Raw genomic sequence first — 111,874 nt, forward strand, 5'->3', positions numbered from 1 at the left:
AGGGCGCCGAAGTCGATCAGTTCGCGATGCTCGCCGAACGCGTTATCTGACAAGTCCTGGAGCTAGAATGACCGACAAGCCTCTCGAAGGCCGGCTTGCGCTGGTCACCGGTGCAAGCCGCGGCATCGGCGCCGCCACCGCGATCGCGCTCGCTGCAAAGGGCGCGCATGTGGTTCTGACCGCGCGCACGCCGGGCGGCCTCGAAGAGGTCGAGACGGCGATCCATGACGCCGGCGGCTCCGCGACGATTGCGCCGCTTGACCTCGCCGAGAGCGAGGCGATCGGCCGGCTCGCAAGTGCGATCGGGGATCGCTGGGATGCGCTCGACATCCTCGTGCTGAATGCGGGCATGCTGGGATCGCTGTCGTCGGTCCCGGCGATCGATCCGAAGGAAATGGCGCAGGTCCTCACGCTCAACGTCAGCGCGCAGGCGGCGATGATCGCCGCGTTCGATCCGATGCTGAAAAAGGCGAAGTCGGCGCGCGTGATCGGTGTCACGTCGAGCGTCGGCCGCAAGCCGCGCGCTTATTGGGGGCTCTACGGTGCCTCGAAGGCGGCGTTCGAGACGCTGCTCGGCGCTTACGGGGACGAGATGGCCGAGATCAGCGGCATCCGCACCGCGATCGTCGATCCCGGCGCGACCCGCACCAAGATGCGCGCGCGTGCCTATCCGGGCGAGGATCCGAACTCGGTCAAGGATCCGCAGGTCGTCGCCGACCGCATCGTCGCGCTGGCTGTCGACGGGTTCGAACCCGGCCATTTCGAGCGCGTCGCCTAAATCCTTCCCTTGCGGGGCGGACGATTAGCGTCGCTTCACCAGCGTCACCTGTGCGACGTCGATACCGCCACCGCGGAACCCGCCCTCGCAATACATCAGATAATAGCGCCACAACGCGACGAACTTCGCGTCAAGCCTTGCCGGCAGACGCCCTTGCGCGACGGCGGCGTCGAACGCGACCCGCCAACGCCGGCATGTCTCTGCATAGTGCAGCCCGAAGCTGCGTTGATCCTCCCACGTCAACCCGCGCGCCTCCGCCAGAGCGCGGAACCGCGGCTCGGACAGCAGCATGCCGCCGGGAAACACGTAGCGCTGGATGAAGTCGACGCTCGTCGAATAGGCTCCGAAGATTGCATCGTCGATCGTGATATATTGAAGCGCGGCGCGGCCGCCGGGTTTCAGCGCCCGCGCGACCGCGTCGAGATAGGCCGGCCAATAGGCCTCGCCCACCGCCTCGACCATTTCGATACTGGCCACCGCGTCATAAGTGCCGACGACGTCGCGGTAATCGGTCAGCGAGACGGTCACCCCGGTCAGCCCCGCCTCGGCCATCCGCGCGTCGACCTGTCGCTTCTGCTCGGTCGACAGGGTGAGACCGTGCACGTCGACACCGGACTGCGCGGCGAGGGCCGCGAAGGACCCCCAGCCGCAGCCGATCTCGAGAATGCGATCGCCGGGCTGCGTACCCGTCCTGTCCAGAATCGCCTGGAGCTTCGTCGTCTGGGCATGCTCGAGCGGTTCGGCCTCGCTGATCGGCTCGGCGAACAGCGCGCTCGAATAGGTCAGGCTGGGATCGAGCCACGTCTCGTAGAAGTCGTTGCCGAGATCATAGTGCGCGGCGATGTTGCGCCGTGATCCCGTGCGGTGGTTGCGTCGCATCCAGTGCCACGCGCGAGCCGAGAGTCGCGCAACCCCGCCAGATCGCGCCGTCCTCCCGAGCGATGTCCGGTTGCGCATGAACAGGTCGAAGAGCGGGACCGGATCCGGACTGGACCAGTCGCCCGCGGTCCAACCTTCATACCAGCCGACCGATCCGGCCGTTGCCAGCCTTACCAATGCCCGCCAGCGATGGACGGTAACGATCGGCATCGGCCCGGGTGCACGCCCTCCCAGCAAACGGCGGGTGCCGTCGGGCAAGCTTGCCTCAATACCGCCGCTCTCGAGCCCTGCATCGATCCGGTCGAGCAGGCGGTGGAATATCGGCGCGGTCAGGCGTGCTGCACTGGTTGCGCGCCCTGTAGCGGCATTGTCAAAGGCGTGGGCGGCGGTCATCGCGGCGCTCCATGCAACAGCGTCGCCACCTAGGAAAGAGGCGCGTGCCAAAAGGCGTCAGCGCGCGTGCCGCCCCGCCTCGAGTGCGCGCTCGCGTGCCTCGCGGTGACCGATGATCTTGGCCGGATAGTCGCGCGGCCGACACCCGGACTCGTCCGGGTCGTGGATCGCGTCGCCCGTAACCTTGGCGAGTTCCGGCACCCATTGTCGGATATAGTCGCCCGCATCGAATTTTTCCGATTGCGACAGCGGTGCCATGATCCGGCCGAACATGTTCGAATCGACCCCCGTGCCCGCGACCCATTGCCAGTTGACCGAATTGTTGCCGTAGTCGGCATCGACCAGGCAGTCCCAGAACCAGCGTTCGCCCTCACGCCAGTCGAGCAGCAGATGTTTGACGAGGAAGCTCGCGGTGATCATCCGGACGCGATTGTGCATCCAGCCCGTCGCCCAGAGCTGTCGCATCCCTGCATCGACGATCGGATAGCCCGTCCGACCGGTCTGCCACGCCTTCAAATCGGACGCCGCCGCCTTGCCGGTGCGCCATGGCAGCGCATTGAACGCCGGCCTTCCGTTGCGGCGGCCGTAATCGGGGAGCGCCAGCACCACGCCTTGCGTGAAATCCCGCCACGCCACCTCCTTGCGGAACGTCGTGACGTCGTCGCCATGCCCTGACACGGCATGCCAGACCTGGCGGGGACTGATCTCGCCGAAATGAAGATGCGGCGACAGCCGGGACGTCCCTTCGGTCGAGGGGATGTTGCGGTCGTGGTCGTAATCGTCGGCGACGTCCGCGAACCGCGCCACCGCCTTCCGCGCTGCATCCTCCCCGGGGCGCCAGTCGGAGAAGCCACCCGACCAGTCGGGTTTGGTCGGCAACAGCTTCCAGCTCTTCAGTGTGTCCGATTCCGGCCACGTCGCCGGCGCGTCGATCTTGCGCGGCATCGCCACCGGTTCCGGCGGCGGCATCATCTGCGACAGTGCTTTCCAGAACGACGAATAGACGCGGAACTGCCCGCCTGCTCCGGTCGTCACGCTCTCGACCCGGGCCAGCTGGTTGCCGTCGTGGAGGCAGATTGCGTCGCCGAGCGCATCCTCGGCCTTGCGCCACCACGGCTCGTACTGGCGCGTCGCGAACACGCGCTCCGCGCCCGTTTCCGTCATCAGCGACCGGAGCGCCGAGACCGCATCGCCGCGCCGCAGAACGAGGCGGGAGCCCTTCTTGTCGAGCGACTTGGCGAACGCCTCGAGGCTGTGATGGAGCCACCAGCGCTGGGCACCGCCGATCGCCCAGTCGCCGGGCGCGTCGTCATCGAGGATATAGACGGGGATCACCGGCCCTTCCTGCGTAGCGGCGACGAGCGCCGGGTGATCATGCAGGCGAAGGTCCTGGCGAAGCCAGAGAAGTACGGGTGTTGTCATCGCCTGCTGCTACACTTTGGAGGCCGTTGCGGTTCCCTTGGCATCCTCGAATGCCGCACCAAGTGTCATGATCGCAGTGACATGGCGCTCGGCAATGGCGAGCGCATCGTCGCCATAGCCGCCGCCGACGGTGCTCGCGAGCGGGATGCCGCGCTCGATCGCCAGCCGCGCGATCAGGCGTTCGCGTCGTACCAGTCCGTCGAGCGTCAGCGACAGCCGGCCGAGCCGGTCTCCTGCAAAGGGATCCACACCCGCCTGATAGAGGATCAGGTCGGCGCCGAAGGAGTTGAGCAGCGGGACCAGCGTCTCTTCCAGCGTCGCCAGATACTGGTCATCGTCGACGCCGTCAGGCAGCGGTACGTCGAGCGTCGACTGCGCTTTTCGAACCGGAAAGTTCTTGTCCGCATGGATCGAATAGGTGGCGATCCCCGGCCGGCCCGCGAGCAGGGCGGCGGTGCCATCGCCCTGATGGACGTCGCAATCAACCACCAAGACCCGCTCGACGCTGCCCTCCTCGACTAGGCGGACCGCAGCGACGGCGAGATCGTTGAACACGCAATAGCCCGCGCCCGTATCGGCAAGCGCATGATGACTGCCGCCCGCGGTGTTGGCGGCAAAGCCGTGGCGCAAGGCAAGGACTGCTGCGACCCAGGTGCCGTCAGGAACGATCGCGGCGCGGCGGGCAACGGCGGCGCTGACCGGAAAACCGATCCTGCGTTCTTTCAAGGGCGGCACGCGGGCTTCAAGAACCTCGGCGACATAGCCCGGCTCATGGACCGCCTCGAGCCATTCGCGCGGCGTCGCGCGCGGCTCGTGCCAGGCCACCGCGCTGCCATGCGCGCGCAGCAGATCGCGGATGAGCCCATTCTTGTTCCAGCGATAGGTCGACCGGGCGGGCGCCGGGGTCACATAATCGGGATGGTGGACGACATGGATCATCGCGACCGACCGCACGATTGATCCGCGCCGATCGTCGACGGTGCGGACAAACGCCGCCACTTCACCAAGGTCCGCCTCATCCCCCTGCTCCTATCATACGCCACCACCATGTCCTTCGCTCAACGCGGAGTCCTTTCGGAGGATGCATGATCGCGTGCCGCCGCTCGACCGTCTTCGGGCTTGCGGACGGTCAGGAAACACTCGAATGGGCAGGGATGACCGATCCGACCACTCTGCCCTATCGTCCCTGCGCGGGCATCATGCTGATCAACGGAGCGGGCCGGGTGTTCGTGGGCCGCCGCAGCGACTCGACGCTCGACGCCTGGCAGATGCCGCAGGGCGGGATCGACCCCGGCGAGGACCCGGAGACCGCGGCCCTTCGCGAACTGGGCGAAGAAACCGGCGTCTCGCCCGACAAGGTCACGCTGATCGCGCAGGCACCGGGCGAGTTCGTCTACGATCTTCCCCCCGAACTTCTCGGCAAGGTCTGGAAGGGCCGGTGGCGCGGCCAGCGGCAGCGCTGGTTCCTCTACCGCTTCCACGGCGGTGACGGGGATATCGCGATCGACACCGAGCATGCGGAATTCGATGCCTGGCGCTGGATCGACCCCGCCGAGCTCCCGGCAGTGATCGTCCCGTTCAAGAAGCACCTCTACAAGGAGGTACTTGCCGCCTTCGCGCCACATCTCGGCGCAAGCGGGCCGCGCTGAACCGTTCCCAACGCGGCGTGGTGACGCTACGGAACCCTGTGTGCCGATCCAGCCCCTCCTCCTGTCGCGATTTTGACCCGATTATGCGCTGTTTCCGTCTCCCGCTTCTCGCCGGCCTCCTGGTGACGGCATTGGCCCCCGCGCCCGCCATCGCCCAGACCGTGATGATTCCGGAAAATATCCGGGCGATGCTCGATGCCGCACTCGATGCGGGTAATGAGAGCGATGTCTCGACGATCGTCAAATATGCGCGCGCGGCCGACCCGCTCAGCGGCGACGCGGTTCTGGCAATCGCGGAAAAATGGAAGGCCGATCGCGCCGCCCAACGCACACAGGTCATCCGTCAGGCGAGCTTCCTCGACCTCTGGAGTGGCCGGGCGGAAGTCGGCGGCTATCTCACCACTGGCAATTCCGACACGGCCGGCGGTACGGCGGTCGTCGACCTGACCCGCGAGGGCCTGCGGTGGCGGCAGAAATTCCACGCCCAGGCGGACTACCAGGAAAACCAGAATGTCGCCGTGCGAGAGCATTATCTCGCCTCCTACGAACCCAACTACAAGATCGACGACCGCGCCTATATCTATGGCGCGGCGCAGTATGAAGGGGATCGGTTCCTCGGCTATAACAACCGCTATTCGGTCTCGGTCGGCGGCGGGTACAGCGTGCTGAAATCGGCGAGGACCAAGCTCGATCTCGAATTGGGGCCGGCATATCGGAACACCGACTTCACGGACAACACGAACCAGAGCGCGATCGCCGGACGCGGGACGCTAAATTTCAGCTGGCGGATCACCAACGGCCTGTCGGTTACCCAGGTTGCGTCTGCCTATGTCCAGCGGTTCAACAGCACGCTCGGTGGAACCACCTCACTGACCGCGAAACTGATCGGTCCGCTCTCGGCTTCGCTGTCCTATGCCGTTCAATATGAAAGCGAACCACCGGCGGGATCGATGACGACCGACACGACCAGCCGCGCCGCGCTGGTTTACAGCTTCTGACGGTTCCCCCCCGCGCCGCGCGAGGCTAGTGTCGGGGGATGAGAGGACTTTCGCACGACGAAACAGGCGCGGTCGCCAGGCTTGATGCGGCCGCGATGCTGCAGCAGGTGGAGCGCTGGACCGCGGTCAACAGCGGCACGCGCAACCTTGAGGGGCTGGCGACGATGGCGGGCCTGCTCGGCGACGCGTTTTCGTGTCTTCCCGGCGATATCACACTCGTCGAGCCCGAACCGGCCGATAGCGTCGCGACCGATGGCACCGTAAACCCGCTGGACCACGGCCGGCATCTCCATCTTCGCGTTCGCCCGGATGCCGCGATGCGGATGCTGTTCACCGGTCACATGGACACGGTCTATCCGCGCGACCACATGTTCCAGACGTTGCGGCATCTGCCGGATGGCACGATCAACGGACCCGGGGTCGCCGACATGAAGGGCGGGCTTGCGGTGATGCTGGCCGCGCTCAAGACGATCGAGGCCAGCCCGCTGGGTCGGCGGATCGGGTATGACGTGGTGATCAACTCGGACGAGGAAACCGGCTCCTTCTCGTCCGCCGCTCTTCTCGCACGCGCGGCGCAGGGAAAGATCGCAGCGCTGACCTACGAACCGGCGCTTGCCGACGGCACGCTGGCCGGCGCACGCGGTGGCACGGGCAATTTCTCGATCACCGTCCGCGGCCGGAGCGCACACGCCGGCCGCAATCCCGAGGAGGGCCGCAACGCGCTGGTTGCGGCCGCCGATATCGCGGTCCGGCTGTCAAAGGTCCGCAGGTCCGGGCTGTCCGTCAATCCCGCAAGGATCGATGGCGGCGGACCCAACAACGTCGTTCCCGACGTCGCCGTTCTTCGCATCAACTTCCGCCCGGCGACGCGCGAGGACATCACCCAGGCCCGCGCGCATATCGACGCCGTCGTCGCGACGGTGGCGGCCGAGCATGACGTCCAGATTGCGGTCCATGGCGGCTTCAATCGTCCGCCCAAGCCGATCGATACGGGGGCCGCGCAATTGTTCGCGCTGGTCAAGGCGAGCGGCGCGGACCTGGGCCTGGACATCGCCTGGAAAGCGACCGGGGGCGTGTGCGACGGCAACAACATCGCGGCCGCGGGCGTGCCGGTCGTCGACACCATGGGAGTCCGCGGCGGCGCGATCCATTCGCCGGACGAATTCATGATCCCCGAGAGTCTGACCGAGCGGGCGGCGCTGTCCGCGGTCACCATCCTGCGAATCTGCGAGAACGGCTTATGAGGACGCATCTGTGAGTTTCCGGATCCGCGCGGCGGTCGATAGCGACCTCCAGCCCTTGTACGAGATGGCCAAGCTGACCGGTGGGGGCTTTACCAACCTGCCCCCCGATCGCCGCGCGCTGCGCGCCAAGCTCGAACGCAGCCACGCCGCTTTCGCAACGACCGCGCCCGCCGAAGACGGCGTGGTCAGCGACGAACTGTTCGTCCTTGTCCTCGAGAATTGCGAGACGGGGGAGGTCCGCGGCACGTGTCAGCTGTTCACGCATGTCGGTCAGAGCTGGCCCTTCTACAGCTACCGGATCGGCACGCTGACGCAGCACAGCCGCGAGCTCTCGCGAACCTTCCGCGCCGACATGCTGAGCCTCGCCACCGATCTCGAGGGGTCGAGCGAGGTCGGCGGGCTGTTTCTGCATCCGGGCGAGCGGGCCGGCGGGCTGGGCCTGCTGCTCGCGCGCAGCCGCTATCTCTTCATCAAGGCGCATCGCGCCCGATTCGCCGACCGGATCCTGGCCGAGCTTCGCGGGATCATCGACGAGGCGGGTGGTTCGCCGTTCTGGGACGGTCTGGCGGGGCGGTTCTTCGGGATGAATTTCCAGGACGCCGATCAGTTCAATGCGATCAACGGGCATCAGTTCATCGCCGATCTGATGCCGAAGCATCCGATCTACACCGCGATGCTGTCCGAGACCGCGCGTGCCGCGATCGGCTTGCCACACCCCTCCGGCCGGGCGGCGATGCGGATGCTCGAGAATGAGGGGTTCGCATTCGAGAATTATGTCGACATCTTCGACGGCGGGCCGACGATGACCGCGCGCACCGACAAGGTCCGGTCGATCGCGGATGCGCGCACGGCCCAGGTCGTGACGATCGCGGACACCCTGCCCGCCAGCGACGTCACGACCGAAGCGCTGGTCGCGACGGGTACGCTGGCGGATTTCCGGTGTGCGTTCGGCGATATCCGCCCGGTGGCCGATGGCATCGCCCTCTCGCGAGGCTGCGCAGCGGCGCTGGACGTCAGCGAAGGCGCATCCGTCCTCCATGTGGCGCGCCTCTGATGCGCGGCGCCAACCTGGTCGAGATCAACTTCGACGGCCTGATCGGTCCCAGTCACAATTACGCAGGACTGAGCCCCGGCAACCTGGCCGCGACCCGCAATGCGGGTGCTGTCGCACGGCCCCGCGCCGCTGCGCTGCAGGGGATCGCTAAGATGCGCGCGAACCTCGACCTCGGGCTGGTGCAGGGCATTCTCGTTCCTCACCCCCGCCCCGACCATCGCTGGCTCGATTCGCTCGCGACCCGGTATGCGGACGCACCCCGGCATCTGCAGGCGCAGGCGATGTCGGCCTCGGCGATGTGGGCGGCCAATGCCGCGACCGTATCGCCCGCCCCTGATACCGCGGACGGGCGCTGCCACCTGAGCGTCGCGAACCTCGGCACGATGCCGCACCGCAGCCACGAATGGCCAGCAACACTCGCACAGCTGCGTATCGCCTTCGCCGACCCGGCCTTTGCGGTGCACCCGCCCGTCCCGCTGCCGTTCGGCGACGAGGGCGCGGCCAACCACATGCGACTGTGCGAAGCCCACGGCGCACCGGGCGTCGAGATCTTCGTCTATGGCGTAGCCGGCGGCCCGTTCCCCGCGCGCCAGCACCGCGAGGCCAGCGAGACGATCGCGCGCCGGCACGGGCTCGACCCCGCGCGGACCCTGTTCGTGCGCCAGTCGGATGAAGCGATCGCGGCGGGCGCGTTCCACAACGACGTGGTCGCCGTCGGCAACGAGACCGTGCTGTTCGCGCATGAACAGGCCTTTGCCGACGCGGACCGCTTCTATGAGGATCTGCGACGGCTGATGCCCTCGGTCGAGATCGTCGAGGTGCCCAGCGCCCGCGTCAGCCTCGAAGATGCAGTCAGCTCCTATCTGTTCAACGCGCAGCTCGTCTCGCGCGCCGCAGGCATGACGCTGATCCTGCCCGAGGAAGCCCGCGGCAACGGACCCGTCTGGCGCTGGCTGGGCGAGCATATCGCGGGCAATGGACCGATCCGCGCACTCGAGATCGTCGACGTCCGCGAATCGATGGCCAATGGCGGCGGCCCCGCCTGCCTGCGCCTGCGGGTCGTCGCCGATCCCCGGACGGTTGATCCCCGCTTCCTCGTTGATCACGCCATCCTTGACCGTATCGCCGGCCTCGTCACCGAGCATTGGCCCGAGACGATCGACGCGAATGCGATCGGCGACGCGGCACTCGTCGCCCGGATCGAGGCCGCGCATCGTGCCTTGCTCGAGGCCCTCGATCTTGTCGGGTTAATTGACAGATAACCCGAGATGGCGGAATTGCGTGAGTCGCGAGCACAGTTTTCCACTGTTTGTACGTTCACGGTTTGCTCTCCCACCGCGCAAGGGCGGCATCGGCGAGCGTCGATTGGTTGCGCTGTCGGGCGTAATGCTCGACCATCTGCAGCGATTGGCCGCTGACCGATGCGGTCTCGGCGGTTGAGCACCCGGCCTCGAGCAGCGCGATCACGGCGTTCTTGCGCAGGCCGTGCGGTACGCTGGGCGCGCCGGCAGCGGCCGAGAAAGCCTTAAGCATCTTGCGGGCGTTGTCGTCCCGCAGCGGCGCGCCGCGCGGCGTCCGGCATATCGCCCCCTCAACCCGCTCGTGCTTCGCAAGCTCCGCGCTCAGCGCGCTATGGACCGGGATGCTTAGCCGCTTTTTCGTCTTGTCTTGGCGGACCTCGACGCGATCGGTAGCAACATCCGACCAGGTCATTCTAAGCACGTCGCCGAGGCGCTGCGCGGTGTAGTAGAGCAGATGCGCCAGCAGGCGCACCGTGGGGTCTTCGGCGGCGAGAACCGCGCGCAGCACATGCTGCGGCCAAGGCTCGTGTTCCCCGCCATCCATCATCGTAATTCCGTCGCACGGGTTCTTCGCGATGTGCTCGCGATCGACAGCCCAGGCGAACAGCGCGCCGCTTGTGCGAAGGAAGGCGTTCGCGGCACCCGGCGTCGCAGCCATCTTGTCTAGCACCGTCCGCATGTCGCCGCGGGTGATCCCATTGACCGGGGCGGTCGGCAGCGCGCGCTCTAAGCGGCGAAGATAGATGTCGTACAGCTTGCGCGATGTCGGCGCTAAGGCACCGTAGGCGGCCCCGCGCTGGTACATGTCGACGAGAACCGGGACCGTCACGAGGGTCGCCTTCGTCTTCCGATTGCGGTGGCCCATCAGCGCCGCATAGCTGCCCCCGAACTCCATTGACCGGAGCGGCGGCAGGCGCGTCATCAGCCGCTTGCCGTCGACCACCTTGCCGGTGTCGAAATACAGGTACTCGCGGCCCTTCGACCGCACCCGCTTTACATATTTAGGCAGGTCATGCGGCAAGGCCCGGCTGATCCTTCCGCCAGTCGTTGGCCCCACTCGACATCTCGTCGAGGCTCGCGTCGAGTGCGGCGCGATCCCAACGCGGCCCGCCCGACATCGCGACCGACCCCGGCAGCCGGCCGGCGAACACCTCCGCGTCGAACTGCTGCGGCGTGAGCTCGCAGTATTTCGCGGCGTTCGCCCGCTTGAGCATGCGCGGCCAATACGGCGCTGCGCTCATCGGTTCTGTCCTTCTTGATCTGTAAAGTGAGCTTTCACGGCGAGACCAGCGGCTGCGGGACCCAGCGGTGAGGGTTTTTGGGTGGCATGAACAAGGCCCGCCCTCCGGGGCGATAAGCGCACCATGTCAACTGCACGCCACGATGTGCAGCGTGCTACGGTGCTGAGTGTTCACCGGCGAAATATGCCGTCTCCGATCCTTCGTATGATCAATGGCATAGCGGCGCCGATGTGGTATGATGACCAAACGCGGGACGTTTTTAGGAATACAATAAATGGATTTCCCGTGGACCGAGGCCGCAACATTGGTGCGGATGCCAGCAGCGCAAAAAGACGACGAAGGAAACGAGCTTCTGTTCGAGGGGTCGTTGCTATTAATGGCCCAAAAGGTTCGGGCTATGAAGCCGCTTGAACGGCGCCATCTAAAAATCTCCCTTCCCGATAGAATAGTGCGACCGCACACCTTCAAAGACGGTTCGCTCGCCGCCCTGATTGACGACATTCCCGTGGTGGGGTGACAATGTGCGTTTTCGATTGGCGCAACGGCGATTTGATTAATCGCATTTGAAGTGCCTAGCGAGCCGTCACATGTGCCGAGCCTGTCCTGCCATCCAGCAGGACTCGTCTTGAGGTCGCCATGTTTTCTTTGATTGCACTTTATCTGGAATATCGCAGGACGAAGGCGCGAGGCGGTACAGCTCGTGTCGTATCCGCGACTAACACAGCTGTTGCTGCCAATGACCTCGGCGCGTCGCAAACGGCCGCCGACGCAGCGTAAATCTCGACGGACGCTGACGCGGCGGTTCCGCGGCGCTAAAGCAGCTCTTTGGACGACCATAGAGGCACTACCATGGCAGCGACGATCATCACTCCCAGCGGCACTGGTGCGATGGAGGCCGGACTCGTACTTGACGAGGAAGGCAGCCGGTTCGTCGTCCTGACGTTCAAGGAGCCACAGGGCGAACCGACGCTCGTCACGTTTACAGTTCCGGTTTTTCAGAACTACGTCGAGCATCTGGTTCGAACGGCCAAGGCCGCTAACGAGGATGCCAACTGGGGCATTCCGGGCTGAGTATCTCCGCCGTGGTATCATGCCGCGATTTTGTGGAAACGGCGTGACGGTACGGCGACCTGCAACAGACCCCGCGGTACGTTCAGCGTGATTCAGTCCCCCGCTGCCAGTGTGTGCTGCCCGATCGCCATATTCTTGGCTCCCACCGGCGACGCCGATCGAGATCGGGGCGCGCGCGGCGCGGACGCTGCGGTCGAACGCGGCTTGGTCCACGCCGTTCGCCATGTCGGCTACATCAACCACCGTGGACCGCCAGATTGGTTGGCTGCGCGCCAGCCTCGACAGCGCGCAACAAAGGAACGGACGTCCGGAGGGGGCGGACCGAGGTAGTCGGGGAGAGGGGCACGAAGCCAGGCCGATCGTTGCCGCGCAGGGCGGTCATGATCTGGGGCCAGCGGTGATAGAGGTCGTCGACGAAGATCACGGCCGCGATGATCGCGATCACGCCGAGACACGCCCAGCCGGCGCCGTACATGAACAGGTTCCAGGTCATGGGCGATCTCCAAGGGTGAGGATGGCGATCATCAGGTCGATCAGGATCTCCGCGGAGACGATGCCCATCAGATCGGGGATTGGGGGAAGCGGTGCGCGCAGAGCTGCGCCAGCGGGGTCGAGGTAGCTCACTGCCCCTGCCCTTCGGCCGCGGCGCGGATCGCCTGCCCCCATGCGTGGCTGGAAACCTGCGGATCGATCGGCTTGGCGACCTCGTAAGGCGCGCCCTGCTCGATGATGGCGGGGTGCACGATGCCGACCTTGCGCTGCTCGACGGCCTGGCGCTTCAGCGTACCGGGCACCCATGCGGGCTTGCGGGGCGCCCTGAGCCGGCACACGCCGGGGATCTGGACCGTCCGACCCGCGGCCAGCGACGCCAGCACGGCACCGAACACGCGTTCGGCCATGTCCTGCGCATCCTCGGCAGCGATCCCCGATTCTGCGATCGCGGTGATGAGGTGCTTATCGACCATGAACAATGTCCAGCCACTGGGTTGCGCCCGCGGGCGTGATGATCTTGGCGCGGCGCCCGTCCCGCGTGATCGCAAGACGCGGGAGGACGAGCTCGACAGCCTTGGGCGGCATCGTCCAATCGTCGGGGTTCTGCCGCGGGCGGCGCAGGACAGCCGCAGTCGGGACCGATACCGGATCCCGCCCCTCTTTCATCAGCGTGCCGATCTGCTCGACCGTCCAGCGCGAGGTCGGGTGCGGGGTGCCCTGCCACAGCGACGAGGGGGTGATAGCCTGCGTCATGCTGCGCTCAATTCGATGTAGCGGGTGACGGCCTCGGCGGCCGAGACGCGGACTGCGAGGGTCCGCATGCGAAATTCCGTCTCGACCTTGTCGGCCTCGGCTTCGAGGCGCTCGCGCTCGGCGAGCTCGCCCATGTCGCGCACCATGGCCTTGATCATCGCCGGGGTCGGTTTGCGGCGAGTGCGAGCATGGAGGATCCACGCGACTTCCGTGACCAGCAGCAGCGCGCGGGCGCCGAGGTGGTGGTCCTCGGGCACAAGCTGCAGCTTCTCAGCCTTGCCCCGCAGGTTTGCCCACAGCTCGGCCCGCTCGTGCTTGATCGCGGCAAAGTGCTTGTAGCGGTCGACCGCGGCGGTCAGCATCTGCTGGTCGAGCGTGCGGAGGCGCTGCGCGACATAGCGAAACTCGGTGATCGCGGTATCGAGGTCCGGATCGCAGGTCATGCTCGGGCCGGTCATGCTGCGACGCCCAGCGCGCGATCAGCCTGCGCGGCGAGGATTTCGCGGCACAGCGGGCTCGCGTGAATGAACTCGACGATTAGGCGCTCATAGTCGATGCCAGCCCAGAACGATCGCTCGCCCATGGCATGCTGCGCGTCGGCGCGCGGGCCCCTGTGACAAGCAGAGCAAAGGCTTACGGTGCGCCAGTCATCCGGCTTCTGACCCATGCCAGCACTAGACCCGATACGGACGTGCGCGGCCTCGACCGACCTCATCGAACCGCATTTGCAGCAGGCGAAGCTGGCAACGAACGTGCGGTGACGCTTCGATATCCAGCGGCTGGCGCGCTTGGACGCCTTCGGAATGCGAGCGGGCAAGGCCATTACGCGACCACCCGGCAAGCTACGATGTCAGACTTGGCCCCCTGATGGATCCAGCAGTCACTGTAGACATGCGCCGGAACGCCGATGGCGGGGTTCGCCAGCTCCGCTGTGTGGCGGTCGCGATCGAACCGAAACTGCACGTGGACGCGCGCAAGATCCGAGACAGGGCACCCTGCCCCATCGCACTCGATCCAATCTGTGGAAGCCTGCTCGGCCACGATCGTCTCCCAACATGCCGGAATGGCCTGTTGGGCTTCGTTAGTAGGACATGTCCTACGGTGTCAACAATTAAGTAGGACGTGTCCCACCGCTAAAAGTCGGCAGGTAACTTTCGGTTTTCTCGCTTGACGATAGCTGTGCTCGCAAACCTGAACGCGCCTTCGCCGATCGTCGCTCCGGCTGACTGGAAAGTCGCTATCCCGTCGGAAAAGCACCACGACGCCGTCTCTCTGGTGAACTTCGCGCCATACAGGTTTTGCACCTCGCCCGATGAAGTGGCGCACGGATCGCCATATCGCTCTGTCAGCGCGGATCTAACGTCCGAGGCGACCTTGCTACCGAACGACAGCCGCATCTCCGAGAAGCCGGTCTCTGCGAACATTGCCTCACCGAAAACCGGGATATCAGCAATCCGCATGTCCATTGGGAATGAGCAGTACAGCGTCGCCTCTAGCTTTTCGCAGCGGCGATATGCCTCCTTCGCTTTACCGGTCGGCCGCGGCGCTCCAACGTGGAGCGACCGGAAATGGAAAGGAAACTGCGCGCCTGGGCTTGCCGCCTGCGGAGCGGTTTGGCCGGCGGCCGTCGCGGCACTCACCGTGCCGCAGAGCAGGCAGGCAGTTAATCGCAGGCCTCGCAGCATCATACCCGCCTTCCGATGTAGATCACGCGCGCAACGATATTCACGAAATCGATGAATTCCTCGTCAGCCGGCACATTGGGGTTGTCCGAAAGTATCACCATTCGATCCCCCTTGACCCGCAGCCGTTTGATCTGGCCGATGTCGCCAATGGTGAACGCCCATAGCGCGTCTTGTACTGCCACGCGCCGCTGCGACCTATCGAGCAGCACTATGTCGCCGTCGTGGATCGTCGGCTCCATGCTATCGCCACTTCCCCGCGCCCAGGTCAGCAGCTCCGGGGGTGAATGTGTGATCGCTTCGAGCCAAGTCTTCGGAAAGCGGATCAAGTCGACGTTTACCGGGTTGTCGGTGAACGTCGCGCCCATTCCATACGCCAAGTCGATCTGCTGCACCTCGACCAAATCGTCGTCGGCGGACGCCGCCTTGTCGGCGACGGGCGGCTTGACCGCCGCGCCGTGGACCAGCTCCACCAATGTCTCTGGCGCTATGCCAAGAACGATCTCGACTGCTCGCAGCGTGCGTGGCTCAGGCTTCTTGCTCTTCCCGCGCTCGATGTCCCACAGTGGCTTGCCAGAGGTCTTCAGACGCTCCTTCAGAATCTTGTCGAGATGGTCACGCGCCTTGCCGCTTTCGTCGACGGCGGCTTTGACGGCCGCCTGCAGAGGGGACTGTTCGGGTTCGGACATGTAGGAGCCTTCCCACATTTCCGCTGCGCGCTGAATGCTAGGACGCGTCCTACATCTTCCACTTGACGGTAGGACGCGTCCTACGTACATGGTTGATCCATGGACACGCCACTTCCCCCGCTACCGGAGACGATCGAAGCGTTCCTGACGCTCCACGACATGGCTCCGGTCACGTTTGGCCGGTTGGCCGCCAAGGACCCGCACTTCGTACGCGACATCCGCGGAGGACGCCGGGTTTGGCCCGAAACCGATGCGAAGATCCGTGCCTTCATGGCGACGCATTCCCAGCCGATCGACCAGAAGGAAGCGGCATGAGCGATTGGGCCCTGTGTCTTACCGTTGTGGCGCTGGTCGTTCTTTCGCCGTTGGCGAATGCGTATTCCTATCGGCAGATTTGCCGACTTGTTCAGATATTTGAGAGGAACCGCGCTGATCGGGGGCTGGATCGTGATTGATTGGGTACTGTCGCAGCGCGGCGTAGGCAGCAACGACGAGCGCGAGAACAGCGATTGCGGTCGCAAACCAAGAGGCGTTCTTCGCGCTTCGGGAGATGCGCAGGCTCTCTTCGGCATGTTCGTCGGCGCGCGCGTCTCGCAGATCGCGATGCTCGATCCGCATTCTCTCGGCTTCGGCCTCAGCTTCCTTCTCCGCGATCCACTCGCGCATGACCTCCAATTGGAAGGCGTTGTAGCCGGCGTTATCGATGAGATCGGCGCGCACCCGATCGAGGCTTTTGGTCGCGAGCTTTTCGCGGACCAAGGCTCTGATGGTTTGCCGCCTGGCGATGTCGCGTTCGAGAAGAGTGGCCATGTTGTCATCCTGCCAGTGCATGTGGAGTTCGCATAGATGCTGCTCACCCTCCCCTCCATGGAGCCGTCCCGCGTCGCTGGCGCCGCGACCGCGATTATCGCGATCGGCGCGCAGCGGTACGGTTTCCATGCTGCATCGGAACCTTCGTACATCGAGGCACCGGTCCTCGACGTCACGCATTGCACGGCCTGCGGTAGCCAAGCTGCAATTGCGGTTCGGTGCTGCCAGCAGCCGGTTTGTCCGTCTCGTGATCGGGAAGCCGCATGACAGTCCTTGGCATCATCATCGTCACGCTCGCCAGCGCGGGCCTCGTCTGGCTGGTGGACCTGTGCTGCCGCCATGAGCTGGCAATGCTCGAGCAGCGCGCGCGCAACGGCGAGGCGAACGGCTCTCGGGGCGGTGATCAGCTTCTCGGTTTCCATGACACCTCTTTCCTCGGTCTGGAGGGCAATGTCCGTGACGAATAGCTCGATGATTTCGCCGGAAATGGCAGAGGACGAGATCTGCAAGGCAATTGGCCTGCTGATGGGCCGCGGGCGGCAACATTCGGTGGAGGACGTTGCACTGGGCACGAAGATCCCAGCGCGCACCCTGTCGGCAATGATCGCCAGCGGCGGCGATCGCCGGTGCCCCAGCGGCTGCAATCTCCTGATCCTCGCCAGCTTCTTCGGCGTCGAGTTCACCGACCGGGTGCTGAGCGTCATCGGCCAGGGCGCGCGCGAGCTCGACCCGGCCGCCGACGCCCCCGCCATGGTGATCTCGAAGCTGATGACCGGTGCGGCCGAGTTCGCTCGCGCCGGCGCCGACGGCCGATATTGCCACGTCGATCGCGCCGAGCTGCGCGACGACGCGGTGATGATGATTCAGATCCTGGAGCCATTCGCGGCTCCCTGACGCCCTCTACGATCAACGAATAACACGCGGAAAACTCCGCAACGGAGATGACTATGGACGCGCTCAATAGCGCAGTGCCGGTTGAGCCCGGTTCTGCGGACGGTTCTTTGTGGCCTACGACAGACCACGCGCTGCTTATCGCCGCGTTCCGGAAGGCGTCACGCGCTTGGAACGCTGACGGCGGTCCGATCGAGAAGACGGTCAAGGCTGGGGAAGACCTGTTCTTCGCCGCGCATTTTCTTGTCGAAGACCTCCTCGGCGAGCCGATCAAGTGAGCCGCGCCGACAAAGCCCAGCGCGACGCACTGCACCGTGAAGGCGTCCTCGCCGATCACGTGAAGGCCTGCATCGGCCCCCTCAACATCGAAACGCTCGCGCGATCCTACGCGCTTCCCGCCGAGCGCGTCCTCCAGATCGTGAAGCGCAATGGAGGTTCTCATGCAGAATGAAGGACGCCTGTATTCGCAGGTAGCGGCCGAGGCTGGCGTGTCGACCGAGAAGGCGATGGTCGCTTGCTACCTGTCCAACCTGTCCAAGCAGGGGAAAACGCTGGGCGAGGCGGCCGAGCTGATCCGCACGCCGCGTCATGCTGCCCGCGATTACGCGCGGGACTGGGGCATCTCGTTCTCGGATTACATGGCCTCGGCTCAGCCGTTGACGCTGACCTGGACGAAGCCGAAGCGCGGTCGCTGGGAACTGATGCTCGACGGCCTGCTTATCGCAGCGGCTGATGCGGACGGCGCGGGCGGATATACCGCTAGGCGCGGCCAACCGTTGGCGATCGTGACGTCCGGATCTGATGCGGAGATCGCGATCCGGCGGATGTCGGTCGAGATCGAGCAGCGTTCACTTGAGATCTTGGGTTGCGATGACGTCGTGATCGAGATTGACCAGGCGGGCGAGATCAGTCGCATGGCGCCGAAGCCGGCTGCGGATCCGATGAAGCTTCGCCGGGCGCTCGCCGCATGACGACGCTGGGGAAGCGCCTGCACCGTGGAAAGCAGATGGCACTGCACGGACCATTGCTCGACCGCGCGGTCCATCTGTTTGATATCGACGGCCTGTCAATGGAGGCAGTGGCGCGCGAGATCGGCATGAGCGCGCCGACGGTGCAGAACGCCGTCTATGCCGCCCTTTGCGCCAAACGTGGTCATCGCCCAGCAGAGCGCGACGGCAATGGCTACCTGACGACGGTCGGCCGCGATCGGCTGCGCGAGCTTCTCCGCAAGGGAATGAAGCACGTGGACATCCAGATCTACCTCGCGGTCAGCGCCGGAACGGTGAGCAACGAGCGCCGCGCGTACAGCGCCGACCTCAAGCTGCGCGGCAAGCGCCCGTTGCCACTCCCGAATCACGGCGAGGCGTATAGCGGCCTGCGGATCACGAATGCCCAGCGCAAGGAGGTCGAGGCTCACTTGCTGACCGGCCTGGGCAGCACCAAGGTCTCGGCCCTGACTGGCGTATCCAAGACGGTTTGCGTCCGCATCCGATTGAAACTGGTGGCGCGCTTGAAGCGCAAAGGCAAGTTGCTGGCCGGATGTGACGCCAATGGCCGCCGCGTCAAGCTGGTAGACCAAGCCGCGCGCGTCCCCGACGCCGACATCGAGCGCTTTCGGGCGCTCCTGTTAGACCAGGTGCCGGTGAAGCGTGCGGCACTGATGGCGAACATCGGCTCGAGTAGCGCCTATAGGCTGCGGGATGCTTTCCGCGCCGAGCTCGCATCGCGCGGGGAGGAATTGCCCGGGATCAAAAAGCTGGGCCGCGTTCATGGCCCGATCGCGGACGCGCGCGCCACCTGGCTTCCCAAAGGCCGGAAGAACTATGTCCTATACCGCGGGAAAATGGCTGAGACCGGCGGCAATGCCGCACTAGCTCGCAAACTGACTGTGCTCGCCATTGCCGAGCGTGACGGCGACGATCCTTATCTTGCTGAGCAGTTCGACCGCATGAAGCGCGGCGCGGGCCTCGTCGAGCGGTTCAACTATCGCCGCTCCGATCCCTCAATGACACTCGGCGGTGTTTCGGCGGGGATGCTCTGACATGCCGACCGCAACTCTTGACCGAGCCTCAGAAGCGGCCCGCCTAGCGGCCCTCGCGGCTGAGTTGGATGGAGCTATGATCGAGCGTGCTGATGCACGTCGGCAGCTCGAGTCTCAGACGCTTGCAAAACGTCAGGCGTCTAAGCGAGCCGCAAAGGCGGCTCACGTTACACACCTGCTGTCGGTCCCGCGCATGGCTGGGCTGATGAAGGCTGGCGTACTGCTGGGCAGCGCCGCGGCGCTCGCGGAAGCGATGAACATCGAACCCCGCAGCCTGCGCGCGAAAACCGGCGCCGAGCGCGGGATCTCGTGTGACGATCTCCGTGCGGCGGCTGACGCGCTCGACGCGCGCGCCGCGGTGATGATCGAGCATGCCGCCAAGCTGCGCGCCGAGGTGACCACATAATGACCCGTCCCGTTTCAGCTTGGATGCCGCTCTACGTGGGCGACTATCTGGGCGACACCCAGCGCCTGACCACCGAGCAGCATGGCGCGTACCTGCTACTGATCCTCGACTATTGGCGCAACGGCCCCGCACCCGACGACGACGCGGTCCTGCAGCAGATTACCAAGTGCGACACCAAGACGTGGAAGAAGCATCGGCCTGCCATGGCTCGCCTGTTCAAGGTCGCCGACGGCGAGTGGCGCCACAAGCGGATTGACGCCGAATTGGCCTCGGCTGCGACCAATGCCGAGCGGCGATCAAGAAAGGCCAAATCGGCTGCCGAAGCACGCTGGGGGCAATCCTCGAACGGTGCTCCAAGCAATGCTCGGAGCATGCCCGGAGCATTGCTTGGAGAATGCCCGCCACAATCACCTTCACCCAAGAAGAATTCCGATACTGACGTATCGGGCGCCGCAGCGCCGCCAAAGATCGCCGATCCCGAGAAGGTCATGTTTGATCAGGGCAAGGCGCTGCTGGCTGAAGCCGGGATCGTGAACGGCAAGGCCGGCACCCTGCTCGGCAAATGGAAACGAGACCACGGCGCCGAGGCGGTGATCGTCGCGCTCGGCAAAGCTCAGCGCGAAGGCGCAATCGACCCCATCAGCTTCATCGAAGGATGTTTTCGAAATGGCAAACGACCTGACCAGCAGCGGCGCCCCGGTAACGGAATGCTCGATGCCATCATTGACGCCGAGCGTGATGACCGTGCTCGTTCGGGCTTTTGAGCCCGGCGCGGTGTTCAGTACCCGGGATATCGCGTTGATCGAGCCAGTCGCGCGTGCTGTCGCATTGCCGCAGCCTGCGGACGTGCGTTGCGTTCGGCAGTCGCTGGGCGGGCTGGCAGCCGCCCTACCCAGCCAAGCGACCGACGTCGTGAAGGGCCAGCTCAAGCTCGCGACCTATCAAACCATGCTCGAAGGGTGCGACGAGCGCGCCCTCTCCTATGCCTGCCGCCGCTGCCTTGACGAGCTCGACTGGTTTCCCACGGTGCACCAGCTGAAAGAGCGCATGTCCAAGTGGGTCAGCCCAGAGGATTCGGCCATCCGCCGCGCGCGCGCGATCATGCGCACCGGCCGCCGCGAGGTGGCCGCGGACGCGCCCTCGATCACCGCCGGACAGATCCGCGCGATGAAGCCGGACTTGCGCAGCATGGGGCTCGCCGCTGGCTTCATCACCCAGGATCAGATCGACGATGCGCTTGCCGAGATCGAGCAGCCTCCCGAGCAGATGGCAGCATGACACATACCTATAAGAGCGAGGGTTGAGACGATGGGGCGGGCAGCAAAGGCAAGCACGAAGATCAAGCGGCAGCCGAAGACGCTGGCGCAGCGTATGGCTGAGGCAGTGACAGCTAAGGGAGAGGCGATTGGCGCCCCGGCGATTCAGATCGCGCGGGGCATGCACGCTATCGTGGACGTGCCGCTGCGGGATGCGGGCCGCGTCGTAACCGAGCACACGCTGATCAATCGGGGCGGTACGCCGGTCGCGCGCTGGAAGGCTGCCAAACTGCTGTCTGATAGCCAGGTCGCAGCGATAGACTACTGCGAGACGCTATGGTCGCAGCTGGGCGGCAAGGCGCTAGTCATGGACCTAGCCCGCATCCCCGGCGCGGGGCATGGCGACGGCTGGACAGAGCAGCAGGCCCTCGACGATCTCAAACGTATAAAGGCGTATTTCCCGGTGAAGTATTGGAGCGTCTTCGAAAACGTTTGCCGGTTTGACGAGCCAGCAGGGTTCGCTGGGTCCGGACTGACGCAAGTTCGCGCCGAGCAGGCAGCAGTTGCGCGAACGACCGTCCAGTTTGTAGCGGATATCGTGGCCATGAAGGAGAGGCTATTAACTGGGTGACGTACAACGTTGAATTGATAAGTAATAATGCTACGGCTAGTTCCTTCGTGACGGGGGCTTCGACTGCATTGACAGAGAATACTCATTATCAAACGCTGGGGGTCGAATCTTCGGCTACCCGGGAGGAAATTCGGCAGGCCTGGCTTCGGCGAACACAAGATATCCGCAAGGGGTCTTTACCTCCTGCGGAGCAGACGGCGCCTCTGCAGATCATCAACGAAGCGTGGGAGTGGTTTAAGACCCAAGAGCGACGAACGGCATACGACGCACATCTACGCGCCGAAAAAGAAAGGACGGCACGGCGAGACGCAGATATCGCCGAGCAAGCCAGACGCGCCGAAGCAGAAAAGGTCACGCGGGAGACCGCTGCCCGGGCACAGCAGTCGACCCAGACATCAACCAAGGAATCTCTCCAGTTTGCTGGTTACCGTCACCGATCCGCCACTTGGTCGGGCGCGATTGCAGCTTCGGCGAGACGGCATTGGAAGTTCGGCCTTGGCGTTACTTTTCTTTACGCCGTTGCGTTGGTCTCACAGCCGAGCAGCCGAGGTAAGTCCGTGCCTGAAGCAGGAATGCCAGTTGTGACCAAGGCATCTGCAAATACCAGCAGACGGGTCAAGGCGCCCGTGAGGAAGGCGAGAAAGAAAGTCGCACCGAGCCGGCGGCGGGCTAGCTTCGATGCCAGCCAAGACGCAACAGAGATGAACCGCAGAGAGCTCAACCGGATCAAGGACGCATCTCAGGGAGCGCCTTCCCCTTATCGAACTGCGCCAGATTATACACGTTGACATAGAATCTGCCGCATCGTATCTGAATAACCAGTTGTTAGAGCCGCGCCCGCAAGGGTTGCGGCTCTTGCTGTATGTGAAGGTCTAGATGGCCGCACCGCAATTGCGGCTCACCACAGCTGACCATGCCGAGGCGATCGTCTCGCGGCTATTTCGGTTTCCAGAAATGTGCGCAGCCCATCGCGTCATCTTGGTCGCAGCAATCCGCTTATCGAGGATGTCGAGCAGCTGGCGCAGAATCTTCGAGAGCGCGTTGGCTAGCCACCCTCATCCCCTCACGCAGGGGCCATGCTCCGAGCGATTGTCCCACGGTGTGGTCAGATGCGACGTTACTTTGTGCGTTGATGTGGCCTAAGCTTGTAGGCCCACTACGCTCAGGAACTTTGTATGAAGAACGTCGTCAGTCTGGTTCTCGCATCCATCTTAGTTGCCGCTCCGGCGCACGCGCAGACGGTTAACGACGATGTCCGGTGCCTGGTTGTAACCAGTGCCGTCGGCGAGCAGGCCGAGAACGAGCCAACGCGGAAGGTCGCGAATTTGACGGCGGCGTTCTATATGGGGCGGCTGGATGGACGAGTTCCCGCAACTGTTGCTGCAGCCCTCAAGTCTCAGCCGGCTGTCGCTGGAACCGCCGCGCTGGGAATTTTTAAAGCCTGCGCCGCGAGGGCACAGGGCGCACAGGCGCGCTTGCGCGCAGAATCTCGGTGATTTGACGGCGCCAAGTAATTGAGCGTGAGATGAGGTGCGGAATGGGAGGAGCGGCGCGAGGCGCCTTCAGCTTCACCACCGCTGACCATGTAGAGGCTATCGGCATACCCGTGCTGCGGATCGCCGAGGAGATGTCGAGCGGGTCGCGCCCTCAGGGGCGCAGTGAGCGCTTGATCGACCAAGCAGAGCAGGCAGCAATCGACCTGCGGGCCGCCGTACGTGGGCGCTAATTAGTTACGGAGCGAGAGTGCATATGTCGCTGCTTGTGATCCGCTGCCACCGCTCGTTCAACTTCCTCGCGAGGAATGGGCGATGCCGCCATTAAACGATGAGCAGATTGGCGTCGGAATCTTTAGCCGAGGCGGATCCTTGTATTTTCAGAAGTGGGCTATCCAGGACTTCCCAAATTCGCTCTTCGGTATCCCAAATCTCGAAGATGCCGGGTCCCTTGATGTTTACATGCGTGCCGTCAAGAAGCTGGTACACAGTGCTCTCTCGATGCGTAATGATGCCGCTGTCGAGGTCGTGAAACCTAGTCATGTTAATCCATCGTATGACGGTGTACCGTCCTCCGCTATCGCCCTGAGCCGCAAAGCGTTCCATTTCTTTCATCTTGTGCCCCCGAGTCGCAAACTGACTCAGTATATATTGCACGTTTTCCAAGCACGTAGTTACTGATGAGCAAGCTCAAAGCTTTACCCAGCCGCCTCAGATCCCTGCGGCCCGGGCTTGGTTCTTTGCCGCCTATCGAGCGCACCCGCGACGAGGACCGCATGCTGCACGCGCCTTGGCGCAAGCTCTACAAGACGGCGCGCTGGCGGGCGTTGCGCATGGTCATTCTGACCCGCGACATGTTCACCTGCCAGTGGCCCGGGTGCGGCTTTATGACTGCCGACACGTCGCAGCTTGTCGTCGACCACAAGCGGCAGCATCACGGCGATGAGGTCCTCTTCTGGGACGAGCGCAACCTGCAGTGCCTGTGCGCTCCCTGCCACAACAGCCGCAAGCAGCGCGCTGAGCGCGCCCAACGACACTGACCACGCCGCCCCACCCCCGGGGGGGAGGGTCGAACCATCGGCAGGGCACGCCCTGCTGGACCCCATAGGCTCTCACGCGCAGATTTTTTTCTCCTCACGTTTTGAGGTGCGTACTTTTCGGCCGGAGGTGCCGCGTCATGGCAACCCGCAAATCATCTTTCGACTGGACGCGCATCGAGCTTGAATACTTGGCCGGCGAAGATTCCATTCGGGAAATAGCTGACCGGCACGCAATTTCGGAAGGCGCTATTCGGAAGCGCGCCAAGGCCGAAAAGTGGGTTCGAGTGGTACGCAGGGTACGCAAAGTGCGTACTTCGACGCCTCCGCAGCCTTCGCCGCCAGTCGAGCGCGAACGCGAGCCGGTACCCGATGCTGCCGCGATCGCCGAACGCGGACGCGGGTTGGTGTCGCGGATGCTGGATGAGCTGGAGGCGACGACAACGCATGCCGGCAAACTCGAGGAGATGATCGAGGAGATCACCGCTGACGATCGCGATGGGCGTCGCCGCGATGGCATGCTCGGCGCGATCAGCCTTGGTGGCCGGGCGAAGACCCTGAAGGAACTCGCGACCGCGTTTAAGACGATCAATGAGGCTTCCGCGCCGCAGGGAAAAAAGGCGGCGGCGCAGGATCGCGCACGAGAGGTGGCGGGCGGTAGCCGGTTCCGGCCTGTTGGGACGCCAGCCCTCAGCGTCGTAAAGACGTAAGTTGGCGCAGCCGACCTGGTCGACCGCATGCTTGGATTGGAAGCGTCGGATCTGCGACCGACGATCCCTGATCCCATTCTCGCCTCTTTTCCCGGCGTCGGCCGAGGCCAAAATGGCCGTTTTCACCTCGCTTAAGATCGTCGACCTGCCTGGGCAGCCGACGTTCGGTGAGGCAAGCGACGAATGGCTGCTCGACTTCGCCGCGGCCGTGTTCGGTGCCTTTGACCCTGACACCAATCGGCAGCTGATCACCGAGTACATGCTGCTGATCAGCAAGAAGAACACGAAGTCAACGCTGGCTGCCGGCATCATGCTCACGGAGCTGGCCTGCGGCTTCCGCTCTTACGACGAGAACCTGATCCTGGCGCCGACAAAAGAGGTTGCGGCCAACAGCTTCGCACCGGCCATGGGGATGATCGATGCCGATGAAGAGCTGACGGATCTCCTGAAGCATCAGGAGCACCTGAAGCTCATCACGCACCGCGAGATGAAATCCACGCTTAAGATCGTTGCGGCAGATAGCGGCACGGTCGCGGGCAAGAAGGCCAGCCGCGTGCTGGTGGATGAGCTCTGGTTGTTCGGCGAGATGGCGAACGCCGATTCGATGTTGAAGGAAGCCACTGGCGGCCAGGTGAGCCGCCCCGAAGGGTACACGATCTATCTGACGACGCAGTCGGACAAGCCACCCGCGGGCGTGTTCAAGCAGAAGCTCAACTACTTCCGCGACGTCCGAGATGGAAAGATCGTGGACCCGCGAAAGCTGCCGGTCCTGTACGAATACCCCGAGGAGATGGTCGCGGACGGTGACCACCTGAAGCGCGAGAATTTCTTCATCACGAACCCGAACATGGGTCGATCGGTCACACAGGACTGGCTTGAGGAAAAGGCGGCCGAGGCTGACCACGGTGAGGATGGGCCTCGCGCTGTATTTTACGCGAAGCACCTGAATGTCGAGATTGGCATTGGCCTGCGTCACGACGCATGGATCGGCTCGCTGTATTGGCAGGGTGCCAAAGCCGAAGCGAGCCTATGGGACGGCTCGTTCGGATCCTTCCTCGATATCTGCGAAGTCGTAGTTGCCGGAATCGATGGTGGCGGCCTCGACGATCTGCTCGGCCTGGCACTGCTGGGTCGGCACAAGGTGACGAAGCAGTGGATCCTTTGGTGCAAGGCTTGGGCGCAGCAGGACGTTTTCGATCGTCGGAAGGACATTGCAAGCCGGCTGACCGACTTCATCGGCGAGAAGACGCTGGTGCGCTGCGAGGCGCCGACCCAGGATCTGATCGAAGTCGCGGACCTGCTCGAGCAGGTGAAAGACGCCGGGCTTTTTCCTGAGCAGGCAGCGATCGGCCTCGACCCTCAAGGTGTCACCGCGCTGGTCGACGAGCTTGCCGGCCGCGGATTTACTGCCGAGCAGATGCTGGCCGTCAGCCAAGGCTTCCGCCTCTCGGCCGCGGTCTGGGGCATGGAACGCAAGCTTAAGGACGGCACGCTGATCCATGGCGGGCAAGAACTCATGGCTTGGTGCGTCGGCAACGCGAAAGCCGAGCAGCGCGGAAACGCGGTGCTCATCACGAAACAGGTCGCCGGCAAGGCGAAGATCGATCCCCTCGTCGCCGCCTTCAACGCGGTGATGCTGATGACCCGCAACCCGGAAGCCGCAGGCGCCGGGCTGCAGGTCATGTTCCTCTGAAAGGCCTCCTCATGCAGAACCGCGCATTCAGTGTGCTGACCATCAAGTCGGCTGACGACGACGCCCGCATCATCCGGGGCATTGCGACGTCGCCCAGCGTTGACCGCGTCGGCGACATCATCGAGCCGCTGGGCGTCAAGTTCGCCAATCCGATTTCACTGCTGTGGCAGCATAAGCATGATCAACCGATCGGCAGCGTGACCTTCGAGAAGCCGACCGCCAAGGGGATCGTGTTCGAGGCTACGGTTGCCAAGCTGGATGAGCCCGGCACGCTGAAGGACCGCCTCGACGAGGCGTGGCACTCGATTAAGCTCGGCCTCGTCCGTGCGGTTAGCATCGGCTTCCGGCCAATCGAGTACAGCTACATGGACAACGGTGGCATCCGGTACACGGAGACCGAGGTTTACGAGCTGTCCGCGGTCACGATCCCCGCGAACAGCGATGCCATCATCAGCCAGATCAAGTCGATCGACGCCGCCCTGCGCAAGGAAGCCGGCGTTCCCGACCCCGAGATTCCCGCCAACCCAGAACCTGCCGCGGTCGGCAAATCGGTTCGCGTGGTGAAGCTGGATGACCCCGCCCGCGACCGGGCGAAGCCATTCGTCATCAACACCATTCGAAGGATTTGAAGTGACCAAATTTGCCGAGCAGATCGCCGCGTATGAGGCGAAGCGCGCCTCGGTCGTGGGCGCCATGGACGCGATCATGACCAAGGCCGCCACCGATGGCGCCACCCTCGACGCTTCGCAGTCGGAGGAATATGACGGCCATTCCGCCGACATCGTCGCGATCGACAAGCACCTCGATCGGCTGCGCACCGCCGAGCGCACTATCGCCAAGACGGCAAAGCCGATCGAGGACGTGCGCGATCCTTCGGCCGCAGCCGCGCAGCGCGGCGGCGTGACCCAAGTCAAGGCGCAGCCCAAGCTCGCTCCCGGCATCGCCTTCGCGCGCTATGCCAAGGCCCGCGCTGTCTCGCGTCTCGACAACGAGCCGGTGATGGTCATCGCCGAGCGCATGTATGGTCCGGACAGCGACGTCGTCGGAACCATTAAGGCAGCCGTCGCGGCCGGTTCGAACCAGCCCGGCAGCTGGGCAGCGACTCTCCACAGCCCCGAGGGCGCCGCGTTCGTCGACTTCGCCGAGTTCCTCCGTCCCGCAACCATCCTCGGCAAGTTCGGCACCGGCATCATCCCGTCGCTGCGGAAGATCGGTTTCGACGAGCCCGTCATCCTTCAGACCGGCGGCGGCGAGGGCTACTGGGTCGGCGAGGGCAAGCCGAAGCCCCTCACGTCGTTCGACTTCACGCGCAGCGTGCTCGGCCGCCTCAAGGTTGCCAACATCGCTGTCCTCACCGAGGAAAACGTGCGCAGCTCGAACCCGAGCTCGGAGTCGATCGTGCGCGACGCGCTCAAGGCCGCGCTGGTCGAGACGCAGGATCTGGCGTTCATCAATCCGACCAATGCCGGTGTCGATACCGTTCGCCCGGCATCGGTCACGAACGGCGCGACCGCGGTGGCATCGTCGGGCCGTGATGCCGATGCAGTGCGCGCCGATGCGCGCGCAGCGATGGCGGCGTTCATCGCGGCGAACAACTCGCTGACGACCGGCGTCTGGATCATGTCGGCAACCAATGCGCTCGGCCTGTCGATGATGAGCAATGCCCTTGGGCAGAAGGAATTCGCCGGCATGACCATGCTCGGCGGTACCTGCGAGGGCTTGCCGGTCATCGTGTCGGAATATGCCGGCCAGACCGTCGCGCTCGTCAATGCGGCCGACATCTACGAGGCCGACGAGGGCGATATCGCGGTCGACATGAGTCGTGAAGCGTCGCTCGAGATGAAGGATAGCGCCCTTCAACAGGACGGCCTCACCGGCACGGGCACGCAGCTGGTGTCGCTGTGGCAGAACAACCTGGTCGGCCTGCGTGCCGAGCGCACCATCAACTGGCGCCGTCGCCGCGCGACCGCGGTTGCGTACCTGACCGGCGTCCGTTGGGGCGAGCCGGTGGCCGCAGGCGCGTAAGCCACCAGCGAGCCAGATGGACCGGCGGGCAGCAATCCTGCCCGCCGGTTAACTGAGGAGACACCTATGCCTGACCTTATCGCCACCCGCGACATGAGGTACGCCACCCGCGCGCTTCAGGCGGGCGACCCATTCCAGGCGAGCAACCAGGACGCACGCATCCTGATTGCGATCAAGAAGGCACGACCAGCTGACGCGTCGGGAGATCCGTCCGCCACGGCGCCAACTCTCGATGAGCTGCGTGACAAGGCCGCCAAGCTGGGCATCACCGTCAGCACCCGCTGGGGCGACAAGCGCCTGCTCGAAGAGATCGCCAAGGTCGCGAGCGCCTGATGCGGATCCTCGGCCGGGAGTTCGGGCGCTCCCGGCAGATCACCACCGGGCAGGCCGAACCCGAAACTGAAGGTGGCCTGCCCATCATTCGCGAGAAGGCGGCGCGCATCGTCAGCACGCCGTCTGGGCCGTGGATGCCGATCGTCCGCGAGAGCTACAGCGGCGCGTGGCAGCAGAATGTCGAGGTCAACCAGACCGCGGTGCTGGCCTTCCACGCCGTATTTTCGTGCATGACGCTCATCGCGTCGGACATTTCTAAGCTGCGCGTCAAGCTGGTCAGCCAGGACGAGCATGGCATCTGGGCCGAAACCACCCGCCCCGCCTATTCGCCGGTGCTGCGCAAGCCCAACGGCTTCCAGACCCGCATCCAGTTCTTCGAATCGTGGTTCCTGTCGAAGCTCAGCAGCGGCAACACCTATGTCCTCAAGCGCCGTGACGCGCGCAACGTCGTGATCGCGCTTTATGTGCTCGACCCTCATCGGGTGAAGCCGCTGGTCGCCGACGACGGCAGCATCTTCTACGAGCTTCAGCAGGACGATATTTCGGAGATCAGTGGTCCGATGGTCGTGCCGGCGCGCGAGATCATCCACGACCGGTTCAACTGCCTCTTTCATCCTCTGGTCGGCGTATCGCCGATCTATGCGAACGGCCTCGCGGCGACGCAGGGGTTGCGCATCCAGGACAATTCGGCCGTCTTCTTCGGCAACCAGTCGCGCCCGGGCGGTCTGCTGTCGGCGCCGGGCAAGATCAGCAAAGAGTCGTCGGACGAGCTGAAAGCTAACTGGTACGACTATTACGGCGGCAAAAACTCCGGTCGCGTGGCCGTGCTCGGCGATGGCCTGAAATATGAGCACATGGCCGTCACCGCCAAGGATGCAGAGCTGATCGACCAGCTGAAGTGGACCGCCGAGGTGGTCTGCTCGACGTTCCATGTGCCGCCCTACAAGCTGGGGATCGGCAACCTGCCAACGAACAGCAACGTCGAGAGCTTGAACCTCGAATATTATACGCAGGCGCTGCAATCGCTGATCGAGGCTGCCGAGCTATGCCTCGATGAGGGGCTCGGCATCGGCGAGGGCATGGGCATTGGCACCGAGTTCGACCTTGACGGCCTGCTGCGCATGGACACCAAGGCGCTGATCGAAGCCGAAGCCATGGCGACTAAGTCGGGGATCAAGAAGATCAACGAGGCGCGGCGCCGGCTTGACCTAGGGCCGATCACCGGCGGCGACACGGCGTACCTGCAAGAGCAGAACTACAGCCTCGAGGCGCTGGCGAAGCGCGACGCACGTGCTGACCCCTTCGCCAAAGGCGAGATGGAGGCCCCGCCCCCCGATCCCGCCGCAGAGGCGGCGCAGGCGCGCGCGACTGTCGCGCTTTACGAAAAAGACCTGCGGGAGGCGCTCAATGCTTGATACCAAAGCCCTTGCCCAGGCTACGGCGCTGATCGTGCAGGAGGCCGTCGACAAGGCCACGACGCCGCTGCTCGCGCGCCTCGCGATCCTCGAGACGCGCGACGCGTCACCGGACGAAGCCAGCGTCCACCGAATGATCAACGACGCGATCGCCGCCCTGCCCGTGCCCCGCGACGGCAAGAGCGTCACCGTCGCCGACGTCGAGCCCCTCATCGCAGAGGCAGTTGCGCGCGCAGTAGGTGATCTGCCCCCGGCGAAGGATGGCGTCAGCGTCACCCTGGACGACGTGAAGCCGCTGATCGCTGCCGAGGCCGAGCGGGCCGTTGCCGCGCTACCGCCGGTCGACGTCATTCCGCCGGTCGAGGCAGCAGTCGCTGCTGCGGTCGCCGCGCTGCCTGCGCCGGCCGATGGCAAGAGCGTCACGCTCGACGATGTGCGACCGCTGATTGCTCAGGAAGCTGAGCGCGCTGTCGCCGCGCTGCCCCCGGTCGACTTCAATGCGCCGATCGAGGCGGCGGTCGCGGCCGCAGTCTCGGCGCTCCCGGCGCCGGTCGATGGCAAGAGCGTCACGGTCGACGATGTGCGACCGCTGATTGCTCAGGAAGCTGAGCGCGCTGTCGCCGCGCTGCCCCCGGTTGACTTCAATGCGCCGATCGAGGCGGCGGTCGCGGCCGCAGTCTCGGCGCTCCCGGCGCCGGTCGATGGCAAGAGCGTCACGGTCGCTGATGTCGAGCCGATCATCGCTGTGGCAGTAGCAGCCGCAGTCGCGGCGCTGCCGACGCCGGCCGATGGCAAGAGCGTCACGGTCAGCGACGTCGAGCCGATCATCGCATCGGCCGTCGAGCGCGCTGTCGCTGCGCTGCCCGTTGCAAAGGACGGCGTCGGCCTTGCCGGTGCGATGATCGACCGCGCCGGCGGGCTGGTTGTGACCCTGAGCGACGGTAAGCTCTGCGAGCTGGGTCGCGTCGAGGGCAAGAATGGCGAGCCGGGGCTGGGCTTCGACGACATGTCGATCGAGCAGACCGGGGAGCGCAAGGCGACGCTCAGATTCGTGCGCGGCGAGCAGGTAAAGACCTTCGACCTCACGGTGCCGGCAGTGATCGACCGGGGCGTCTTTAAGGAAGGCCAGGCCTATACGCCGGGCGATGCCGTTACCTTCGGCGGCTCACTCTGGATCGCGCAAAAGGATACCGGCGACAAGCCTGACGGGCCCGACACCGGCTGGCGGCTAGCAGTGAAAAAGGGGCGCGATGGGCGCGATCTTACTCGTGGCTGAGCTCGTCACCCTCTCGGACGTGAAGACGCATCTTCGTCTCGGATCGTCCAGCCGTGAGGACGCATATCTTGTCATCCTCATCGCGGCGGCGGTTCGTGCTATCGAGAACGCCACCGGGCGAGATGTCGGCTCTGAGCTGCCTGACATGGCAGAGCGCGATCGCGCCGTTGCCGCACAGGCAGCGCTGCTGCTCATCGGACAATGGTATGCCAATCGAGAGGCAGCCGGGCAAAACCTGACCGAGATGCCGATGGCAATCACATGGCTGATCGCGCCCCTGCGAAAGTTCGTCGTATGAGCCAGCTCACTGCCGGTGAATTGCCCGACACTATCCGCATCGAGCGCCCCGTTGCCGATGAGGCCTTTGACGGTGCGGGATCCGGCAAATGGGAGTTGGTTGAAGACGAGGTCTGGGCGGGAGTCGTCGATATGCTGCCCAGCCGCGGCGAGAAGCTTGCCGAGGGCATCAATGTCGCCACTCGGCCAGCCCGGGTCCGCATGCGCTACCGGGACGACATCACGAGCAGCATGCGGTTTGTGATGGGCGATCGGATCATGCAGATCATCGCCGGCCCTGCCATCATCCGGCAGCGCTCTGGCGTCGAGTTCATGGTCGAGGAGTACAGCACGGCCGGGAACGGCGCCTGATGGCTACCAGCCGAGGTGGTCAATCGGTTCGCCGTTACATCGCGCAGCTGCCCGCCGAGGTGGAGAATAAGCTGCTGCGCGGCGCGGCGCGCGCCGGCGGGAAGATCATTCTCGCCGAGGCCAAAGAGCGGTCGATTTCCTCCGACGTCGACGAGGCGCTGGAAATGCGAAGCAAGTCGGAGGCTGGGCGGCTGACGGTGATGATCGCCGTTCGGAAAGGCTGGGGCCGCTCGATCGCCAACTGGCTCGAATATGGCACCGACGCCCATTTCATCTCGGTCGCGAAGGATGAAAGCGGCGGCAAAAGCGTCGCGCGGATCAACGCCACGGACAAGCGCACGATGGTCATCGGCGGCAAGTTCGTTGGCGACACCATTTTTCACCCGGGCGCCAAGCCGAACCCGTTCTTACGCCCAGCGCTCGACATCAAGGGGGCCGAGGCGGTCGCCGCGGCGCAGAGCTTCATCAACGCGCGCGTGACCCGCTCGGGGATCGTCGGAGGCGCTGAATCGGAAGGCGAAGGCGCATGACCGGTGTCGATATCGTTGGCGCGCTGCTCAATTCGGACGACGCGCTGCTTGCGGCCATTCCCGCAGGTCAGATCAAAGCTGGCGCGCTTCCCGACGGTGTCGTGCTGCCGACGCTTTTGGTCCGGATGACTAGCAACGTTGAACGGCAAACGCTCGTGCGCGGGGCTACTGTTCGCACGATCGAGCGCATCTCGGTCACCGTGCGGGCGGCCAGCTACCGCGACCAGGTCGCTGCAATGAAGCTGGTCGTGAAGGCATGCGCAGGGAGGACCGGCAGCATTGCCGGCGCCGCCAATGTTTCCGTGCTGACCGCCGGCCGCGGCCCCGACCTGCGCGGCCCGGGCAACAGCTTCGAACAGACCCAGGACTTCCGCGTCAGCTTCGACGCGGCAGCGTGAGAGAAAAGGAAAGTACCGTGTCCGATACCAAGCCGAAGATGGTCCGCGGCAAAGCGACCCGCGATTTCACCGACGCCACCACCGAGCGGCGGTTCGCTGCCAGATCCTCGCACGACTTCACCGAAGGCGAGTTCGGCAACTTCTTGGCGGCCGGGCTGCTCGTCGCCGTCGACACCGCCGACGCCGCGAAGACCAAGCCCGCCGCCTAACCCGCGCGCTCGCCGTCCGGCGGACGACACCCCGCCGGCCCTGCCGGTATTACGTTACGAGGATCATCATCATGGGTTCACAGACTGCCGCAGGCTCATCGCTTGCGATCTCCGTCGCCTCGCCGGCGACTTCCGACGCCGCTGGCTACGCCGCTCTGACCTACACCGACGTCGGCCAGGTCGAGAAGCTCGGTTCGATCGGCGCCAGCTTCGCCAAGGTCGAATTCCAGCCGCTCAAGGGCGCGAAGCAGAAGTATAAGGGCTCGGCCGACTATGGCGCCCTGCAGCCGTCGATGGCGCTCGACAGCACCGACGCCGGCCAGGCGATCATGCAGACGTCGGCCGACGACGAGAGCCAGAAGCTCTATTCGTTCCGTGTCACCTTCTCGGACGGCGCCAAGCGCTATTTCGGTGGCCGCAACTTCGGCATGCCGGAAACCGCAGACGGTGCCGACAGCATGCTGACCGGTGCTCCGACGATCGAGATCTGCACCAAGATCGTCAAGGTCGCCGCGCCCGCCACCTGACCCCTTCCCTACCCGGCGCCCGCGACGCCGGTCCTTATGCGCCAGCTCGGCCCGTCGTCGCGGGTCGCGAGCCGGGTTGGCGCACCATCCTCCCGCGAAGGACTTATTCCATGAAGCTCAACATTGCCTCGCTCGCCGTCGCTGCCACGGCCGCCCTCCACCTCAAGAACCCGGCCGGCGAATTGCTGTTCGCCGATGACGAGCGCACCCTTCCCGTCCGCATCCATGTCCATGGCCCGGGCAGCAAGGCTTATGGCGTCGTCGAATCCCGTCAGTCGGCACGAGCGCTGAAGCGCATGCAGGACAATGACGGCAAGATCACCGCTGCCACGCCGGAAGAGCGCGTCGCCGAGACCGCCGAGGATCTCGCCGCGATCACCGCGCGCTTCGAGAATTTTGAATATCAGCCCGACGGTGCGGCCGACCCGGTCACCGGCGAAGATCTCTACCGCGCCGTCTATGCGAACCAGGGCCTCGGCTTCATCACCAAGCAGGTCGCGAAGTTCGTCGGCGACTGGGGAAACTTCAGCGCCGCCTCGAAGGCGGCCTGAAGCTCTACGTCCGGCAGATGGCGTGGCTGCATGCCACGCCAAAGCCGGATGCCCGCAGCAGGCGGGGCAAGGAAGAGCCGGCGGTGTCGAGGCTGAGCCGGATCGACGACTTGAAGCGGAAGAAGATCAATCCGCCGATGCCACCTAACCCGGCGCCGCATATTACGGACTGGCTCATCGAGATGGGCCTGACCGAAGCGGCGGGCATGGGCGCAGTCCCGATCAGTTCGCGCGAACTGGCGGCGTGGCAGGACAATACCTGCGTGCGCTTGCAGCCTTGGGAAGCGCGGCTGATCCGCGAACTATCGAAAGCCTATCTCGCCGAAGGGCGGGCCGCCGAGAGCGAGAACTGCCCGCCGCCATGGCGGGCGCCGGTCACCCAGCGCGAGCTTGAGATCGAAGAAGCCCAGCTGCGCGCAGTGCTGGGCTGATCAAACGGGGAGGATGACACATGTCCATGGACGACTCCTCCCCGAGGCTTGAGGTCGGCTTTGTCATCGACACCGGCGATTCCTTCGGTGGTCTGATGCAGCTGCAAGACGCCATGGACTCGACTGAGGCCAAGGTGCTCGCCGATGCCAACCGGATTGAACGCGCTACCCGGGACATGGTAGACCTGGGGGCCAGCACAACGAATGTGGTCGCTTTCGGCAATGCGACCTCGCGCGAGATGCAGACGGCTCGGCAGGCCATCGCAAGCGCCGAAAAGGCTGGCGAGCGGCTCGTGGCGCAGCTCGAGCGGCAGAACAGCGTGTTCGGCAAGACCCGTGAGGAGGTTCGCAGCGCGAAGGCCGAGTTTGCCGCGCTGGCAGCCGAGCAGCAGGGCCTGACCGAGCTCGCCCAGCGGATCCGCAGCGAGGAGCTGGCACTCGTCAACGCGACCAATCAGGCCGCGGCCGCGGTAACCGCCGAGGCGGAGGCGCTGCGGCAGGCCGCCTATGCCCATCAGATGTTTGAGGCCCGAGTGAAAGCCGGTGTCGTGGCGCTGCGCGAGGAAGAGGCAGCCAGCCTTGCCGCGGCCGCAGCCCTCGATGCGCAGGCGCGTCGTGAAGCAGCGCTCGCCAGCGCGATGTTCGAGGCGCGCGCCAAGCAAGGCATGCGCGACCATGGCGCGCAGCAGGCGATCGACGAATCGGCGAAGCGCGAGGCCAATGCGGCCGCCATGCGCCTCGAGGGTTTGGCGACCGAGCAGCAGGCGCGCGAGCACACCCTGCTGGCGTCGACCGTGCGCGCGTCGCACGATGCCCAAGTCGCCGACGCGGCAGCTGCCGAGCAGCTGCGCATGTCGACTGATCCTCTCTATGCGTCGACGAGGAAGCTCAACGCCGAAATCGCGGAGTCGACGCGCCTCTATCATGCCGGTGCGACCGCGCCCGCGGAATATGCACGCCAGCAGGAGGTGCTGACCGGCCGCCTGCGGCAAAGCGCGCAGGCGCAGGACGACATGGACCGCATTGCCCGGAAGGGCAAAGGCACGCTGACGCAGCTGTCGTTCCAGCTGAACGACGTCGCCACCATGGCGGCAATGGGCGCGGCGCCGTTCCAGATCTTCGCCAGCCAGGCGGGCCAGATCTTTCAGGTCGCACAGATGGCCGAGGGCGGCGTGAAGGGCTTCGCAGCCGAGATGGGCGGCCTTGCCGTCGCGTTCCTTCCCGCAATCGCGGTCGCGTCCGTCGCCGGCGTCGCGCTCTACCGGTGGAAGGAACAGATCAACGAAGACGCCGGCATGAAGAAGTTCGCCGAGGGCCTCGGGCTGACGTCCAAGGAGATGAAGAAGCTCGGCGATCAGTCGATCACGACCGGCGACATGGTTGCCGGCGTCTGGAAGACGATCACCGACGGGCTCAACCTGGGCGGGTCGGGCAAGTCGCTCATGGACTATCTGTTTTCGCCGAACGACGCGCAGCAGGTGCAAGGCTTTCTCGCGTCGATCTATGGCACGTTCACCGGCACCTATGCCGCGATCGTCGAGCTATGGAGCAGCATCTCGACGTCGGTGTCAGCCTATGTCTCGGCCGCAGCGACGGCCGTCGCGCAGTTCTTCGCCCCCGTCGTCGCCGCAGCCCAGTGGGCCGGCAACGGCATCGCCCAGATCTTCAACGCCATCTACAACCGCGTTGCTAGCTGGCTGAAGTCGATCGGCAGTGCGATCAGCGACTTTGCCGGTCCGATCCTGAAGGCCATGGGCCAGAGTGATGCCGCCACCGCCGTGACCAGCGCCGGCAGCAGCCTCGGTAAGGCGTTCGGCAAGGGCTACGCGCAGGGTGCCGGGCAGGTCGTCAACGGGACGAACAAGTTCTTCGCCACCGCTGCCGAGAACATCATCAGCAAGTCGCAGGAGCGGCTGCTGAAGAAGGCCAACGAGATCAAGGCGAACCGCACGCCGAAGAAGACGCCCGTCGACAGCCATGCGGCGTCGCTCGTGCGCGATTCCGAGGCGATCGAGGCGCAGATCCGCAACCTGTACAAGCTGGCGGATGCCTATGGCGTCTCCGGCGCCGCGGCGCTGATCGCCGAGGCGCGCGTGAAAGCCGAGAGCAAGGCGATCAAGCAGCGCGCCGACATCGAGGCGTCCGTCGACCGCCAGGTGCGCCTTGCGATCGCGCAGCGTGTCTCGGACGTCGCCAAGTCGACCGCGACCGCACGCGAGCAGGCGGCAGCGCAGATGCTGGTCAACGCACAGGTCGCTGCTGGCCTCGTGCCCGCTGCCCGCGCGGCTGAGCTGGTCAAGGATCAGATCGCGGATCTGCCGTTGCTCGCCGCGATCGAGGCAGCCCGCACCCGTGGGCTGACGACCGAGGCCGAGCGCGCGACGAAGGCGCTGGCCGACCAGCGCGCGGCGCGCGCGGATCTCACCACGGCCGAGCGCAGTGCGCAGTTCAACACCGACATGGCATCCGGCAACGACCAGCTCGCCCAGATGCGTGAGGAGCTTCGCCTCGTCGGCGCGACCGACATGGAGCGGGTTCGCGCTCTCGCGACGCTCAAGGCCACGCAGGAGGCGCAGAAGTACAATCCCGCCGACCGCGCGGCCTATATCGAGCAGCAGGTCGCGATCGCCGTCGGCGCGCAGCAAGTGGTCGAGAAGCAGGCGGAGCTGAATGCCGAGCTGCGCGCGACGGCCGACCTGTTCGACACGATCGACCAGACCGCGCAGCGTGCCGCGCAGGGCATGGCTGATGCGTTCGGCAATGCCGGTGCGGCGATCGGCGACGCGCTGACCGTCATGACCGGCTATTATGCCGACCAGGCCAAGCTGCAGGAAGCCCACAAAGCGGCGATCGATGCGGCGGGCGACGATCAGAAAAAGATCGACCGCGAAAACCGTCTCTTCTCCCTGCGGTCGTCGTCGCAGCAGATCAGCGCGTTCGGCGACATGACCGCGGCCGCCAAGGGGTTCTTCAAGGAAGGGTCGAGCGGCTATCAGGCGCTGGCGACGGCCGAAAAGGCATTCCGCCTCGTACAGTTCGCCATGTCGGTCCGCGCGATCGCGCAGGATGCGATCGAGACCGGCAGCAAGATCGCCAACAGCGTGGCGCGTATCGCGGTCGGGGCGACCGAGGCGGTGGTCAACGCCATCAAGAGCCTGCCTTTCCCGCTCAACATTGCCGCGGGCGCCGCGACCGTCGCCGCGCTGGCCGGGATCGGCGTGTCGGTCGCCGGCTCGTTCGGCGGTGGCGGCAAGAACGATCTGGCGCCGACGAACACCGGCACTGGCACCGTCCTCGGCGATTCGTCGGCAAAGAGCGAGAGCATCCGGAACGCCATCGATGCCCTGAAGGACGTCGACACCGTCATGCTGTCCTATTCGCGCGACATGGCCGCATCGCTCAAGTCGATCGACAGCCAGATCGGGGGCGTCGCAGCCCTCGTCGTCCGCGCCGGCAACATCGATGCGAATCCCGGGGTCAACACCGGGTTCAAGAGCAACGCCACGGCGACGATGGCAGGCATCGGCATGGCGATCGGCGGCCCGATCGGTGCCGGCATCGGCGCGGTGCTGACCAAGATCCCGGTGATCGGCAGCATCCTGAGCGGACTGTTCGGCACCAAGACCTCGGTCATCGGTAACGGCCTGTCGGGCGGGCCGCAGTCGGTCGGCAGCGTCCTAAATAACGGCTTCGATGCGTCCTATTATTCGGACGTGAAGAAGAAGTCGTCGTTCCTCGGAATCTCGACGGGCACGAAATATTCGACGAAATACGGCGCAGCCGATCCGGCGCTCGAGAACCAGTTCACGCTGATCCTGCGCCAGTTCAACGATGCGATCGTGGCGTCGGCCGGGCCGCTCGGTGCCGCGACCAGCGACATCCAGAACCGCCTCAACAGCTTCGTCATTAACATCGGCAAGATCGACCTGAAGGACCTGACCGGCGAGCAGATCCAAGAAAAGCTGACCGCAATCTTCGGCGCCGCTGCCGATGGTATGGCGGCCGCAGCGTTCCCGGCCGTCGCGCAGTTCCAGAAGGTCGGCGAAGGCACGTTCGAGACACTCGTCCGCGTCGCCTCGACGGTCGAGGCGGTCGGCGCATCGCTCGACATGCTGGGGACCAACACGCAGGCCATGGGGATCGCCGTGAAGCTTGGCCTAGCCGATCAGTTCGACAGCGTCTCGGCGTTGACCGACGCGGCCGGTGCGTACTTCGAGACCTTTTATTCGAAGGAAGAGCAGGCCGCTGCCAAAACCGCGCAGCTGAACGGTGTGTTCGGCAGCCTTGGGCTGGTTATGCCGGCGACGCTCGCCGCGTTCCGCCAGCTGGTCGAAGCGCAGGACCTGACGACCACGGCCGGGCAGTCGACGTACGCCACGTTGCTAAAGCTCGCGCCGGCGCTCGCCGATCTGCAGACCTCGATGGAGGGTGCGAAGAGTGCAGCCGACATCGCGAGCGAGCGGCAGGATCTTCAGCGCCAGCTGCTCGAGCTGCGCGGCGACACCGCGGCACTTCGCGCGCTCGACTTGGCGAAGCTGGACGCAAGCAACCGCGGGCTTCAGCAGGAGATCTACGCGATCCAGGATGCGCAGGCAGCCGCCACGGCCGCCAAGGCTCTGTCCGACGCATGGACCTCGGTCGGCGACAGCATCATGGACGAGGTAAAGCGGATTCGCGGGCTGACCGACGCTGCCAACGGCAATGGCTTTGCGACGCTGCAGGGCCAGTTCAACGCAGCCAGCTCCGCAGCGCGCGCCGGTGATCAGGATGCGGCAAAGAGCCTGCCCGCGCTCAGCCAGGCCCTGTTGACGGCTGCGGCCGAGCAGGCAACGAGCCGGCAGGAACTCGCGCGCGTTCAGGCCCAAACTGCTGCCAGCCTCGAAGCCACCTATGGCGTCGTCACTGCCTTGGCGAAGGGCACTCGCGCGCCCGCCACCACCGCGCAGAATATGGACACGGTGGCGGCGGCGCAGTCGGTGACGGGCAACGTTGCCGCGAACGATGATGCGGCGGACGCGACCGACGCGCTACGCAACGAGCTCGCAGAGCTGCGCAGTGAGATGGTTTCCGGACTCGCGAGCGTCGCCAGCGCTGCGAACCGGTCGGCGAAGGTGCTTGAGAACGTATCAGCCGCAAGCGGCGGCGATGCCATCGCGGTAGGTAACGCAGCATGAGGGTGATCACCGACCAGGGCGAGACGATCGAGCTCGGCAACGTCGAGACGACGCCAACAATCGGCATCACGGACTTCAGTCGTCGCGTTACTGACGATTTTGGCGTTACGACGGTTGTGGAGCGCGGCTTTTCGCGGCGCATGTCGGTAAAGCTCGGCGTTCCTATCGGCGACGTCGACGCGCTGCAGCGTCGCCTCGCCGCTCTGCGCGCGACCCCTGCCCTGTGGGTCGCCGACGATCGCTTTGCGAGCTTGTCGATGCGCGGCTTCTACAAGGACTTTGATCTTGACCTTGCGACGCCCGCGGTCAGCTATTGCACGCTGACCGTTGAAGGGTTGGCAGAAACGGCGACGCCATCTGACGTCGCCGGGGATCCTGCGCCCCCCGGGGACTTCTCGACCCTGCAACTGATCCAGCCCATCACGGTCACCAGCGCAGTGCTCGCATCGAGTACCGTTCCCGAGAATGATGCTGTGGAATGGTCGCCGACGGCCACCTATGCGATCGGCGCACGCGTTATGCGGTCGAGCTCGCACCGGCTTTATGAGAACCTGACCGCAGCCAATGTCGGCAACGATCCGGCTGGCGCGTCGGGCCAGTGGCTGGACGTCGGCCCGACGAACCGTTGGGCGATGTTCGACGAAGCGCTCGGCACCTCGACGGCTAGCGTCAACTCGATCCAGGTGGTCCTCGGCGCAGACGCGGCGAACGCTGTAGCGCTGCTCGACGTTGTCGCCTCCACCGTCCGCGTGCGCGCAACCGATTACGATCGCACGACGGCAGCCGGCGCAGGAGCGATCACGTTCCTCGATCTACCGGCGAGCGCCGGCACGGTGACTGTGACGATCGCGGGAACCGGGCCTGTATCTGTGGGCACGCTGCTAATAGGTCGCGTGACGACGCTTGGCCTGACCGAGGCTTCGCCGACGGCAGGCATCACCGACTTCAGCCGGAAGGACGTCGACCAGTTCGGTGAAGTGACCATCGTCGAGCGCGCGTGGGCGAAGCGCATGACGGCGCGCGCGCTTATCCGGACCGATGCAGTCGACATGGTTGCGAACCGCATCACGGCCGTGCGCGCCCAGCCTTCGCTCTGGATCGGCCAGACGGGCCTCGACAGCCTCACCGTTTACGGGTTCTTCAAGGACTTCTCGATCGAGCTCGGTGATACCGTCAGCAAGCTGTCGCTGTCCATTGAGGGCCTCAGCCAGGCGGCGCCCGTCGTCCCGTTCGCGCCAGGTAGTTCGGTGGCATGGCCGGACGTAACCAATCCGAACGGTACAAAGCCGGCGGACAATGCCGACGTCACAGCCAACAACACGTCGAAGGACACCAACGCCCTCGGCGGTGTGCCGGCCGATGAGATTTTGGGAGAGCTGGAACGGCTCGAGAATGTCACGATCCCCGCAGTTAACGCGGCAGTTGCGGAGGCAACCGCACGCATCGAAGCGGCTCGAGCTGCTGCGGATGCGGCGGTCGCTGAGGCAAATCGACGGATCGCAGAAGCTCAGACAAAGCTTGACCGTGCCGTGCTGGATCTCGCCGCAGAGATTGATCGCGCGCAAGGCGCAGATGAAGAGCTGACGCGACGTGTTGACGCAATCGCAGCAGGCGGCACTGGACCGAGCGGCGAAGATGTTCAGGCGCTGATTGAGCGTATCGACCTTGTACGCGCAGATGGCGATCGCGCGCTTGCCACTGCAATTCAGAATGTCGCGACGGCATACGAAGGCCTTGATGCCGCCACCAATTCCCGAATCACGGATCAGGTCACTGCCCTATCGGACGCACGGCGATCGATCGCGCAGCGCATCGAGGAGGTCGTCACTGAATTTCAAGGCCTCGATGCAGCGACCAGCGTTCGGATCCGTGAGCAATACGATGCACTTAGCGATGCCGACGAGGCGCTTGCTCGGCGTATCGACACAATCTCGGCCAGCGGAGGCTATGACGACACGGACGTAAGGGCCGAGATCCGCCGGGTCGACACCGCCGCAATCGAGCGTGACAGCGCCGCTGCGCAATCCGTGGCCGAAGTGACTAGCAGCCTGTCCCGCGGTGGCGGCAATCTGCTCAGCAATACCGATTTCGTCACTACCGACGGGTGGAGCGAAAACGTCGGAATGCCTCGCCCGACCTATGGGATAAATATCGCTGGCGCCCCGTACCATCCGGTCGGTGAAAATGTCCTCTCGATCTATCAGGCGGGGCGCGCTGGCGGTGCCGATGCCTATGCAGATTGGATATCCGAGCCGGTAGCGATCGTCGGGGGATCGTTCGTACAATTCGCTGCGATGTTTGCCTCGCACCGCGCCGACACCCAGGCCTTTCTCGGCTGGGTCGGATCGGACGGCGTCATATTCGAGTTCGTCAACGGCAACCGCAATACTTCCACCGAGAATCTTGCAAACGATCCGACGCTGTTCAAGCGTTCGGGTGCAGTCGCTGTCCAGGCGCCTTTGCGGGCAGTGGCAGCGCGATTGCTGATGCGGAAGAATGACACTTACGAGGGTCAAGGCGATAGCTACGCCTGGATGTGGCGGCCGTATATCGGGGCGGCTCGGCAGGGCCAGAACAGTTGGAACGATTGGTCACCGGGCAGCGGTCGTGCTGTCCAGCTGCGATCTGACGCCGCGATCAGGGAAGCAGCGACAACCGCAGCAACGGCCAATCAGGCGGTCGCCGATCTGTCAACGAGCGTCTCGACCCGGTTCGAAGGCGTGAATCTCACCCTCAGTGGCTACGATCAGCGCATCACCAGCCTGTCGTCTGACCAGCAAGGCTATGTCGGGCGAACCAGCACGCTTGAGGCGCAGATGTCGCGCCAAGCTCCTAGCGCGCTCAACAACTTCACGGACGACGTCAATAATCGGCTGACCCAAGTCGATGCGAACGTGAATGCGAGAATCAAATCCAGTGAGGACGTGATTGCCGATCTGCCGAACCGATACGCCACTGCCCAACGAGCTGCGACGCTCGAAGCACAGCTTGCGTATCAGGTAGACAGTGGGCTCAACACGGCGTTGTCGGCTAGGATCGAGGATCGCGCCACGGCAATCGCCGATGCCAAAGCGGGCGCGGTAGCGTCGACGCTGGCGCAGCTGCGAGCCGAATACAATGGCAGCGCTGCCACCATCGCCCAGCAGGCCGGCGCCATTGCCGGAATCGACGGCCGAACTAGTGTTTTCTGGCAGGTCACCGGCACGACACCTGACGGGAGCACCAGAATCAGCCTGTCGAAGTCTGACGGATCGCCTGGCGTCTTCTACATCGGCGCCAATCTGCTTGTTGACGGAAATGCGATCTTCAATGGCACCGTGACGATCAAAGCGCTGGACCGATCGACCATGACAAGCTCGACCGCGAGCTCTGTCGCAGGAAGCTACGGCGGGGCCGGGCAAGCCAGCAAACAATACATTCCAAACCTAGGCGCTGACATGTTTATCCGCTCGGGAGGGTCGATATACATCACGTTCACTGGGTTCATCGGCGGAACGACAAACGGGACCCGCGACACCCAGCCGACATTTGAGATCCTCAATGCCGCGGACAATGGGATTCTCGCTACGGTCCCCCTGCCGGAAAGCGGCTTCGGCGCTTCGGGTCGTTTGGATAATTACACTATCCGAATCCTGAATACGTTTGGCGAGGTGACGATCCGATGGAGGGTCGCGGTAAGAACGACTGAGCGCAACTGGTCGTCCATCAGCAGCCCGGCCCTCTCCGTCTACTGGACAGCGCTATGAAGAACTTCGCGCTTTACGAAATCGACAGCGGGATCGTCACCGGGACCATCTCGGCCGACATCGTGCCAACGCCGTCCGATGGTTATGCATACGCAGAATATGACCCGACGACAGATCCGCGCGGCTTTCGCGTGGCATCGGGCAAGGTTGTTAAGGACAGCTTCGTCACGTCGGTGGAGACGATCGAGCAGCTGCAGGCGCGGCTGCTCGCCGCGGTAGATGCCGAACGAGAGAAGCTGCAGATGACCGTCCTTACCGACGGCGGGGCGAAAAAGTACGTTTACAACCGCAAGGCGACGGAGGCGATCGACGGCCGGACTATCGCGGCCTCGCTGCTCAACGGCCTTGGTCTTAGCGACAAGAAGAAGCGCTTCCCGTTCGCGACCATGGAATCAATACTGACGGGCGAAACTCTGAGTGCGGTGTTGTCGCGCTACGACAACGGGATGAATACGTCCGCCTCGGAAAATGCCCGGATCGAGGCCGTCGCGCAGAAAGCCAAGCGGGACATTCGGACTGCCGCGACGATCGCCGCCAAGCGGGCGGCATATGCTGCCGTCAACTGGAACTGGTCGGCCTGACCGGGCGCGTGCCCAAACCCTGAAGGATCCTATCATGAAGAACGCGAGCAACGCGGCCGCCACGGCCGCGGGAAGGGATGACGCATGAACGCGACAGCCACGAGCAACTATATCGGGGAAGCGATGAACGCGACGTCGGCGCTTGCGCCGCCTTCGCTTGCCGACAACCCGGCCCTGCTCGCTTGGAACCTGTTCGTCATGACCGCGGCCATGTGCCTCGGTTTGATGATGGCAGGCAAGCAAGCGCGCCGGATCTGGGCGGCGCGCGCGTTTGACCATCCAACCGATCCTGTCTCAATCTACCGGATCGTCATCTTCCTTGCCGGGTGCGCGGTCGCTAGTCGGGGTGGCGCTGAAGCGATCAGCCTCTGGTCGTGGAGCTCGGGGGATGCGCACACCATCCAGCGGGTTTCGGAGCTCAAGCGGTGGCTCGATCCCGTCTCGGTTGGCTGCGGCTTTCTTTGGATGGCCCTGCATATCCTTGCAGAGCCGATGCTCGAGTTCCAGCTCCGCAAGGCTCCCCTGCCCGTCGACATGTGGTCACGTTGGCCACAGCTGCGCCGGCCGATCGCCATCCTCTTCGTAAGCCTTCTAATGGCGACCGCTGCCGTCGGGCTGCGGTAATGCGCGAGGGGGCTATCGCGGCGGTACCGGGCGTATCGGTACCGGTCATCTGGTCGTTCATGGGGTACAGTTTTCCGGCCGGGTCGATGATCGTCGGACTTCTCGCCTGCCTCATGATCCGGCTCTTCATCACGTTGGACACGCCTGGCCCGAAGCGCTGGCTGCTCGATGCGATCATTACCGGGATCGCGATGCTGGTCACCGCGGTTTGGATCGCAGAGCATCAGGTCGACCTGTTCGCCGCGCTCGGCACAGGCGGCGCGCTGGGCGCGATCGGCACGGGCATCATCACGTTCTTCAAACGCCGCGGGCAGAACGCGATCGATGCGCTCGACGCCGCTCTTCCGGGCAAGCCGGTGGTGCCGGCGGATATGACCGCCACCCTACGCGAACTCGACAAGTAGGAATAACGGCCCGCCCAACCGGGAGGGGTCAGTGGCGGGCCGACCGGGCAAGGTTAAGAAACCCGGCCCGTCGATAACAACCAACCTGTCCGATGGCTTCAAACCGAAGGAAATAATCATGACGACGGCATCAGAGCCGGCGTGGCTTCGCCATGCCCGGTCGCTTCTTGGCACCCGCGAGGCGCCGGGGGCGGCGAACAGCTCGACCATCATTGGGTGGGCAAAGAAGCTCGGCACGAAGGTGCTGGGCATGGTCTACAATGCCGACAGCGTGCCGTGGTGCGGCCTGTTCGTCGCGAACTGCCTCGCCGAAGACGGCATCCCGGCCGCGCCGGTCGCGGTTCGCGCCAAGGCGTGGGCGACTTGGGGCACCAACATCGCGGCCGAGCGCATCGCGGCTGGCGCTGTCCTGGTGTTCGAGCGGCCGGGTGGCGGTCACGTCGGCTTCTACGTCGGCGAGGACAAGACGCACTATCACGTCCTCGGCGGCAATCAGGGTGACCGGGTCAGCATCATGCGGCTGGAGAAGTCGCGCTGCATTGCGCGGCGCTGGCCGATCGGGCGCGCGGTCATCGGCGGCCCCCGCTTGATGACCGCGACCGCGGGCGTCCCCTCATCTTCGAACGAAGCATGACCTGGGCGGCGGGCTTCGCCCTGCTGCGGCGTTTCTGGTGGGCAGTGCCGATGATCGGCCTGCTCGCCGGGCTACTGCTCACTCGCGAGAAGCTCGCCGACGTTACGGCTACGCTGAACGCCGAGAGGGCTGCGTGGAGCGCGGAGATCGCGAAGGCCGAGCAGCTGCGCACCGCGGCGGAAACGCGGTTCGCCGTCCAGCAGACCACGGCGCTCACGACCTTCGCCGACCGCCTCGCGAATCGCGAACCCATCATCCTTCGATCCACTGACACCGTGAGGACCTATGCGCAAACTGCTGCTGGCCGTGCTGCCTGCCTTCCTGCTGACCGCGTGCGCGGCATCGACGCGCTCGACGCTGAGCTATTCGCCGGCGATCCCGCCAGTGCCAGCCGAGGCGAAGAAGCCGTGCACGGCAACGCCGGTGCGCCGGCAGCCGGACGGTAGCGCCAACAGCGCAGACGCCGAGGGCTCGCTGCGCGACGCCCGCTCCGACCTCGCCCTTTGCGACGCGCGCCGCGGCCTCGCTGTCGACGCTTGGCCGCGCTGACGCCCGCCTCGGCGGAATCATATTCGGGAGTTAAACTATGGGTTCTCAGACAGCAGCTGGCTCGTCGCTCGCTATCTCGGCGGCGCTGCCTTCCAGTTACGAGGCGGTTGGCTATGCAGCGCTGACCTTCCTCGAGATTGGACAGGTCGAAAAGCTCGGCTCCTTCGGCGCCAGTTTCGCCAAGGTCGAGTTCCAGCCGCTGATGGGCCCGAAGAAGAAGTACAAGGGCTCGGCTGATTATGGTGCGCTGCAGCCGTCGATCTCGATCGATGCCGCAGACGCGGGCCAAGCGCTTTTGCAGGTCGCGGCCGACGACGAGAGCCAGAAGCTTTACGCCTTTTGCGTGACCTTCCAGGACGGTGCGAAGCGATACTTCGCCGGCCGTGTCTTCGGCGCACCTGAGACCGCCGACGGTGCGGACTCGATGCTGATGGCTGCGCCAACGGTCGAAATCTGCACGAGCGTTGTCAGGGTCAATAGCTCTGGGCAGCAGACATCGCCAACGGCGCCGGCGCCCGCCCCAGCGCCCACTCCCACGCCGACCCCAACGCCGACCCCGACGCCTACCCCCACCCCTACGCCGACGCCAACGTCCTCACCGACGCCGATCTCGGCGCTCGCCCTCAACATGTCGGGGATGGAATACCGCAGCAAAAACGTTTCAGTAGCGTCCATTGAGTCACCCCAAGGCTACGCTCACTACGCCTCGCGCGGCATGTCTTACGTTCGCATTCCATTTTCGTGGCCGTCTTTGCAGCCGGTATTGTTCGGGCCGTTTGATGCCGCCTACCTGGCGTCGTACAAGCTTCAGATCGATTACGCCCACGCAGCTGGCCTGCTGGTGCTGACCGACATGCACAGCTACGGCTACAACAACGGCGTCATCAACGGCAAACCTGGGCTCTCCGCGGATGTGCCGATCAGCGCATTCGCTGATATGTGGTCGAGGCTGTCGGCAGAGCTCGTGGGCTACCCAGGCGTATGGGGGCATGATCTCTACAACGAGCCGGAAAACTACGGCGACAAGTATTTCGTTTTCGCTGCCGACAACACCTATACGACGGTCGAGGGCGACGAGCAGCTGCGCTTGATCGTGCCGCAGCTTTTTGACGCTGCAACAACGGCGATCCGCTCGCATGACACGACTGCGGTTCTTGTGCGTGGCGGCAACCATTATAGCGGAACGTGGGACTCGGGCTTTAACCGCCCGAATGGCTTCGTACACAACGACGCCTACAACCGGACCCTGTATGCCGGGCATGTCTATCCCGACCGCGATAGCTCAGGTACGCGCTTCGACTACGACACAGAGTCTGGCGCGTTCGGCCAAGCACCGCCTGCAGTCAGCACCAATCCAACCATTTTCGAAACGCGCATTAAGCCGTTCGTTGATGAGTTGAAGTCGCACAACTGCCAGCCGGTCGACGGCATTTTTGGCATCATCGGCGAAATGGGCATTCCGAACAGCGATGAGCGCTGGCTGACGGTCGGGTCAAACGGCATCGACTATTGCCGGCAGAACGGGCTGCTCAACTTCCTGTGGTCGGCGGGTCCGGCGTGGAGCGCCTACCCGCAGAGCCTCGAACCCGAGACGATGGCGGATGGCTCGCTGTTGCAAGCGCTCGCGATGGCCATGATCACAAAGAAGACCGGCGCGCCCGAACCGACGCTGGTACGTTTCAGCAGCCCTCCCCGCGCAACGCCCGGGCAGCCTTCGGCGCCCTGCGTTCTCGAATATCGCGGCAACTTGGTCGCGCCCAAGGCTGTAACGCTCAGCGACAATGGCGCTGGCGGAAGCTTCCCGGCAAACGTTGTGTTGCCCGCGGGCCGCAATCCACGCGTGCTGTTCTCTTACACAACCGGCACGCAGCCGATCGTGGCAAAGCTGACCGCATCTATCCCGGGCATGACGATCGTCAACGACGGGGCGGAGCCAGTAAGGTTCACCGGGGCAATTTCCGGCAACACCCTCACGGCGACCAACGTCGGGGGCAAGCTGGCGATAGGTCAGCTGCTCAATGGACCTGGCATTGCACCCGGCACTTACATCACGGGCGCCAGCGGCGTGCCGCGGGGTGCGGGCACCTATCAGGTCAATGTTGCCCAGCAACTCGCCGCGACCGAACTTACCGCGATCGGCGCGATGGCCGCGGGTGACGGGTTGGGGTCGATTGTCTGTTCAACCGTCGACGATGGATTCGCGAGCCTCTCCGCTCCCATGTCATCAATCCTGTCCGAGAACATGGTCCTTAATTCGACCTATGGGGGGCCGGTCGTTACGCTTCAGCGCAGCTACGATGGCGCGATCCGGGAGTGGGGCCGAACCAGCCCGACCGACCCCCGCCTCAACCGAGCAGCAATCGCTGGATGGGCTGGCAGCGACACGGCTCTGATCTATCGTGTGAAGACCTGGGACCAGTCGGGCAACGGCAACCACGATAATCCGAATGGCACTGCGGACTATCCGATATGGACGCTCGACGATGGGCAGGGCTACCCGGTCGAAATCCGAAATCCTGGCCGTAAATCCTACCTTTACACCACGTTGAACAATCTTAGCGGCCACACTCTGCTACTCGATATGCAGTACATCTCGGGCGATTATATAATGCCCTCGACCAGCAGTAGTTATGGAAGCATAGGTGCCTATAAAGGCAAGTATGGGCTGCATACCGGCGTTCTCGATGCCACCCATAAGGATTGGTCGGTTACGGTTGGCTGGGGCCTGTTGACAGATGCCTTTTACACATACGCCTATCGGTTCCGTGCAGATACAATCAACGGCCTTCAGGTATTCCGAAACAATGTCTTGGTTGAACAAGCCGACACTTCCGGTGGTTTGACCACTTGGGATCGCGCCCAGTTCGACGAAGGATATTTCCGGTTCGCTGATAGCTCAGGGAGCCGAGGCAAGGCGAAATATCGTAACCGTTTGATCTTCACCGGCGCGCTCACAGACGCTGAAGTTTCAAACCTGACGGCGCGTCTCAACGGCTACTACGCTGCGCCGTGGCCTGCGATCCCAACCACAAACTACCCGCCCGTTATCACCGCCCAGAAAAACAAAGACGGCTGGAACGGCATCGTTGGGATGCCGTTCGCGCTGCTGTCCGAAGCACCGAACGCATCGGCAACGGCGCCAAAGGTGGGCAGCCCGACTGCCATAGGCGTAGCGACCGCTGGCGGGTCTGATGTGCTGACTGCGACGATCACCATGTCGGCACAGAATGGCGTCCTGAGCGGCGGTGGGGGTTCGGCCGACGGGCTGGTGTACACCTTACCCCCAGGTAACGCCGCTGCGATACAAGCGGCATTGCGCGCGGTTCGCTTCACTCCAAATTCGGTCGCTAGCACGAGCTTCGAGGTCAATGTCAAAAGCAGCGCTGGCGTATCGTCCGTTATGACGGTGACCACCGCAGCAACCGAAAGGGCGCCGCTCGAACAGCCTATGGCCGTTTCAGCCTCATTCACTCCTCGTAACTATTTTGGCGTCAACATCTCCGGCGGTGAAACCGGCACGGCCGACACGCGCGACCAGCACGGGACGTCGTACACTTACGGCACCCTGAGTGAGATCGATTATTGGGCGGGCACTGGCTTGGGCGTCATCCGCCTGCCCTTCAGTTTGCAGCGAGTTCAGCCGCGGGCATTTGGGCCCATCCGGGCAAACCAGATTGGCTATATCAAGGAGCGTCTCGATCGAGCGCTTGCCAACAACCAGTATGTCGTTCTGGATATGCATAATTACGGCGGTTGTTGGGACTATTTCGGCATCGGTTTGGGATACTTTCTCGTCGCAGAAATCGACGCGGGCGGCACGGATAGAATAGTCGACTGCTGGAAGCGCATGGTCGCCCTGTTCAAGAATTATCCCAATGTCATCTGGAACTTGATGAACGAGCCGAAGGGCGATCGCGGGCAAACGGCCCTCCAGTGGAAGGCTGCGCAAGAGCGCATCCTTCATGAGGCCGTCCGATCGCAAGGTGCGAACCAACTCGTCTTGCTGTCGGCAGGACCGAACTATTCCGGCGCGAAGGACTGGGTCGCCAACCAAGGCGACAAATGGGACACGTTCAACCAGCCGGGATGGACGGGCACCAATGGCGATCCTGCCGACAACTGGGCCTTCGACATGCACCAGTACCTCGATCCCGGTAATGCGGGCACGTCAGCTACCGCGCAGGCGGGCAAGGGAGCGAGCGTGCTTGTCGGGGCGACCGGTTGGTGCCGTACGACCGTCGGTGGCGCGCCACGCGCTAAACCGTTCAAGGCATGGCTGGGCGAATTCGGATGGAGCCCCAACGATAGTCTGTCGAGCCAAGGTGTGCCTTCGCAGGAGGGCACCAATCTTGTCCAGTATATGAAAGCGAACCGCGATGTGTGGATCGGTTTCACTTATTGGCTCGGCGGCGCATCGGGCTTCTACAAAGCCTCCGTGTACGCCGCCATTCCCAACACGACCTACAACCCCTCCCCGACCGGCGATGCCCCGCAGGTAGCTATTCTGCTGAACGGCATCTGATCTTCACGCTAACTACTGGAGAACGAATTATGCTTCGAGCTATGTTCGCAGCCTTGATGCTGCTTGCCTTCCCGGCGGTAGCGCAGACCGTCCACGTCGTGACGGGCGCCGATCCGACGCCGAATTACGAGGTCCGTGAGGGCGATACGCTCGTCCTTCGTAAGGCCATGGGGCGTGAGATGAAGGCAGACGGCAGCCGCGACCGCACCTTCGCTGCGTGGATCGATCGCGCCAATGGTCGCGGCTGGAATATGATCGGCGCGTCGACGCTGGCACTAATCGGCTACGAAGCCGGCAAGGGCTATGTCTATCGACCGATGAACGCCGCCCCGCGTCCGACCTCGACGCGGTTCGGCGTCAACCTGTCAGGCTGCGAGTTCGCCGCGTCGACGGCGCTCTGCCCCACGCCCGCGGATATCGATGCATATGCGGCAAAGGGCTTCACCCTGATCCGACTGCCGGTGCAGGATCTGCATCTGCGCGGTGACAACCTGGCGAAGATCGCCGCGCTGGTCGCCTATGCGCAGGGCAAGGGCTTGCAGGTCATCCTAGACCGTCACGACTACAAGCGGCACTCGGGGGCCGATGCATGGGCGTTCTGGCGTGGCGTCCTTCCGTCGTTGTCGCCTGAGACCCTGATCGAGCTGGCGAACGAGCCGGTGAAGGAATACCCGGCCGGGTCGAACGTGTGGATGGTGTCGGCGCAGGACACGAAGGATACGGTCGCGCTGTTCCGGGCGAACGGCATCACCAATCCGATCCTCTACGGTTCGCCAGGCTACAGCGCGACGTTCCGCTTCGTGAAGTTCAAAAGCGCGAAGGCCCCGGCCGAGGGCATGGGTGATGCGATCGACCGCGTGGGCGGGATTGGCGACCCATTGAACAAGACGTTCTTCAGTGGGCACCGGTACCTCGACAGCGGCAGCAGCGGCACAAAGGCGGCATGCGCAACGACCGGTGACGCTGGCATCGGCGAATGGGCGGCATCGATGCGCAAGCGCGGCATCAAGGGCTACTTTACAGAGTTCGCCTATGGTCGGCATTCAGGCATTCCCGCATCGTGCGCCGAGGTTGGGGCGGCGATGATGGCCGCGGTCAAGGCGAACAGCGACGTGATTCTGGGGACGACCGCCTGGGGCGGCGGCCGCGCGTGGCCCGAGGGCTATGCGTTCAAGGTCGAACCTCCAAAAGGCACGCTTAAGGCTGCGACCGACAGCTCGTACCTCGCACAGCTGGCGGGTCGGTAGGCCCGACGGGGCGAGTGTCGCCTAATCGCTCGGCATGAGCCGAGGTGCGACGGCCAGCAGCCGGCACCACCAAATTAAATCGAGAGGATCACCATGGCTACGTTCAATAAATTCCAGCCCTTTGTCGAGGCGTTGGCTGAAAAGCAGCATAACCTGCAGGCCGATACACTGCGCGTCATGCTGACGAACACCCTTCCGGTCGCGACCGTCGGTGGAAAGGCGGACATCGTCGAGATCGCCGCGGGCAATGGCTATGCCGCCGGCGGCCCGCAGGCGACCGTCAGCTCATCGGCGCAAACCGCCGGGACCTACAAACTGGTCCTTGCCGATGTCGTCATCACTGCTGCGGGCGGGGCGATCGCACCTGCGCGGTACGCCGTCCTCTACAACGCCACATCGAGCCTTTTGATCGGGTGGTGGGATTACGGCTCAAGCTTCGCGCTGGCCTCTGGCGAGACGCTTACGGTCGACTTCGATGACACCACCGGTGTCCTGACCCTCGCCTGATAGGAAAATCTTACATGCTCGACATGATGAACCCTAGCGCCTTGCGCTCGCGCTTTGCCGAGCTTGGTGAGCAGCGCGAGGCTGTGCTTGCTGTATCCGCCCCGCTGCGGGAGGACCGTGACGCTATCGCTCAGACCGCGGCGGCCCGTATGGCGACCCTCGACGAAACGATCATGACCGCTGAATCTGGAATGTTCGATATCGACCAAGAGCGCGCAATGATCGCGCGCGCGCTCGGCGGGCGGACTGGCGAGGTAGTCCAATGACGTATCTCGCGAATCGCGTGAAGGTCTCGACCGCCACAACCGGAACCGGCCCCATCACCGTCGGGGCTGCCGAGCCGGGTTTTCAGACTCTAGCGTCTGCTGGCGTGCCGACCGGTGCCACGGTGTCGTATCTGCTTGAAGACGGGCTCGCCGCCGAGCTCGGCAGCGGCGTTTACGACAGCAGCGCCGGCACCGTTACTCGGAACTTTATCTGGAGCACGACCGGCGCGCGCCTTAACCTATCCGGTAACGCAAAATGGCTGCTGTCACTTCTCGCGTCGGACGTTGTCTCGCTTGATAAGCAACCCTTCACGGCGAATGGTCTGTGGCAGAAGCGGCGCTATGCAAAGAACGTCTATCTCGTCGGGATAGGCGGTGGCGCGGGCGGCGGCGGCGGCCGGACCGGAGCGGCGGGCACTGCCCGGTCCGGCGGCGGCGGCGGGTCCGGCGCGGGCTGGTCGGACCGTTTGATTGACGCGAGCCTGCTAGGCGATACCGAACCTGTCTTCATCGGTGCGGGCGGCGCCGGTGGCATCTCGCGCACGACTGATACAACCAGCGGAGCGCCCGGCGCTTCGGGGGGCAATACGACATTTGGCTCCATCTTCGTTGCTGGCGGCGGGCTTGCCGCCGGGTTCGCCACGACGAGCAACCTCAACAGCGTTTCCGGCGGCACGGGCAGCGTCATCGGCGGTTCGAGCGGCGGCACTAGCGTGACGGCGAACGGCGGCACGCCTCCACCGCCGCTTGGTATTGCGCCTGGCGGTGGCGGCGGCGGCGGTTCGATCTCGACCGGTAATGTCGCACTTAACGCTGGCCTTGGTGGCAGCAACGGGTCGGGCAGCCCGTTGTTCAACGCGGCGCGCGGCGGGCCGGGAGAAGCCGGTGCGGACGGTATGAATATGTCCGTAGGCGACACGGAGGGCGGCAGCGGCGGCGGCGGCGGCGGTGCCGGTTTGACGGGGCCAGCTGGTGCCGGCGGCGCAGGTGGCTTTCCTGGCGGCGGCGGCGGCGGCGGCGGAGCGGCTCAGAACGGATTCCCGAGCGGCGCGGGCGGTGCAGGCGCTAGCGGGTACCTAATTGCGTTCACGACCGGCTGATGCTCGGCTTCTCGCCAATTGGCGCATCGCCTCTCGGGTCGGCTCCATCCTCGCCAGCTGTGCGGCGTGGGCTTTCCGCCGCGGCGGGATTGGTCATAGCAACCGGCCGCCCGGCATGGATCCTCCGAGGCTACACTCTGCCGGCAGCGGGCGGGCAAGCCACCCTGACGACAGCCTCAACGCGGATTGGCACGATGCGCCGCCTATCAGGACAGGCCGTCGCATTTGTCCTCGTCGGCACGCCGGTCGCGTTTGTAAAGATCGGGGTCAGCGTTCTGATGGCGCAGGCCGGCGCGCTAGTCGCGACGGGGTGCGCCGCCACGCTCTCCCGTTCTCGACGGCTGCTTGGTGGCCCTGCGGCCTATGACCTGGTCGCCCCGCCAGCGGAGGTCGGTCGATCGCGGCAGCTCATCGCCGCAGCCAGCGCGTTCATCCTCGATCTGCTGCCCGCCTCGATCGTGATCAGGGTTGCGGGCTCGCCTGCTCCCGGATGGGCGTTGCAGATCCCGCCTCGCCGCTTCACCGCGTCGGTAGCGCGCCGCTTGTTCCTTATCTCCAGCTCTGGATGTAGCCGCATGCTCAACTTTCCACCGAAATACGCGCACGAAGTCCGTCACGCTGCGATCAACTTCGCCCCGGATCTGTCGCAGGACGAAACCCTTACCGGCGCCCCGACCGTCGAAGTAATAGCCGGGGATATCGTGGTGTCAGGCGCGCGCATCGACGGAGCCACGGTGCGTTTCACGTTGGCCCAAGGGACTGCGGCAAGCCGGGTCGTTCAGACGATTGAGGTGCATTGCTCGACCAGCGCGGGCCAGACCCTTGAGGAGGTAATATCGGTCACGATGATGTCGTAAGCCAGCGCGGCCCACGGCAAGATCGGTAGCGCGCTCCTACCGTGCTTTTCGGCCTAGCCCCGGCACCTTCTTCGCGTTGAACCCGAGCAATCCGTCCAAGCCGACCTTCAGCACGATAAGATAGATCCCCCAGGAGAGATACACGCCGATCGCAAGGCCCGCCACGAGCTCAATCAACGGGGACTGCACACCAAGCGACCTCATGGCGCGAGGGATCAACGCAAGGGTGAACGAGTGCAGCAAGTAAATCGGCAGTGAGGCGTCGCCCATTTTCACGAAGTGGGCGCCGATGACCGATTTGCTAGATCGCGTCAGCATGAGGCTTGCAGATGCTACCGCTGCAACACCGATAACTGAGATCGGCAGCATTGGCAGGCTGGTCGGATCCCGGACCCCGTATTGATAGACGACCACGCAAGCGGCTACCCAGAAAGCAAGCGTCGCGGCGCAGATCCATCCTGCCTTTAGCCTCTCAGGTATTGGGCTCTGGCCTGCGGCGGCCAGTGCAAACCCTATCGCAAAAAAGGGAGCATGAGCTGCGATCTTGCCCGCGACGTTGCCTTGAAGAGCCGAGATGCCCGTCGTTGCGGCAAGCGACGCCACGATCGCGACAACGAGAAGCGCGTAAGGGCGATGGCGAAACAGCACGGCGGTCAGCTGCATGCAGAGGAGCGCATACAAGAACCAAAGGACGTTGATTGGCGCCCATGCGATTTGAAAGAGCGCCCACACTGGGACCGGGTGATTGATCCTCACAATGTGCGATATCAGGAAGTGAGCGATGACCGTGATCAACGACCATAACAAATACGGATAGACGATCGAGGCCCATCTGCTCTTGGCGAATGCGCCCGGCGCCCTATTGCCCAGCGACTGGTGCGTGAAATATCCCGCCAGATAGAAAAACACCGGCATGTGAGCGGTGTACAGAACGAAATCCAGAACCATCAGCGGCAAGTCCAATGACCCCGCCCTGCCCTCCAGTATTCCTCGATTGATATGCCCCAGGACCACCATCGCTATGGCGATGCCTCGTAAAGCAGAAACGCCCCGATTCCTGTCAGCAGTTGCGATCATAGATTTGGGCCGATCCGTAATCAATTGAGACGGTTTCGAGCCAAGGATTGCCCTAGCCATCGTGGAGATGCGCCGCGTCGATATTACTCAGTCGATTAACGTCGCCGCTTTCCTATCCAGCAAACGGCCTAATCAAAGATGAAAGGAGGCGATGCCAATGACAGGGCGTACCGAATTTCGCCAGTCCGGCCCCTGCCTGATCGCATGGCAGGGGCCGACGCCCGTCGCGCAGATCGCGTGGGATGCCGCTGAGAGCGGCTGGTACATCAACTTCTTATCCGTCGAGCAACCCCAGCTGCTTGCGCCGCTTCTGTCGAGATTCCGGAAGCTATGGCACCACAGCGGCAAGCCGAGTCTCTCGTTTCACGCATCCCCCGATAATCAGGTCATCGGGAGGCTTATAGGTATCCTCGGAGCCAAGTGCTCTGCGGGCCTCTATACCATTGTCGACCTGGATCACTCTACCAAAGGAACTCACCATGGGTGACAAGGAACATCGCACATACAAGAAGCTCTCCGCCAAGGGTAAGACCGAGTACGGCCGCGATCGCGCGAAGGATGCTGACGCCAATGGCGGCACGTTCAACGCCACGCTCGCGAAGCTGCACGCGGGCTATTACGACGCGATGTGACTAAGATGCCCGGTTCAAAAGAGCCCGGCGTTTCGCATATATGCTTAGCGGGCTTCGGCCCTTGCACCGAGATTGAAGAATGCCACCAATTGACTAGGGATTGCTAAATTAACAGGCACCGGCTGACGATTTTCAATCGATTGCGTCAACTGATCTTAGATCGGAAATGGACCTAAGCTCATTTAGATCGCGCCCCATTTTGGGACAGCCGAAATTACGTCAACTCTTCACGTCTATGCGCCCATCTATCTATGACGGAAATGTCATGAACGACGGGCGGGGCAGTTCAGTGATTCCAAAGATCCTACATCAGACGGCAAAGTCCAAGACTCTGACGTGGGAGGAGCGCAAGCTCGTCGATCGAGCGAAGCGTGTCCTGCCTGGATGGCAGTTCCGACTTTGGGATGACGACGAAAACTCTCAGCTTATGGCTGAACACTTTCCTCAACATTTTCAAGCGTATGAGCAGATATCGCGAGGTGTGATGAAGGCCGATATCGCACGACTGCTTTATATGCATGCGTTTGGCGGTGTCTACATGGACACCGACTACAAGCTTTTCACCGGCTTCGATGACCGTTTTCTAGCTGCAAGCTGCATATTTGGCGTCGAAAGGGGAGAGTTTGAAACGGCTGGACAGCAGCCTACAATATCAGACAATGTGAAGCTCGGGAACGCCTTTTTCGCTGCGCAGAGAGGTCACCCGTTCTTCTCTGCTATGATCAATGGAATATTTGATAAAGCCCCCTTCGTTGACCTCTCTGACTGGGGTCTAATGACAACGAGCGGGCCGCAGGGTCTATCCAAGTTCTTTCTGGCGAACCTAAGCATTTACAGAGATATTGAAATACGCAGCCAAAGCGTGTTTTTCCCTGACTCGCGGTTCACTGGTCTATCCAACCACATCAATGATGACACGATCGGCGCGCACTTGTGCTGGGGTTCATGGCGGAGCAAACGCCGCGTGGTGACGATAAAGAACCGCGCTCGCCGCATCGTGAGCGCCCTATTATAAAGCGCCCGAGCTTCATTCTAGCGGGCCACTGGCCTAACGTTCAGACGTCGCCCCGCTCGGCTGCAAGCAGGTCTGCGACTGCTTGGTCCAGGTTCGCCCAATTGCGCTCATACCTGCTGCAATCGCCGGTAGGGTGCAGGACGAAACTGTTCGCATCTGCGATGTCGTCCCAAGTCCCATTCATCGTCATGGGGACCGCGAGCCCGTCCTCACTTACGCCCCAGAAAATTACGGGATGTCGTTCTACAACCTCCCCCTTGCTCGCGTAAACGATGAAGGTCCCAGGTTGCGCTGGGTGCGTTGCAATAATTCCACCCCTATTTCGGTTGGTATCATCGGCCATGGGATCGTCTACGCTATCCATTATGCATCGTGTCCTTTCGACGAGGAATGGCCTACGCGCCTATCATGGCACCTGCCCAGCGGCGTAAACGCTGCTGGGCTATGGCGGGTAATCATACGCAGTGCGTGCATATATTTGAAGATTAGACTGCAGTTGCGAAGGCGCGTCTGCGCCGTCGCATACCAGAACCAATAACGCCCAATCCGATAATAAATAACGCCCATGTTTCTGTTTCGGGGATAGCTGATACCCCGTCGCCCGTGATAGTGATCACCGCAGGACCGTATGTTGGCTCAAAGAGCTTGAAGGTGCCAAGAAAAAAGGTCGGATGCTTCTCTGGGCCCGTATATAATTGAGGCCCACTTAGATTGCAGCAGTCTTCGTTGATAGTAAAACCACCACCATTGCTACGTGGATAAAATGTATAAATATTGCCATTTACATATTGTAAAAAGAAGTCTTCTGAATAATATGTAGATGGCTTAGAAGCATCTATACTAAACTTTAAACCACCAAGGCTTTTGTCCTGGTATTTAAAGTCAAAAAAGGTAATGGCTTTTGCCTGCGTAGATGCAGCCAAAGCTGTCAACGACAGTGCCAAGCCTAAAACTAGCTTTTTCATATTCGCCCCCCCCGGTTAGGTTGATCGCTGTTTGGTTCAATCGCCACCAGAAACGTCTTCCCAGCAGATCCTTGCTCTTATTATGCATCGCGTTCGGAAAATGGTAGATTTTTAGATCCGGCCGAATTTGATTGGCGGATTCACGTCGTCGTGTTGCGGACATTCACGCCGCTAGTGCTTGATGCGATCTATGAAACAATCGCCGCCTCGCACTCACTTCATCGACCTGAGCAGGCTTATATGGCGGGCAATTGCGCGCGTCGGTCCAGCCAATATCGGGTAATTGACGCCCTCACCTTCAGTGCCACATCTGTATTGCGAATATTATGCCGTCCACAGCCAATCACATCATCTACGGCCAGGGTATTAAGCGACGACGTATTTCTGATGCCCATGGAATGTGACACGGTTGTCATTTCGGCGTCAATTGATGACAGAGTAGGCTGAGATCGTACAGGGAGGCGGGGCACAAAGCGGTGCTACTACGCTGCAACCGCACACTACAGTAAGACGATGGCTATCTAAAGAAAGCCGAGATTCCATGACGAACGATCCCATGCCGCCAGATTGGGCAGTACCGTGGGCAGTTCGCCGTCGCTGGTCCCGAACCAACTTGCCAACGTTGCGGCATATTGATCGACCGAGGTGGTCGGCAGCAGCCGGCCGCGACCGACATCGTCAGGCGTGTTACTGCCGACGACTGGTGGCTTGCCGATGATCTGGCGTCCTTTGACGGCCCCGCCCACGACCCAGTGCATGCCGCCCCAGCCATGGTCCGATCCGTCGCGGTCGGCCGACAAGGTGCGCCCAAAATCGGACGCTGTGAAACTCGTGACGCGGTCGGCAATCCCCATCGTGACGGTTGTGTCGTAGAATGCCTTCATCGATTGCGCGACCGCGCCCAGCATGTTGGGTTGTTGTGTCACTAGGCCGTTATGTCGATCAAACCCGCCCATCGAGACGAAAAACACCTGTCGCTTCACCCCCAGGTCGGACGATACCGACATCATCCGGGCGACCAGTTTGAGCTGATCAGCAAGCGTATAATCGGGGAACAGGCCGAAATTCTCCTCCGGCGCATTGGCCAAGGCTGCGTTGACCTGGGCATAGGTGTCGAGCGACCGCCGCACGACCTTGGCATAGTCGTCCGCCATCAACGTCTGGCCGCCACCGGTCATCAGCTGGCGCAGCATGTCGGCAGACGTGGCCGAGCCGAACAGCGTTTTGCTGTTGCGCAGCAGCGGCACCGGTCCGCTGCCCGAGACGGAATAAGGAATCGCCTGCCTCCCGGCGAGATACACCGCATTGCCGCTCGCGTTGATGCAGGTCAGCGTCGCCGATCCATTGCCCGCCGCGACCAGATCGCCGATCCGCCCGCCCCAGCCAGTCGCCGCGCCCTCGGGATGGGACGCCTGGAAGAAGCTCTGCTGGTCGTTGTGACTGAACAATTTGGGTGGCAGGCGGACGGTCTTGGCCAGATATTGCGCCTTGGTCGTCGGCTCCATGAGCGTGCCGACATTGAGCAGCATCGCCATCTTGCCCTGATCGAACAGCGGGAGCAGCGGCGCCATAGCGGGCGCCAAGGCGTAATGCCGCCCGCCCGGGAGCGCCTGGTCGGGGCGCAGCAGCATCGGCGCCAGTGCCTCGCGGGTCAGCGCGACACTCGGCCGGGCCTTCAGATAGGCGGCGTAGCTGGTGTCATCATAGGGCGCGAGCGTGTTGGCATAGTCATTGCCGCCATAGAGGAAGACGCAGACGAGCGCCTTATAGTCGCTGGCACTCGCTGCGGCCGCCTCGCCGATCCAGCCGAGCGTGTCGACCAGAGGTGCGGCGACGCCGGCCAGGCCGAGCTGAGCGCTCCGCGTCAGAAAGGATCGGCGCGAATGATGCTGGTTCAGGTGCATGGGGCTATCGCAGTACGAGGCCGTCGGGGGAGGCGAGCGTCAGCATGATCGCCACCCCGACACGGTTGATGGGGCCATCCGATTTGGACAGGCTGATGCTCGCCACCGCCGTGCGGATGGCGGCGACGGTCGCGGGGGGTAACTGACCCGCGGCCAGCAGCAGTACGACCTCGTCGACCAGCGCGTTCGCGTCCGTGGCCTTGGCGAGGATCTCGGTATAATCGGCCTTCACGTCGCCGACCCCGCCCGAAACCGTGGTGTACATGAAGTTGATGAACGACAGCACCGTCTGCTCGTTGACCAGCTGGAACTCCGGTGCGACGAGTCCGGCTCCACTGACCTGCGTTCCAGGTGCGGAATAGCCGGGGCGAAAAAAGCCGAAGACCGAGGGCGATCGCCCCGGCGACTGGCCCAGCTTGGTGATGGCGCTGAGATCGCCGACCTTCCACTTGCCGGCGGTCACCGCGTTGAACGCGCGCGCCCAGCCGGTAAATCTCTGCACCGGATCGCGCAGCCGCCCTGCGGAGGGGTTGGTCAACGCGGCGGGACCACGCACCTCGGCATGCAGCAGGATCGCGCGGACCGTGGCCGCCAGATCCCCGCGCTCGCCCCGACCATTATCCACGAACGTGCGGGCGACGCTGGCGACATAGGCGGGCGACGGATTGCTGCTTGTCAGCCGCTTGATGAGGTTTAGCGCGAGGAAGGGCGCGACATTGGAATGACGGAAGATGATGTCGAGCGCCGCAGGGATGGCCGTCGCGCCGGGACCGCTGACGGTCGCGCCCAGCACGGTCGAGGCCCCTCCCTCGTGGATCGACTCGTTGACGATCATCGGCAGCCGCAGCCGATCCGGCGTGTTCTTGTCGGCATTCGCATAGGTCAGCCCGGTCAGCACCCGGGCGAGCTGTGCCACGTCATCGCTGCCGTAGGTTTCGATCGGCTCGCCGCCCGCCAGCAGCGGCGTACCGTCCATATTCAGCTGATGCAGCCCCAGCGTGAACAGCTGCATGAGTTCGCGGGCATAATTCTCGTCCGGCTCCGCCCCGCTGACGGGATCGCCCTTGCGGTTGTCGAGATAGGTGAGGAACGAGCCCATCGCGGTGCTGGTCGTGATCTGCCCGATCAGCGTCCGGTAATTGCCGAACGCATTGTCCATCAGCACGTCCATATAGGCGGCGACCTGCATCGTCGGCCAAGAGCCGGTTACGCCGTCCATCCCGACAACCAGGAAGTCGAGCAATGCCATACCGATGCGCTGGCGCAACTGGTCCTGCCCGCCGATCAGCTGACGCCAGATCGTCTGGTCCCATCCATACCCCGTGCCCGAGATGTAGGAACGGTCGCCCTCGACCCGGACGCTGACCAGCCAGTCCCAGTGTGAGATCTCACGCGGCATCGCCATCTGTTCGTCGATCCAGCCCTCGAAACCGAGCGCCATCACCTTGTCGATGTCGGCACGGGTCGCGCCCATGGTCGCCTGCAGCAGGAAACGGCTCGCCTCCTCCTGGTTGACCGGCGCACGGACCACCTGGATCGGCTCGGTGGACGGATCGGAGGTTGCCGACTCACTGGGTGCTGGTGTCGGAGTTGGGGTCGGGCCGGGCGTCGGTGTCGGCGTCGAAACCGACGGGGTCGGCGTGGGAGCGGGTGCCGGCGTTGGAACGGGCGCGGGCGTCGGAACAGGCACCGGAACAGGCGCGGGCGTTGGAACGGGCGTCGGGATCGGCGTCGGCGCCGGCACCACAACGATTGACCCTGCCCCGGCAGCAGCGCCACTTCCGCTACCACCGCCTCCGCCGCATGCCGCCAGGAGCAGTCCCGCAGCTGGCGTTGCCAGTTTCGCGCAGACCGCCTCAGGCACGGCTTCCGTTATTCCGTCATCCGCTGTGAAATCAGCAAATCGGTCTTCCAGCACGCAACAGTCCTCGGCAATCACAACGGAGATGCCTTCGTCTCCGCGCCCCCCTCTTTTGCCAGTCGGTAGTTAACAGGCCGTTTTCAGACGCAATTTTCGAGCTGATGACTTATTGACTATGCTGCCTTGGAGACGCGCGACTCGTCGTAGTGTCGTCGCAATCCGCCCTTTTATTAGTGCTAATGAGATATCGCATCGCATCATCGCCGGTGACGAAGGGCATCACGTTCGTCGCCGTCGAGGAGGACCGAGAATGCGTTTTGTATCTTTGACAAGTCGAACAAGTTATAATCGCGGCCGGTTCGAAAGGGTCTGGCGTAGCCCCCATGCAGCAGCGCTTCGCCCCCGGGCAGGTAGCGCTCTTCGGTCAGGTTCATTGATCGGACTGTTAACGCGCCGGCCGGGCGGCGGTGTAGCCGCCCAGGACGCGCGGTCTTCGGGCGCTTGCCGCACTCCCCGCACCGAACGTTGTCGGCACCTGCGGGGCGCAAACGCACGAAGAATTCTACTGTAGATCGCTCACCCTACCTCTTGAGGACACCGGATCGTCGTACGGACGTCAATACACTGCTAACAATTAGTATTAATGAAGTATTAACCTTTTAACGTCGGTTACGCCGAGATGGTCGGCGTTTTCTATCAGCCTAGAAGGGACCGAACATGCGTTATTGGATCGTCGACAAGCCGATTAAGTGATCAGGGCGCCCGGTTCGAAAGAGCCGGGCTTTTCATCGGAAACTGCAGCCCCTCGTCCCCGGGCAGGTAAACGCTTTTTAGCAGGGTCGGGGATCACCTTGGTGCGGACCCTGCCTGCTTTATTGTAGCCTCGCGACGCTAGGCGATCGATGGCGCAAACAAGATGGAGCGCCGCCGCATTGCGTACCCGACCATCCCAAATCCAGCGACCATAAAAAGCCACGTTGCTGGTTCAGGTACCGGGCTCGTGGCACCCTCAACGCTTATAAGAGCGTCGCCCGAAACCACTCCCCCGAGGGGGAAGTAATCAGCGTAGAAAAAGCTAGCTGTTTTTCCATTCAGTTCGTTAGCGGTCGGATAGCTTCCGAAAAATGAGCTTAGATTGAGGCTGACGGAGGTGCCACCCCCTTGGCTCGCGCCACCAGCAAGAAATTCAACCCCGCCATCAACCGAACGTCCAGTTTGACGCGGGATAAAGCGGTCTGAAAAGTCCACATCGCCAATAATAATATTGAACGTCTGCAGGTCTAAAGATGCAAAATCACCGTACTGTTCGACCGGCTTCTCGGTATCGTACGAAAAGCTACCCGAGAAAGCCTGCCCTATCTTGAAAAAGTCGGACGACGGAAATGAGGGATCGTCATACGTGTTATTCTGGGCAGCTGATAGCTTTCCAGAGAAGGTTGCAACGATGACAGCAGCTTCGCTAGGCACCGATACGCCCGTCGCTAACGTCGCGCACAAAGCGCACACGAATGATTTCATCATCTTCACGCCGATTCTCCTCACCCTCTTGCCGCAAGCTAACCAAGGCTTTTCACGGAAACAAGAAGGTTAATGGAATATTAGGAAGTTGTCCGTCAGGGCAAGTTTTAGCTTTTTAAGCGCGCAGATCCTAACGGACAAAACCGCCCACGCGGCTAAAGGTACCCCGGGGAAAGCCTAGCCTTCAAACGCCTATGCGGTGATGGCGCAGCATCGGTCGCCAGGTAAGTGTCGACATTGAGCGCCTTATGCCGTCCACCGCCAAAGATCGAATATCTGGTCCGGTCAACGATGAACCGCGTACGATCGATGTCCATCGAGCCAAAATCTTTTCGGGCAATGCAGCCGATGAGCAACGGCATTCGCCTAGCTAGTAACACCTCCGTCTTCAGGCATCGTAGCCCTCCTTGGCCAGGTTGGGCGGTTTAATTACTAAGTCTCCTGCTGCACGTGTTGCGGATGTGCAGGTTCTAGATGCCCCCGCACCGGCCCTCCAAACGCTACAACGGCGTAAGCACTGATCAGGATCGAGACACATTCGCTCTAAGGGTAAAACTGAGACTAGTCGCGGGCAGTAATTCTGCCATCCTTTGTGCATGATGATTCTGTACGGCGTACTCGCGATCGTTTGGGGCCTCCCAATCGCCATTATCCTGGCAACTTCCGTCGGCTATAGCGTCTCTCCACGCTTCGCCCGGTTTATGCGGATACACCTCGGGCTCTGACGCCACCGATCAGCGGCGGTCGCATCCATCCCTGCGGCGACGCCCGTTCAATTTTTAGGAAAAGCTTGGGGCTGGACCTTCGCCTGCCTGTACGGCCATCGCGATGATGTGTTTGATAACTGGCTCCGGAATAGCGTTGGCCACGTCAAGCCCGAATTGATCGCGGTAAGACCAGGCTACCCAGCCCGAGTACGTAGCGAGCCCCGGTATATCGATTGAGAGAAACCGTCCGACAGTGACTCCGTATTCTGAGCGAATCTTGAAGCCCAGGGTAGACACGTTTTGAATGATTGCCGAATGCTTATCTCCGAGAGACGTTATGAGTACGGCCGGATGACTCATGGCCGTTCGGTTTGAGCACCGCCGATCAAGCGGATTGTTGCCGGCATTAGCCATCGAGCGGCGATAGGTGTTCATGGGGCTATCGTCCGTCAGGGTCGCTAAGATCTGGTTATGTCTGGATTTAACCCCGTCCCGTGGCGCATTGCAAAGGCCCACCGCCCCTTGCAAGTTCTCGTTATGACACACTTGTCACAGCAGCGTTTTATGAACGATCGTTCCACGGGTTGGGTTAATGCATCCGCCCGTTGTTAATCGTGTCGACAGCGGCAGCAACACGCGCCCAATCGCCGATCTCGGCTTCGGCGCCCACGATCTGCAGCAAGGTGTCGACCATCGGCTCTGATACAAATAGTCTGCGTGCCTCGACGATCGTCATCGCCTTAAGCCAAACTTCTCGAGTGCTCATCATAGCCCGAGCTTACGCCGCCTAATCTCAATCGTCAGCGCGTCCGCTATCGGATCGCCGTCATTCTTATCGGTTCGCTCGTATGCCTGTAGCGAACTACGGTCATCGCGGAACTTGATGACATCTGGATGCACTGACGGTGTAGTCATATCCTAGGACTATGCGCGGTTGCCCACGCCAGGCAAGGCATCACGCCCCACGAGCCAAGACACGTTCTGCATAGCGTCCAGCACAGCAGCGGAGCGCCCAGTCGTCGTGACGAAGTTAAGCAGCGTCTCCATGACAGGGCCTCAGAATGACGCTTCGAGGCCTGCGTCGCGGCCTGAAATTACCTATAGGACATGGTGTCGTTTTGAGGCACATTTACTGCGTTCATAGGTCGTTAGTACGTGCTAGGTACAACGAGACGCGAAATTAAGACGTCGAATTTAGGTGCGCGTGGTCTTGCACGCATTCTGTTGGGACAGTTTTTTGCAGACCTTTGGTGCCCCACTTTCGCCGATGCTCGAGAAGTTTGCTTTAAACACAGCCTTGGCAGAGGATGATTGTGCGGCCATAGTGGCGCTTCCCCTTTCGTTACATTTCTACAATCCGGGCAAACATATAATAAAGAACGACGCCACGTCTACGGAATTTCAGGTTCTTGTCTCAGGGTTTGCTATTGCATATAAAGTTACGGGTGATGGATTTCGCCAGATTGTCGGCTTTCGACTACCGGGTGACATAATTAACATTCAGCATATGCAATTTCCGTATAATGATTGCAGCGTGCAGGCGACAGCGTACTGTATGGTAGCCGCGGTAGACGAGACGTTAATCCGCAACTTGACCTGCAAGCGCCCGATCATTTTGAATGCGATAATGGCAAGCGCTCTGATCGAGGCCTCGATTTCTCGCGAGTGGATCGTGAATATCGGACGCCGTAATGCCCGAGCGCGGATAGCGCATCTGTTCTGCGAGCTTGCGAGTAGGCTTGATCCATGCCGGCTAGCAGAAGATCAGCCATTTAGGTTGCCTTTGACGCAGCAACAGATTGGCGATGCTGTCGGATTGACAGCGGTTCACGTCAACAGAACGATCAAGGGTCTGATAAAGGACGGCCTTCTTGAGCAAGACCGCCACCTAATTTCGTTTCCTGCCTGGGACCAGCTCAAAAGCGTAGCAGGCTTTAACCGTCGCTACCTCCAACTCGATCAGAAGGCCGCTGCACTCGGACATTCCCAATGACGGATCGGGCGACCGGCGCTGAACGGAAAATACCCGCTGACATGGGCGCGCGCATAGCTCGACGGAAAGCAGCTAGATTTGATAGTTTTCCATTAAAGGCCCGCCGCAGCGCGGAAACAACGCTGTTAGAAAGCGTGATGCGAAAGTCTGCACGCTTAAGCCCTATGTCCGCTCTCGCATGGATCGCGCCAATTTGGGCGGGGCTTTTTGTCCTCGATGCTGTGACGGGCCCGCTTTACTCGTTGAACTCAGCTTACCTTGTTCCACTATGTCTAACGACTTGGTGCTTCGGACGGATCGCTGGCCTCATAGCCGGCACCTCGGCAATCGTCACAACGCTTCATTTAAATGGCTTCGCCGATCAACTGTCAGCGAGGGCAACGTCTATTACTGCCGCAGCGGCTGTTTGGAATGCCTCGATGCTTGTCCTCGGAGTGATCTTTATAATCCTCCTCGTGAGTGCCTTCCGTCGAGCGTTCGACCACGAAAGCAGGAACGCGTTGATGGACCCACTCACGGGGCTGGGCAACCGAAGGTCCTTTCAACGTGAGGGCAAGCGACAGGAGTCTTCGGCTGCTCGAGATCGCAGGATCCTATTGTGTGGCGTGATAGACCTGGATGGATTTAAGGCGGTAAACGACCAGTATGGACATGCCGCAGGCGATGAGGTGCTGCGTATCGTCGCCCATGCACTCAGCGCGTCCGTTCGGCCTTACGATATCACTGCACGCCTTGGAGGTGATGAATTCGCGTTTTGCTTAACAGTTCGCGACGAGGCCGCGGGTGAGCGAAAGTCTAGCAGCATCCATCAGGCGTTGATAGCTGCGCTGGAAACCTCACAGTGGCGTGCAACGTGTAGCTTGGGCGCTGCCACAGGAAGCGACTTTGAGCAGGCCATTCGAATTGCCGATAAGATCATGTACGAAGCAAAGTCGATCAAGAAGTCTACGGCATCCTAGTGACAATCAACACTAATATGATGAACTAATAATAAGCGTTTTCGTCGAAGCGAAATATAAAGCGGGGCTTTACGAAAGTCTTCTTCAGAGGCTCAACGCCTATTGTGGTTGACCCGTTCTAGTATCTCGCAACGCACACCTTCGCACCATATACGACCAGTGCAACAGCTGAAGCGCGAGCCTCAAACAATCAGTTCATACGGTGAACTTTTCAAGTGTGATTACAATCAGTCAGGCTTAAGTCGCAGCCCAGCTTCCTTCATCGCCACCTGCCCTAGGGCCACAGCGCTGGCGTCTATAAGCGAATCCGCGAGTTTGATGGCCGCTGCGGGGGAAAGGGTCAGCGTGACTCCTGCTCCTTCGAGCCGAACGCAGCTTTTCCAAGGCGTCGCGGTAAAGCACTCAGTATCCAGTACGACGACCATCCATCTCCTATCGTCAAGCCGCAGGTGCCTGAATGGTCTAACGTATCATATTATAGATTGATTATGCGATTTATCTTAAGGGCATAGCGACGTTGTCTGGATCTCAGCAGCATCCGATGCACAGGCCTGGTGGTCCAAGCCTCCGAGCCACGCTCGGTGAGACAGCTAACGGTCGCGTAGACACACCAGCGGTCCGCTCCGCCCTGCGCTGTCTCGGGCATCACTGCCCCAAGCGCTGGTCCGTCGTGATGTTTGGAAGGGCGCGCAGCAGGATAACGAAATCGGTCGGAGGGAGAGTGTGACGGCCTCATTCAACGGCATTGTGCGGCAGCTGCGTCGATCGGGCGCATATACCGAAGTCAGCAACGCGCGGGCAGCATCGGCAGCAAATTTTGCAGTTAATCGACTTTAACCGCATGAAGTCGCAATTACTCAACAGTTCTAATGCATAAATCCCCTTGTCGAAAGACGAGCACTTTTAACTTTGGGGGTTCAAATGCGCTACTGGCCAATCGGCAAGCCCATCCGCGGGTAACATTGTCATCAGCCTCGGAATAACTATTGTCATCATTGACACATCCCGCAGGGTGTAAACAAGTCCGTGACTAAGACAATGGTGAACCTTACAACGGCTGGAATTAAAAATGCCCGGCTTTCCGAGCCGGGCATTTTTTTGCGTTCGCGATCGCGTCATATCTCTACCGGCATCTCATCAGTGCAAGCCGATGAGCAAGGCCAAGGGGTTTCACTGCCTTTTACATAGCGTTGTACGCAGTCTTAGACAGACCGCCTACCATATGACCAATCAAAGGCGTTCGTTACGCCACACTACTGCAACGGCCCTTCGTTGATCGCGTCGACAGCTTTAGCGACGCGCGCCCAATCGTAGTTGTCTGGATCATCACCCATTATATCAAGCAGCATAGCAACGACGGGCGCGGATTCTCGCGGGCCATGTGTCTCGATGACCGCCCACGCCTTCAGCCACACTTCTCGATCACTCATCATCGAGCAAGGCTATGCGTCAGCGGCCGAGCCGGGCAGACTATCTGCACAGCGCAATAAGCGGCTTTAAGGGTCCAGCCTTCCGACGAGTGCTCCAACAGCAATCACGGCCGCAATGAGCGCCCAACCCTCCCACGTTCGCGGCGTCCATCCTATGCCAACAACCTTTGGCTGAAACCATGTCCTAGGATCGTTCATTTTAACTCCGTTACCGTCGAGTCGTCGGTAGGCCTGGATAGGATAGACCTTACGACACGCCGGGCAAAACGTAACATCACCGCCATGAACGACCTGACCACCTCGATTGTCGGCATCGACTTTCCGAACGAGGACAAGAGCAAGAGCAACCGGCGTATGGAGTGCATGCTCTGCGCGCCTGGCGACGCGGTCGAGCTGCGCCTCGAGCCGACCAACCCCTACGACGAGAACGCCGTTGCCATCTTCAGCGAGCGCGGGACGCAGCTGGGCTATGTCAGCGCCGAGCGCGCGCCGCTGATCGGCAAGCGGATGAAGGAGGGCGAAGCGATCGCAGTCTTTCAAGCGATGCACGGGAGCGGGGCCTATATCCGGATCCGGTTCGGAGGCGGGTTACCTACCCTGCCCCCGCCCGTTCCCGACGTTCCGAAGCGCCCGCCTCCCCGTCACGCGCGGCCGGCGCAGCGACCGGTTTACGATCCCCACGCGTTCTATCCGGACGAAGAAGCCCCGAGTGGGGAGCCTAAACCGGGCCGCTACTTGCCTACCGCTTGCGCCCGCTTGGCAGAAACAGAGACCACGTCAATCTGAAGTAAACCACTAGTTCGATGGTCGCTATCACCCAAAAAGTTCTCTTCGTCGTTATCACGCATGCCGCATGTTTCGGGCCTTCTAGACAGTCGCCCATCGTGAAGATGGATAGCACGATAAGGCCGCCAAGTACGAACCCGACGCTCCAAATGATGAAAACGACGATCTTCAACGGGTTCACTGAACACTCCATCCCCGGCTACCCAGCTCGCGCACCTATGCGCCGCTCAACACGCAAAGTCTCGCGGATGCTATCCTGACGAGGAAGGGCCAGAATGGGGAGCCTAGATACCGATTCGCTGCTTCCGAGAACAAAAGTTGTACCGAGGGAAAATATTTCGAGCGATCAATTGGTCTCTTGATTATCGCGTAACCCCGAGGAATCCGCGCGTCGCGCTCACATTAGAGCTTGACGGCGTTACGAACGTGAGTTTTCCGGCGAGCCGCAAACTTGCATCGGCAAGCACCGTCACGTATTCAGAACAAGTTGAAGGCACCGGGCCTGAAACGCAGAAACCGCACGTAGGTGATCAGACCCAAATGCGGTTCCTGGTAAACAGCACACCTTGAGGGAGGAGCGCTGCCGTGGTTCGCCAAAGGGTATATTCCGTACCTCGAGGTCGGTCAAGGTTCCTCCCAAAGGGACATAAGGAACCCTTTATATGACCCAGACCGACGACAACCGACAGTATCAGCTGACGATCCGGGGGCGCTCAATCACCGAAGATGAGCGCGGTTGGATATGTCTCGACGACCTATGGAGTGCTGCTGAGGGAGACACCTCTAAAAAGCCGGCTCATTGGAGAATTGGAAAGGCAGCGCAGCGGCTAGTTTCCGCCCTCGCGGAAAAGATCAGAATTTCTGATAATATGTCGAACGATAACGAAGCCGCTGTGATTTATGCCAAGCCGGGCCGGGGTAACAAGGGCACGTTTGCTCACCCCGTAGTAGCAGCCGCGTACGCCGGATATCTTAGCCCTGCGCTAGAGGTAGAGGTCCGCGAGGTATGGCTTCGTTACCGAGCCGCTGATGAAACGCTCGCTGATGACATCCTGCAGCGTGCGAGCGCCGAAGCTAATCAATGGGCGGGCGTGCGAGCGCTGTCGAGATCGAAGCGGGTGGCTTTTACGGACACCTTGAAAGACCACGGCGTCGAAGAAAAGGGCTACATGCATTGCACAGAAGCGACGTATACCCACCTGCTTGGAGCCCCATCGTATAAGCTGCGCGCGGAGCGCGGTTTCAAGAAGGGGAATTTGCGTGATCAGTTCAACAGTTCTGACCTCGCCTTCATCATGGCAGCAGAGTCGTTGGCAGCCGAGCGGATCGAGGAAGAGAACCGCCATGGCAATGCCGAGTGCATTCAAGCTGCGGGATTAGGCGCGGCAGCAATTCGAGCAGCCGTCGAGGCGGATCGAGCAAGCCGCAAGCGCGCAGCTTAACGATCGTGCGCAGGCTCCGGCCTGCGCACCTTCAAGCCTAGGCTGCCTCGTCAGGAAGCTTGCGCGGGGCCAGCCCCGTATAGGCTTCATGCACAGGAACCGGCGAGCACGCCCGAAAGTGCCTCGCCGTCGATCGGCCACCACAGATCGCGCACGGATGGCGAGCGTCACCGGGGTAGATCATGTTCGGGTCGGTCATCACTCGTCCTTGTCGTTCCGCGTTGTCAGGATGACACCTTGCCTCATCTTCGACCAACTGGTCGAGGTGGTTCCAGCGCTTCCGGCCGCTCATCGGGGCTTCAGTCGAGTTGTGCCAGGCACGGGCTTACCGAGGCGACGCAGCAGCCAGTCCGGCAGGAGCGAGGCCCCGCTGCAGATGATCCGCATCTGCGGAGGCAGCGGGCGCTCCGGTGGGCGGGCGGGCACGTCTTACCGGAAGATCTCAGGATGAAGGCGTTGCGCCGTCCGTGCCATGACGGCGTGCTGTAGCGCATGGATGTGAGCGCACGGCTCAGGGCCAGTGACGCCGCATTCCAGTAGCGCGTTCCATGCATCGCCGAGCAGCAGGACCGCCTTCTTCTCCGCTGCGGTCATCGACCGGGGCGCTGCAAGGGTATTGGCGACGCAAACTTCAGCGAACGCGATGGCACTAGGTCGGAAGTCGGTGGGCTTCAGCCAATCGGCTTCCTTCATAAGATCCTTGAGGCTCTTTTCGACAATGATGCGCGCCTCCGCCTCCTGCGCATCCGTCTCCGCTTGCTGTTCACTCGAATCGGTCATGCTGCAGCACTCCTGCATTTAGGATTGAGGGTGTCGATTATCATTCGGCGAGCTCCGCGGCGGCGGGCTGCTTGTAGTTCGCACGGACCAACGCGGCGGCGAGCGGCGGGCATACCGAGTTGCCACACATGCGGATCTGCGCAGTCTTCGTAAGAGGCTTTCCGTTCGGGCCGATCGGATCGATGACATAGTTCGGAGGGAAACCCTGCGCGGCGAAGAGCTCGCGCGGCGTCAGCATGCGCATCCCGATGTCGACGATCTGATACGGCTCGCCCTGGACCATCACGAGGCCGAACCGATCGCGCGTGGTCACGCTGCCTAGCGGCGCGTCGATGTCGTGCCCCTCGTCGCTGCTCTCCCCGCCATAGTATTTCAGAAGGAAGGCACGAACCTCGCCGACATGCAGACCGCCGGCGGTGATCGCGGGTACTGGCTCATCGACCGGTCCGTCCCGGCGGTCCGATCCCTTCAAGCTGATCAGGTGCGCTGCAACCACCCCCTGATGCGATCCGGTCGTCGTGACGGTCGACATGGGCTCTTTGGCGCTATGCCCTGGGTGAATTCTTCCGTGAGGCATCGTATTGTGCTGCGCGAGGAACGCCGTCACCAGTGCGCTCTTCCCGCCACCGCCAGCCATCACCGTACCAAGCGGCTCACCGATCGATGCCCCAGCGCTGGCGCCGAACTGCCGCTCGATCGTCGCGGCGACAATGCCGAGCGGAACGTTCCCGCCTGGCCGCTTGATATAGCTGTTCGATGTGATCGTGTGCAGCGGCTCGTCCGCCGCATGTCCGACCGAGCCCTCATGGAACTTAGTGATATGGGCGGCGATCAGGGTGTTCTGATCCTTCGTGGACGCGCAGATCGTGTGCATCGGATTCTCGACGCTACGGTTGCCACCGCCCTGCTGGGCATAGGACACGATCGGCACGACCAGAGCATGCCTATTTTCCGTCGGCTGCGTAGCTAGCGGCTCGTCTAGACTCTGCCCCCGGAATCCGGAACCCGGTTTATCGCCGTAATAGGTGACGATGAATGGCTGCGCGCTGTCGATGACGTAGCGCTGGATGCCCTTCGCGATCCGCGCCATCGTCGCGTCGGCCAGTGGGCGCTTCACGCCGATCGCGCGGCCCTCCTCCTTTGTCAGAAAGATCGACGGGCACGGGATCGACCAGTCGATGCATTCGGCTGCGGTTCGATAAGGAGCTGGCGTGCCGGGCCCGTTCGTCTCTTCGGGCCAGACGATCGGCAGGCCGTCGCACCGGGCGATCAGGCACAACCGCTTACGGATGGTCGGCGTGCCATAGCGCGACGCCTTCAGCACCTTCCACTCGACCTTGTATCCATGGCGGCGGAGCGCGGCGATCCACTTTGCGAATTCCTCGCCGTTGCGGCCGGGAATGCGTTTGCCCTCGTCGTCGAGCGGCCCCCAGGTCAGGAACTCCTCGACGTTCTCGACCTTGATCACAGCCGGCTTCAGCTTCGGTCCGAGACGCTCGACCCATGACACCACGACCCATGCCAGGTCACGGATGCCCTTCTCGCGCGGCTTGCCGCCCCGGGCATTCGAATGGTGTGTGCAGTCGGGCGAGAACCACGCCAAGCGGACCGGCTGGGGCGTTCCGTCGATCGTCACCGCGTCGAGCGGGTCGATGCTCCAGATGCTCTGGCAATGGTGCCGGGTCCGTGGGTGGTTCGCAGTGTGCATCGCGATCGCTTCCTCGTCGTGGTTGATCGCCACATCGATGTCGCGGCCTGTCGCCGCCTCGATCCCGGTGGAAGCCCCGCCCCCGCCCGCGAAGTTGTCGACAATGATGCCGATCGAATAATCCCGGTGGAACGGGAGGGCCGCGGGGATGACGCCATCGAGCATGTCCGGCGTCTTCATGCCGGGCCTCGCAAATTAACTGGAATGACGCTCAGACGGTTTTCCATTTCACACCTCTTCTCTCGGTGGAAACAGTGGAGGTTTTCTGGTATTCTCGCGTCAGAAGCGCAGAGTTCTGCGGTGTCGGGTTAATTGACAGTTAACCAAGCCCGACCCTGCGCAAACGGCGCAATTCCGCGCTTGGCACGACCGTTGCTAGGTTGCGGCAATGTGGAAACGTTTCTGCCGCCTGTTCGTGATCAAGACCAAGTTCGAGGCGTATCTCGTCATCTACGGGCTCGGTCTCGGGGCGGTCGAACGTGGCAGCCATTATCTGGAGCAGTATCCCGGCTATGGCGGCTGGCTGCTCGCGGCGGCCTGTTCGACCGCGGTGTTCATGGCGGGCGGGCGGCTGATCGACTCGGTCGACCAGTCGCGCGACTGATCGCGCTTTTGCGGCCAACAGTATAAGTTCGTCGCACACCGCGTCCGCGGGCCTATCTGGGAACGTAATGACCGGGCTCACACATCTGCAACGCCTCGAAGCCGAGAGCATCCACATCCTGCGCGAAGTCGTCGCCGAGGCCGAGCGCCCGGTGATGCTCTATTCGGTCGGCAAGGATTCCGCCGTGATGCTGCATCTGGCGAAGAAGGCGTTCTTCCCCGCGCGTCCGCCCTTCCCTCTGCTGCATGTCGACACGACGTGGAAATTCCGCGCGATGTACGATTTGCGCGATCGTGCGGCAGCGGAAGCCGGGATGGAGTTGATCGTCCACACCAATCCCGAGGCGAAAGCGCTGGGGATCAACCCGTTCGACCATGGCAGCCGCCACACCGACATGTGGAAGACCGACGGGCTGAAGCAGGCGCTGACTGCGGGCGCCTATGATGCGGCGTTTGGCGGCGCGCGGCGCGACGAGGAGAAGAGCCGCGCCAAGGAGCGCATCTTCAGCTTCCGTTCGGCAAGCCATGGATGGGATCCGAAAGCGCAGCGCCCCGAGCTCTGGCGTGTGTACAATACGCGGATTGCGAAGGGTGAGAGCATCCGCGTCTTCCCGCTGTCGAACTGGACCGAACTCGACATCTGGCAATATATCCTCGCCGAGGGGATCGAAATCGTCCCGCTCTACTTCGCCGCGCCGCGGCCGACCGTCGAGCGCGACGGGATGCTGCTGATGGTCGATGACGAGCGGTTTCGCTTCCGCGAAGGCGAAGTCGCGGTCGATCGGTCGATCCGCTTCCGGACGCTCGGCTGCTACCCGCTGACCGGCGCGGTCGAAAGCGAGGCGGCGACGCTGCCCGACGTCATCCAGGAGATGCTGCTGACGACGACCAGCGAGCGTCAGGGCCGCGCGATCGACCATGATCAGGCGGCGAGCATGGAGAAGAAGAAGCGCGAGGGGTATTTCTGATGTCCGCCTATACGCCCGAGGCGCTGATCGCGTCGGATATCGACGCCTATCTCGATACGCATGCGAACAAGTCGATGCTCCGCTTCATCACCTGCGGCTCGGTCGATGACGGCAAGTCGACGCTGATCGGCCGGCTGTTGTATGATTCAAAGACGATCTTCGAAGATCAGCTCGCAGCACTCGAGGCGGACAGCCGCCGGGTCGGCACGCAGGGCCAGAATATCGACTTTGCGCTGCTGGTCGACGGTCTTGCCGCGGAGCGCGAACAAGGCATCACGATCGACGTCGCCTATCGCTTTTTCTCGACCGAAAAGCGGAAGTTCATCGTCGCGGATACGCCGGGGCACGAGCAATATACGCGCAACATGGTCACCGGCGCGTCGACCGCGGACCTTGCCGTCATCCTGATCGATGCGCGCAAGGGCGTGCTGACCCAGACCCGCCGTCACAGCTATCTGGCGCACCTTGTCGGCATTCGCGAGATCGTACTCGCGGTGAACAAGATGGATCTGGTCGGCCATGACGAGGCGCGGTTCGACGCGATCGTCGCGGACTATCGGGCCTTTGCCGCGTCGATCGGTATCGACCGCTTCACCGCGATCCCGCTGTCGGGACTGACCGGCGAAAACGTCGCGACCCAGGCGGCGACGATGCCCTGGTACACCGGATTGCCGCTGCTCGCGCATCTCGAGACCGTGCCGATCGACGTCGACGCGCGCCAGGCGCAGCCCTTCCGGCTGCCCGTGCAATGGGTGAATCGCCCCGATCTCGATTTCCGCGGCTTTGCCGGCATGATCGCCAGCGGCACCGTGCGTCCCGGCGACAGCGTACGGATCGTCCCGTCGGGAAAGACGACGACCGTCGCGCGGATCGTCGCGCTCGGCGGTGATCTGACCGAGGCGGTCGCCGGCCAGTCCGTGACGATCGCGCTCGCCGACGAGGTCGATTGCTCGCGCGGCGACGTGATCGCCGCCGCCGATGCGCCGCCCGAGGCCGCCGACCAGTTCCTCGCGACCATCGTCTGGATGTCCGACACGCCGCTCGTACCCGGCCGCGGCTATCAGCTGAAGCTTGGCACCCAGGTTGTCGGGGCGACGGTCCAGCCGCCGCGTCACGTCGTCGACGTCAACACGCAGGCCGAATTGTCCGCCTCGACGCTCGCGCTCAACGATATCGGGGTCGCGGAGGTCTATGCCGATCGCGCGATCGTGTTCGAGCCTTATGCCGACGGCGCTGATCTCGGCGGGTTCATCCTAATCGACCGCGCCACGAACGCGACCGTCGCGGCGGGCATGATCGGATCGGCGCTGCGCCGTGCGCAGAACGTCCACTGGCAATCGATCGACGTCACGCGCGAGGCGCATGCCGCGCAAAAGGGTCAGTCGCCCAGGATTCTCTGGTTCACCGGCCTGTCGGGCTCGGGCAAGTCGACGATCGCGAACCTGGTCGAGAAGAAGCTGTTCGCGCTCGGCCGGCACAGCTTTCTGCTCGACGGCGACAATATCCGTCACGGGCTCAACCGCGACCTCGACTTTACCGAAGCCGGCCGGATCGAGAATATCCGCCGGATCGGCGAGGTCGCACGGTTGATGGCGGATGCCGGGCTGATCGTGCTGACCGCGTTTATCTCGCCGTTCCGCGCCGAGCGGGACATGGTGCGTTCGATGGTCGCCCCGGGCGAGTTCGTCGAGATCTTTGTCGACACGCCGCTTGCGTCTGCCGAGGCGCGCGACGTCAAGGGGCTCTACGCCAAGGCACGCGCCGGCGAGATCGCCGACTTCACCGGCATATCGAGCCCGTATGAGGCACCGCAGCGTCCCGATATCCGGATCGATACGACCCGCGAGAGCCCAGAGGCCGCAGCCGAGCGCATCGTCGAACATGTCATCGGCGTCTGGAGCTACGACCTGTGACGACCGACCTGACCGATGCGGGACTCGCGCGCTCGGTGGCGCTAGAGGCAGGCGCGCTCCTGCAGGAAATCCGGGCGCGAGGGACGATCACGGGGGCGGCAATGGGGGCTGCGGGCGACCGCGAGGCCAATATGCTGATCATCGAGCGGCTGCGCGCCGAACGCCCGAACGATTTCATCCTGTCCGAAGAATCGCTCGACGATCGCAGCCGCTGTGCGGCGCAGCGTGTCTGGATCGTCGACCCGCTCGACGGCACACGCGAATATGCCGAGGGCCTCGATGACTGGGCGGTGCATATCGGCCTTGCGATCGATGGCGTCCCGCGCGTCGGTGCGGTTGCGGTGCCTGCGCGCGGTGCGGTCTTCGCGACCGACGATCCGGCAAGGCCCTGGGCACCCGCAGGCGAACCGCTGCGGATCGTTGTCAGCCGCTCGCGAGCGCCGGACATCGCACGTCGCGTAGGTGTCGCGATGGGGGCGACCCTGGTGCCGATGGGATCAGCGGGCGCCAAGGCGATGGCCGTCGTCGATGGCCGGGCCGACGCCTATCTGCATGACGGCGGTCAGTATGAATGGGACAATTGCGCCCCGGCGGCGGTTGCGATCGCCGCGGGACTCCACGCGTCGCGGATCGACGGCAGCCCGCTTGTCTACAACTGCGTCGATCCGCTGCTCCCCGATCTCCTGATCTGCCGTCCCGAACTCGCCGCGTCGATCCTCGCGGCCCTGGCCGCAGCGCGCGACTAGTCGGCCTTGGGCCTCACGTGGAGATAGCGGCTCGAAAAGTCCGCGACCTCGCGCAACGCGGTCCAGCTTGGTATGTCGATCCGTCGCTTTGTGCGGACGATCAGTCCCTCGCTTTCGAGTAGCTTCATCGTCCGGTTGACATGGACCGCGGTCAGCCCAAGCGCGTCGCCGATCTGTTCCTGCGACATCGGCAATTCATAGCCCCTGGCCCCGTCGAGACCCTGCGCGTCGAGCCGCGCCGCGAACTCGCACAGGAAATGCGCCAGCCGGGTTCGCGCATCGCGCCGCCCGACGTTCAGCGCCCATTCGCGAAAGATCGATCCCTCGACCAGCGTGTTGACGAACAGTGCATGCCCGATTGCCGGATGCGACAGGGCTAAGCTCTGCAGCGCTGTGCGCGGAATGATCGCCACTTCGGCGCGCGTCAGCGTCTGGACGTTGTGATCCGCGAGGTCGAGAAACAGATGCTGAAGATCGAGCGGCTCGCCGGGAATGTGCAGCGACACGATTTGCCGCAGCCCGTCGCCGGTGACCTTCTGGCGAAACGCATAGCCCGAGACCAACACCGAGCAATGCTGGAGACTGTCGCCCTCGCGGACGAGATAGGCCGATGCGTCGAAGGTGCGGACATGGTGCGGCAGGGCCTGGATCGCCTCGCGATCATGTCGGTCGAGCGTCGCATGGGTCTCGAGCTTTCGGATCATCAGCGCGAGGGGCGATGTTGCACTCGTTGCGGGGGTCGGGGACGATGGAGCGATGGCCAATGCAGTTCTCCAGTCGGTGTGACGGGAGCGCGCGCATCTCTCTGTCGTCGGCGGTCAGGAACGGACCAACGATGGTAGCGCTATAGCAGGCTGGCGCGCCACGACCAGCACCGTGAATTGGGGGCCGGTCAGAGGGCTTGGTCCTCAGCGCGGATGCAGGCGGGCCAGCGCAATCCCGGCGAGATTGTGGGACCGGCCGACATGGCGGATCTTCACGGTCTCGAACGTCGCGGCGAGCGTCTGAAAAACTTCGCGGTGCGCGCGAAGCGCCGCCGATCGACAGCGCGCAGTACCACGCGCCTGCCCCACCACCAGCGCGGAGTCCCCGCGCAGATCGACCGAGACCGCGCCAAGCTCGCGGGCAACGCGCAACGCATGGATCGCCGCCAGCCATTCCGCATCACTGTTTGTGCCGTGGCCGCAATCGTCCAGGATATGGGTCACGCCGCGAACGACGACTCCGATCTCGATGCGCCCCGGATTCGGACGACAGCCGCCGTCGAAGAACAGCTTAAGCGGAACGCTGGACATCGTCGTCACCATCCGGGGAGGTCCGGCCCGCCCAGGCGAGCGCGCCGCCGACGACCAGCAGGATCATGCCTGCCTTGCCGGAACCTCGACGCAGTGCACCAAGCCCGCCAACCGCGAGGAGAACCGACGGCATCGGCGCGCGCGCGGCACGCGATGCCGCCGCGGTCTGCGCCGTTCGCACGCCACGCCGCGGCTCTGCTATCTCGGGTGTGTCTGATGGAGGGGGCGCCGTCACCGTCGCATCGGCGACGGCGGCACCGCGCGCACCGGCCGGACGTTCGGGCCCGGTGGTCGTATCGCGGGTGGTGCGATGCTCAAGCTCTGCGTTGAGCTCGGCGCCGAGCAGGAAGACATAGGCGGACAGCCACAGCCAGGTCAGCAGCACGACCACCGCGCTCAGCGAGCCGTAGGTCGCGCCGTAATTCCCGAAATTGGCGACGTAGAAACCGAAGCCGACCGTCGCGGCGAGCCAGATCAGCGTCGCTGCAAGCGACCCCGGGGTCAGCCACGCCCATTTGGCATGCGCGCGGTTCGGCCCGTACCGGTACAGGCACGCCGCTGCGGTGACGGCGAGCATTGCCAGCACCGCATAGCTGATAAGCCGCAGCAGCGTCAGGACGAAATCGGGAGCCCCCGGAATCATGCTGTCGAGCAATGCGAAGGCCGCGGTCGACAGTGCTGCAGTCAGCGCCAGCACCACCGCGCCCGCGGTGATGGAGAATGCGAGGATGTACAGCGCGAAGAACCCGCGGGTCTCGCGTTCCTCATAAGCGATGTTGAGCGCGGTGACGATCGACGATGCCCCCTTCGACGCACCATAGAGCGCAAGCGCGAGTGCTAGGATCAGGCCAAACCCCTTCTTGCCCTCGGACGTGCCGACCACGGTGGCGAGCTGGTCGCCGATGACCTTGGCTGCGTCCGCCGGCAGCACCTGGAACAGGCCGCGGATATTGGCGACGACGGTCGCCGTATCCGCGACCAGGCCGTAGATCAGCACGATCGAGGCGAGCAGCGGCACGATCGCAGCGAATGCGTAAAAGGCGGTGCCGGCGGCGATCAGCCCGATATTGTCGTCGCTGGCTTCCGCCCAGCTGCGTTTCAGCACCGACCACCAGGTGGCCATCGACATCGACCACGGGCTCGTCGCGTCGACGGGCGCGTCGTCGTTTGCCACTGCATTGCTCACTCAAAGATCCCCTTGGCCGCCCATCGCGCCGTCCCGACCCCATGCAAACGCCGCGGCCGCGATTTCGTGCCGCGACCGGAACAGGTCAGAGATCGCGCAATGCCCGGGCTGGCCTCGCGCTAAGGATCGGCCAGGCCCCGATCAGCCCGATCGCCATCGTCAGCCCCGCGCCCGCCACCAGCGTCGCGACCACCGCCGGATAGCTCGGCAGCCATGTGAACGCGAAGACCTGCGTGACGACATACCACGCCCCCCCCAGCCCCAGCAGCAGCGCCACCACGGACAGGATCACCGTCAGAAACGCATATTCGAGTGCCTGGACGCCGAGCACCTGGAGACGGGTCGCGCCGAGCGTGCGCAGGATCACCCCGTCATAGGTCCGCGCTTCGCGTGCCGCGGCGATTGCGCCGATCAGCACAGCGATACCGGCGAGGATCGCAACCGACGCCGCCGCGGTGATCGCGGTCGCCATCTGCCCCACGATCGTCCGCAATTGCCCCAAAACGTCGCGGACCTCGATCACCGAAACAGACGGAAACCGCGGCAGCAGCGCGCGCATCACCGCCCCCTCCTCGCCACGGTCGAGATCGATCGTCGCCGCCAGATTATGCGGCGCGTCGGCGATCGCGTTGGGGGAAAAGACCATGACGAAGTTGAAACCGAGCGTGTCCCAGCTGATCCGCCGGAACGAGGCGATCCGCGCGCTCCGCTCGACACCCAGCAGGCTGTACTGGATCGGATCGCCGATCTTCAGAGCGAGCGCCTTGGCCAGGCGCTCGTCGATCGACACCAGCGGCGGTCCGGCATAGCTGCGCGGCCACCAGCGTCCGGCGGTGATCTGGCTGCCGTCCGGCAGCGTCTCGGCATAGGTCAGGCCGCGTTCGCCACGCAGCGCCCAAGCGCCTTCGGGCAAGGTCTTGAGATCGGCAACGCGCGTCGTCGCATAGCCCGTGATCGTGCCACGCATTGCGGGCACGGTGGTCACGACCGGCTTGCGCGCGGCCTCAGCGACCGTCCGGCGGAATTCGGCTTCGCGCTGCGGCGGGACGTCGAGCGCAAACAGCGCAGGCGCGCGCTGCGGAACGGTCTGCGCGATATTCGCATCGATGCTCGTCCGGATTGCCGCCAGCAGGACGAACAGCGTCAGCCCCAGGCCGAGGGCGACCACCAGCGTGCCGGTCCGAGCGCCGGGACGGTGCAGTGCTGCAATCGCAAGCCTGAGCAAAGGCTGGCGAGCCCGCGGCAACCGCGCAGCCGCGATCCGGATGACCCAGCCGAACCCGGCAAGGAGGAGCAGCACGGCCGCAACCGCCGCGAGGAATGCGGCGCTGAGCCCGGGCTGTTCCGCGGTCAGCAGCGCGAGCGCAACGAGCGCAAGCCCGCCACCGGCAACCCAGGGCAGCGTCCGGCGCAACGGTACGCGCCGCTGGCCGGCATTGCCACGCAACAGCACGACCGCCGGCACGCTTCCGGCTTCGACCAGTGCTGGCGCGGTAAAGGCCAGCGCGATCACCATCCCATAGGCGGCGGCAAGCAGCAGCGGCACGGGCTGCACCGCGAAGCTCGGCGCGACCGGCAGCACGTCGCCCGCGAGCGCGACGATCAACGGCACCGCCGCGGCGCCGGCGATCAAACCGGCTAGAATGCCGATCCCGGCAACAACGACGATCTGGATCAGGTAGACCCGGGCGATCATCCCGGACGTCGCGCCAAGCACCTTGAGCGCGGCGATGCTCTGGCGCCGTGCGGCGAGATAGGACGAGACGCCATTCCCGACGCCGATACCGGCGATGACGAGCGCGGAGAGGCCGACGAGCAACAGGAACTGGCCCATTCGCTGGACGAAGCGTTCTGCACCGGGCGCGGCACGGTCGCGGGTCTTGCTTTCCCAGCCCGCGGACGGGAATGCCGCCTTGATCCGGTCGACCGCGCGCGTGGGCGCGAGTCCCGACCGGAGGCGGACGCGATATTTGGTCTCGTACAGGCTGCCCGGCTGGATCAGGCCGGTCCGCGCAATCCCGGGCAGCGAAACGATCGCGACGGGGCCCAGCGTAAAGCCTTCGCCCAGCCGGTCAGGCTCCTCGGCAAGGACATGGTCGACCACGAACTCGGCCGTACCCAGCCGGATCCGGGCGCCGCGGCCGACGCCCAGCCGGTCGGCGAGCGCGGGCGCGATCCAGATCCCCGAGTCGCTTGGCGGCTCCGCTGCGCCCCCATCGGCAAACCGGACCGTGCCGTATAGCGGATAGGACCGATCGACGCCCTTCAGTTCGATCGGGACGCTGGCCGCACCGCGAACCGCCGTCGCCTGCATGCGCACCGTCTCCGATACGGTGCCGAGCGCGGCCATCGCGCGGCGCTCTTCGGGCGTCGCGGCGCGTTGCGACGTGGCGAATTCGACGTCGCCACCCAGGATCGTGCTGCCGCGACTTGCCAGTTCGCCGTCGATCGCGCGGGTCAGGCTGCCGATCGCCGCCAGCGCGCCGACCCCCAGGAACAGACAGGCAAGCAGCAGTCGCAGGCCGCGGAACCGGAGATTGAGCTCGCGCCTGGCCAGACGCCAGGCGAGCCGCCAGTCGGTCATGCCCCCGCGCCCGTCACGGACCGCAACTGGTCGCGGACGATACGCCCGTCACCAAGCTCGACGACCCGATCGCACCGCGCCGCAAGGACCGGATCATGCGTGATGATGATCAGCGTCGCGCCCGTCGCCGCGCGTCGGTCGAACAGCAGGTCCATCACCGCCGCACCCGTCGCGGCATCGAGGTTGCCCGTCGGCTCGTCCGCGAAGACGAGGTCCGGCCGCGGTCCCAGCGCGCGGGCGATAGCGACACGCTGCTGCTCCCCGCCCGACAGCTGGGTCGGATAATGCCCGGTTCGGTGGCCAAGCCCGACCGCCTCCAGCTCATCGGCGGCGCGTGCGAACGCATCGGCCATGCCGGCAAGCTCCATCGGGACGGCGACGTTTTCCAGCGCCGTCATCGTCGGCAACAGATGAAATGCCTGGAGCACGATGCCGATACGACCACGCCGCGCGCGCGCCAGCGCATCCTCGTCGAGCGCGCCGAAATCGAGTCCCGCAACCTCGACCTCTCCGCCGCTCGCCTGTTCAAGCCCGGACAGCACCGCCATCAGCGACGACTTGCCCGACCCTGAGGGCCCGAGCAGCGCCACGCTGCTGCCCCGCGCAATGTCGAGATCGATCCCCTTGAGGATCGCGGTCGCCGCACTCGCGCTGCCGAGCGTCAGCGTGACATTGCGGGCCGATATCACCATATCGTCGGAGGTTGATCGGGACATGGAGCACTTTACGTTGGAGCGATACAGGCCTTCATATGTGGCAGTCGCCGCGGTTCTCCAAGCGCTGGTCCTCGCGGGGTGCGATCGGGTGGCGGATAGCTCGGCCCCTGTGGCGGCCACCCGCGGCGCGGGCAACGACACGGCCGTCGATGGTACGGCGGTCGCGATGCCTCCCGCGCCTACCGGTCGCGAGCGCCTGATCCTGGCCTTTGGCGACAGTCTGTACGCGGGGTACGGCGTCGCGCGCGGTCACAGCCTGCCCGACGTGTTGCAGGCGACGCTCCGCCGCAAGGACGTCAACGCGACGATCGTCAATGCCGGCGTCTCGGGCGACACCAGCGCGGCGGGGCGCCAGCGGTTTACCTTCACGCTGGACAGCCTGCCCCGCAAACCCGATCTCATCCTGCTCGGACTGGGTGGCAACGACGTGCTGCGTCAGATCGCGCCCGCGGAGACCCGCGCCAACCTGACCGCGATGATGGACGAGGCGCGCCGCCGCAAGATCCCAGTCGTGCTGACGGGCATGCGGGCGCCTCCCAATCTCGGTCCCGAATATCAGGCGGCGTTCGACACGATCTGGCCCGATCTTGCCAAAACCTATGGTGCGGGCCTCTATCCGTTCATCCTCGACGGCGTGATCGGCGACGCTGCGCTGATGCAGCGCGATCATGTCCACCCGAACACACGCGGCATCGATCGGATCGCCGATCGATTTACGCCGATCATTATGGGACAGCTCGATAAAGGCTGATACGGACCAATCGACCTGTTGACGACCGGACGAACCGCATGGTTGAGCATGGGGTCACGAGCGGTCGCAACGGGCAGCCGAGATGGGCAGCCGACAGGGGCCGCCGACAAGGGCGAATGCAGGGGCGGAACGATGCATCGAAGTGGGTTGATCGCGCGGCTCGAACGCCATCTTGCGCTGACGGAAGAAGAACGCGCCGCGATCTCGCGCGCCGAGCAACGCGAGATCCGGCTCAAGCCTGGCGAGATCCTGATGGCCGAGGGCGGGACGAGCCATGCACTGTTCGTCGTCCATTATGGCTGGCTGCATTCGGCCGCGAGGCTCGCGGCCGGCGGACGCCAGATCCTGCGCTTCCACTATGCCGGCGACCTGATCGGCACGTCCAGCATCGCCTGGTCGCAGGTCTCGGCGACGCTGACCGCGGTGTCGGACTGTACCGTCACCGAACTGCCCAAGGCCGATCTGGGGCAGATCTTCCGCCAGCAGCCGCGGCTCGCCGGGCTGCTCTATGCCATCGCCGCGGCCGAGAATGTCGCGATGAGCGACCGGCTCACTTCGATCGGCCGCAAGGGCGCGGCGGAGCGGCTGACCACGCTCCTCCTTGATATCCTGGCGCGTCTGCGGGTCACCGCGGGTGGCGTGATCGATTCGTTCGACCTGCCCCTGACGCAGAGCGATATTGGGGATGCGCTCGGCTTGACCAAGGTGCACGTCAACCGGACGATCCGCGCGCTCGAGCGTGACGGTGTTATCGAGCGGAACGGTCGACGGGTCCGGATCCTCGACCCGGAGCTACAGATGCGGCGGACGGGCTTTGTCGACCGCTACGGCGAGATCGAGACGGCGTGGCTGCCGCCGGCGCCGTAACCACGGCGCCAATCCGTTTGGCGGTCAGTTCGGCTCGACGACGAAGAGCGTCACGCCCTCATATTTGATGTCGTGCGGGTTGAAGACGGCGTCGGGCCGGAACCCCTCGTCGATCACGACAATATCCTTCAGCCCGGCGAGCTTGAACGTGCCGAGCTTGATCTCCTTGGGCGGCTGTCCGTCGCGCTGCAGCGTGACCGCGTCCACAAACACGTCATCATGGCGCGTGAACAGGATATGCGGCGCGAGTTTGACATGCATCCGGTTGTAGACCGCGGTCACGCACTGGCGCAGCGCGATCGCTTGCAGCAGCAGCGCGTTGGCGTTGCTGGGGACGGAACCGGGTGTCGAAGAAGCAGGCATATGGTGCATCGCAGCATTGTTTAATGGTGTCGCGGCGTTCGCACGAACGCCGGCGGGGTGACAAGCGTAAACCGACGCCGCGGCGGGCTCAAGCCGCCGCGTCGACGCTGTCGGTGTGGACGTCGAAGCCCACGAGCCGCGCTGGCCCGAACGTCGTCGTGAGCGCGGCATCGGTCGCGTCGCGGCCGCGTGCCATCAGGATCCGGCCGATCCGCGGCTGGTTGTGTCGCGCGTCAAACGTATGCCAGCGCCCGCCGAGATAGACGTCGAACCAGGCCGAGAAATCCATCGGCGCGTCGACCGGGGGAATGCCGATATCGCCGAGATAGCCGGTGCAATAGCGCGCCGGAATGTTCATGCAGCGGCACAGCGTGATCGCCAGATGCGCGAAGTCGCGGCACACGCCCTGCTGTTCCTGATGCGCATCCCAGGCGGTCTTGGTCGCCCGCGCATGATGATAGCCGAACTCGATATGGTCGTGCGTAAACTGCACGATCGCCTGCACGCGTGCCCAGCCTGAGGGCACATGCCCGAACAGCGACCAGGCAGTTTCGGACAGCCGGTCCGTCTCGCAATAGCGGCTGCCGAGCAGGAAGACGAGGATCTCGTCCGGCAGGTCCTCGACGGCATGCTGGATGGCATCCGGATCGGCCGGGTCAGGCTGCCCGTCATCCTCGATCGTGAAGTCGCACGACAGCGTCAGGCCGCCGGCGGGGACGGTCATGCGCGTGCAGACATTCCCGAACGCGTCGAGATAATCGTAGATCGGGACGTCGGGGCTCGCGACGATCCGGTGCGGGGTGACCAGATCGCGGTTGCGCGACGGGTGAAGGCTCAGCATCGCCATCAGCGGCGTCGGAACATCGGCTTCGAAGCGAATATCATAGCCGGCGCGAATCAGCATGCGGTCGTCTTTCTCATGCCCGGACCGGCTGCGGAGCGAGCGGGGTTGTGGCTGTAGGGGCGGCGCTCGGCTCGTCGACCGCGATGTCGACCGAGACGGTCATGTCGAGGAAGCTGCCGGGGAACCCCGCCCAGCTTCCCGAGATCGGCACGGCCTGATAGATGTCGCGGGCGATCGCGACGCGGATCAGCCCGCGACTGCCGATGATGCCGTTGGTCGGATCGAACTCGACCCAACCCGATCCCGGCAGATAGATGCGGACCCAGGCATGCGTGTTGCCGCCCCCCGTCCGCTGCTCGCGGCTCGATGGATTATAGACATAGCCCGACACGAACCGCGCCGCGAAGCCGAGCGCGCGCGCCGCTTCGATCATCAGCATCGCATAATCGCGGCAGGTACCCTTGCGCCGGGCAAGCGTCTCGATCGGCGACTGCGTCCCCTTTTCGGGGCGCGGCACATAGGTGAAGTCGCGCCGGATCACCGCGGTCATGTCGGACAGCATCGCCAGCGTATCGGTCCGCCCCGAGGGATCGAGGAACCGCCGCGCCCAGCGATCGATCTCGCGGTGCGGATCGTGATGCTGGCGCTCGATCGACCGCAACAGGTCGGGCATGTCCTCGGACGAATAGGTGAACGGATAGGAGCGTGCGTACTGCTCGATATCGACCGTCGCGAGTTCGGCGGGGCTGTGATCGAGCCGCACCCGGCTGTCGAACACGAGTTCGCGCGCACGGCGATCGAAGGTCGCGATCGCCACCGAATTGCCGAACACGTCGTGCAGCCAGCGCACCTCCGACGGTTCGGGGGTTATGGTCAGCTCGGCCGAAATCAGCTGCTGGTCATGGCTTTCGCGCGGACGGACCATGATACGGTGCTCGCCAAATGCTACCGGTTGCCGGTAAGTGTATCTCGTCACGTGAGAAAGTGTGAGAAATGGCATTCAGGATCCGTATCGCATGACCAATCGGACCGAGGGACCGCTGATCGCGGCAGGAGACAGGCCTCCGACCGTCATCGTCAACCCGAAAGGCGCATCATCGTTCCTCCTGATCGGCGATCATGCTGGAAATTCAGTGCCCGTGTCGCTCGGGTCGCTCGGTCTCGACGATGCCGAACTGGGCCGGCACATCGGCTGGGACATCGGCGTCGGCGAGGTCGGGCGCCTGCTCGCAAACCGGCTCGACGCGGTCTTCATCCACCAGACCTATTCTCGGCTGGTCGTCGACTGCAACCGGAGCGAGACGCAACCCGATGCGATCGCCGAGACCAGCGACGGCACGCCCATCCCCGGCAATCGCGACCTGAGCGAGGCGGATCGAGCCGCGCGATATGCGGTGATCCATGCGCCCTATCATGCGGCGATCGCGGCCGAGATTGCACGCCGTGATGCCGCCGGACAACCGACCATTCTGGTTGCGCTGCACAGCTTCACCCCGGCGATGCGCGGCGCGGACGGAGCGGCAATTCGGCCCTGGCATATCGGCATCCTGCACGATGGCGGCGACACGCGCTTCGCCCTCGCGATGCTCGAGGTACTGGCGGATGAGCCCGACCTCGTGGTGGGCGACAACGAGCCCTATCGGATGGACCTGATTGACTATACGATCCCGCGGCATGCCTATCCTGCCCGGCGTTTCTATGCCGAAATCGAAATCCGCCAGGACCTGATCGGCGCACCCGACGGCTGCGCCGCCTGGGCCGAACGCGTCGCGTCCGCCCTGACATCCGCCAGCGCGCGCGTCCGTTCCGCATGACACCAAACTTCCCGGGGATCGACCACCGCCTGTCTCGCGTTTGACGACCCGGGTCCAGTGACGCCGGCTGCATGGCTGGTCGTATGCCGGACCCGAGTTGGTGTTCCTGCGAGTAGAAAATTCGATGCCCTCGAGTCCGAACAATGTCCCCGGGAACGACCGTCAGCGCGTATCGGGACGTCCCGGCGAAGGCGACTATCGCGAAGTGTTCACCGCGATCGATATCGGCTTCGGGCTGGTCGATCTGATCTTCGACGGCGATCGCGTGGTCGATTGTCGGTTCCTGGAAACGAACGCGCAATTTCTCCGGCAGACGGGCTTGCGCGACCCGGTCGGACAAACCTGGCACGCGCTGCAGCCCGCACTGGATGGCGACTGGATGGGGACGTTCGGCGAGATCGCCCGGACCGGGCACGCAACCCGGTTCGAGACGCGCGTGGCGCAGGGCGATCGGCGCTATGATGCACAGGTCGCGCGGATTGGCGAGCCGGGCTCGGTCAGGATCGCCGTGCTGCTCAGTGACGTGACCGAGCGGCACAGGACAGAGACGCTCGCCCGCGAGGCCGAGGAACGGTTGCAGCTGGCGCTTTCGGCCGGGGGCGGGATCGGTACCTGGGACTGGGACATCGCCCGGGATCGCGTCACCGCCGATGCCCGGTTCGCTCTGCTGTACGGGGTGGATCCGGCAGCCGCGGCGGCGGGCGCACCGATCACGACGTTCTTTCAAGGTATTCATCCGGACGACCGCGCGCGTACCGAGCAGGCAATCGAGGCGGCGGTCCAATCGGGCGGCCCCTTCGAAGCCGAATATCGCTTGCTCGAGCGCGACGGGACGATCCGCTGGGTCATCGCGCAGGGCCGCTGCGAGCGCGCGGCCGACGGGACTGCGCTACGTTTTCCCGGGATCAGCTTCGAAATCACCGCCCGCAAGCTCGCCGACGTGCGGCAAACCGCGTTGCTGGCGCTCGGCGATGCGATTCGCGATCTGACCGACCCTGCGGCAATCGCCTATGCAGCGGCCGAAATCCTCGGCCACGCCCTGCAGGTCAGCCGGGTCGGCTACGGCGTGATCGACACCCTTGCCGAGACGATCACCGTCGAGCGGGACTGGAATGCGCCGGGGACTCGCACCCTGGCGGGCATGCTGCAGTTCCGCGACTATGGGTCCTATATCGAGGATCTGAAGGCAGGGCGCACGGTCGTGATCGCCGATGTCGAGCGCGACCCGCGCACCGCTGCGGGTGCTGCCGGCCTGAAGGCGATCAGCGCATGGTCGTTCGTCAACATGCCGTTGCTCGAACAGGATGCGTTCGTCGCGCTGCTCTATGCCAATCACGATCAGCCGCGAGTCTGGGCGGACGAGGAACTCCAGCTTATGCGCGAGGTCGCGGACCGGGTGCGTGCGGCGACCGAGCGGCTGCGTGCGGAAGCAGCACTCCGCGAGAGTGAAGAGCAGTTTCGCGTCTTCGCGCAAGCGGTGCCTAGCCTGATCTGGGCGGCGCGTCCCGATGGCGAGATCTACTGGGTCAATCAGCAGGTCTATGATTATGCCGGTATCTCGCCCGGCGCTCTAACCGGATCCGGCACCTGGCTGTCACTGGTTCACGCCGACGATCGCGAAGCCACGGCGACGACGTGGCAGGCCGCACGCGATACGGGCACTACCTATGCCGCCGAGTTCCGGTTGCGTAGTGCTGATGGCGGCTACCGATGGTTTCTTGCTCGCGCGGAGCCGGTACGGACCATCGGCGGCCAGATCACGCGCTGGGTCGGCACCAATACGGACATCGACGATGGCCGCCGGCATGCCGCCGAACTGCTCGCCTGGACCGAAACGCTCGAGGATCAGGTCGCCGCGCGCACCCGCGAGTTGATGGATGTCGAGGCCGCGCTGCGCCAGAGCCAGAAGATGGAAGCCGTGGGCCAGCTGACCGGCGGGCTGGCACACGACTTCAACAATCTGCTGACGGGGATCATGGGCAGCCTCGAATTGCTCGGCATCCGCATCGCACAGGGACGGCTGGGCGATGTCGAGCGTTACTCGCTTGCCGCACAGGGTGCCGCCAAGCGTGCCGCGGCGCTGACGCACCGCCTGCTGGCCTTTTCGCGGCGGCAGACGCTCGACCCCCGGCCGACCGACGTCAACCGGTTGATCGGCGGCCTGGAGGAGCTCGTGCGCCGGACGGTCGGGCCCGATGTCGCCGTCGAGGTGGTCGCCTCCGCCGGGCTGTGGTCGACGCTCGTCGATCCCAACCAGCTTGAAAACGCGATCCTCAACCTGTGCATCAACGCGCGCGATGCGATGCCAACCGGCGGGCGGCTGACGATCGAGACGGCCAATCGCTGGATCGACGCGCGGATGGGCCGCGACCGCGATCTCGAACCCGGACAATATGTCTCGCTCTGCGTGTCCGACAACGGCACCGGCATGCCGCCCGAGGTCGTCGCCAAGGCCTTTGATCCGTTCTTCACGACCAAGCCCTTGGGTCTGGGCACCGGGCTCGGCCTGTCGATGATCTACGGCTTTGCGCGCCAGTCGGGCGGACAGGTTCGGATCTATTCGGAGGTCGGGGAAGGCAGCAATATCTGCATCTATCTGCCGCGGCATTTCGGTCCGTCGGACGAGGACGAACCGCAGCCCGACTTTGCCGAGGCCCCGCGCGCTATCCGTGGCGAGACGGTGCTGATCGTCGACGACGAGCCCACCGTTCGCATGCTGGTCGTCGAGGTGCTCGAGGAACTCGGCTATGCCGCGATCGAGGCCGCGGACGGGCCTGTCGGCCTGAAGATCCTGCAGTCCGACACGCGCATCGACCTGCTGGTCACGGATGTCGGATTGCCGGGCGGTATGAACGGGCGGCAGATGGCGGATGCCGCGCGCGTCGGCCGTCCGGACCTCAAGATCCTCTTCATCACCGGCTATGCCGAGAATGCGGTGGTCGGCAACGGCCATCTCGATCCGGGCATGCACGTGATGACGAAACCCTTCGCGATCGACGCGCTGGCCGGCCGTATCCGCGATCTCATCCGCCTGCCCTAGTCCACATGCCGGCCACCCCTGCCCGGGTTGTGCCAATCCATGACGGAAAGTTCATTTAAGGGGTTTAACGCCGTTTCGGCCACAGCTAGAGGATCTGCTCAAAGGGGAAGCTAAGGCGATGATGCGGAAGGCAAGTTTTCTTTCCGTCTGGGCGTTCCTGCCGGCGCTTGGCGCCTGCAACCGGCACCAGTCGACGCTGGCTCCGTTCGGTGAGCAAGCTGATCAGGTGCTGTCGATCACCATCGTGCTGGTCGTCGGCGCGGTCGTCCTGGCGCTTGGCCTTGCGCTGCTGATGCGGCACGCGATCCGCGCGCCCGAGGGGCGGTTGACGCACAAGGGCGGGATGAAGATGGTCCTGTGGCTTGGCGGGATCGGCCCGTCGATCCTGTTGCTCGCGCTGCTGCTCTACGCGTTGCCCGCAATGCGCCCCCATCCGGTCGCCGATGCCGACCTGCGGATCGGCGTCGATGGCGAGCAGTTCTGGTGGCGCGTACGCTATGCTCCTCCCGGCGGCGCGGTCGTCGAAGCGGCAAATGAACTTCGCCTCCCCGTCGGCCGCACCGTCGAGCTGTCGCTGCGCAGCCCCGACGTCATCCACAGCTTCTGGGTGCCGGGGCTCGCGGGCAAGATGGACATGATTCCCGGCCGCACCAATCGCCTCGTCGTTCGTGCGACCAAGGCGGGAACATATCGCGGCGTCTGCGCCGAATTCTGCGGGCTGGGGCATGCGCTGATGGCATTCGACGTCGTCGCGATGGAGCCCGCTGCATTCGAACGCTGGCTGGCCGCGCAGGCGCGACCCGCTACGGTCACCGCATCGCCCGGTGCGAGGCTGTTCGCCAGCTATGGCTGCAGCGGCTGTCACAGCGTTCGCGGGGTGGGCCCGGCGGCAAAGATCGGCCCCGACCTGACGCATTTCGGATCACGTCCGACGCTTGCTGCGGGGATTTTGCCGATGACCCACGCCAATATCGCGCGGTTCGTGCGTGAGCCCGGCAAGACCAAGCCCGGCGTCCGCATGCCCGCCTTCCCGCAGATGTCGGCCGCCGAAGCCGACCAGATCGCCAGCTATCTTCAGGGGCTGAAATGACGACCGACAGTCCGGCCTATGTCGCCCCCGACCAGAATGATCCCGCGGTCCGCAAGGGCCAGGAGGATCGCCTGCGCGAGGTGTGGAAGCCGCCCTCGGGCTGGTTCTTCCGCTGGACCGACGTCAACAACAACCGGATCGGCGTCTGGTACACGCTGACCGCGTTCGGCTTCATGCTGTTCGCCGGCGTGCTCGCGCTGATCATGCGCACGCAGCTCGCGGTCCCGAACAACGATCTGGTCACCGCGAACACGTTCAACCAGCTGTTCACGCTGCACGGCTCGATGATGATGTTCCTGTTCGCGGTGCCGATGTTCGAGGCGGTCTCGATCATCCTGCTGCCGCAGCTGCTCGGCGCGCGCGACCTGCCGTTCCCGCGGCTGTCGTCGTTCGGCTATTGGAGCTTCCTGATCGGCGGCGTCTTCGTGTCGGGATCGATCTTCTTCGACGCCGCGCCCGATGGCGGCTGGTTCATGTATCCGCCGCTGACGACGCGGACCGATCTGAGCGGGCTCGGCGCCGACATCTGGATGCTGGGCCTCAGCTTCATCGAGGTGTCGTCGGTGGCGGCGGCGGTCGAGCTGATCGTCGGCGTGCTCAAATGCCGTCCGCCGGGGATGCGGCTCAATCTGATGCCGCTCTACGCCTGGTACATCCTCGTCGTCGCGGTGATGATCCTCTTCGCGTTCCCGCCGCTGATCGCGGGCGACGTGCTGTTCGAGATGGAGCGGCTGCTCGACTGGCCGTTCTTCAACGCGGAAAAGGGCGGTGACCCGCTGCTGTGGCAGCACCTGTTCTGGATCTTCGGCCACCCCGAAGTCTATATCGTCTTCCTGCCCTCGATCGCGCTGTTCGCGATGTTGATCCCGACCTTCGCGCAGCGGCACCTGCTCGGCTATCCGTGGATCGTGCTGGCCGCGGTCGGCACCGCGTTCCTGAGCTTCGGGCTGTGGGTCCACCACATGTTCACGACCGGTCTGCCCAAGATCAGCCTCGCCTTCTTCGCCGCCGCCTCCGAAGCGGTGGCGATCCCGACCGGCGTGCAGATCTTCGTGTTCATCGCGACCTTGTGGGCGGGCAACGTCAAGAAATCGACGCCGTTGCTCTATGCGAGCGGGAGCCTCGCGGTGTTCGTGATCGGCGGGCTGACCGGCGTGATGGTCGCAGTCGCGCCGTTCGACTGGCAGGCGCACGACACCTATTTCATCGTCGCGCATCTGCATTATGTGCTCATCGGCGGCACGCTGCTGCCGCTGTTCGCCGGGCTGTATTATTACTGGCCGCTGATCACCGGCAAGACGCTGTCCGACCGGCTGGGGCGGATCGCGTTCTGGATCATGTTCGTGGGCATGAACCTGACCTTCTTCCCGATGCATCTGTCGGGTCTGCTCGGCATGCCGCGCCGTGTGTTCACCTATCCCGAGGAGCTCGGGATCGGCGGGCTCAACCTTGCCTCGACCGTGGGGTCGTATCTGTTCGCGCTCGGCGTGCTGATCGTCTGCATCGATCTCGCGCTGTCGCCGCGCCGCGCCAAGGCACCGCGCAATCCGTGGAATGCGGGGACGCTCGAATGGCTGGCGCTGCCCGACGACGAGGATTGGGGTATCCGCTCGGTCCCGCTGATCGAGAGCCGCTATCCGATCTGGGACCAGAAGAACTTCGTCCAGAAGGTCGACGAGGGCCGCTTCTTCCTGCCCGACGCGGAGGAGATGCGGCGCGAGTCGATCATCACGACCGTGCTCGATGCGCGGCCGCTGCAGGTCATCCGCCTGGGCACGCCCAGCGTGAAACCGATGATGACCGCGGTGGCACTGGCGGGCGTGTTCATCCTGACGACCTACCATCTCTATCTGCTGTCCGCGCTGAGTGGCGTGGCGACGCTCGCCTGCGTGCTGTGGTGGCTGTGGACCGGCACTGCCGAGATCCCCGAAAAGCCGACCAAGCATATCGGTCACGGGATCGAGGTGCCGCTCTACACCTCGGGGCCATCGGCGCCGGGCTGGTGGGCGATGTTCATCACGATGATGGCGGATGCGACCGCGTTTTCGGGGCTCGTCTTCGGCTATTTCTTCTTCTGGACGATCCATAGCAATTTCCCGCCCACGGGCGCGGGGCTGGACGGGCCCGGCGTATTCTGGCCGATGGTCGCGCTGGCGCTGACTTTGACCGGCTGGGCGGCGACCGTCGGCGCGCGTGAGGTGCACCGTCGCGGCAACGTCGCCGCCGGCCGCCTGCTGCTGGTTCTCGGCATCGTCGCAACGCTGTCGAGCCTGTTCGCCGGGCTCGCCGGGCCGTGGTATTCGGGGATGGATCCCGAGCTGCACGTCTATCCGGCGATCGTCTGGACGCTCGCGATCTGGACGGCGGTGCACGCCGCGATCGGCGTGATCATGCAGGCCTATACGCTCGCGCGCAGCCTCGCTGGAAAGATGACACCCGTCTATGATGCCGATCTGCGCAACATTACCGTCTACCACCATTTCCTCGCACTGACGGGCATCGTGACGTTCTGCACGATCGGCCTGTTCCCGGGGGTCGCATGACAACACCCAAGGACAATCGGAAACACTGGGCGCGCGACCTGAAGGTCACGTTGTGGACGCTGATCGTCCCGCCGACGATCTGGGCCGTGCATTTCCTGTTCTGCTATCTGTGGGTTGCGGTGACATGCGCCAAGTCGCCGACTCCGGCAACGGCGCTGACGGGGTTTCCGCTCGCCACGCTGATCGCGACGATCGTCGCGCTGCTTGGCATCCTCGCAGCGGGCTATATCGCGCGTGTCCAGTCGCAGACGCCGGGCGACGCCCCGCCGCATGACGAGGGGACCGCGATCGACCGGCTGCGCTTCCTTGCGCTGTCGACCCGGCTGCTCGCAGGCCTGAGCTTCGTCGCGGTGATCTTCACCGCGCTGCCCGTGATCGTCTTTGGCGATTGCCGATGAGGCGCGCGAGTCTCGCGCTCGGCGTCGCGCTGGTGCCGATCGGCTGGGCGTTCGCCGCCGCGCCGCTCGGCATGGTCGGCCACATGACCGGCCACATGATCGCCGTCGCGGTTGCTGCGCCGTTCCTCGCCTATGGCATCGCGGGCAGCCGGTTCGATCCCGCCGAGCGCTGGCCGGCGATCGTCACTCCGCTGGCCATGTCGCTGGTCGAGCTGGTCGTCGTGTGGCTTTGGCACCTCCCCGCGCTCCGGCTGCGCGTCGACATGCAGCCGACTGCGCTGCTGCTCGAACAGGCGAGCTTCCTCGCGGCCGGCCTGCTGCTCTGGAGCGCGGTGCTTGGCACGCGCACCGGCGGCGCGACCGACCGGCGCGTATCGGGCGTCGCGGCGATGCTGCTGACGTCGATGCACATGACCCTCCTTGGCGCACTCGTCGGCCTCGCCCCGCGGCCGCTTTACGCGATGATGGCGATGCTCCCGGCCGCGCACGGCCTCGACGCGCTCGAGGATCAGCAGCTTGGCGGCGTCGTCATGCTGATGGTCGGCGCGGCAAGCTATTTCCTCGGCGGGCTCGCGATGCTCGGCGGAGTATTGAAGACACGGAGCGCGACGGCATGACGATCCGCATTACCTGGGCGCGCGCGATCGCCGCGATCGTCGCGCTGGCGCTTGCCGGGCTGTTGTTCGCCTGGTCGGGCGTGTTCAACATCGCCGCCTCGTCAGGTCATTGGAAGATCACCGACTGGTTCCTTCACTGGACGATGCGCAACTCGGTGCGCACGCACGCCGCCTTCACCGCGCCCGATGATCCCAAGGCGAATGAAGGCCTCGTCAGCGCCGCGGGCCTGTTCCGGGCAAGCTGCGCCTCGTGCCACGGTGCGCCCGGCGTGCGTCCGCTGCCGGTGATGCAGGCGGCGACGCCCCCCGCTCCCGACCTCGCCGTCAACGCGCGCGAATGGACCGACAAGCAGATCTTCTGGATCCTCAAGCACGGCGTCAAATACACCGGCATGCCCGGCTGGGCGGCCAAGGATCGCGACGACGAGGTCCGCCGCATGGTCGCCTTCGTCCGCCTGTTGCCGGAGATGTCGCCTGCGACCTATCGCGCACTGACCGAAGTCCCCGGCAGCGGTACCGCCGGTCCTGACACAGCACGCATCGCCGTCTGCGCCGGCTGTCATGGCACAGACGGCCGCGGCCGTGGCCAGCCCGATATGCCCGTGCTCGGCGGCCAGAGCCCCGCCTATCTGCGTGCCGCGCTCCAGGCCTATGCGACTGGCAAGCGCCAGAGCGCGGTCATGGCCAACGCCGCCGCGACGCTGACGCCCGGAGAGATGACGCGGCTTGCGCGGCATTTCGCCGCCATGCCGGGTCTCGGCACCACCACAGCCTCGGGCCATCCGAATGCCGCGCGGATCGTCCGCGAGGGCCTGCCTGCCAAGCAGCTTCCCGCCTGTGCCAGCTGCCATGCACCGGGCAAGCCCTATCCGGTGCTTGCCGGGCAGAGCGCCAGCTACATCGCACAGCGTCTGCGCAACTGGCGGGGCGACGAGACGGTGGTCGACGCGCGCAAGTCGCAGGCGACGATGCCGGTCATCGCGCGTCGCATCCCCGAGGACATGATCGACCCGATAGCGGCGTATCTCGCCGGCAAATAAGGTACGTCCCGCCCTGTGCGGGACGCAGCCCGGATCAATCGCTCACCGCGACGAAGACCGGTCCGTCCACGAAAAGGTCGGCTGCGCGCTCGCCGGTCGCGAGCCGCGTTTCACCCCACCATGCCGCAGGAACCGCCGCCCCCGACTGATCGAGCAGTTCCGTCGCGCAGCGTAGCGCGACCGCAACCCGCAACGTCTGCCCATTCGCGCGGCGCTCGAAGGCGAGGACACGCGCGGCGCGCGATCCGGTCACATCGAGAGGGGCGTAGTCACCCTGGGCGAAGATCTGGGGTGCGTCCGCACGGGTCGCGAGCAGTCGGGCAATCAGCGCGAGCTTTGCAGGCGCATCGTGCTCGAGTAGACGCGCGCGGCGGGCATAATCCACCGGCCGGCGGTTATCTGGATCGACCAGGCTGAGATCCGCCAACTCGGTGCCCTGATACAGATCGGGAACCCCCGGCACGGTGTACCGCAGCGCCGTCTGAACGAGCGCATTCGCCTGCGCCGCCGCCGCGGTCGCTTCGATCAGATCGTGCAGCTCGCGCAGAAACCGCGCGGAACGGTCCGGGTCGAGCAAGGCGCGTGCAAGTGCGTGACAGCGGTCCTCATAGGCCTCATCCGGCGCCTCCCAGGACGACCGCAGCTTGGCTTCGCGCAACGACTTTTCCTGCCACCCGACGATGCGCTCGGCATAGGCGGCAAGCCCTGCGCGATCGTCGATCTGGAGCCCCTCGGGCCACGCCCCGAACAGCGTCTGCAGCAGCATATAGGCATCGCCTGCATCCACCGCGTCGTCGATAGCGGCCGCCGCGGCGAGCCAGCCCGTCACGGTCTCACGCCAGCGCACAGGGATTTCGCTCAAGACGGCGAGCCGGGCACGCACGTCCTCGCCACGCTTGTGATCATGCGTCGCCGACGCCAGCATCGCACGCGGCCAACGGGCGGCACGCTCCGACATCGCGGCATGAAACGCCTCGATGGGCAGCGCGAAGGCTGCCGGGTCGAACCCGACGTCGTTGCGCGACAGCAACCGGCCATAGCGGTAGAAAGCGGTGTCCTCGACCGCCTTGGCCACGATCGGTGCCGAGAGTTGCTGGAACCGCCTCACCGCCGCCGCGGCGAGATCCGGGTCGCCCGGCCCTTCGCCCGCGAGCCAGTCGAGGATCAGGCCGACGACCGGTCCTTCGCCGGGTGCCAGATGCGTCGCAACCCGCTCGCGCACGATCGCCCGGATCGCGGCATCAGCGGCAGGTGCCGCGATGCCGGTGCCATAGGTGCGATACACCGGGAAGACCCAGAGCATGCGCTCGACCGCCCGCCGGATCATCCCCGCGGTTACCCCGTCGCCCGTTGGCGTCGACCGCGCCAGCGCGACGAACGCCGCGACGCATCGGGCAAGCTGCCCCTCGAATTGCCAGGACAGCATGTCCTGACGCGCGCGCAGATCCTCGGGTTCGAACGCGGCCGACCGCCCGCTGATATCCGCCCAGAGCTCAGCGAGCGGTGCGGCGCCGTCCTCGTCATGCAACAGCGCGGTGACCTGCGCCATGAAGTCATAGCCACTGGTACCGTCGATCCCCCAGTCGGTGGCGAGCGGTTCGCCCTCTGCCAGGATCTTCTCGACGACGATATACGCCCGATCCGCGCCAGCTCGCGTGATCGCGTCGAAGTGCGCGCGCAGCGTTCGGCAATAGCCGGCGGGGTCAGTCAGTCCGTCGACATGATCGACCCGGACACCGTCGATCAACCCCTCGGCATAGAGGTCGAGATACAGGCGGTGGCTCGCCTCGAAAACCACGGGGTCCTCCGCGCGCAGTCCGGCGAGATCGTTGATCGTGAAAAACCGCCGCCAGTTGAGATCGTCGTTTGCGGTGCGCCACGATGCCAGCCGGTAATGCTGCCGATCGAGCAACGCGGTCAGGTCGTCGCTCGTGGCGGTCGCGTGATCCTCGGGACGGAGCGGCAGACGGTGCTCGCCATAGGCGACGAGCATCGGCACATCATCGACCAGTTCAACGCTGAGCGCGCCCTGCGCGATCGCCACCGACACCGGATCGCCAAGGATCGGCAGCAGGACGGGTTCGCGCCAGTCGATGTCGAAGAATTGCGCATAATGGCTCGACGCCCCGTTCGCGAGGACGTCGTTCCACCAGCCATTCTCGCCGCCCGCCACACCCATGTGATTGGGGACGATGTCGACGATCATGCCCATGCCGTGCGCCTTCAACCGGTCGACGAGCCGGCGAAACCCCGCCTCGCCACCCAGTTCGGAATTGATCCGGATCGGATCGACGACGTCATAGCCGTGCGTCGATCCGGACCGTGCCGTCGCGATCGGCGATGCGTAGAGATGGCTGATCCCGAGTGCGGCCAGATAGGGCACCTGCGCCTCGGCGTCCGCGAAGGTGAAGTCCTTGTGGAACTGCATCCGGTAGGTCGCACGTGGCGTCATGATGCGCGCGCCGTTTCGATCAGGTTGATGCGTGCGGCAATCTCGGGGCGCGCGAGCAGCGCGTCGGTGGTGTCTGGCATGCGTCTCCGCCAATTGGGGTGTTCATTGGTCGTGCCGGGAAGATTGGGCTGCTCGACGAGACCGACGAGGTCCTCGAGCGGGAAGATCGCCAGCCCGCATGGCGTCCGTGCGACATGCGCCAGCGCGGCGTCGACGACCGGCGCGGTGTTGCTCGGCTCGGGCTGTGGCCCCGGCGCACCGAGCGCGGTCCACAGACGGGACCGATCTTCGGCGCGGGCGGTATGGTCGGCCGCCTCGTCGGCGGCCTCGCTGGTCCGGCCAAGGGCCCAGTTCCAGGCGATATCGCGCCCCTGCCACCAGCCCGCGATCGTCGCCAGATCATGCGTCCCGCTCATCGCGACCGCATCGACTGACCAGGATTCGGGGGGAATGAAATTACCGTCACCGTCGCGCTCGAACCAGAGCACGCGCATCCCCAGCATCGCCCGTGCGTCCATCGCCTCGCGAAACCCGTCGGGCACGGTCCCCAGATCCTCGCCGATGATGATCGCACGCGCGCGGTGCGATTCGATCGCGATGATCCGCATCATGTCGGCAAAGGGCATGTCGAGATACGCCCCGTCCGCCGCCGAGGCGCCGTCCGGCACTACCCATAGCCGCCGCAGGCCAAAGGCGTGATCGATGCGAAGCCCGCCGGCATGCGCCAGACCCGCACGGATCGTCGCGATGAACGGGGCGAAGCCATTTGCCACAAGCGCCCGTGGGTCGAAGCCGGTGATGCCCCAGGCCTGCCCGTCGGGGCCGAGCGGGTCGGGTGGCGCACCAATCGACAGGCCGTTCAGCAAATCACCCCGCCGCCGCCACGCGTGGCTGCCGCCCGGATCCATGCCGACCGCGAGATCCGCGACCAGACCGACCGCCATGCCGCCATCACGTGCCGTGCGCTGCGCCCGTTCGAGCCCCGCATCGGCCAGCCACTGAAGGAAGACGTAGAAGTCGCACGTATCGCGCTGCTCGGTCATGAACGCGGCCACCGCGGCGCCATCGGGATCCTGATAGACGGCGGGCCAGTCCTGCCATCCCCGGGCGCCCGAATACGCAAGAAAATGGGCGTGAAGCGCATCGAACGCGGCGTGGAAACGCAGGTCGCTGCCGCCCCTTGCGCCGAACGCCTCGACCTCGGCCCGTACCGTGTCCGGCAACGTGTCGAACTGTCGGCGCAGCGCGACGAGGCGATCCGGGATCGCGCCCGCCCAGTCGATCAATGCGGGCGGCGACCCTGGGTCCGCCGAAACAGCGCCCGCCATCACGGACGGATCGGCGAGCATGACGTTCAGGAACTGGCGGCTCGACGGGGCATAGGGGCTGAACCGGGTCGCATCCGCCGGGAACAGCGCATGTGTCGGGCTGATCGCCACCGCATCGGCACCGCGCGTCGCGAACGCGCGCACCGTGTCCGCAAGCGTGCCGAAGTCGCCGAACTCGGTGCTCCGGCCGTCGCGCAGGGCGGGGATCTGCACCGCCGGGCCCCAGAGGCGCCCACCTGCCTCGACGTCCGCGATCGTGACGCAGCGCGGTGGCGCGATCGCGAGCCGGATGTCCCGGCCGCCGAGCGTGAGCAGGTGGTATCCCGCCTCCGTGATCCCCGGCAGCTGCCCGTCGACGATCGTCACGGCACGCGACGCCCCGTCCTCCAACGTCAGAACCGCAGGACCATCGCCTGCCCCGATCGACACCCGCGCACCGACATCCGCCGAGACGAACGACGGGGGTTCGGCTCGCACCGCGCGCGCGGTGGCGAGGCTCGCGCGTATCGCCGCCTCGCTGTCCGCGGGAAGTCCGAGCGCGTTCAGGATCGCTTGCAACGCCTCGTCGGCCACGGTCTGCGCACGCCCACCGGCATCCTGCCACCGGGGCTGCAGACCAGCGGCGGCGGCGAGGTCGTGGAGCAGGCTCATGCCGCCAGCCACACGGCGACGCTCGCGTGCTGCCCGGGATCGCCCTGCGCGAACAGCATCTCGCCGGAGGCTTCCGGAAACGCGACCGGATCCTCGCCGAGATTGAGCGCGATCGTGAGCACCGCGCCGTCGCCCAGCGTCCAGCGCGCGACGACCGCCGCCGGCCCGATCGCCTCGGCGCCGATCGCGCGCGCGCCGGACAGGCGCGGTATGATCGCGCGCTGCCGGACCGCGATCAGCGTGCGATAAAGATCGCGCCAGGCATCGGCGTCGGGACCGGGTGCAGCGACCGACGCCTCGAAGGTCGCGCTCGCATTCGGATCGGGGATCGCAGCGCGGGCGGATTCGTCGGCGAACGCGGCAAACTTCGCGAATTCCCGGCGCCGGCCATCGCGCACCGCATCGGCAAGCTCGTCATGGAAGTCGGTGAAGAACAGGAACGGCGTCTCGCTCCCCGTCTCGTCCCCCATGAACAGCAGCGGGATCTGCGGGCAGAGCAGCAGCAATGCGGTCGCAGCACGCAGCCGTGCGTGATAGGTGAGCAGCGTAAGCCGCTCGCCAAGCGCCCGGTTGCCGATCTGGTCGTGGTTCTGCAGAAACGACACGAACGCGGTCGGTGAAAGGTGCGCGCTCGGCGTGCCGCGCGTCCGACCGTTATGATTGGCCGACCCCTCCCCCTGATAAATGAACCCTTCGCCCAGGCACCGCGCGAGACGCTCTGCCGGCCGGTCGGCGAAGTCGGCGTAATAGGCGCTGGTTTCGCCCGTCAGCAGCACGTGAAGGACATTGTGGAAGTCGTCGTTCCACTGCGCGTCATAGCCGCCCGGCCGCAGCCGATCGGCGTCGTTGCGCTCGTTCTCGAGGACGAGGTGAACCGGCCGGTCGGTCACCGTCGCGCGGATCTCAGCCGCCATCGCGTCGAGGAACCGGTCATTGTCGATCGCGTGGACGGCATCGAACCGAAGACCGTCGATCCGGTAGTCGGTCAGCCACATCAGTGCGTTGTCGATGAAGTAGCGCGCAACAGGCTCGACATCGACCGCCACCGCCCCGCCCCAAGGCGTATCGACGTCCTTGTGAAAGAACGATCCGGCATAGGCGCCGAGATAATTCCCGTCGGGTCCGAAGTGATTATAGACGACATCGAGCAGCACCGCGACGCCCAGCGCGTGTGCGGCATCGACCATCGCCCTAAGTTCGTCGGGCGTGCCGTAGCTCTCGGCGACTGCATAGGGCAGGACTCCGTCATACCCCCAATTGCGCGTGCCGCCGAACGCCGCGACCGGCATCAGCTCGATCGCGGTCACGCCGAGCGCGGCGATCTCGGGCAGGCGTGCGGTGATTCCGGCGAAACCACCCATGGTGCCGACATGGACCTCCATGATCACCAGCTCCTCCCAGCGCCGCCCGCGCCAGTCGGTCGATTGCCAGCGATACGCATCGGGATCGACGGTGACGCTCCAGCCATGCACACCCCCCGACTGCTGGCGCGAGGCCGGATCGGGGACGACCAGATCCTCGCCGATCCGGAAGCGATAGCGCACCCCTGCCCCGACATCGGCAATCGCGGTGACCCATCCGTCGGCCTGCCCGTCCATCGACATCGCCGCGGCGCCGTCGATCTCCAGCGTCACCCGGTCGGCATCGGGCGCCCAGAGCCGGAACGCCGTGCCGCCGCTCGCCGGCGTCGCGCCCCACGCGCTCATGCCGGATCCATCGTCCAGGACAGCAGCGCCGCACCCTGCGGCGCGAGATCGTAGCTGTCGGTGATCGGCATCGGCTGCTGCTCGGGCTTGGCGCTGTCGATCAGTACCATACGCTCGACCTCGGAGGGCGGTGGCATGGTGAAGGTCAGCGGCCCCTCCGACGCGTTCAGCAGCAGTGACACGACCTGGATCCTGCCATCCTCGCACAGCGCTGCACGGCGCATCGTCAGCGCACGACCATTGGTGTTTTCCCAGTCCTCGGGCGACAGCTGGACGCCGCGCTCGTCCCACCATTCGATGTCCTTCAGACCCTCCGCTGGAGTGTCCTCACCGTAGAGGAAATTGCCCGCGCGCAGCATCGGATAGTCGCGGCGGAGCGCGGCCAGCCGCGCGGTGAAGTCGATCAGCGCTTCACCCTCGGGGGTCTTCGCCTGCGTCCAGTCGAGCCAGCTGATCTCGTTATCCTGGCAATAGGCGTTGTTGTTGCCGCCCTGCGTCCGCCCGAACTCGTCGCCCGCGACCAGCATCGGCGTGCCGAGCGAGGCGAACAGCGTCGTCAGCATCGAGCGCGCGACCCGCTTGCGAGTCTCCGCGATCACGGGATCGTCGGTCGGCCCCTCGACACCCCAGTTGCGCGAGCAATTGTTCGAATGGCCGTCGCGATTGTCCTCGCCATTCGCCTCGTTGTGCCGCTCTTCATAGGCGGTCGTGTCGGCGAGCGTGTAGCCGTCATGCGCACCGAGCAGGTTGACGCTCGCCCAGGGACGCCGCGCACGACGATCGAACAGATCCGCCGAACCGGTCAGCCGCGCCGCCAGATCCGCGCGCTGCGCATGGTCACCGCGCCAGAACTTGCGGACGGTATCGCGGTACTTGTCGTTCCATTCGGCAAAGCCCGGGGGGAAATTGCCGAGCTGATACCCGCCCGGGCCGATATCCCAGGGCTCGGTGATCAGCTTCAGCCGGCCGAGCACAGGATCCTGCCGCAGCACGTCGAAGAACCCGGCGCCCGGATCGAAGCCGGTGTCCGTCCGCCCCAGCGTCAGCCCGAGATCGAAACGGAACCCGTCGATCCCGAAGCTGGTCGCCCAGTAGCGCAGCGAATCCGCCACCATCTGGATCACCCGCGCCTTGGTCAGGTTCAGCGTGTTCCCGGTCCCCGTGTCGTTGATCGAGAAGCGCGGCTGATCCTTGACCAGCCGGTAATAGTTCGCATTGTCGAGCCCGCGCCACGACAGCGTCGGTCCCTGCTCGGACCCCTCGCACGTGTGGTTGTAGACGACGTCGAGAATGACCTCGATCCCCGCCGCATGAAGACGGCGGATCGACCGGCGCAGTTCGTTGTGGCTGTCGGTCGCGAAGAAGGAGCGTTCGGGCGTAAAGAAATTGAGGGTGTTGTATCCCCAGTAGTTCCGCAGCCCCTTCTCCTGCAGGAACCGGTCCTGCGTATAGCTCTGGATCGGCAACAGCTCGAGCGCGGTCACGCCCAGCCGCTTGAGATGCTCGATGACCTTGGGATTGCCGAGCGCGGCGAAGGTTCCGCGTTCGGAGGGCTGCACCTCGTCGAACAGCTTGGTCAGGCCCTTGACGTGCGCCTCGTAGATGATCGTCTCGGACCAGGGCGTGTTCGGGCGGACGTCGCGCGACCAGTCGAAATGGCTGTCGGTCACGACACCCTTGGGCATGGTCAACGCATTGTCGCGCCGATCGAAGCTCAGATCCTCGCGCGCTGACTTGACCTGATAGCCGTACATCGCGTCGGTCCAGCGCAACTCGCCCGTCATCGCCTTGGCATAGGGATCGAGCAGCAGCTTGTTAGGATTGAACCGGTGGCCCTCTTCGGGTGCATACCGGCCATAGGCGCGATAGCCATAGGACAGCCCCGGCTGCGCATCGGGGAGATAGCCGTGCCACACCTCGTCGGTCCATTCGGGCAGGACGTAGCGCTTCAGTTCACGGCGGCCGCTGTCGTCATAGACGCACAGCTCGATCTTCTCGGCATTGGCCGAATAGACCGCGAAATTGACCCCGAGCCCGTCGAACGTGGCGCCGAGCGGATAGGCCGAACCGGCCTCGAGCGTATCAGGCAGAAGATGCAAAGCGAGCCCCCAGATTGACGCCAACCTCCACTATTCTAGCAGCGCGGCGGCGTGTCAGGGCGAAAACCCGCCTGCTCTCGCCAATGTTCCCGGTTCGGTTTCTTTTCCCTGTCGACGAGAAATAACCGGCGGTCTCGTGCAAAGCGGGTGACGCCGATCGGCGTCACCCGGTGCGTCGCCGCCGTTATCCAAGCTGCTCGAGTTTCGCATCCGGGGCTGCGGCCGAGGCGCGGAACCGCGCGACACTCGCCTCCGCGAACGACTTGGCAACAACCGTCGATACCGTCTTGAAGTCCGCGGTGGCATGGTCCGGCGTCAGCGTCAGGACGATGAACCCCTTGCGATCCTGGTCGCAGAACCGGACCTCGTCATTAGCGTCGGCGATCAGCGTCCCGATCCCCGGTATCAGCGAGCCATAGGACGGGCTGGTGATCGCGGTCGCACCGAATTCCACCGCGACGAGCTTCCCCGATGCATCGTGCAGATCGTTCGCCCAGCCGGCATGGCTATCGCCCGACAGCACGACCGGTCGCGACCCCGACCGCTTGAACGCGGCATAAAGCCGTTCCCGTGCTGCGGGATAGCCGTCCCAGCTGTCGAAGTTGAACGGCAGGCCCGCGCGATAGGATGCCATGCTCGCCATCAGCGCGGTGCGCCATTTCTCGGGCAGCCGCGCCATCATCGCGTCGAAGCGATCGGGGCCGAGCTGCTTCTCGAGATCGGGGCCGGCGACGCGCGCCATCACCACCTGGTTGCCGAGTACCTGCCATGGCTTGCCCGCCGTGACCGACGCCGCCATCGTCCGCTCGATCCAGGCGAGCTGCGGTGCGCCCAGCATTTCGCGACCCGGCTGCGCGCGCTCCGCCATCATCGGGGCATATTCGGCAGGCGCAATCGCCTCGCCCTTCGCCGCGACCTGCCTGCTCCGCGCGAGCAGCCGCGTCTCGACCATCACCAGCGTCGCGAGATCGCCAAACTCGAAACTGCGGTTGATCGCTTCCCACGGCTCGCCGGGCTTCGGGTCGCGGATCGGCATCCATTCGAAATAGGCCTGCATCGACGCGGCCTTGCGCGCCTTCCAGTCGCCCTCGGTCGCCGGGTCATGGTTCTCGGCGCCGCCGATCCAGTCGTCATTGGCGACCTCGTGATCGTCCCACACGCAGATGAACGCCGCGCGGGCGTGCGCCGCCTGCATGTCGGCGTCGCGCTTCACCTGCGCGTGACGCATCCGGTAATCAGCGAGCGTCACGATCTCATGCGTGGGCTCGACCAGCCGGCCGATCTTCTTGCCGATGTCGCCGCCATAGCCGTCGATGCCATATTCATAGATGTAGTCGCCGAGATGCAGCACCGCGTCGAGCCGGTCGAGTTTGGCGATCGAAGCATAGGCGTTGAAGAACCCGCCGGGGTAGAGCTGGCACGACACTACGCCCATGACGACATCCGCAACCACGCCGCGGGGCAGCGTGCGGACCCGGCCGACGGGCGAGCGCGTGCCCGCCGCGGTTTCGAACCAGTAGCGATACTCGGTTCCGGGCTTCAGCCCCGTGACCGCGACCTTGGCTGTGAAGTCGCGCGCGGCACGCGCCGCGATACGGCCCGAGTGGAGGGGCGTATCGCCCTCGCGCAGTGCGACATGCCAGGTCAGCGCGATATCGCCGGCCTGTTGCGGATCCTGCGGGGTCGCGCGCGTCCACAGGATCGCGCCGTCCGCGGAGGGATCGCCGCTCGCCACGCCGTGGTCGAAGCGCGCTGCCCCGGCGCTGCCGTTCGGGCGCGCCGCGGTGGCGAGGCCGGGAAGCGCGAGCGCGGAGCCGGAGCCGAAGAGCGTGAGGGCGTCGCGGCGATTGATCGTCATAACAGTGCCTTTTGCGGTGATGCCGCCTGCTAGGGGCGCTCGGCGTCAGTCACGTTGCGGCAGCGTTACGCCGCGATGACAGGCCGTCACGCGCGGGTCATGTATCCGACGCGGAACCGTAACGACCCCGCCCTAGGTGCTCGCTCACTGACAATCGGGGGACTTCATGACGACCATTTCTACGCGCCTGGCTCTGGCCGCGCTTGCTGCATCCTGTTCAACGGGTGCGCTTGCCCAGGCGATCGTCGCACCCGATCCGGCGACCGGGCCAGCCGCCCGCGCCGACGTGACGGGCGGCGACGACATCGTCGTCACCGCGCAGAAGCGCGAACAGCGGATCGAGGACGTGCCGCTGAACGTCACCGCGCTCACCGGCGCGAAGATGGCGGATATCGGCGTCAACTCGTTGTCCGAAGTCGCCGCCTATATTCCCGGCCTGCAGATCCAGGAGCAGAGCGCGAACAACCCCGGCTTCGTGATCCGCGGCATCACCTCGGACAATGGCTCGTCGCAGCAGGGTGCGCGCGTGACGCTCTATTATAACGGCGTCGACATCAGCCGCTCGCGTGGTGCCTATCAGGATCTCTATGATCTCGAGCGGATCGAAGTCGTGAAGGGCCCGCAGGCGACGCTGTTCGGCACCGCCGCCGCGGTTGGCGCCATCAACCTTATCTCCGCCAAGCCGCAGCCCGGCACCTCGGGTGCGATCACCGGCTCCTATGGCAATTACAACCGCACGCAGGTGTCGGGCTTTATCAACGCTGGCAACGACGTGCTGTCGGGGCGGCTGGCCTTCGCCTATAAATATCGCGACGGCTATGTCCGCAACATCGCCGGTGATGCGAACATCCCCAACCAGAACCAGGGCAAGGTCGATCAGGACGATCTGAACGGTCAGGACCAGCGTGGCATCCGCGGCTCGCTGCGCTTCCAGTCGAACGATGCGGTCACCGCAGACCTCGTCCTGACCTATGACGGTCAGCGCAATCCCGGCACCGCATTCAAGAGCCGTGCGCATGCCCCGACCGGCGGCCAGACCGGCGATTACGGCAATGCCGAGCTCTCGGGTTCGCCGTTCAGCGCCGAGGCGCTCGGTGCGCGCAAGCTCGGGCTCGACCGCAACGTCTATGACGCCAATCTGACGGTGTCGGTCGATCTGTCGCCCGGCATCACCTTCACCACCGTCAACGGCTATCGCCGCTTCGACGCACTCGAAATATTCGACGCGGATGGCGGCCCGGCCTGGTATCTCGAGTTCGCCGAGGATGCGAAGGGCGACCAGTGGAGCCATGAGAGCCACTTCGCGTTCGACGGCCCGAAATATCGCGCATCGTTCGGCTGGAACGCCTTTTTCGAAAACGGGTCGCAGCGCGTCCCCTTCTCGACCGAGGAGGGCACCTATATCGCTTGCTCGATCGCCACGGCCTATCAGCCGTTCCGTACCGCGCTGAACGGCGCGGGGATCCCGACCGGCCCGGGCTGTGTCGCCGCCAATGGCACTATCCCGGCGGCGACCCGCGCCACCGCGATCCTCACCGGCGGCCGTTCGACGCAGATCCCCTATTCGTCCGAGTTCACCAATTACGGCAACAACGACACCTATTCGGTGTTCGCCGATGCGACCTATATCCCGATCCCGGCGCTCGAGCTGACCGCCGGCGCACGCATCCTGATCGAGGATCGTCAGTCGGGCTATTCGTCGATCCAGCCCAATTCGCAGATCCTCGCCGCGCTGGGCGTCCGCACCAGCCTGCTCGGAACCGCGAACACCAATGGCGTGAAGTTCGAGGCGGACCAGAGCTTCGCCGCGATCCTCCCGCGCTTCAACGCGTTGTTGAAGCTCGACGAGGATGTCAGCCTCTACGGCACGATCAGCAAGGGCCGGCGCTCGCCGGTCGTCCAGTTGGCCGCACTCAACGCCGTCAACGGCGTACGCCCCAATCTTCAGATCGTGCCTGAGGAAAATGTGTGGAACTACGAAGGCGGTATCAAGGGGCGCGTCGGTCCGTTCACCGGCGCGGCATCGGTCTTCTATCAGACCTATGACGGGTTCCAGGTCTCGGTGAACGAGGTCAATCCCGCCAATGGTGCGGTCGTCGCGGTCACGCGCAGCGCGGGCTCGGCGAAGAATGTCGGCGTCGAGCTCGAGGGCAATCTGGCGCTTGGCCAGTATCTCTCGGTGTTCGGGACCTTCGCCTATCTCGACGGCGGGATCGCGGACCAGCCTGCAGGCACCTTTGCCGGCAACCGCTTCCGCCTCCAGCCGAGCACCACGGCATCGGGCGGCGCGACGCTCCGGCTCCCGCTCGGCGGCGCGGTCTTCTATGCGACGCCGAGCGCGAATTACCGGTCGAAGGTGTTCTTCGAACTGCCCAACAGCGCCGCGATCAGCCAGCGCGGCTACACGCTGGTCAACCTGCGTGCGGGTATCGAGCTCGCGGACGGGCGCTACCGCGTCGGCGGCTTTGCGCGCAACCTGACGAACAAGCGGTACCTGATCGACGCCGGCAACACGGGCGGCGGCTTCGGCATCCCCACCTATATCGCCGGCGAACCGCGCTTCTACGGCGTCGAGCTCGGCGCCAAGTTCTAAGCAGCCCTGTCCCACCCTGTCGTTCCGGCACGCGCCGGGACGGCGGGGACCATCCGCGGCCTCGGGTAAGGTGGCGGGTCGCCTCTTGGCCGGCTCCTAACCCGGCCCCGTGCGTTGACGCGCATTCCCCATCCCACGAGGTTCTCACGATGCGCGCCACTTCTATCGTTCCGGCGGCCGCCGCATGAGCGGTCCGCAGCTCTTCACGCCGTTCAAGGTCGGCAAGCTCGATCTCGCCAACCGGATCGTCATCGCGCCGATGTGCCAATATTCGGCGGTCGACGGCTGCATGACCGACTGGCACCTGATCCATCTCGGGCATCTAGCGCTGTCGGGGGCGGCCCTGATGATGCTCGAAGCCGCCGCGGTGACGCCCGAGGGGCGGATCACCTACGGCGATGTCGGGCTCTATGACGATGCGAGCGAAGCGGCGATCGCGCGGACGCTCGACAGCGTGCGCCGCTGGTCGGACATGCCGATCGGCATCCAGCTGTCGCATGCCGGACGCAAGGCGTCGTGCGAGGTGCCCTGGAAGGGCGGCGGGCAGATCGCGCCGGGCGCTGACAAGGGTTGGCAGACCGAAGCCCCCTCCCCCGCCGGTTTCCTGCCGGATGACGCGCCGCCGACGGCCCTCGATCGCGAGGGGCTGGCGCGACTGCGCGACGCGTTTGCCGCCGCGGCGACGCGCGCGGGACGCCTCGGGATCGATGCGATCCAGCTGCACGCCGCGCACGGCTACCTGCTCCACCAGTTCCTCTCGCCCTTGGCGAACCACCGCGACGACGATTATGGCGGCAGCCTCGAAAACCGGATGCGCTTCCCGCTCGAAGTCTACGACGCGGTCCGCGCCGCCTTCCCGGCGGATCGCCCGGTGACGATGCGCGTATCGGGCACCGACTGGGTCGAGGGCGGCTGGGACGGCGAACAGACCGTCGCCTTCGCAAAGGCGCTCGAGGCTCGCGGGTGCGATGCGATCCACGTCTCGAGCGGGGGCCTCAGCCCGGACCAGCAGATCCCCGTCGGGCCAAGCTATCAGGTCCCGCTGGCGCGTCAGGTCAAGCAGGCGGTCGGCATCCCCGTCGTCGCGGTTGGGCTGATCACCGACTATGAACAGGCCGAGGCGATCATCGGTACCGGTGACGCCGATCTCGTCGCGCTTGCCCGGACCCTGCTCTACGATCCGCGCTGGCCGTGGCATGCCGCCGCACATCTCGGCGGCCATGTGGAGGCGCCCAACCAGTATCTCCGCTCACAGCCACGCCAGTACAAGGACCTGTTCCAGGCCTGACGCGAGCCGCGACCCTCGCGGGTCGCGGCAATGTCTCCAGCGCGGTCAGCCGTTGTCGCGGAAACCGGGATACAGGCTCATCCCGCCGTCGACGGTCAGCGTCGATCCGATGATATAGTCCGCGGCATCGGACACCAGGAACAGCGCCGCACGCGCGACATCGTCGGGTTCGCCGATCCGTCCATAGGGGATGAGTTCAAGCAGCGCGTCGGCGGCATCGCCCTTGGTCGCATCGGCGTTGATGTCGGTCGCGATCGCGCCGGGCGCCAGCGCATTGACCCGGATCCGCTCCTGCGCGACCTCCTGTGCCAGTGTCCGCATCAGCATCCCGCTGCCGCCCTTCGACGCTGCATAGTTTGCATGCCCCGCCCAGGGGATCGTCTCGTGAACCGAACTCATGAACAGGATCTTGCCGATCGCCCGGCCAAAGCCGCGATCACCCTGCGCGCGGAACCGGCGTACCGCCTCGCGCGAAACGAGGAACTGGCCCGTCAGGTTGACGTCGATGACGCGGCTCCAGTCGGCCAGCGTCATGTCCGCATAGCCCGCATCCTTCTGCATGCCGGCATTGGCGAA

General features: G+C 64.2%; 112 protein-coding genes (2 of these 112 cut by a window edge). 73 read left to right on the top strand and 39 right to left on the bottom strand.

The window, feature by feature from the left end:
• Positions 1-50 carry the final stretch of an amidophosphoribosyltransferase gene (gene purF, locus J3A66_RS02115; protein WP_037527979.1) on the top strand. 1,408 nt of this gene lie to the left of the window's left edge, so 50 of the gene's 1,458 nt are visible here — the last part of the coding sequence; the start codon falls outside the window, past its left edge; its stop codon occupies positions 48-50.
• Between the two features lie 17 nt (positions 51-67).
• On the top strand, positions 68-778 hold the full coding sequence (locus J3A66_RS02120; RefSeq protein WP_056675647.1) for an SDR family NAD(P)-dependent oxidoreductase: 711 nt from the start codon (positions 68-70) through the stop codon (positions 776-778).
• Between the two features lie 24 nt (positions 779-802).
• Here the strand turns inward: J3A66_RS02120 and J3A66_RS02125 are convergent, their stop codons facing one another.
• Genes J3A66_RS02125 through J3A66_RS02135 form a run of 3 tightly spaced genes read right to left on the bottom strand, consistent with a single transcriptional unit; the run spans position 803 to position 4,411 of the window.
• A complete protein-coding gene (locus tag J3A66_RS02125; RefSeq protein ID WP_166747448.1) occupies positions 803-2,050 on the bottom strand; it encodes a cyclopropane-fatty-acyl-phospholipid synthase family protein in 1,248 nt (415 codons plus the stop codon).
• A 57-nt stretch (positions 2,051-2,107) separates the two neighbouring features.
• Entirely contained in the window at positions 2,108-3,472 is a 1,365-nt protein-coding gene (locus J3A66_RS02130; protein ID WP_209566766.1) for a deoxyribodipyrimidine photo-lyase, read from the bottom strand.
• Positions 3,473-3,481: 9 nt separating this feature from the next.
• Positions 3,482-4,411 (bottom strand): histone deacetylase, encoded by a 930-nt coding sequence (locus tag J3A66_RS02135; RefSeq protein WP_166747530.1) that lies wholly within the window; start codon positions 4,409-4,411, stop codon positions 3,482-3,484.
• A 215-nt stretch (positions 4,412-4,626) separates the two neighbouring features.
• Between J3A66_RS02135 and J3A66_RS02140 the strand changes: the two genes are divergently transcribed.
• The 5 genes from J3A66_RS02140 to J3A66_RS02160 all read left to right on the top strand — a co-directional run bounded on the left by J3A66_RS02140 (position 4,627) and on the right by J3A66_RS02160 (position 9,679).
• A complete protein-coding gene (locus tag J3A66_RS02140) occupies positions 4,627-5,121 on the top strand; it encodes an RNA pyrophosphohydrolase (RefSeq protein ID WP_209570346.1) in 495 nt (164 codons plus the stop codon).
• Between the two features lie 122 nt (positions 5,122-5,243).
• Positions 5,244-6,119, top strand: coding sequence for a DUF481 domain-containing protein (locus J3A66_RS02145; RefSeq protein ID WP_342366300.1), 876 nt, complete (start codon positions 5,244-5,246; stop codon positions 6,117-6,119).
• A gap of 38 nt (positions 6,120-6,157) precedes the next feature.
• Complete coding sequence (locus J3A66_RS02150) at positions 6,158-7,363, top strand: hydrolase (RefSeq protein WP_209566769.1); 1,206 nt, start codon at positions 6,158-6,160, stop codon at positions 7,361-7,363.
• Positions 7,364-7,373: 10 nt separating this feature from the next.
• Positions 7,374-8,417, top strand: coding sequence for an arginine N-succinyltransferase (locus tag J3A66_RS02155; protein WP_209566770.1), 1,044 nt, complete (start codon positions 7,374-7,376; stop codon positions 8,415-8,417).
• Positions 8,417-9,679 carry an N-succinylarginine dihydrolase gene (locus tag J3A66_RS02160; protein WP_209566772.1) on the top strand — a complete coding sequence of 421 codons (1,263 nt, stop codon included), beginning with the start codon at positions 8,417-8,419 and terminating at the stop codon, positions 9,677-9,679. The genes J3A66_RS02155 and J3A66_RS02160 overlap by 1 nt, the downstream gene beginning before the upstream one ends.
• A 55-nt stretch (positions 9,680-9,734) precedes the next feature.
• Here the strand turns inward: J3A66_RS02160 and J3A66_RS02165 are convergent, their stop codons facing one another.
• Positions 9,735-10,739, bottom strand: a complete 1,005-nt coding sequence (locus J3A66_RS02165; RefSeq protein ID WP_192097179.1) for a tyrosine-type recombinase/integrase — start codon at positions 10,737-10,739, stop codon at positions 9,735-9,737.
• Positions 10,729-10,959: a hypothetical protein gene (locus tag J3A66_RS02170; RefSeq protein ID WP_037527986.1), complete on the bottom strand. Its 231-nt coding sequence runs from the start codon at positions 10,957-10,959 to the stop codon at positions 10,729-10,731. The genes J3A66_RS02165 and J3A66_RS02170 overlap by 11 nt, the downstream gene beginning before the upstream one ends.
• A gap of 274 nt (positions 10,960-11,233) precedes the next feature.
• Here J3A66_RS02170 and J3A66_RS02175 point away from each other — a divergent pair, with 274 nt between their 5' ends.
• Complete coding sequence (locus J3A66_RS02175; RefSeq protein WP_183937573.1) at positions 11,234-11,476, top strand: hypothetical protein; 243 nt, start codon at positions 11,234-11,236, stop codon at positions 11,474-11,476.
• 332 nt (positions 11,477-11,808) lie between these two features.
• Positions 11,809-12,030 carry a hypothetical protein gene (locus J3A66_RS02180; protein ID WP_146163707.1) on the top strand — a complete coding sequence of 74 codons (222 nt, stop codon included), beginning with the start codon at positions 11,809-11,811 and terminating at the stop codon, positions 12,028-12,030.
• A gap of 235 nt (positions 12,031-12,265) precedes the next feature.
• On the opposite strand, the gene J3A66_RS02185 is transcribed toward J3A66_RS02180, so the two are convergent.
• From J3A66_RS02185 to J3A66_RS19185, 8 genes are all read right to left on the bottom strand, one after another.
• Positions 12,266-12,523 carry a hypothetical protein gene (locus J3A66_RS02185; protein WP_209566774.1) on the bottom strand — a complete coding sequence of 86 codons (258 nt, stop codon included), beginning with the start codon at positions 12,521-12,523 and terminating at the stop codon, positions 12,266-12,268.
• Positions 12,520-12,654, bottom strand: a complete 135-nt coding sequence (locus J3A66_RS19400; protein ID WP_281064158.1) for a hypothetical protein — start codon at positions 12,652-12,654, stop codon at positions 12,520-12,522. Before J3A66_RS19400 ends, J3A66_RS02185 begins: the two co-directional genes overlap by 4 nt.
• The gene (locus J3A66_RS02190; RefSeq protein ID WP_056408202.1) at positions 12,651-12,995 is read right to left on the bottom strand and encodes a hypothetical protein; all 345 of its coding nucleotides are present in this window, start codon (positions 12,993-12,995) and stop codon (positions 12,651-12,653) included. The genes J3A66_RS19400 and J3A66_RS02190 overlap by 4 nt, the downstream gene beginning before the upstream one ends.
• Positions 12,985-13,275: a hypothetical protein gene (locus J3A66_RS02195; RefSeq protein WP_209566776.1), complete on the bottom strand. Its 291-nt coding sequence runs from the start codon at positions 13,273-13,275 to the stop codon at positions 12,985-12,987. The genes J3A66_RS02190 and J3A66_RS02195 overlap by 11 nt, the downstream gene beginning before the upstream one ends.
• Positions 13,272-13,733, bottom strand: a complete 462-nt coding sequence (locus J3A66_RS02200) for a hypothetical protein (protein ID WP_056408198.1) — start codon at positions 13,731-13,733, stop codon at positions 13,272-13,274. The genes J3A66_RS02195 and J3A66_RS02200 overlap by 4 nt, the downstream gene beginning before the upstream one ends.
• Positions 13,730-14,098 carry a DUF1364 domain-containing protein gene (locus J3A66_RS02205; RefSeq protein WP_245336669.1) on the bottom strand — a complete coding sequence of 123 codons (369 nt, stop codon included), beginning with the start codon at positions 14,096-14,098 and terminating at the stop codon, positions 13,730-13,732. The genes J3A66_RS02200 and J3A66_RS02205 overlap by 4 nt, the downstream gene beginning before the upstream one ends.
• A gap of 310 nt (positions 14,099-14,408) precedes the next feature.
• Complete coding sequence (locus J3A66_RS02210; protein ID WP_209566778.1) at positions 14,409-14,960, bottom strand: hypothetical protein; 552 nt, start codon at positions 14,958-14,960, stop codon at positions 14,409-14,411.
• On the bottom strand, positions 14,960-15,646 hold the full coding sequence (locus J3A66_RS19185; RefSeq protein WP_245336670.1) for a S24 family peptidase: 687 nt from the start codon (positions 15,644-15,646) through the stop codon (positions 14,960-14,962). The genes J3A66_RS02210 and J3A66_RS19185 overlap by 1 nt, the downstream gene beginning before the upstream one ends.
• Positions 15,647-15,745: 99 nt before the next feature.
• Between J3A66_RS19185 and J3A66_RS02220 the strand changes: the two genes are divergently transcribed.
• Positions 15,746-15,961, top strand: coding sequence for a hypothetical protein (locus tag J3A66_RS02220; RefSeq protein ID WP_209570578.1), 216 nt, complete (start codon positions 15,746-15,748; stop codon positions 15,959-15,961).
• 18 nt (positions 15,962-15,979) lie between these two features.
• On the opposite strand, the gene J3A66_RS02225 is transcribed toward J3A66_RS02220, so the two are convergent.
• Positions 15,980-16,585, bottom strand: a complete 606-nt coding sequence (locus J3A66_RS02225) for a hypothetical protein (RefSeq protein WP_209566780.1) — start codon at positions 16,583-16,585, stop codon at positions 15,980-15,982.
• Positions 16,586-16,719: 134 nt separating this feature from the next.
• Here J3A66_RS02225 and J3A66_RS02230 point away from each other — a divergent pair, with 134 nt between their 5' ends.
• From J3A66_RS02230 to J3A66_RS02285, 12 genes are all read left to right on the top strand, one after another.
• Complete coding sequence (locus J3A66_RS02230; protein WP_209566781.1) at positions 16,720-16,923, top strand: hypothetical protein; 204 nt, start codon at positions 16,720-16,722, stop codon at positions 16,921-16,923.
• Positions 16,913-17,350 carry a hypothetical protein gene (locus J3A66_RS02235; protein WP_209566783.1) on the top strand — a complete coding sequence of 146 codons (438 nt, stop codon included), beginning with the start codon at positions 16,913-16,915 and terminating at the stop codon, positions 17,348-17,350. The genes J3A66_RS02230 and J3A66_RS02235 overlap by 11 nt, the downstream gene beginning before the upstream one ends.
• Before the next feature lie 53 nt (positions 17,351-17,403).
• Positions 17,404-17,625 carry a hypothetical protein gene (locus J3A66_RS02240; RefSeq protein ID WP_209566785.1) on the top strand — a complete coding sequence of 74 codons (222 nt, stop codon included), beginning with the start codon at positions 17,404-17,406 and terminating at the stop codon, positions 17,623-17,625.
• Entirely contained in the window at positions 17,622-17,798 is a 177-nt protein-coding gene (locus J3A66_RS02245) for a hypothetical protein (RefSeq protein ID WP_209566787.1), read from the top strand. The genes J3A66_RS02240 and J3A66_RS02245 overlap by 4 nt, the downstream gene beginning before the upstream one ends.
• A complete protein-coding gene (locus J3A66_RS02250; RefSeq protein ID WP_209566789.1) occupies positions 17,788-18,318 on the top strand; it encodes a hypothetical protein in 531 nt (176 codons plus the stop codon). Before J3A66_RS02245 ends, J3A66_RS02250 begins: the two co-directional genes overlap by 11 nt.
• Positions 18,315-19,388 carry a hypothetical protein gene (locus J3A66_RS02255; RefSeq protein ID WP_209566791.1) on the top strand — a complete coding sequence of 358 codons (1,074 nt, stop codon included), beginning with the start codon at positions 18,315-18,317 and terminating at the stop codon, positions 19,386-19,388. Before J3A66_RS02250 ends, J3A66_RS02255 begins: the two co-directional genes overlap by 4 nt.
• Positions 19,389-19,464: 76 nt before the next feature.
• On the top strand, positions 19,465-19,794 hold the full coding sequence (locus tag J3A66_RS02260; protein ID WP_209566793.1) for a hypothetical protein: 330 nt from the start codon (positions 19,465-19,467) through the stop codon (positions 19,792-19,794).
• On the top strand, positions 19,794-20,558 hold the full coding sequence (locus J3A66_RS02265; RefSeq protein WP_209566795.1) for a DUF1376 domain-containing protein: 765 nt from the start codon (positions 19,794-19,796) through the stop codon (positions 20,556-20,558). The genes J3A66_RS02260 and J3A66_RS02265 overlap by 1 nt, the downstream gene beginning before the upstream one ends.
• Positions 20,533-21,072, top strand: coding sequence for a hypothetical protein (locus J3A66_RS02270; protein WP_209566796.1), 540 nt, complete (start codon positions 20,533-20,535; stop codon positions 21,070-21,072). The genes J3A66_RS02265 and J3A66_RS02270 overlap by 26 nt, the downstream gene beginning before the upstream one ends.
• Before the next feature lie 30 nt (positions 21,073-21,102).
• The gene (locus J3A66_RS02275; RefSeq protein WP_209566798.1) at positions 21,103-21,681 is read left to right on the top strand and encodes a hypothetical protein; all 579 of its coding nucleotides are present in this window, start codon (positions 21,103-21,105) and stop codon (positions 21,679-21,681) included.
• A complete protein-coding gene (locus J3A66_RS02280) occupies positions 21,678-22,469 on the top strand; it encodes a hypothetical protein (RefSeq protein ID WP_209566800.1) in 792 nt (263 codons plus the stop codon). The genes J3A66_RS02275 and J3A66_RS02280 overlap by 4 nt, the downstream gene beginning before the upstream one ends.
• 387 nt (positions 22,470-22,856) lie before the next feature.
• Positions 22,857-23,177, top strand: coding sequence for a hypothetical protein (locus J3A66_RS02285; RefSeq protein ID WP_128082055.1), 321 nt, complete (start codon positions 22,857-22,859; stop codon positions 23,175-23,177).
• Positions 23,178-23,498: 321 nt separating this feature from the next.
• Here J3A66_RS02285 and J3A66_RS02290 read toward each other — a convergent pair whose 3' ends face one another.
• The gene (locus J3A66_RS02290; RefSeq protein ID WP_209566802.1) at positions 23,499-23,789 is read right to left on the bottom strand and encodes a hypothetical protein; all 291 of its coding nucleotides are present in this window, start codon (positions 23,787-23,789) and stop codon (positions 23,499-23,501) included.
• A gap of 65 nt (positions 23,790-23,854) precedes the next feature.
• On the opposite strand from J3A66_RS02290, the gene J3A66_RS02295 reads away from it, so the two are divergent.
• From J3A66_RS02295 to J3A66_RS02435, 29 genes are all read left to right on the top strand, one after another.
• Entirely contained in the window at positions 23,855-24,214 is a 360-nt protein-coding gene (locus J3A66_RS02295; protein ID WP_209566804.1) for an HNH endonuclease signature motif containing protein, read from the top strand.
• A 137-nt stretch (positions 24,215-24,351) separates the two neighbouring features.
• Entirely contained in the window at positions 24,352-24,921 is a 570-nt protein-coding gene (locus J3A66_RS19190) for a hypothetical protein (protein WP_245336671.1), read from the top strand.
• A gap of 112 nt (positions 24,922-25,033) precedes the next feature.
• Entirely contained in the window at positions 25,034-26,614 is a 1,581-nt protein-coding gene (locus J3A66_RS02305) for a terminase TerL endonuclease subunit (protein ID WP_245336673.1), read from the top strand.
• 11 nt (positions 26,615-26,625) lie between these two features.
• Positions 26,626-27,243, top strand: coding sequence for an HK97 family phage prohead protease (locus J3A66_RS02310; protein WP_192070233.1), 618 nt, complete (start codon positions 26,626-26,628; stop codon positions 27,241-27,243).
• Position 27,244: 1 nt separating this feature from the next.
• Positions 27,245-28,639: a phage major capsid protein gene (locus J3A66_RS02315; protein ID WP_209566806.1), complete on the top strand. Its 1,395-nt coding sequence runs from the start codon at positions 27,245-27,247 to the stop codon at positions 28,637-28,639.
• 66 nt (positions 28,640-28,705) lie between these two features.
• Positions 28,706-28,972, top strand: a complete 267-nt coding sequence (locus tag J3A66_RS02320; protein ID WP_209566808.1) for a hypothetical protein — start codon at positions 28,706-28,708, stop codon at positions 28,970-28,972.
• Entirely contained in the window at positions 28,972-30,387 is a 1,416-nt protein-coding gene (locus J3A66_RS02325) for a phage portal protein (protein WP_209566810.1), read from the top strand. The genes J3A66_RS02320 and J3A66_RS02325 overlap by 1 nt, the downstream gene beginning before the upstream one ends.
• Positions 30,380-31,663, top strand: a complete 1,284-nt coding sequence (locus J3A66_RS02330; RefSeq protein WP_209566812.1) for a hypothetical protein — start codon at positions 30,380-30,382, stop codon at positions 31,661-31,663. The genes J3A66_RS02325 and J3A66_RS02330 overlap by 8 nt, the downstream gene beginning before the upstream one ends.
• A complete protein-coding gene (locus tag J3A66_RS02335) occupies positions 31,656-31,961 on the top strand; it encodes a head-tail connector protein (protein WP_209566815.1) in 306 nt (101 codons plus the stop codon). Before J3A66_RS02330 ends, J3A66_RS02335 begins: the two co-directional genes overlap by 8 nt.
• A complete protein-coding gene (locus J3A66_RS02340; protein WP_209566817.1) occupies positions 31,958-32,311 on the top strand; it encodes a head-tail adaptor protein in 354 nt (117 codons plus the stop codon). The genes J3A66_RS02335 and J3A66_RS02340 overlap by 4 nt, the downstream gene beginning before the upstream one ends.
• Positions 32,311-32,841 (top strand): HK97 gp10 family phage protein, encoded by a 531-nt coding sequence (locus J3A66_RS02345; protein WP_209566819.1) that lies wholly within the window; start codon positions 32,311-32,313, stop codon positions 32,839-32,841. Before J3A66_RS02340 ends, J3A66_RS02345 begins: the two co-directional genes overlap by 1 nt.
• Positions 32,838-33,239, top strand: a complete 402-nt coding sequence (locus J3A66_RS02350; protein ID WP_209566821.1) for a hypothetical protein — start codon at positions 32,838-32,840, stop codon at positions 33,237-33,239. Before J3A66_RS02345 ends, J3A66_RS02350 begins: the two co-directional genes overlap by 4 nt.
• Before the next feature lie 17 nt (positions 33,240-33,256).
• Positions 33,257-33,448 carry a hypothetical protein gene (locus J3A66_RS02355; protein WP_209566823.1) on the top strand — a complete coding sequence of 64 codons (192 nt, stop codon included), beginning with the start codon at positions 33,257-33,259 and terminating at the stop codon, positions 33,446-33,448.
• A 71-nt stretch (positions 33,449-33,519) separates the two neighbouring features.
• Positions 33,520-33,975: a hypothetical protein gene (locus tag J3A66_RS02360; RefSeq protein WP_192097221.1), complete on the top strand. Its 456-nt coding sequence runs from the start codon at positions 33,520-33,522 to the stop codon at positions 33,973-33,975.
• A 110-nt stretch (positions 33,976-34,085) separates the two neighbouring features.
• Positions 34,086-34,526, top strand: a complete 441-nt coding sequence (locus tag J3A66_RS02365; protein WP_209566825.1) for a hypothetical protein — start codon at positions 34,086-34,088, stop codon at positions 34,524-34,526.
• A gap of 17 nt (positions 34,527-34,543) precedes the next feature.
• A complete protein-coding gene (locus tag J3A66_RS02370; protein ID WP_245336677.1) occupies positions 34,544-34,957 on the top strand; it encodes a hypothetical protein in 414 nt (137 codons plus the stop codon).
• 26 nt (positions 34,958-34,983) lie between these two features.
• Positions 34,984-40,131, top strand: a complete 5,148-nt coding sequence (locus J3A66_RS02375) for a hypothetical protein (protein WP_209566827.1) — start codon at positions 34,984-34,986, stop codon at positions 40,129-40,131.
• On the top strand, positions 40,128-43,877 hold the full coding sequence (locus J3A66_RS02380; protein WP_209566829.1) for a hypothetical protein: 3,750 nt from the start codon (positions 40,128-40,130) through the stop codon (positions 43,875-43,877). Before J3A66_RS02375 ends, J3A66_RS02380 begins: the two co-directional genes overlap by 4 nt.
• The gene (locus J3A66_RS02385; protein WP_209566831.1) at positions 43,874-44,458 is read left to right on the top strand and encodes a hypothetical protein; all 585 of its coding nucleotides are present in this window, start codon (positions 43,874-43,876) and stop codon (positions 44,456-44,458) included. The genes J3A66_RS02380 and J3A66_RS02385 overlap by 4 nt, the downstream gene beginning before the upstream one ends.
• Before the next feature lie 123 nt (positions 44,459-44,581).
• Positions 44,582-45,082 (top strand): hypothetical protein, encoded by a 501-nt coding sequence (locus J3A66_RS02390; protein ID WP_245336678.1) that lies wholly within the window; start codon positions 44,582-44,584, stop codon positions 45,080-45,082.
• On the top strand, positions 45,082-45,486 hold the full coding sequence (locus J3A66_RS02395) for a hypothetical protein (RefSeq protein ID WP_209566835.1): 405 nt from the start codon (positions 45,082-45,084) through the stop codon (positions 45,484-45,486). Before J3A66_RS02390 ends, J3A66_RS02395 begins: the two co-directional genes overlap by 1 nt.
• Before the next feature lie 118 nt (positions 45,487-45,604).
• Positions 45,605-46,120: a TIGR02594 family protein gene (locus J3A66_RS02400; RefSeq protein WP_209566837.1), complete on the top strand. Its 516-nt coding sequence runs from the start codon at positions 45,605-45,607 to the stop codon at positions 46,118-46,120.
• Positions 46,117-46,566, top strand: coding sequence for a hypothetical protein (locus J3A66_RS02405; RefSeq protein WP_209566839.1), 450 nt, complete (start codon positions 46,117-46,119; stop codon positions 46,564-46,566). The genes J3A66_RS02400 and J3A66_RS02405 overlap by 4 nt, the downstream gene beginning before the upstream one ends.
• 140 nt (positions 46,567-46,706) lie before the next feature.
• Positions 46,707-51,191: a cellulase family glycosylhydrolase gene (locus J3A66_RS02410; RefSeq protein ID WP_209566841.1), complete on the top strand. Its 4,485-nt coding sequence runs from the start codon at positions 46,707-46,709 to the stop codon at positions 51,189-51,191.
• A gap of 29 nt (positions 51,192-51,220) precedes the next feature.
• The gene (locus tag J3A66_RS02415) at positions 51,221-52,438 is read left to right on the top strand and encodes a cellulase family glycosylhydrolase (RefSeq protein ID WP_209566843.1); all 1,218 of its coding nucleotides are present in this window, start codon (positions 51,221-51,223) and stop codon (positions 52,436-52,438) included.
• 93 nt (positions 52,439-52,531) lie between these two features.
• Complete coding sequence (locus tag J3A66_RS02420; protein ID WP_209566845.1) at positions 52,532-52,945, top strand: hypothetical protein; 414 nt, start codon at positions 52,532-52,534, stop codon at positions 52,943-52,945.
• Positions 52,946-52,959: 14 nt separating this feature from the next.
• Positions 52,960-53,211 carry a hypothetical protein gene (locus tag J3A66_RS02425; RefSeq protein WP_209566847.1) on the top strand — a complete coding sequence of 84 codons (252 nt, stop codon included), beginning with the start codon at positions 52,960-52,962 and terminating at the stop codon, positions 53,209-53,211.
• Positions 53,208-54,311, top strand: coding sequence for a hypothetical protein (locus J3A66_RS02430; RefSeq protein ID WP_209566849.1), 1,104 nt, complete (start codon positions 53,208-53,210; stop codon positions 54,309-54,311). The genes J3A66_RS02425 and J3A66_RS02430 overlap by 4 nt, the downstream gene beginning before the upstream one ends.
• A gap of 194 nt (positions 54,312-54,505) precedes the next feature.
• Complete coding sequence (locus tag J3A66_RS02435; RefSeq protein ID WP_209566851.1) at positions 54,506-55,168, top strand: hypothetical protein; 663 nt, start codon at positions 54,506-54,508, stop codon at positions 55,166-55,168.
• A 36-nt stretch (positions 55,169-55,204) separates the two neighbouring features.
• Here the strand turns inward: J3A66_RS02435 and J3A66_RS02440 are convergent, their stop codons facing one another.
• Positions 55,205-56,245, bottom strand: a complete 1,041-nt coding sequence (locus tag J3A66_RS02440) for an acyltransferase (RefSeq protein ID WP_209566854.1) — start codon at positions 56,243-56,245, stop codon at positions 55,205-55,207.
• Between the two features lie 157 nt (positions 56,246-56,402).
• Here J3A66_RS02440 and J3A66_RS02445 point away from each other — a divergent pair, with 157 nt between their 5' ends.
• The 3 genes from J3A66_RS02445 to J3A66_RS02455 all read left to right on the top strand — a co-directional run bounded on the left by J3A66_RS02445 (position 56,403) and on the right by J3A66_RS02455 (position 57,892).
• Positions 56,403-56,732, top strand: a complete 330-nt coding sequence (locus J3A66_RS02445) for a hypothetical protein (RefSeq protein WP_209566855.1) — start codon at positions 56,403-56,405, stop codon at positions 56,730-56,732.
• A complete protein-coding gene (locus J3A66_RS02450; protein WP_209566857.1) occupies positions 56,725-56,877 on the top strand; it encodes a hypothetical protein in 153 nt (50 codons plus the stop codon). Before J3A66_RS02445 ends, J3A66_RS02450 begins: the two co-directional genes overlap by 8 nt.
• Before the next feature lie 265 nt (positions 56,878-57,142).
• Positions 57,143-57,892, top strand: a complete 750-nt coding sequence (locus J3A66_RS02455) for a glycosyltransferase (protein WP_209566859.1) — start codon at positions 57,143-57,145, stop codon at positions 57,890-57,892.
• A gap of 485 nt (positions 57,893-58,377) precedes the next feature.
• On the opposite strand, the gene J3A66_RS02460 is transcribed toward J3A66_RS02455, so the two are convergent.
• The 7 genes from J3A66_RS02460 to J3A66_RS02490 all read right to left on the bottom strand — a co-directional run bounded on the left by J3A66_RS02460 (position 58,378) and on the right by J3A66_RS02490 (position 65,583).
• Positions 58,378-58,857 (bottom strand): hypothetical protein, encoded by a 480-nt coding sequence (locus tag J3A66_RS02460; RefSeq protein WP_209566862.1) that lies wholly within the window; start codon positions 58,855-58,857, stop codon positions 58,378-58,380.
• 521 nt (positions 58,858-59,378) lie between these two features.
• Positions 59,379-60,761 carry a DUF1501 domain-containing protein gene (locus J3A66_RS02465; protein ID WP_209566864.1) on the bottom strand — a complete coding sequence of 461 codons (1,383 nt, stop codon included), beginning with the start codon at positions 60,759-60,761 and terminating at the stop codon, positions 59,379-59,381.
• A 4-nt stretch (positions 60,762-60,765) separates the two neighbouring features.
• Positions 60,766-62,292 (bottom strand): DUF1800 family protein, encoded by a 1,527-nt coding sequence (locus J3A66_RS02470; RefSeq protein WP_209566866.1) that lies wholly within the window; start codon positions 62,290-62,292, stop codon positions 60,766-60,768.
• Positions 62,293-62,879: 587 nt separating this feature from the next.
• Positions 62,880-63,056, bottom strand: a complete 177-nt coding sequence (locus J3A66_RS02475) for a hypothetical protein (protein WP_209566868.1) — start codon at positions 63,054-63,056, stop codon at positions 62,880-62,882.
• Positions 63,057-63,513: 457 nt separating this feature from the next.
• Positions 63,514-64,143 carry a PEPxxWA-CTERM sorting domain-containing protein gene (locus tag J3A66_RS02480; protein ID WP_245336917.1) on the bottom strand — a complete coding sequence of 210 codons (630 nt, stop codon included), beginning with the start codon at positions 64,141-64,143 and terminating at the stop codon, positions 63,514-63,516.
• Positions 64,144-64,919: 776 nt separating this feature from the next.
• Positions 64,920-65,282, bottom strand: a complete 363-nt coding sequence (locus J3A66_RS02485; RefSeq protein ID WP_209566872.1) for a hypothetical protein — start codon at positions 65,280-65,282, stop codon at positions 64,920-64,922.
• Positions 65,283-65,436: 154 nt separating this feature from the next.
• Positions 65,437-65,583, bottom strand: a complete 147-nt coding sequence (locus J3A66_RS02490; RefSeq protein ID WP_209566874.1) for a hypothetical protein — start codon at positions 65,581-65,583, stop codon at positions 65,437-65,439.
• Positions 65,584-66,084: 501 nt separating this feature from the next.
• On the opposite strand from J3A66_RS02490, the gene J3A66_RS02495 reads away from it, so the two are divergent.
• The 4 genes from J3A66_RS02495 (at position 66,085) to J3A66_RS02510 (ending at position 71,457) form a co-directional block, all read left to right on the top strand.
• A complete protein-coding gene (locus tag J3A66_RS02495; protein WP_156360417.1) occupies positions 66,085-66,840 on the top strand; it encodes a Crp/Fnr family transcriptional regulator in 756 nt (251 codons plus the stop codon).
• The gene (locus J3A66_RS02500) at positions 66,837-67,799 is read left to right on the top strand and encodes a GGDEF domain-containing protein (protein WP_209566875.1); all 963 of its coding nucleotides are present in this window, start codon (positions 66,837-66,839) and stop codon (positions 67,797-67,799) included. The genes J3A66_RS02495 and J3A66_RS02500 overlap by 4 nt, the downstream gene beginning before the upstream one ends.
• A gap of 1,712 nt (positions 67,800-69,511) precedes the next feature.
• Positions 69,512-70,015 carry an HIRAN domain-containing protein gene (locus J3A66_RS02505; RefSeq protein WP_209566878.1) on the top strand — a complete coding sequence of 168 codons (504 nt, stop codon included), beginning with the start codon at positions 69,512-69,514 and terminating at the stop codon, positions 70,013-70,015.
• Between the two features lie 662 nt (positions 70,016-70,677).
• Entirely contained in the window at positions 70,678-71,457 is a 780-nt protein-coding gene (locus J3A66_RS02510) for a KilA-N domain-containing protein (protein ID WP_209566880.1), read from the top strand.
• A gap of 429 nt (positions 71,458-71,886) precedes the next feature.
• Here J3A66_RS02510 and J3A66_RS02515 read toward each other — a convergent pair whose 3' ends face one another.
• Both J3A66_RS02515 and J3A66_RS02520 read right to left on the bottom strand, forming a co-directional pair.
• Positions 71,887-72,237: a hypothetical protein gene (locus J3A66_RS02515; RefSeq protein ID WP_209566881.1), complete on the bottom strand. Its 351-nt coding sequence runs from the start codon at positions 72,235-72,237 to the stop codon at positions 71,887-71,889.
• A gap of 40 nt (positions 72,238-72,277) precedes the next feature.
• The gene (locus J3A66_RS02520; protein WP_209566883.1) at positions 72,278-74,125 is read right to left on the bottom strand and encodes a DNA cytosine methyltransferase; all 1,848 of its coding nucleotides are present in this window, start codon (positions 74,123-74,125) and stop codon (positions 72,278-72,280) included.
• Positions 74,126-74,333: 208 nt separating this feature from the next.
• Between J3A66_RS02520 and J3A66_RS02525 the strand changes: the two genes are divergently transcribed.
• From J3A66_RS02525 to J3A66_RS02540, 4 genes are all read left to right on the top strand, one after another.
• Positions 74,334-74,549: a hypothetical protein gene (locus tag J3A66_RS02525; RefSeq protein WP_031441137.1), complete on the top strand. Its 216-nt coding sequence runs from the start codon at positions 74,334-74,336 to the stop codon at positions 74,547-74,549.
• Between the two features lie 67 nt (positions 74,550-74,616).
• Positions 74,617-75,516 (top strand): sulfate adenylyltransferase subunit CysD, encoded by a 900-nt coding sequence (cysD, locus tag J3A66_RS02530; RefSeq protein WP_245336679.1) that lies wholly within the window; start codon positions 74,617-74,619, stop codon positions 75,514-75,516.
• The gene (gene cysN, locus J3A66_RS02535; RefSeq protein WP_209566885.1) at positions 75,516-77,429 is read left to right on the top strand and encodes a sulfate adenylyltransferase subunit CysN; all 1,914 of its coding nucleotides are present in this window, start codon (positions 75,516-75,518) and stop codon (positions 77,427-77,429) included. The genes cysD and cysN overlap by 1 nt, the downstream gene beginning before the upstream one ends.
• Positions 77,426-78,175 carry a 3'(2'),5'-bisphosphate nucleotidase CysQ gene (locus J3A66_RS02540; protein WP_348633972.1) on the top strand — a complete coding sequence of 250 codons (750 nt, stop codon included), beginning with the start codon at positions 77,426-77,428 and terminating at the stop codon, positions 78,173-78,175. Before cysN ends, J3A66_RS02540 begins: the two co-directional genes overlap by 4 nt.
• On the opposite strand, the gene J3A66_RS02545 is transcribed toward J3A66_RS02540, so the two are convergent.
• From J3A66_RS02545 to J3A66_RS02565, 5 genes are all read right to left on the bottom strand, one after another.
• Positions 78,172-78,879, bottom strand: a complete 708-nt coding sequence (locus J3A66_RS02545; protein WP_209566887.1) for a Crp/Fnr family transcriptional regulator — start codon at positions 78,877-78,879, stop codon at positions 78,172-78,174. The genes J3A66_RS02540 and J3A66_RS02545 overlap by 4 nt on opposite strands.
• A 204-nt stretch (positions 78,880-79,083) precedes the next feature.
• Positions 79,084-79,482, bottom strand: a complete 399-nt coding sequence (locus J3A66_RS02550; protein WP_245336680.1) for a ribonuclease HI family protein — start codon at positions 79,480-79,482, stop codon at positions 79,084-79,086.
• Positions 79,451-80,656 carry a YihY/virulence factor BrkB family protein gene (locus tag J3A66_RS02555; RefSeq protein ID WP_348633973.1) on the bottom strand — a complete coding sequence of 402 codons (1,206 nt, stop codon included), beginning with the start codon at positions 80,654-80,656 and terminating at the stop codon, positions 79,451-79,453. Before J3A66_RS02555 ends, J3A66_RS02550 begins: the two co-directional genes overlap by 32 nt.
• 85 nt (positions 80,657-80,741) lie before the next feature.
• Positions 80,742-83,240, bottom strand: a complete 2,499-nt coding sequence (locus tag J3A66_RS02560) for an FtsX-like permease family protein (RefSeq protein WP_209566889.1) — start codon at positions 83,238-83,240, stop codon at positions 80,742-80,744.
• Positions 83,237-83,956: an ATP-binding cassette domain-containing protein gene (locus J3A66_RS02565; protein ID WP_056408049.1), complete on the bottom strand. Its 720-nt coding sequence runs from the start codon at positions 83,954-83,956 to the stop codon at positions 83,237-83,239. The genes J3A66_RS02560 and J3A66_RS02565 overlap by 4 nt, the downstream gene beginning before the upstream one ends.
• 109 nt (positions 83,957-84,065) lie before the next feature.
• Here J3A66_RS02565 and J3A66_RS02570 point away from each other — a divergent pair, with 109 nt between their 5' ends.
• Positions 84,066-84,707 (top strand): arylesterase, encoded by a 642-nt coding sequence (locus J3A66_RS02570; protein WP_348633974.1) that lies wholly within the window; start codon positions 84,066-84,068, stop codon positions 84,705-84,707.
• Between the two features lie 132 nt (positions 84,708-84,839).
• Positions 84,840-85,574: a Crp/Fnr family transcriptional regulator gene (locus J3A66_RS02575; protein ID WP_209566899.1), complete on the top strand. Its 735-nt coding sequence runs from the start codon at positions 84,840-84,842 to the stop codon at positions 85,572-85,574.
• Positions 85,575-85,598: 24 nt separating this feature from the next.
• Here the strand turns inward: J3A66_RS02575 and J3A66_RS02580 are convergent, their stop codons facing one another.
• The 3 genes from J3A66_RS02580 to J3A66_RS02590 form a co-directional block, all read right to left on the bottom strand.
• Positions 85,599-85,937, bottom strand: a complete 339-nt coding sequence (locus tag J3A66_RS02580) for a hypothetical protein (RefSeq protein ID WP_042467360.1) — start codon at positions 85,935-85,937, stop codon at positions 85,599-85,601.
• Between the two features lie 88 nt (positions 85,938-86,025).
• Complete coding sequence (locus J3A66_RS02585; protein WP_192070295.1) at positions 86,026-86,841, bottom strand: transglutaminase family protein; 816 nt, start codon at positions 86,839-86,841, stop codon at positions 86,026-86,028.
• A gap of 13 nt (positions 86,842-86,854) precedes the next feature.
• On the bottom strand, positions 86,855-87,781 hold the full coding sequence (locus J3A66_RS02590; protein ID WP_209566901.1) for a transglutaminase family protein: 927 nt from the start codon (positions 87,779-87,781) through the stop codon (positions 86,855-86,857).
• A 16-nt stretch (positions 87,782-87,797) separates the two neighbouring features.
• On the opposite strand from J3A66_RS02590, the gene J3A66_RS02595 reads away from it, so the two are divergent.
• The 7 genes from J3A66_RS02595 to J3A66_RS02625 all read left to right on the top strand — a co-directional run bounded on the left by J3A66_RS02595 (position 87,798) and on the right by J3A66_RS02625 (position 97,323).
• Positions 87,798-88,595, top strand: coding sequence for an N-formylglutamate amidohydrolase (locus J3A66_RS02595; RefSeq protein WP_192070299.1), 798 nt, complete (start codon positions 87,798-87,800; stop codon positions 88,593-88,595).
• A 124-nt stretch (positions 88,596-88,719) separates the two neighbouring features.
• A complete protein-coding gene (locus tag J3A66_RS02600) occupies positions 88,720-91,635 on the top strand; it encodes a PAS domain-containing protein (RefSeq protein ID WP_209566903.1) in 2,916 nt (971 codons plus the stop codon).
• Between the two features lie 118 nt (positions 91,636-91,753).
• The gene (coxB, locus tag J3A66_RS02605; RefSeq protein WP_209566905.1) at positions 91,754-92,725 is read left to right on the top strand and encodes a cytochrome c oxidase subunit II; all 972 of its coding nucleotides are present in this window, start codon (positions 91,754-91,756) and stop codon (positions 92,723-92,725) included.
• The gene (gene ctaD / locus J3A66_RS02610; RefSeq protein WP_209566907.1) at positions 92,722-95,268 is read left to right on the top strand and encodes a cytochrome c oxidase subunit I; all 2,547 of its coding nucleotides are present in this window, start codon (positions 92,722-92,724) and stop codon (positions 95,266-95,268) included. Before coxB ends, ctaD begins: the two co-directional genes overlap by 4 nt.
• Positions 95,265-95,666: a hypothetical protein gene (locus tag J3A66_RS02615; RefSeq protein WP_107933457.1), complete on the top strand. Its 402-nt coding sequence runs from the start codon at positions 95,265-95,267 to the stop codon at positions 95,664-95,666. Before ctaD ends, J3A66_RS02615 begins: the two co-directional genes overlap by 4 nt.
• Positions 95,663-96,283 carry a cytochrome c oxidase assembly protein gene (locus J3A66_RS02620; RefSeq protein WP_209566908.1) on the top strand — a complete coding sequence of 207 codons (621 nt, stop codon included), beginning with the start codon at positions 95,663-95,665 and terminating at the stop codon, positions 96,281-96,283. The genes J3A66_RS02615 and J3A66_RS02620 overlap by 4 nt, the downstream gene beginning before the upstream one ends.
• Positions 96,280-97,323, top strand: a complete 1,044-nt coding sequence (locus tag J3A66_RS02625; protein WP_209566910.1) for a c-type cytochrome — start codon at positions 96,280-96,282, stop codon at positions 97,321-97,323. The genes J3A66_RS02620 and J3A66_RS02625 overlap by 4 nt, the downstream gene beginning before the upstream one ends.
• 34 nt (positions 97,324-97,357) lie before the next feature.
• Here the strand turns inward: J3A66_RS02625 and treY are convergent, their stop codons facing one another.
• From treY to J3A66_RS02650, 5 genes are all read right to left on the bottom strand, one after another.
• Complete coding sequence (gene treY, locus J3A66_RS02630; protein WP_209566912.1) at positions 97,358-99,775, bottom strand: malto-oligosyltrehalose synthase; 2,418 nt, start codon at positions 99,773-99,775, stop codon at positions 97,358-97,360.
• A complete protein-coding gene (gene malQ, locus J3A66_RS02635; protein ID WP_209566914.1) occupies positions 99,772-101,754 on the bottom strand; it encodes a 4-alpha-glucanotransferase in 1,983 nt (660 codons plus the stop codon). The genes treY and malQ overlap by 4 nt, the downstream gene beginning before the upstream one ends.
• Complete coding sequence (gene treZ / locus J3A66_RS02640; protein WP_209566916.1) at positions 101,751-103,460, bottom strand: malto-oligosyltrehalose trehalohydrolase; 1,710 nt, start codon at positions 103,458-103,460, stop codon at positions 101,751-101,753. Before treZ ends, malQ begins: the two co-directional genes overlap by 4 nt.
• Positions 103,457-105,559, bottom strand: coding sequence for a glycogen debranching protein GlgX (gene glgX, locus J3A66_RS02645; RefSeq protein ID WP_245336681.1), 2,103 nt, complete (start codon positions 105,557-105,559; stop codon positions 103,457-103,459). The genes treZ and glgX overlap by 4 nt, the downstream gene beginning before the upstream one ends.
• Before the next feature lie 184 nt (positions 105,560-105,743).
• On the bottom strand, positions 105,744-107,417 hold the full coding sequence (locus J3A66_RS02650) for an alkaline phosphatase D family protein (RefSeq protein WP_209566918.1): 1,674 nt from the start codon (positions 107,415-107,417) through the stop codon (positions 105,744-105,746).
• Between the two features lie 166 nt (positions 107,418-107,583).
• Here J3A66_RS02650 and J3A66_RS02655 point away from each other — a divergent pair, with 166 nt between their 5' ends.
• Together J3A66_RS02655 and J3A66_RS02660 are read left to right on the top strand one after the other, a co-directional pair.
• A complete protein-coding gene (locus tag J3A66_RS02655) occupies positions 107,584-110,010 on the top strand; it encodes a TonB-dependent receptor (RefSeq protein ID WP_209566919.1) in 2,427 nt (808 codons plus the stop codon).
• A gap of 184 nt (positions 110,011-110,194) precedes the next feature.
• Positions 110,195-111,298: an NADH:flavin oxidoreductase/NADH oxidase gene (locus tag J3A66_RS02660; RefSeq protein ID WP_209566929.1), complete on the top strand. Its 1,104-nt coding sequence runs from the start codon at positions 110,195-110,197 to the stop codon at positions 111,296-111,298.
• 45 nt (positions 111,299-111,343) lie between these two features.
• Here J3A66_RS02660 and J3A66_RS02665 read toward each other — a convergent pair whose 3' ends face one another.
• Positions 111,344-111,874, bottom strand: the 3' portion of a protein-coding gene (locus tag J3A66_RS02665; protein WP_056408014.1) for a glucose 1-dehydrogenase. It continues 267 nt past the right edge of the window; the window shows 531 of its 798 coding nt (coding positions 268-798); its start codon lies beyond the right edge, outside the window — the gene reads right to left on this strand; its stop codon occupies positions 111,344-111,346.

The organism is Sphingomonas sp. PvP018 (assembly GCF_017876865.1).
Taxonomy (GTDB): Bacteria; Pseudomonadota; Alphaproteobacteria; order Sphingomonadales; family Sphingomonadaceae; genus Sphingomonas; species Sphingomonas aerolata.

What these genes read in the sequence shown, in the direction of transcription:
- J3A66_RS02660 (WP_209566929.1), top strand. Translation starts at nt 110,195, where the DNA reads ATGAGCGGTCCGCAGCTCTTCACGCCGTTCAAGGTCGGCAAGCTCGAT.
- J3A66_RS02220 (WP_209570578.1), top strand. Translation starts at nt 15,746, where the DNA reads ATGGACACGCCACTTCCCCCGCTACCGGAGACGATCGAAGCGTTCCTG.
- J3A66_RS02520 (WP_209566883.1), bottom strand. Translation starts at nt 74,125, where the DNA reads ATGAAGACGCCGGACATGCTCGATGGCGTCATCCCCGCGGCCCTCCCG.
- J3A66_RS02490 (WP_209566874.1), bottom strand. Translation starts at nt 65,583, where the DNA reads ATGACGATCGTCGAGGCACGCAGACTATTTGTATCAGAGCCGATGGTC.
- J3A66_RS02255 (WP_209566791.1), top strand. Translation starts at nt 18,315, where the DNA reads ATGACGACGCTGGGGAAGCGCCTGCACCGTGGAAAGCAGATGGCACTG.
- ctaD (WP_209566907.1), top strand. Translation starts at nt 92,722, where the DNA reads ATGACGACCGACAGTCCGGCCTATGTCGCCCCCGACCAGAATGATCCC.
- J3A66_RS19185 (WP_245336670.1), bottom strand. Translation starts at nt 15,646, where the DNA reads ATGTCCGAACCCGAACAGTCCCCTCTGCAGGCGGCCGTCAAAGCCGCC.
- J3A66_RS02585 (WP_192070295.1), bottom strand. Translation starts at nt 86,841, where the DNA reads ATGCTGATTCGCGCCGGCTATGATATTCGCTTCGAAGCCGATGTTCCG.
- J3A66_RS02345 (WP_209566819.1), top strand. Translation starts at nt 32,311, where the DNA reads ATGGCTACCAGCCGAGGTGGTCAATCGGTTCGCCGTTACATCGCGCAG.
- J3A66_RS02655 (WP_209566919.1), top strand. Translation starts at nt 107,584, where the DNA reads ATGACGACCATTTCTACGCGCCTGGCTCTGGCCGCGCTTGCTGCATCC.
- J3A66_RS02515 (WP_209566881.1), bottom strand. Translation starts at nt 72,237, where the DNA reads ATGACCGATTCGAGTGAACAGCAAGCGGAGACGGATGCGCAGGAGGCG.
- J3A66_RS02260 (WP_209566793.1), top strand. Translation starts at nt 19,465, where the DNA reads ATGATCGAGCGTGCTGATGCACGTCGGCAGCTCGAGTCTCAGACGCTT.
- J3A66_RS02175 (WP_183937573.1), top strand. Translation starts at nt 11,234, where the DNA reads ATGGATTTCCCGTGGACCGAGGCCGCAACATTGGTGCGGATGCCAGCA.
- coxB (WP_209566905.1), top strand. Translation starts at nt 91,754, where the DNA reads ATGATGCGGAAGGCAAGTTTTCTTTCCGTCTGGGCGTTCCTGCCGGCG.
- J3A66_RS02265 (WP_209566795.1), top strand. Translation starts at nt 19,794, where the DNA reads ATGACCCGTCCCGTTTCAGCTTGGATGCCGCTCTACGTGGGCGACTAT.
- J3A66_RS02285 (WP_128082055.1), top strand. Translation starts at nt 22,857, where the DNA reads ATGAAGAACGTCGTCAGTCTGGTTCTCGCATCCATCTTAGTTGCCGCT.
- cysD (WP_245336679.1), top strand. Translation starts at nt 74,617, where the DNA reads ATGACCGGGCTCACACATCTGCAACGCCTCGAAGCCGAGAGCATCCAC.
- J3A66_RS02410 (WP_209566841.1), top strand. Translation starts at nt 46,707, where the DNA reads ATGGGTTCTCAGACAGCAGCTGGCTCGTCGCTCGCTATCTCGGCGGCG.
- J3A66_RS02365 (WP_209566825.1), top strand. Translation starts at nt 34,086, where the DNA reads ATGAAGCTCAACATTGCCTCGCTCGCCGTCGCTGCCACGGCCGCCCTC.
- J3A66_RS02620 (WP_209566908.1), top strand. Translation starts at nt 95,663, where the DNA reads ATGAGGCGCGCGAGTCTCGCGCTCGGCGTCGCGCTGGTGCCGATCGGC.
- J3A66_RS02575 (WP_209566899.1), top strand. Translation starts at nt 84,840, where the DNA reads ATGCATCGAAGTGGGTTGATCGCGCGGCTCGAACGCCATCTTGCGCTG.
- J3A66_RS02170 (WP_037527986.1), bottom strand. Translation starts at nt 10,959, where the DNA reads ATGAGCGCAGCGCCGTATTGGCCGCGCATGCTCAAGCGGGCGAACGCC.
- J3A66_RS02430 (WP_209566849.1), top strand. Translation starts at nt 53,208, where the DNA reads ATGACGTATCTCGCGAATCGCGTGAAGGTCTCGACCGCCACAACCGGA.
- J3A66_RS02580 (WP_042467360.1), bottom strand. Translation starts at nt 85,937, where the DNA reads ATGCCTGCTTCTTCGACACCCGGTTCCGTCCCCAGCAACGCCAACGCG.
- J3A66_RS02320 (WP_209566808.1), top strand. Translation starts at nt 28,706, where the DNA reads ATGCCTGACCTTATCGCCACCCGCGACATGAGGTACGCCACCCGCGCG.
- J3A66_RS02205 (WP_245336669.1), bottom strand. Translation starts at nt 14,098, where the DNA reads ATGGCCTTGCCCGCTCGCATTCCGAAGGCGTCCAAGCGCGCCAGCCGC.
- J3A66_RS02590 (WP_209566901.1), bottom strand. Translation starts at nt 87,781, where the DNA reads ATGCCATTTCTCACACTTTCTCACGTGACGAGATACACTTACCGGCAA.
- J3A66_RS02195 (WP_209566776.1), bottom strand. Translation starts at nt 13,275, where the DNA reads ATGACGCAGGCTATCACCCCCTCGTCGCTGTGGCAGGGCACCCCGCAC.
- J3A66_RS02650 (WP_209566918.1), bottom strand. Translation starts at nt 107,417, where the DNA reads ATGACGATCAATCGCCGCGACGCCCTCACGCTCTTCGGCTCCGGCTCC.
- J3A66_RS02545 (WP_209566887.1), bottom strand. Translation starts at nt 78,879, where the DNA reads ATGATCCGAAAGCTCGAGACCCATGCGACGCTCGACCGACATGATCGC.
- J3A66_RS02135 (WP_166747530.1), bottom strand. Translation starts at nt 4,411, where the DNA reads ATGATCCATGTCGTCCACCATCCCGATTATGTGACCCCGGCGCCCGCC.
- J3A66_RS02450 (WP_209566857.1), top strand. Translation starts at nt 56,725, where the DNA reads ATGGGTGACAAGGAACATCGCACATACAAGAAGCTCTCCGCCAAGGGT.
- J3A66_RS02125 (WP_166747448.1), bottom strand. Translation starts at nt 2,050, where the DNA reads ATGACCGCCGCCCACGCCTTTGACAATGCCGCTACAGGGCGCGCAACC.
- J3A66_RS02190 (WP_056408202.1), bottom strand. Translation starts at nt 12,995, where the DNA reads ATGGTCGATAAGCACCTCATCACCGCGATCGCAGAATCGGGGATCGCT.
- J3A66_RS02415 (WP_209566843.1), top strand. Translation starts at nt 51,221, where the DNA reads ATGCTTCGAGCTATGTTCGCAGCCTTGATGCTGCTTGCCTTCCCGGCG.
- J3A66_RS02240 (WP_209566785.1), top strand. Translation starts at nt 17,404, where the DNA reads ATGGACGCGCTCAATAGCGCAGTGCCGGTTGAGCCCGGTTCTGCGGAC.
- J3A66_RS02325 (WP_209566810.1), top strand. Translation starts at nt 28,972, where the DNA reads ATGCGGATCCTCGGCCGGGAGTTCGGGCGCTCCCGGCAGATCACCACC.
- J3A66_RS02500 (WP_209566875.1), top strand. Translation starts at nt 66,837, where the DNA reads ATGACGGATCGGGCGACCGGCGCTGAACGGAAAATACCCGCTGACATG.
- J3A66_RS02390 (WP_245336678.1), top strand. Translation starts at nt 44,582, where the DNA reads ATGAACGCGACGTCGGCGCTTGCGCCGCCTTCGCTTGCCGACAACCCG.
- J3A66_RS02465 (WP_209566864.1), bottom strand. Translation starts at nt 60,761, where the DNA reads ATGCACCTGAACCAGCATCATTCGCGCCGATCCTTTCTGACGCGGAGC.
- J3A66_RS02565 (WP_056408049.1), bottom strand. Translation starts at nt 83,956, where the DNA reads ATGTCCCGATCAACCTCCGACGATATGGTGATATCGGCCCGCAATGTC.
- J3A66_RS02425 (WP_209566847.1), top strand. Translation starts at nt 52,960, where the DNA reads ATGCTCGACATGATGAACCCTAGCGCCTTGCGCTCGCGCTTTGCCGAG.
- J3A66_RS02130 (WP_209566766.1), bottom strand. Translation starts at nt 3,472, where the DNA reads ATGACAACACCCGTACTTCTCTGGCTTCGCCAGGACCTTCGCCTGCAT.
- J3A66_RS02400 (WP_209566837.1), top strand. Translation starts at nt 45,605, where the DNA reads ATGACGACGGCATCAGAGCCGGCGTGGCTTCGCCATGCCCGGTCGCTT.
- J3A66_RS02455 (WP_209566859.1), top strand. Translation starts at nt 57,143, where the DNA reads ATGAACGACGGGCGGGGCAGTTCAGTGATTCCAAAGATCCTACATCAG.
- J3A66_RS02295 (WP_209566804.1), top strand. Translation starts at nt 23,855, where the DNA reads ATGAGCAAGCTCAAAGCTTTACCCAGCCGCCTCAGATCCCTGCGGCCC.
- J3A66_RS02290 (WP_209566802.1), bottom strand. Translation starts at nt 23,789, where the DNA reads ATGAAAGAAATGGAACGCTTTGCGGCTCAGGGCGATAGCGGAGGACGG.
- J3A66_RS02275 (WP_209566798.1), top strand. Translation starts at nt 21,103, where the DNA reads ATGGGGCGGGCAGCAAAGGCAAGCACGAAGATCAAGCGGCAGCCGAAG.
- J3A66_RS02615 (WP_107933457.1), top strand. Translation starts at nt 95,265, where the DNA reads ATGACAACACCCAAGGACAATCGGAAACACTGGGCGCGCGACCTGAAG.
- J3A66_RS02160 (WP_209566772.1), top strand. Translation starts at nt 8,417, where the DNA reads ATGCGCGGCGCCAACCTGGTCGAGATCAACTTCGACGGCCTGATCGGT.
- J3A66_RS19190 (WP_245336671.1), top strand. Translation starts at nt 24,352, where the DNA reads ATGGCAACCCGCAAATCATCTTTCGACTGGACGCGCATCGAGCTTGAA.
- J3A66_RS02210 (WP_209566778.1), bottom strand. Translation starts at nt 14,960, where the DNA reads ATGCTGCGAGGCCTGCGATTAACTGCCTGCCTGCTCTGCGGCACGGTG.
- J3A66_RS02395 (WP_209566835.1), top strand. Translation starts at nt 45,082, where the DNA reads ATGCGCGAGGGGGCTATCGCGGCGGTACCGGGCGTATCGGTACCGGTC.
- J3A66_RS02485 (WP_209566872.1), bottom strand. Translation starts at nt 65,282, where the DNA reads ATGAACACCTATCGCCGCTCGATGGCTAATGCCGGCAACAATCCGCTT.
- J3A66_RS02225 (WP_209566780.1), bottom strand. Translation starts at nt 16,585, where the DNA reads ATGGAAACCGTACCGCTGCGCGCCGATCGCGATAATCGCGGTCGCGGC.
- J3A66_RS02405 (WP_209566839.1), top strand. Translation starts at nt 46,117, where the DNA reads ATGACCTGGGCGGCGGGCTTCGCCCTGCTGCGGCGTTTCTGGTGGGCA.
- J3A66_RS02480 (WP_245336917.1), bottom strand. Translation starts at nt 64,143, where the DNA reads ATGATGAAATCATTCGTGTGCGCTTTGTGCGCGACGTTAGCGACGGGC.
- J3A66_RS02525 (WP_031441137.1), top strand. Translation starts at nt 74,334, where the DNA reads ATGTGGAAACGTTTCTGCCGCCTGTTCGTGATCAAGACCAAGTTCGAG.
- J3A66_RS02180 (WP_146163707.1), top strand. Translation starts at nt 11,809, where the DNA reads ATGGCAGCGACGATCATCACTCCCAGCGGCACTGGTGCGATGGAGGCC.
- J3A66_RS02475 (WP_209566868.1), bottom strand. Translation starts at nt 63,056, where the DNA reads ATGAACCTGACCGAAGAGCGCTACCTGCCCGGGGGCGAAGCGCTGCTG.
- cysN (WP_209566885.1), top strand. Translation starts at nt 75,516, where the DNA reads ATGTCCGCCTATACGCCCGAGGCGCTGATCGCGTCGGATATCGACGCC.
- J3A66_RS02120 (WP_056675647.1), top strand. Translation starts at nt 68, where the DNA reads ATGACCGACAAGCCTCTCGAAGGCCGGCTTGCGCTGGTCACCGGTGCA.
- J3A66_RS02600 (WP_209566903.1), top strand. Translation starts at nt 88,720, where the DNA reads ATGCCCTCGAGTCCGAACAATGTCCCCGGGAACGACCGTCAGCGCGTA.
- J3A66_RS02200 (WP_056408198.1), bottom strand. Translation starts at nt 13,733, where the DNA reads ATGACCGGCCCGAGCATGACCTGCGATCCGGACCTCGATACCGCGATC.
- J3A66_RS02510 (WP_209566880.1), top strand. Translation starts at nt 70,678, where the DNA reads ATGACCCAGACCGACGACAACCGACAGTATCAGCTGACGATCCGGGGG.
- J3A66_RS02270 (WP_209566796.1), top strand. Translation starts at nt 20,533, where the DNA reads ATGACCGTGCTCGTTCGGGCTTTTGAGCCCGGCGCGGTGTTCAGTACC.
- J3A66_RS02420 (WP_209566845.1), top strand. Translation starts at nt 52,532, where the DNA reads ATGGCTACGTTCAATAAATTCCAGCCCTTTGTCGAGGCGTTGGCTGAA.
- J3A66_RS02140 (WP_209570346.1), top strand. Translation starts at nt 4,627, where the DNA reads ATGACCGATCCGACCACTCTGCCCTATCGTCCCTGCGCGGGCATCATG.
- J3A66_RS02460 (WP_209566862.1), bottom strand. Translation starts at nt 58,857, where the DNA reads ATGAAAAAGCTAGTTTTAGGCTTGGCACTGTCGTTGACAGCTTTGGCT.
- J3A66_RS02250 (WP_209566789.1), top strand. Translation starts at nt 17,788, where the DNA reads ATGCAGAATGAAGGACGCCTGTATTCGCAGGTAGCGGCCGAGGCTGGC.
- J3A66_RS02230 (WP_209566781.1), top strand. Translation starts at nt 16,720, where the DNA reads ATGACAGTCCTTGGCATCATCATCGTCACGCTCGCCAGCGCGGGCCTC.
- J3A66_RS02380 (WP_209566829.1), top strand. Translation starts at nt 40,128, where the DNA reads ATGAGGGTGATCACCGACCAGGGCGAGACGATCGAGCTCGGCAACGTC.
- J3A66_RS02305 (WP_245336673.1), top strand. Translation starts at nt 25,034, where the DNA reads ATGGCCGTTTTCACCTCGCTTAAGATCGTCGACCTGCCTGGGCAGCCG.
- J3A66_RS02595 (WP_192070299.1), top strand. Translation starts at nt 87,798, where the DNA reads ATGACCAATCGGACCGAGGGACCGCTGATCGCGGCAGGAGACAGGCCT.
- J3A66_RS02375 (WP_209566827.1), top strand. Translation starts at nt 34,984, where the DNA reads ATGGACGACTCCTCCCCGAGGCTTGAGGTCGGCTTTGTCATCGACACC.
- J3A66_RS02310 (WP_192070233.1), top strand. Translation starts at nt 26,626, where the DNA reads ATGCAGAACCGCGCATTCAGTGTGCTGACCATCAAGTCGGCTGACGAC.
- J3A66_RS02445 (WP_209566855.1), top strand. Translation starts at nt 56,403, where the DNA reads ATGACAGGGCGTACCGAATTTCGCCAGTCCGGCCCCTGCCTGATCGCA.
- J3A66_RS02625 (WP_209566910.1), top strand. Translation starts at nt 96,280, where the DNA reads ATGACGATCCGCATTACCTGGGCGCGCGCGATCGCCGCGATCGTCGCG.
- J3A66_RS02350 (WP_209566821.1), top strand. Translation starts at nt 32,838, where the DNA reads ATGACCGGTGTCGATATCGTTGGCGCGCTGCTCAATTCGGACGACGCG.
- J3A66_RS02440 (WP_209566854.1), bottom strand. Translation starts at nt 56,245, where the DNA reads ATGATCGCAACTGCTGACAGGAATCGGGGCGTTTCTGCTTTACGAGGC.
- J3A66_RS02435 (WP_209566851.1), top strand. Translation starts at nt 54,506, where the DNA reads ATGCGCCGCCTATCAGGACAGGCCGTCGCATTTGTCCTCGTCGGCACG.
- J3A66_RS02330 (WP_209566812.1), top strand. Translation starts at nt 30,380, where the DNA reads ATGCTTGATACCAAAGCCCTTGCCCAGGCTACGGCGCTGATCGTGCAG.
- J3A66_RS02360 (WP_192097221.1), top strand. Translation starts at nt 33,520, where the DNA reads ATGGGTTCACAGACTGCCGCAGGCTCATCGCTTGCGATCTCCGTCGCC.
- J3A66_RS02560 (WP_209566889.1), bottom strand. Translation starts at nt 83,240, where the DNA reads ATGACCGACTGGCGGCTCGCCTGGCGTCTGGCCAGGCGCGAGCTCAAT.
- treY (WP_209566912.1), bottom strand. Translation starts at nt 99,775, where the DNA reads ATGACGCCACGTGCGACCTACCGGATGCAGTTCCACAAGGACTTCACC.
- J3A66_RS02185 (WP_209566774.1), bottom strand. Translation starts at nt 12,523, where the DNA reads ATGACCTGGAACCTGTTCATGTACGGCGCCGGCTGGGCGTGTCTCGGC.
- J3A66_RS02150 (WP_209566769.1), top strand. Translation starts at nt 6,158, where the DNA reads ATGAGAGGACTTTCGCACGACGAAACAGGCGCGGTCGCCAGGCTTGAT.
- J3A66_RS02370 (WP_245336677.1), top strand. Translation starts at nt 34,544, where the DNA reads ATGGCGTGGCTGCATGCCACGCCAAAGCCGGATGCCCGCAGCAGGCGG.
- J3A66_RS02340 (WP_209566817.1), top strand. Translation starts at nt 31,958, where the DNA reads ATGAGCCAGCTCACTGCCGGTGAATTGCCCGACACTATCCGCATCGAG.
- J3A66_RS02385 (WP_209566831.1), top strand. Translation starts at nt 43,874, where the DNA reads ATGAAGAACTTCGCGCTTTACGAAATCGACAGCGGGATCGTCACCGGG.
- J3A66_RS02505 (WP_209566878.1), top strand. Translation starts at nt 69,512, where the DNA reads ATGAACGACCTGACCACCTCGATTGTCGGCATCGACTTTCCGAACGAG.
- treZ (WP_209566916.1), bottom strand. Translation starts at nt 103,460, where the DNA reads ATGAGCGCGTGGGGCGCGACGCCGGCGAGCGGCGGCACGGCGTTCCGG.
- J3A66_RS02550 (WP_245336680.1), bottom strand. Translation starts at nt 79,482, where the DNA reads ATGGTGACGACGATGTCCAGCGTTCCGCTTAAGCTGTTCTTCGACGGC.
- malQ (WP_209566914.1), bottom strand. Translation starts at nt 101,754, where the DNA reads ATGAGCCTGCTCCACGACCTCGCCGCCGCCGCTGGTCTGCAGCCCCGG.